General features: G+C 38.7%; 96 protein-coding genes (1 of these 96 only partly in view). 48 read left to right on the forward strand and 48 right to left on the reverse strand.

The window, feature by feature from the left end:
* Window positions 1–504, forward strand: partial view of a 3-deoxy-8-phosphooctulonate synthase gene (kdsA, locus tag C4F40_RS04710; protein ID WP_196938205.1) — the 3' portion only. The gene continues 312 nt to the left of window position 1, outside the view; only the last 504 of its 816 coding nucleotides appear in the window; the start codon falls outside the window, past its left edge; its stop codon occupies window positions 502–504.
* A 684-nt stretch (window positions 505–1,188) separates the two neighbouring features.
* Here kdsA and C4F40_RS04715 read toward each other — a convergent pair.
* The 5 genes from C4F40_RS04715 to C4F40_RS04735 all read right to left on the reverse strand — a co-directional run bounded on the left by C4F40_RS04715 (window position 1,189) and on the right by C4F40_RS04735 (window position 6,009).
* Entirely contained in the window at window positions 1,189–2,061 is an 873-nt protein-coding gene (locus C4F40_RS04715) for a serine hydrolase (protein ID WP_231389916.1), read from the reverse strand.
* A gap of 130 nt (window positions 2,062–2,191) precedes the next feature.
* Window positions 2,192–2,842: an NAD(P)-dependent oxidoreductase gene (locus C4F40_RS04720; protein ID WP_196938207.1), complete on the reverse strand. Its 651-nt coding sequence runs from the start codon at window positions 2,840–2,842 to the stop codon at window positions 2,192–2,194.
* A 165-nt stretch (window positions 2,843–3,007) separates the two neighbouring features.
* A complete protein-coding gene (locus C4F40_RS04725) occupies window positions 3,008–3,697 on the reverse strand; it encodes a hypothetical protein (protein WP_196938208.1) in 690 nt (229 codons plus the stop codon).
* Between the two features lies 1 nt (window position 3,698).
* On the reverse strand, window positions 3,699–5,651 hold the full coding sequence (locus C4F40_RS04730; protein ID WP_196938209.1) for a M1 family metallopeptidase: 1,953 nt from the start codon (window positions 5,649–5,651) through the stop codon (window positions 3,699–3,701).
* A gap of 1 nt (window position 5,652) precedes the next feature.
* Window positions 5,653–6,009: an arsenate reductase gene (locus C4F40_RS04735; protein WP_196938210.1), complete on the reverse strand. Its 357-nt coding sequence runs from the start codon at window positions 6,007–6,009 to the stop codon at window positions 5,653–5,655.
* Window positions 6,010–6,182: 173 nt separating this feature from the next.
* On the opposite strand from C4F40_RS04735, the gene fbaA reads away from it, so the two are divergent.
* The 8 genes from fbaA (at window position 6,183) to C4F40_RS04775 (ending at window position 16,224) form a co-directional block, all read left to right on the forward strand.
* Complete coding sequence (gene fbaA, locus C4F40_RS04740; protein ID WP_196938211.1) at window positions 6,183–7,262, forward strand: class II fructose-bisphosphate aldolase; 1,080 nt, start codon at window positions 6,183–6,185, stop codon at window positions 7,260–7,262.
* A 270-nt stretch (window positions 7,263–7,532) separates the two neighbouring features.
* On the forward strand, window positions 7,533–8,414 hold the full coding sequence (locus C4F40_RS04745; RefSeq protein WP_196938212.1) for a tyrosine-type recombinase/integrase: 882 nt from the start codon (window positions 7,533–7,535) through the stop codon (window positions 8,412–8,414).
* A gap of 13 nt (window positions 8,415–8,427) precedes the next feature.
* Window positions 8,428–8,772: a ribosome hibernation-promoting factor, HPF/YfiA family gene (gene hpf / locus C4F40_RS04750; protein WP_196938213.1), complete on the forward strand. Its 345-nt coding sequence runs from the start codon at window positions 8,428–8,430 to the stop codon at window positions 8,770–8,772.
* Window positions 8,773–8,915: 143 nt separating this feature from the next.
* A complete protein-coding gene (locus C4F40_RS04755) occupies window positions 8,916–9,284 on the forward strand; it encodes a DUF6686 family protein (RefSeq protein WP_196938214.1) in 369 nt (122 codons plus the stop codon).
* 175 nt (window positions 9,285–9,459) lie between these two features.
* The gene (locus tag C4F40_RS04760; RefSeq protein ID WP_136899991.1) at window positions 9,460–9,987 is read left to right on the forward strand and encodes a ferritin; all 528 of its coding nucleotides are present in this window, start codon (window positions 9,460–9,462) and stop codon (window positions 9,985–9,987) included.
* 177 nt (window positions 9,988–10,164) lie between these two features.
* Complete coding sequence (locus C4F40_RS04765; protein ID WP_196938215.1) at window positions 10,165–12,882, forward strand: TonB-dependent receptor; 2,718 nt, start codon at window positions 10,165–10,167, stop codon at window positions 12,880–12,882.
* Window positions 12,879–13,859: an NAD(P)H-quinone oxidoreductase gene (locus C4F40_RS04770; protein ID WP_313785008.1), complete on the forward strand. Its 981-nt coding sequence runs from the start codon at window positions 12,879–12,881 to the stop codon at window positions 13,857–13,859. Before C4F40_RS04765 ends, C4F40_RS04770 begins: the two co-directional genes overlap by 4 nt.
* A gap of 61 nt (window positions 13,860–13,920) precedes the next feature.
* On the forward strand, window positions 13,921–16,224 hold the full coding sequence (locus C4F40_RS04775; protein ID WP_390881608.1) for a GH92 family glycosyl hydrolase: 2,304 nt from the start codon (window positions 13,921–13,923) through the stop codon (window positions 16,222–16,224).
* 26 nt (window positions 16,225–16,250) lie between these two features.
* Here C4F40_RS04775 and C4F40_RS04780 read toward each other — a convergent pair whose 3' ends face one another.
* Complete coding sequence (locus C4F40_RS04780) at window positions 16,251–17,117, reverse strand: AraC family transcriptional regulator (RefSeq protein WP_196938216.1); 867 nt, start codon at window positions 17,115–17,117, stop codon at window positions 16,251–16,253.
* A 135-nt stretch (window positions 17,118–17,252) separates the two neighbouring features.
* Here C4F40_RS04780 and fucP point away from each other — a divergent pair, with 135 nt between their 5' ends.
* The 9 genes from fucP (at window position 17,253) to C4F40_RS04825 (ending at window position 26,910) form a co-directional block, all read left to right on the forward strand.
* Window positions 17,253–18,512, forward strand: coding sequence for an L-fucose:H+ symporter permease (gene fucP / locus C4F40_RS04785; protein ID WP_196938217.1), 1,260 nt, complete (start codon window positions 17,253–17,255; stop codon window positions 18,510–18,512).
* Window positions 18,513–18,514: 2 nt separating this feature from the next.
* The gene (locus tag C4F40_RS04790; RefSeq protein ID WP_196938218.1) at window positions 18,515–18,844 is read left to right on the forward strand and encodes an L-rhamnose mutarotase; all 330 of its coding nucleotides are present in this window, start codon (window positions 18,515–18,517) and stop codon (window positions 18,842–18,844) included.
* A gap of 6 nt (window positions 18,845–18,850) precedes the next feature.
* Entirely contained in the window at window positions 18,851–20,515 is a 1,665-nt protein-coding gene (locus C4F40_RS04795; protein ID WP_196938219.1) for a UxaA family hydrolase, read from the forward strand.
* A gap of 111 nt (window positions 20,516–20,626) precedes the next feature.
* Window positions 20,627–22,564 (forward strand): glycoside hydrolase family 88 protein, encoded by a 1,938-nt coding sequence (locus C4F40_RS04800; RefSeq protein ID WP_196938220.1) that lies wholly within the window; start codon window positions 20,627–20,629, stop codon window positions 22,562–22,564.
* 19 nt (window positions 22,565–22,583) lie between these two features.
* A complete protein-coding gene (locus C4F40_RS04805) occupies window positions 22,584–23,348 on the forward strand; it encodes an SDR family NAD(P)-dependent oxidoreductase (RefSeq protein WP_196938221.1) in 765 nt (254 codons plus the stop codon).
* Between the two features lie 54 nt (window positions 23,349–23,402).
* The gene (locus tag C4F40_RS04810) at window positions 23,403–24,260 is read left to right on the forward strand and encodes a fumarylacetoacetate hydrolase family protein (RefSeq protein WP_196938222.1); all 858 of its coding nucleotides are present in this window, start codon (window positions 23,403–23,405) and stop codon (window positions 24,258–24,260) included.
* Window position 24,261: 1 nt separating this feature from the next.
* The gene (locus tag C4F40_RS04815) at window positions 24,262–25,092 is read left to right on the forward strand and encodes an amidohydrolase family protein (RefSeq protein WP_196938223.1); all 831 of its coding nucleotides are present in this window, start codon (window positions 24,262–24,264) and stop codon (window positions 25,090–25,092) included.
* A gap of 4 nt (window positions 25,093–25,096) precedes the next feature.
* On the forward strand, window positions 25,097–25,885 hold the full coding sequence (locus C4F40_RS04820; protein ID WP_196938224.1) for an L-fucose dehydrogenase: 789 nt from the start codon (window positions 25,097–25,099) through the stop codon (window positions 25,883–25,885).
* Window positions 25,885–26,910, forward strand: a complete 1,026-nt coding sequence (locus C4F40_RS04825) for a zinc-binding alcohol dehydrogenase family protein (protein WP_231389918.1) — start codon at window positions 25,885–25,887, stop codon at window positions 26,908–26,910. The genes C4F40_RS04820 and C4F40_RS04825 overlap by 1 nt, the downstream gene beginning before the upstream one ends.
* A gap of 73 nt (window positions 26,911–26,983) precedes the next feature.
* Here the strand turns inward: C4F40_RS04825 and C4F40_RS04830 are convergent, their stop codons facing one another.
* From C4F40_RS04830 to panB, 5 genes are all read right to left on the reverse strand, one after another.
* Window positions 26,984–28,045, reverse strand: a complete 1,062-nt coding sequence (locus tag C4F40_RS04830) for a patatin-like phospholipase family protein (RefSeq protein ID WP_196938225.1) — start codon at window positions 28,043–28,045, stop codon at window positions 26,984–26,986.
* A gap of 123 nt (window positions 28,046–28,168) precedes the next feature.
* Window positions 28,169–28,945, reverse strand: a complete 777-nt coding sequence (locus C4F40_RS04835; protein WP_231389919.1) for a murein L,D-transpeptidase catalytic domain family protein — start codon at window positions 28,943–28,945, stop codon at window positions 28,169–28,171.
* 84 nt (window positions 28,946–29,029) lie between these two features.
* A complete protein-coding gene (locus C4F40_RS04840) occupies window positions 29,030–30,079 on the reverse strand; it encodes a L,D-transpeptidase (protein WP_231389921.1) in 1,050 nt (349 codons plus the stop codon).
* Between the two features lie 73 nt (window positions 30,080–30,152).
* Window positions 30,153–30,761 carry a hypothetical protein gene (locus tag C4F40_RS04845; protein WP_196938226.1) on the reverse strand — a complete coding sequence of 203 codons (609 nt, stop codon included), beginning with the start codon at window positions 30,759–30,761 and terminating at the stop codon, window positions 30,153–30,155.
* A gap of 5 nt (window positions 30,762–30,766) precedes the next feature.
* Window positions 30,767–31,582: a 3-methyl-2-oxobutanoate hydroxymethyltransferase gene (gene panB, locus C4F40_RS04850; protein ID WP_196938227.1), complete on the reverse strand. Its 816-nt coding sequence runs from the start codon at window positions 31,580–31,582 to the stop codon at window positions 30,767–30,769.
* Between the two features lie 107 nt (window positions 31,583–31,689).
* Between panB and C4F40_RS04855 the strand changes: the two genes are divergently transcribed.
* From C4F40_RS04855 to C4F40_RS04925, 15 genes are all read left to right on the forward strand, one after another.
* Complete coding sequence (locus C4F40_RS04855; RefSeq protein ID WP_196938228.1) at window positions 31,690–32,433, forward strand: RluA family pseudouridine synthase; 744 nt, start codon at window positions 31,690–31,692, stop codon at window positions 32,431–32,433.
* A 19-nt stretch (window positions 32,434–32,452) separates the two neighbouring features.
* On the forward strand, window positions 32,453–33,076 hold the full coding sequence (locus C4F40_RS04860) for a TlpA family protein disulfide reductase (RefSeq protein ID WP_196938229.1): 624 nt from the start codon (window positions 32,453–32,455) through the stop codon (window positions 33,074–33,076).
* Between the two features lie 8 nt (window positions 33,077–33,084).
* Window positions 33,085–33,918, forward strand: coding sequence for an orotidine-5'-phosphate decarboxylase (pyrF, locus tag C4F40_RS04865; protein ID WP_196938230.1), 834 nt, complete (start codon window positions 33,085–33,087; stop codon window positions 33,916–33,918).
* A 598-nt stretch (window positions 33,919–34,516) separates the two neighbouring features.
* Window positions 34,517–36,622 carry a HEPN domain-containing protein gene (locus C4F40_RS04870; RefSeq protein WP_196938231.1) on the forward strand — a complete coding sequence of 702 codons (2,106 nt, stop codon included), beginning with the start codon at window positions 34,517–34,519 and terminating at the stop codon, window positions 36,620–36,622.
* A gap of 19 nt (window positions 36,623–36,641) precedes the next feature.
* Window positions 36,642–37,409: a uroporphyrinogen-III C-methyltransferase gene (gene cobA, locus C4F40_RS04875; RefSeq protein WP_196938232.1), complete on the forward strand. Its 768-nt coding sequence runs from the start codon at window positions 36,642–36,644 to the stop codon at window positions 37,407–37,409.
* Window positions 37,410–38,003: a precorrin-2 dehydrogenase/sirohydrochlorin ferrochelatase family protein gene (locus tag C4F40_RS04880; protein WP_196938233.1), complete on the forward strand. Its 594-nt coding sequence runs from the start codon at window positions 37,410–37,412 to the stop codon at window positions 38,001–38,003.
* Window positions 37,987–38,685 (forward strand): phosphoadenylyl-sulfate reductase, encoded by a 699-nt coding sequence (locus C4F40_RS04885; protein ID WP_196938234.1) that lies wholly within the window; start codon window positions 37,987–37,989, stop codon window positions 38,683–38,685. The genes C4F40_RS04880 and C4F40_RS04885 overlap by 17 nt, the downstream gene beginning before the upstream one ends.
* Window positions 38,686–38,704: 19 nt before the next feature.
* Window positions 38,705–39,595 carry a sulfate adenylyltransferase subunit CysD gene (gene cysD, locus C4F40_RS04890; RefSeq protein ID WP_196938235.1) on the forward strand — a complete coding sequence of 297 codons (891 nt, stop codon included), beginning with the start codon at window positions 38,705–38,707 and terminating at the stop codon, window positions 39,593–39,595.
* A 142-nt stretch (window positions 39,596–39,737) separates the two neighbouring features.
* A complete protein-coding gene (locus tag C4F40_RS04895; protein ID WP_196938236.1) occupies window positions 39,738–40,982 on the forward strand; it encodes a sulfate adenylyltransferase subunit 1 in 1,245 nt (414 codons plus the stop codon).
* Between the two features lie 297 nt (window positions 40,983–41,279).
* The gene (locus C4F40_RS04900) at window positions 41,280–42,248 is read left to right on the forward strand and encodes a helix-turn-helix domain-containing protein (RefSeq protein ID WP_196938237.1); all 969 of its coding nucleotides are present in this window, start codon (window positions 41,280–41,282) and stop codon (window positions 42,246–42,248) included.
* Window positions 42,249–42,844: 596 nt separating this feature from the next.
* Window positions 42,845–43,456, forward strand: coding sequence for a hypothetical protein (locus C4F40_RS04905; protein ID WP_196938238.1), 612 nt, complete (start codon window positions 42,845–42,847; stop codon window positions 43,454–43,456).
* Window positions 43,457–43,549: 93 nt separating this feature from the next.
* Complete coding sequence (locus C4F40_RS04910) at window positions 43,550–44,206, forward strand: hypothetical protein (protein ID WP_196938239.1); 657 nt, start codon at window positions 43,550–43,552, stop codon at window positions 44,204–44,206.
* Between the two features lie 104 nt (window positions 44,207–44,310).
* Window positions 44,311–45,195 carry a cation diffusion facilitator family transporter gene (locus C4F40_RS04915; RefSeq protein ID WP_196938240.1) on the forward strand — a complete coding sequence of 295 codons (885 nt, stop codon included), beginning with the start codon at window positions 44,311–44,313 and terminating at the stop codon, window positions 45,193–45,195.
* 237 nt (window positions 45,196–45,432) lie between these two features.
* Window positions 45,433–46,767 carry an NADP-specific glutamate dehydrogenase gene (gene gdhA / locus C4F40_RS04920; RefSeq protein ID WP_196938241.1) on the forward strand — a complete coding sequence of 445 codons (1,335 nt, stop codon included), beginning with the start codon at window positions 45,433–45,435 and terminating at the stop codon, window positions 46,765–46,767.
* Between the two features lie 182 nt (window positions 46,768–46,949).
* Window positions 46,950–47,141: a hypothetical protein gene (locus C4F40_RS04925; protein WP_313785019.1), complete on the forward strand. Its 192-nt coding sequence runs from the start codon at window positions 46,950–46,952 to the stop codon at window positions 47,139–47,141.
* 186 nt (window positions 47,142–47,327) lie between these two features.
* Here the strand turns inward: C4F40_RS04925 and C4F40_RS04930 are convergent, their stop codons facing one another.
* The 7 genes from C4F40_RS04930 to C4F40_RS04960 all read right to left on the reverse strand — a co-directional run bounded on the left by C4F40_RS04930 (window position 47,328) and on the right by C4F40_RS04960 (window position 55,084).
* The gene (locus C4F40_RS04930) at window positions 47,328–48,014 is read right to left on the reverse strand and encodes an SIR2 family NAD-dependent protein deacylase (protein WP_196938243.1); all 687 of its coding nucleotides are present in this window, start codon (window positions 48,012–48,014) and stop codon (window positions 47,328–47,330) included.
* 83 nt (window positions 48,015–48,097) lie between these two features.
* A complete protein-coding gene (locus C4F40_RS04935) occupies window positions 48,098–49,795 on the reverse strand; it encodes a sodium:solute symporter family transporter (protein ID WP_196938244.1) in 1,698 nt (565 codons plus the stop codon).
* Window positions 49,796–49,820: 25 nt separating this feature from the next.
* Window positions 49,821–51,320, reverse strand: a complete 1,500-nt coding sequence (gene araA, locus C4F40_RS04940; RefSeq protein WP_196938245.1) for an L-arabinose isomerase — start codon at window positions 51,318–51,320, stop codon at window positions 49,821–49,823.
* Between the two features lie 20 nt (window positions 51,321–51,340).
* Window positions 51,341–52,042, reverse strand: coding sequence for an L-ribulose-5-phosphate 4-epimerase (locus tag C4F40_RS04945; RefSeq protein WP_196938246.1), 702 nt, complete (start codon window positions 52,040–52,042; stop codon window positions 51,341–51,343).
* A 14-nt stretch (window positions 52,043–52,056) separates the two neighbouring features.
* Window positions 52,057–53,694 carry a ribulokinase gene (locus C4F40_RS04950; RefSeq protein ID WP_196938247.1) on the reverse strand — a complete coding sequence of 546 codons (1,638 nt, stop codon included), beginning with the start codon at window positions 53,692–53,694 and terminating at the stop codon, window positions 52,057–52,059.
* Window positions 53,695–53,984: 290 nt separating this feature from the next.
* On the reverse strand, window positions 53,985–54,674 hold the full coding sequence (locus C4F40_RS04955; protein ID WP_196938248.1) for an NUDIX hydrolase: 690 nt from the start codon (window positions 54,672–54,674) through the stop codon (window positions 53,985–53,987).
* A gap of 110 nt (window positions 54,675–54,784) precedes the next feature.
* The gene (locus tag C4F40_RS04960) at window positions 54,785–55,084 is read right to left on the reverse strand and encodes a YgaP family membrane protein (RefSeq protein WP_196938249.1); all 300 of its coding nucleotides are present in this window, start codon (window positions 55,082–55,084) and stop codon (window positions 54,785–54,787) included.
* An 80-nt stretch (window positions 55,085–55,164) separates the two neighbouring features.
* Here C4F40_RS04960 and C4F40_RS04965 point away from each other — a divergent pair, with 80 nt between their 5' ends.
* Window positions 55,165–56,004, forward strand: a complete 840-nt coding sequence (locus tag C4F40_RS04965; protein WP_196938250.1) for an ATP cone domain-containing protein — start codon at window positions 55,165–55,167, stop codon at window positions 56,002–56,004.
* Here the strand turns inward: C4F40_RS04965 and C4F40_RS04970 are convergent.
* The 3 genes from C4F40_RS04970 to C4F40_RS04980 are packed head-to-tail and all read right to left on the reverse strand — an operon-like array spanning window position 56,001 to window position 58,029.
* The gene (locus C4F40_RS04970; RefSeq protein WP_196938251.1) at window positions 56,001–56,723 is read right to left on the reverse strand and encodes a ThuA domain-containing protein; all 723 of its coding nucleotides are present in this window, start codon (window positions 56,721–56,723) and stop codon (window positions 56,001–56,003) included. The two genes, C4F40_RS04965 and C4F40_RS04970, sit on opposite strands and share 4 nt — an antisense overlap.
* Before the next feature lie 3 nt (window positions 56,724–56,726).
* Complete coding sequence (gene aroB, locus C4F40_RS04975) at window positions 56,727–57,791, reverse strand: 3-dehydroquinate synthase (RefSeq protein WP_196938252.1); 1,065 nt, start codon at window positions 57,789–57,791, stop codon at window positions 56,727–56,729.
* Window positions 57,792–57,822: 31 nt separating this feature from the next.
* Window positions 57,823–58,029, reverse strand: a complete 207-nt coding sequence (locus C4F40_RS04980) for an RNA-binding S4 domain-containing protein (RefSeq protein ID WP_196938253.1) — start codon at window positions 58,027–58,029, stop codon at window positions 57,823–57,825.
* 94 nt (window positions 58,030–58,123) lie between these two features.
* Between C4F40_RS04980 and C4F40_RS04985 the strand changes: the two genes are divergently transcribed.
* Both C4F40_RS04985 and C4F40_RS04990 read left to right on the forward strand, forming a co-directional pair.
* On the forward strand, window positions 58,124–59,317 hold the full coding sequence (locus C4F40_RS04985; protein ID WP_196938254.1) for a proline dehydrogenase family protein: 1,194 nt from the start codon (window positions 58,124–58,126) through the stop codon (window positions 59,315–59,317).
* A 78-nt stretch (window positions 59,318–59,395) separates the two neighbouring features.
* Entirely contained in the window at window positions 59,396–60,007 is a 612-nt protein-coding gene (locus C4F40_RS04990; protein WP_196938255.1) for an HAD family hydrolase, read from the forward strand.
* On the opposite strand, the gene C4F40_RS04995 is transcribed toward C4F40_RS04990, so the two are convergent.
* Both C4F40_RS04995 and C4F40_RS05000 read right to left on the reverse strand, forming a co-directional pair.
* On the reverse strand, window positions 60,004–61,311 hold the full coding sequence (locus C4F40_RS04995) for an outer membrane beta-barrel protein (protein ID WP_196938256.1): 1,308 nt from the start codon (window positions 61,309–61,311) through the stop codon (window positions 60,004–60,006). The genes C4F40_RS04990 and C4F40_RS04995 overlap by 4 nt on opposite strands.
* A gap of 12 nt (window positions 61,312–61,323) precedes the next feature.
* Complete coding sequence (locus C4F40_RS05000; protein ID WP_231389922.1) at window positions 61,324–61,881, reverse strand: RNA polymerase sigma factor; 558 nt, start codon at window positions 61,879–61,881, stop codon at window positions 61,324–61,326.
* Window positions 61,882–62,285: 404 nt separating this feature from the next.
* On the opposite strand from C4F40_RS05000, the gene C4F40_RS05005 reads away from it, so the two are divergent.
* From C4F40_RS05005 to C4F40_RS05025, 5 genes are all read left to right on the forward strand, one after another.
* On the forward strand, window positions 62,286–63,134 hold the full coding sequence (locus C4F40_RS05005; protein WP_196938258.1) for a universal stress protein: 849 nt from the start codon (window positions 62,286–62,288) through the stop codon (window positions 63,132–63,134).
* Window positions 63,135–63,139: 5 nt separating this feature from the next.
* Window positions 63,140–63,376 carry a hypothetical protein gene (locus C4F40_RS05010; RefSeq protein ID WP_196938259.1) on the forward strand — a complete coding sequence of 79 codons (237 nt, stop codon included), beginning with the start codon at window positions 63,140–63,142 and terminating at the stop codon, window positions 63,374–63,376.
* A gap of 3 nt (window positions 63,377–63,379) precedes the next feature.
* Complete coding sequence (locus C4F40_RS05015; RefSeq protein ID WP_196938260.1) at window positions 63,380–64,126, forward strand: rhamnogalacturonan acetylesterase; 747 nt, start codon at window positions 63,380–63,382, stop codon at window positions 64,124–64,126.
* A 147-nt stretch (window positions 64,127–64,273) separates the two neighbouring features.
* Entirely contained in the window at window positions 64,274–65,521 is a 1,248-nt protein-coding gene (locus C4F40_RS05020) for a PQQ-dependent sugar dehydrogenase (protein ID WP_196938261.1), read from the forward strand.
* A gap of 301 nt (window positions 65,522–65,822) precedes the next feature.
* The gene (locus C4F40_RS05025; protein ID WP_196938262.1) at window positions 65,823–66,374 is read left to right on the forward strand and encodes an NADPH-dependent FMN reductase; all 552 of its coding nucleotides are present in this window, start codon (window positions 65,823–65,825) and stop codon (window positions 66,372–66,374) included.
* 11 nt (window positions 66,375–66,385) lie between these two features.
* Here the strand turns inward: C4F40_RS05025 and C4F40_RS05030 are convergent, their stop codons facing one another.
* From C4F40_RS05030 to C4F40_RS05040, 3 genes are read right to left on the reverse strand one after another with little or no spacing between them, the layout of a single operon-like run.
* On the reverse strand, window positions 66,386–67,444 hold the full coding sequence (locus C4F40_RS05030) for a DUF3810 domain-containing protein (protein ID WP_196938263.1): 1,059 nt from the start codon (window positions 67,442–67,444) through the stop codon (window positions 66,386–66,388).
* A 28-nt stretch (window positions 67,445–67,472) separates the two neighbouring features.
* A complete protein-coding gene (locus C4F40_RS05035) occupies window positions 67,473–68,528 on the reverse strand; it encodes a nucleoid-associated protein (protein WP_196938264.1) in 1,056 nt (351 codons plus the stop codon).
* 14 nt (window positions 68,529–68,542) lie between these two features.
* Window positions 68,543–69,448 (reverse strand): histone deacetylase family protein, encoded by a 906-nt coding sequence (locus tag C4F40_RS05040; RefSeq protein ID WP_231389923.1) that lies wholly within the window; start codon window positions 69,446–69,448, stop codon window positions 68,543–68,545.
* Window positions 69,449–69,531: 83 nt separating this feature from the next.
* Between C4F40_RS05040 and C4F40_RS05045 the strand changes: the two genes are divergently transcribed.
* Both C4F40_RS05045 and C4F40_RS05050 read left to right on the forward strand, forming a co-directional pair.
* A complete protein-coding gene (locus tag C4F40_RS05045; protein ID WP_196938265.1) occupies window positions 69,532–70,185 on the forward strand; it encodes a YceH family protein in 654 nt (217 codons plus the stop codon).
* A gap of 57 nt (window positions 70,186–70,242) precedes the next feature.
* Window positions 70,243–71,256, forward strand: a complete 1,014-nt coding sequence (locus C4F40_RS05050) for a WD40/YVTN/BNR-like repeat-containing protein (protein ID WP_196938266.1) — start codon at window positions 70,243–70,245, stop codon at window positions 71,254–71,256.
* 214 nt (window positions 71,257–71,470) lie between these two features.
* On the opposite strand, the gene C4F40_RS05055 is transcribed toward C4F40_RS05050, so the two are convergent.
* From C4F40_RS05055 to C4F40_RS05085, 7 genes are all read right to left on the reverse strand, one after another.
* On the reverse strand, window positions 71,471–71,893 hold the full coding sequence (locus C4F40_RS05055; RefSeq protein WP_196938267.1) for an SH3 domain-containing protein: 423 nt from the start codon (window positions 71,891–71,893) through the stop codon (window positions 71,471–71,473).
* Window positions 71,894–71,920: 27 nt separating this feature from the next.
* Window positions 71,921–72,403, reverse strand: coding sequence for a BON domain-containing protein (locus C4F40_RS05060; protein ID WP_196938268.1), 483 nt, complete (start codon window positions 72,401–72,403; stop codon window positions 71,921–71,923).
* Window positions 72,404–72,501: 98 nt separating this feature from the next.
* The gene (locus C4F40_RS05065; protein WP_196938269.1) at window positions 72,502–72,957 is read right to left on the reverse strand and encodes a GreA/GreB family elongation factor; all 456 of its coding nucleotides are present in this window, start codon (window positions 72,955–72,957) and stop codon (window positions 72,502–72,504) included.
* A 111-nt stretch (window positions 72,958–73,068) separates the two neighbouring features.
* The gene (locus tag C4F40_RS05070) at window positions 73,069–73,575 is read right to left on the reverse strand and encodes a hypothetical protein (RefSeq protein ID WP_196938270.1); all 507 of its coding nucleotides are present in this window, start codon (window positions 73,573–73,575) and stop codon (window positions 73,069–73,071) included.
* 70 nt (window positions 73,576–73,645) lie between these two features.
* The gene (locus tag C4F40_RS05075) at window positions 73,646–74,530 is read right to left on the reverse strand and encodes a bifunctional 5,10-methylenetetrahydrofolate dehydrogenase/5,10-methenyltetrahydrofolate cyclohydrolase (protein ID WP_196938271.1); all 885 of its coding nucleotides are present in this window, start codon (window positions 74,528–74,530) and stop codon (window positions 73,646–73,648) included.
* A gap of 31 nt (window positions 74,531–74,561) precedes the next feature.
* A complete protein-coding gene (gene lepA / locus C4F40_RS05080) occupies window positions 74,562–76,352 on the reverse strand; it encodes a translation elongation factor 4 (protein WP_196938272.1) in 1,791 nt (596 codons plus the stop codon).
* A gap of 239 nt (window positions 76,353–76,591) precedes the next feature.
* On the reverse strand, window positions 76,592–77,896 hold the full coding sequence (locus C4F40_RS05085) for an ammonium transporter (RefSeq protein ID WP_196938273.1): 1,305 nt from the start codon (window positions 77,894–77,896) through the stop codon (window positions 76,592–76,594).
* A 311-nt stretch (window positions 77,897–78,207) separates the two neighbouring features.
* On the opposite strand from C4F40_RS05085, the gene C4F40_RS05090 reads away from it, so the two are divergent.
* Window positions 78,208–79,269: a porin gene (locus C4F40_RS05090; protein ID WP_196938274.1), complete on the forward strand. Its 1,062-nt coding sequence runs from the start codon at window positions 78,208–78,210 to the stop codon at window positions 79,267–79,269.
* A gap of 118 nt (window positions 79,270–79,387) precedes the next feature.
* Here C4F40_RS05090 and C4F40_RS05095 read toward each other — a convergent pair whose 3' ends face one another.
* Window positions 79,388–80,104 carry a class I SAM-dependent methyltransferase gene (locus C4F40_RS05095; protein WP_196938275.1) on the reverse strand — a complete coding sequence of 239 codons (717 nt, stop codon included), beginning with the start codon at window positions 80,102–80,104 and terminating at the stop codon, window positions 79,388–79,390.
* Between the two features lie 82 nt (window positions 80,105–80,186).
* On the opposite strand from C4F40_RS05095, the gene C4F40_RS05100 reads away from it, so the two are divergent.
* Both C4F40_RS05100 and C4F40_RS05105 read left to right on the forward strand, forming a co-directional pair.
* Window positions 80,187–81,071 (forward strand): LysR family transcriptional regulator, encoded by an 885-nt coding sequence (locus C4F40_RS05100; RefSeq protein WP_196938276.1) that lies wholly within the window; start codon window positions 80,187–80,189, stop codon window positions 81,069–81,071.
* Entirely contained in the window at window positions 81,058–81,891 is an 834-nt protein-coding gene (locus tag C4F40_RS05105) for an MBL fold metallo-hydrolase (protein WP_196938277.1), read from the forward strand. The genes C4F40_RS05100 and C4F40_RS05105 overlap by 14 nt, the downstream gene beginning before the upstream one ends.
* A gap of 12 nt (window positions 81,892–81,903) precedes the next feature.
* Here C4F40_RS05105 and C4F40_RS05110 read toward each other — a convergent pair whose 3' ends face one another.
* Both C4F40_RS05110 and C4F40_RS05115 read right to left on the reverse strand, forming a co-directional pair.
* Entirely contained in the window at window positions 81,904–84,246 is a 2,343-nt protein-coding gene (locus tag C4F40_RS05110) for a M1 family metallopeptidase (RefSeq protein ID WP_231389924.1), read from the reverse strand.
* A complete protein-coding gene (locus tag C4F40_RS05115) occupies window positions 84,243–84,818 on the reverse strand; it encodes a HupE/UreJ family protein (protein WP_196938278.1) in 576 nt (191 codons plus the stop codon). Before C4F40_RS05115 ends, C4F40_RS05110 begins: the two co-directional genes overlap by 4 nt.
* A 126-nt stretch (window positions 84,819–84,944) precedes the next feature.
* On the opposite strand from C4F40_RS05115, the gene C4F40_RS05120 reads away from it, so the two are divergent.
* Window positions 84,945–85,457, forward strand: a complete 513-nt coding sequence (locus C4F40_RS05120) for a DUF6702 family protein (protein WP_196938279.1) — start codon at window positions 84,945–84,947, stop codon at window positions 85,455–85,457.
* Between the two features lie 40 nt (window positions 85,458–85,497).
* Here the strand turns inward: C4F40_RS05120 and C4F40_RS05125 are convergent, their stop codons facing one another.
* From C4F40_RS05125 to C4F40_RS05135, 3 genes are read right to left on the reverse strand one after another with little or no spacing between them, the layout of a single operon-like run.
* Window positions 85,498–85,878 carry a YkvA family protein gene (locus C4F40_RS05125; protein ID WP_196938280.1) on the reverse strand — a complete coding sequence of 127 codons (381 nt, stop codon included), beginning with the start codon at window positions 85,876–85,878 and terminating at the stop codon, window positions 85,498–85,500.
* 52 nt (window positions 85,879–85,930) lie between these two features.
* Window positions 85,931–86,950 carry a tetratricopeptide repeat protein gene (locus C4F40_RS05130; RefSeq protein WP_196938281.1) on the reverse strand — a complete coding sequence of 340 codons (1,020 nt, stop codon included), beginning with the start codon at window positions 86,948–86,950 and terminating at the stop codon, window positions 85,931–85,933.
* Window positions 86,951–86,958: 8 nt separating this feature from the next.
* Window positions 86,959–87,732, reverse strand: coding sequence for a C40 family peptidase (locus tag C4F40_RS05135; protein ID WP_196938282.1), 774 nt, complete (start codon window positions 87,730–87,732; stop codon window positions 86,959–86,961).
* A gap of 183 nt (window positions 87,733–87,915) precedes the next feature.
* Between C4F40_RS05135 and C4F40_RS05140 the strand changes: the two genes are divergently transcribed.
* Window positions 87,916–88,383: a universal stress protein gene (locus C4F40_RS05140; RefSeq protein WP_196938283.1), complete on the forward strand. Its 468-nt coding sequence runs from the start codon at window positions 87,916–87,918 to the stop codon at window positions 88,381–88,383.
* 5 nt (window positions 88,384–88,388) lie between these two features.
* On the opposite strand, the gene C4F40_RS05145 is transcribed toward C4F40_RS05140, so the two are convergent.
* From C4F40_RS05145 to C4F40_RS05185, 9 genes are all read right to left on the reverse strand, one after another.
* The gene (locus tag C4F40_RS05145) at window positions 88,389–89,564 is read right to left on the reverse strand and encodes an RsmB/NOP family class I SAM-dependent RNA methyltransferase (protein WP_196938284.1); all 1,176 of its coding nucleotides are present in this window, start codon (window positions 89,562–89,564) and stop codon (window positions 88,389–88,391) included.
* Window positions 89,565–89,573: 9 nt separating this feature from the next.
* Window positions 89,574–90,887, reverse strand: a complete 1,314-nt coding sequence (locus C4F40_RS05150; RefSeq protein WP_196938285.1) for an ABC transporter substrate-binding protein — start codon at window positions 90,885–90,887, stop codon at window positions 89,574–89,576.
* Entirely contained in the window at window positions 90,844–92,394 is a 1,551-nt protein-coding gene (guaA, locus tag C4F40_RS05155) for a glutamine-hydrolyzing GMP synthase (protein WP_196938286.1), read from the reverse strand. The genes C4F40_RS05150 and guaA overlap by 44 nt, the downstream gene beginning before the upstream one ends.
* Window positions 92,395–92,633: 239 nt before the next feature.
* Window positions 92,634–94,571, reverse strand: a complete 1,938-nt coding sequence (locus C4F40_RS05160; RefSeq protein ID WP_196938287.1) for an OmpA family protein — start codon at window positions 94,569–94,571, stop codon at window positions 92,634–92,636.
* A gap of 27 nt (window positions 94,572–94,598) precedes the next feature.
* Window positions 94,599–95,609 carry a PorP/SprF family type IX secretion system membrane protein gene (locus tag C4F40_RS05165; protein ID WP_196938288.1) on the reverse strand — a complete coding sequence of 337 codons (1,011 nt, stop codon included), beginning with the start codon at window positions 95,607–95,609 and terminating at the stop codon, window positions 94,599–94,601.
* A gap of 27 nt (window positions 95,610–95,636) precedes the next feature.
* On the reverse strand, window positions 95,637–97,202 hold the full coding sequence (locus C4F40_RS05170) for a T9SS type B sorting domain-containing protein (protein WP_196938289.1): 1,566 nt from the start codon (window positions 97,200–97,202) through the stop codon (window positions 95,637–95,639).
* 29 nt (window positions 97,203–97,231) lie between these two features.
* Window positions 97,232–99,487 carry a hypothetical protein gene (locus C4F40_RS05175; protein ID WP_196938290.1) on the reverse strand — a complete coding sequence of 752 codons (2,256 nt, stop codon included), beginning with the start codon at window positions 99,485–99,487 and terminating at the stop codon, window positions 97,232–97,234.
* A 34-nt stretch (window positions 99,488–99,521) separates the two neighbouring features.
* Entirely contained in the window at window positions 99,522–100,028 is a 507-nt protein-coding gene (locus C4F40_RS05180; protein WP_196938291.1) for a hypothetical protein, read from the reverse strand.
* A gap of 4 nt (window positions 100,029–100,032) precedes the next feature.
* Window positions 100,033–100,950 (reverse strand): hypothetical protein (locus tag C4F40_RS05185; RefSeq protein ID WP_196938292.1); only part of this gene is annotated, 918 nt, incomplete at its 5' end.

Below are 100,950 nucleotides of genomic sequence, written 5' to 3' on the forward strand. Positions count from 1 at the left end.
GCCTATGTGGATGTGCTGCAAATACCTGCTTTTTTATGTCGCCAAACTGAATTATTAGTTGCAGCTGCCGAAACTGGCAAAGTGATCAATATTAAGAAGGGTCAATTTTTATCGGCCGAATCGATGAAGTTTGCGGTAGATAAAGTAAATGACTCTGGCAATGAAAAAGTATTCCTTACAGATCGTGGAAATACGTTTGGTTATCAGGACTTAGTCGTTGATTTCAGGGGAATCCCTGTAATGCGTGCGTTTAAGGTACCAACAGTAATGGATTGTACACACTCTTTGCAACAACCCAACCAAACTTCTGGTGTAACTGGTGGCAAACCCGAGTTAATCGAAACCATTGCAAAAGCTGCTATCGCCGTAGGTGTGGATGGACTCTTTATAGAAACACATCCTGATCCTGCAAATGCCAAATCAGATGGTGCTAATATGCTTCATCTGGATCATTTGGAAGGTTTGTTGACAAAGCTCGTACGACTGAGAGAAGCAATTTTGTAGTTTTCCAAAGTTTTCAATAATAACACAAGGTCTAAAAATCAGTTGATTTTTAGACCTTGCTTTTGAAAGATTAATTTTATTAATAAGTAAGGGACGTGATAATAAAAATGAACGTTTAATTTAAACAAATTTCCTTGTCGCTTTGATCACAAGGCGACCTAAATTTTTATTTTCATAGTCCTCACCGCCGGACGGGCTCTTTCTTTTTTTATAAAAAGAAAGAAAAAATCGTCGCTGTGCCCATCTGCCACAAGGGCTAGTGCATCCTCGTGCCATTCGCAAATGGCCAAGGCGACATGGGGCGTGATTGTGAGGATAATGCTTTTTTTGTTGCATCTCTTTGAAGAATCCGGCAGATCTAACAAAGGACGGCCTTATCGGATTTGGACGCGCAGGCAGCAGATGATGCGTTGTATAAACGTACAACTAGCACTTAACCAAGCAGATCTCAGCCTTTGAAACGGGGGATAGTGCGTTGGAGGCCTAAGAGCTGCACGTTGCGTCATCGCGTCGCCGAAACGACAAATACGGTATCGCCTTGATTTTTGTTAAACTTTTTATCCAAGAAAAAGTTTAGGCCATGTCGCGGCCCGAGCGACAAACTGTATAATTAAATTTTTCCTTTATTTCATTAACTCCTACAAAACGGAGCAGCCACCAACAGCAAATTGCCTGATTCGTTTTTTATTTGATCGGTTCGAACGGGACAAAGGGTTGTTTGGGCTCAAAGTGGTTCCAGATAATATTCGAAATTTTTCGGGTCAGCACCTCGGCTTCATTTTGGTCGTTCCAGCTTTGGTCTTTGTTGTTTTTTGTTAATATGCAGAATACATAATCTCCACTCGGTGCATTTACGAGTACAACTTCGCCCCGGGCATCGTTTACCGATCCTGTTTTGGATATCGTATTGATATGAGATGGGATTTGAGATAAAGATCGTCCGTTGTAAAACTGGTTTTTTAAATACCTGTACATCTTATCGGAATATCTTTTATCAATTAATTGGCCATTTCTGATTAATGAGAATAAAGTCGCCATTTCTCGAGGTGTTGTTTGACCCCAACCATATTTTTTCCATATATCTTCCCTTCCAGGAGTCCTGGAATTGATCTTGGTATGTTGTAATCCCAATCTTTCTAAAAGTGGATTTATAGTTGTTCCGCCACCGGCTAATTCCTGCAGCCAAAGTGAGGAAACATTATCACTGTAACTGAGCATCAAAGAGATCATCGTCGAAAGGTCGGTTTGCGTACTGTCCTTGTAAAACTGCATTAGCCCCGATCCTCCGTATACCCTTTTTTCGTCATATCGGAAGGATTGATTTAACTGCAGCTGGCCGTCCGCTATTTTTTGAAACACACCAACTAAAATCGGAACTTTCACGATACTGGCTGTAGGAAATACGGTATCTGCTTGAATTGCGACAAACTTGTTCAGTCGTAAGTGTTGTACATAGATGCCGACATCGCCTTCAAAATGCTGTATTTCATTTTTAAGCTTATCTTCAAGCTTTTTATCAACTTTCTGAGCGAAAAGAATATGGACAGATAAACTCATGGTTAAAAGGAGCACGTAGTTCATAGTGAATATAATAATTTGGTTGTAAATATAAAAAGCATAGAACGAATTCTATGCTTTTTATATGTATTTATTCATTCGTATCGAATAATTGGTAACATTTTTAATTCTAATAGGCAGCAGTGAATCTTTTCTGGACAAATTGTCCATGTTCTAATTCGTCTACTATAGCTACAGCTAAATCTTCCACGGAGAGGGACGATCTACCATTGGAGTCGAAAACAGGATTATCTAAACCAGTTCGGTAACTACCTGTCCGGGTACCTGAAGTCTCCGGATTCATTTCAATGGCAGGACTAAAAAATGTCCAATCTAAATCATTTTCCAATTCCACAAATTTTAAATGTTCAGCTGCAGCTAAAGCACCGGGCTTAAAGTCTCTCGGAAAATCAGACGTATTGACGAGTTGTGTATTTTCATCAACGTATAAACTACCCGCGCCACCAATGACAATGAACCGCTTAACTCCGGATTCTTTGACGGCTTCTAAAATAGAGCGCGCGCCTTGTTTGAAATCTTCATAGAGACGTGGGTTAGCCCATCCCGCATTGAATGCGGAGATTACGGCATCATGGCCTTTAATCACAGCACTTAACGCATTCGTGTCGTTTACGTCGGCTTGTACCGCAAGTACATTAGTTTGGGGTACAATTTTTGAAGGGTCACGGACAATACCAGTGACTTCATGTCTTCTTTCTTTCAATTCTTTGAGAATGGCTGAACCAACGAACCCGCTAGCGCCTATTAATGCTACTTTCATATCTGTGGTTTTGTTTGTGATTTATTTGTTAACACACTAAGCGACTTGTGATAAGCACAACAGTACTAAAACAGATGATGTAGGTAAAAAGTTTAGTGAACATAAGAGATTTTTTGACCTAGAGATACTACAACCCAATAAATTGGATTATAGTATCTAAAAAGTTTAATCTTCTGCTCGGAATTTTTTGTATGAATCCAATATGTAAACTTGTAAATCCTGCGGAGAGGCTACTTGGACAAACTCTAGTGTTGGACGGTATCTTTCTTTAAATAAGGGAATTTCATCTTCAGTAAGGGGAACCAAAGACGCAATAAGTTGGCTGGTAAATTTACGATCAACCTGACGGTTATTTTGTTCAGTAATTAGTAGACTGAGGTTTTTCCGCGCTTCTTTTGCTTTGCGACCAAATAATCGGGAAGGAGAAACGCGTAATCCGCCTTGCTGTTGACTAGCATCGACCACCTTACCTTCATTTTTTGCACGTGCAATTTCTGCGACTAAGCGGCTATCCGTCAAGCGAGTTACCAACACCTCGTTAATAAGAATAGTATTATCCTCACGTAAGAGATAAATTCTCCGCACACCTTCTTCATAAAGAAATGCAGTATCCTTTTGATAACCAGGTAATTCAATTTCTAAGTAATCATAAAGTTTGGCGTCGATTTTAAAATTTCCTTCCCGATCAGTAGTAACTTGTTCTTTGGTGCGCAGATTCGTAATTGTCACGTTGGACAGCGTATGGCTACTTTCTAATTCATATACTATTCCCCTATAATCTTGCGCCTGTATTGGCGCAATAACTCCTGCTATAAGAAAGACGAGCAGGGCTACTAAGTAATTTATTTTATTCATATTATTTCGTGTTCCAGGTGTTATTTTCGGGGTTGATATCAGGAAATACATTTCGTGGATCCAGTTTAACCGTTGTCAATTTTTCTGTGGAATTTATTTTAAATGTCCATCTTATGTTTCTTTCCCAAACTTCCACAGGTAATTTTATCGTGATTTTTTTTCCGCTTTCGGTTGTCGCTTCGATTTCTACCGGCATAGGCAATTTACCCAAATTGTCAATACTCACAATAGCGCCTTTCGACGGATTGGATTCCACATAACGTACGTCGGTAACCGCCTGATCCATCTGCCAGTTATATTGGAACAGCCCTCGCCAAAACCAGTTCAAATTTTCTCCGGTTTCATTTTCCATCAATCTGAAAAAATCATCTGGAGCTGGATGTTTGTAAGCCCATACATCAATGTATTTTTTAAACGCTGGATCAAAGCGATCTTTACCAATGATCTCGTTTCTTAACAAATGGAGTGCAAAAGCGGGTTTATAATACAAAAGAATACCAATATTACGTTCTTTCATATTCTGCGGTGTGGTCATAACTGCGTCTAGATCGGGGTTGAACAAAACAGGTGTCATGCTATTGCGCTGCCCATGTTTGATGTTGTATTCGCCTTTATTAAATACTTCAGTCGAAATGTCATTTATAAAGGTATTAAACCCTTCATCCATCCACCCGTGTAATCTTTCGTTGCTACCGACGATCATTGGAAACCAATTGTGCCCAAATTCATGATCCGTAACTCCCCAGAGATTGGCTGCCTTAGCTTTGTGACCACAGAAAGAGATAGCAGGATATTCCATTCCTCCCACGTTAGAAGCGACATTAACGGCTACGGGATATGGATACTCGTACCATTTTTTTGAATAATGCTCAATCGAAGCTTTTGCGTACTCTGTCGATCTTTCCCAAGCATTTCCTCCATTACTTTCTTTTGGATAAGCCGACAATGCTAATGCAGATTTACCGCTAGGCAGGTTAATCTTTGCACCATCCAATATAAAAGCAGCGGATGAAGCCCAAGCGACATCGTGAGCATTTTTTAAGACATACTTCCAGGTCAGTTCGTTTTTATTTGGTCTAGAAGAACCTTTGGTTACCTCGCTTTCCGAACGAATAAGTACCGTTTCGTTTGAAGTCTTTGCTTGATTATATCGATCCAACTGTTCTTTGGTAAACACTTCATCTGGATTAAGTAGTTCGCCTCCCATAACCACAATATGATTGGCAGGAGCGGTAATCTCTACATCGTAATCTCCAAATTCCAAATAAAACTCGCCCGGTCCGGTATAGGGATGTGTATTCCATCCAAGAATATCGTCGAAGACACATACTCTTGGATACCATTGCGCAATTGCATATATATTGCCGTTCTGTGTAGCCAAGATACCTGTACGATCTGCTCCATATTCTGGAATGGTAAATTCAAAATCCATGCTAAATGATACGCTCCCTCCATTGGCCTTTAATGGTTTAGGTAAATTAAGCCGCATACGTGTGTCACTGATACTGTAAGTGATATCGGACTCCGAATCTACTCTGACATTTCGAATGGCATATCCACCGTTAAAGGTATTCGTAGAATTTCCATAACGACTGTCTTGAAGTGGAATTGTGGCCTGTCCCCTCGAATCTGTATTAAATAAATTCTGATCCAACTGTAACCAAATGAAGTCGAGATCTTCGGGGCTATTATTAATATAGGTTGTAGCTACTGAACCTGTTATGTGATTGATCTTATCATTAAGTTTGACCTTAATGTTATAATTTGCCGCATTTTGCCAATAAGAAGGACCTGGTTTACCGCTCGCAGAACGGTACAAGGTGCCGTTGCTTTTGTAAAAATCTGTAGCAAATGCTTCGGTATAATTATATAAACTCTTTTCCTGAGCTCCAACAGAAGCGGAAATAAATAGACAAGCGATCGTTAAGGCTGTCAGGTATAATCTTTTTATCATACTATTTGGGAGCTTTTAGTGTACTTAAATAAACATTATCATCGAATCCCAAAAGAACGAGATCGTTGCATTCTATAACAGGTCGCTTAATCATACTGTTATTAGCCAACAAAACTTGTATTGCAGACGAAATATCTTTTACATCGTCTTGTTCTTCCTTCGTCAATTTGCGCCAAGTCGTTCCTTTTTTGTTAACTAATTGCTCCCACGATACTTTCTCTGCCCATTCCCTCAATTTCTTTTCCTGGGCAGGTTCCTTTTTGAAATCATGGAATGTATAAGCAATCTTGTGTTCTACCAACCAATCTAAAGCTTTTTTTACTGTGTTACAATTTTTTATGCCGTAAATCTCAACCATATATATAAAGTATTAATCTGAAAGTACGTCTAAAGATACCAATAACTATTAAATAAGAAATAAATGAGCTATATTTTTCTTAGTGTATTTTTTACACTATTCTTTTTGAAAGAACAAAAAAAACACTATCTTTAAACTTCAAAAAACAAAAAGCAATTAAATACAATAAAAATATGAGCCTAAAAGATTTTAAAGGTGTATTGACAGGTGATCAAGTACAAGAATTATTTGAGCTAGCAAAACAGCATAAATTTGCGCTACCTGCTGTAAATATAACGGGAACAAATTCTGTCAATGCTGTTATGGAAACGGCAAAGGCAGTTAATTCTCCTGTAATTATACAGTTATCAAATGGCGGAGCACAATTTTATGCTGGAAAATCATTGAATAATGATGGTTTACAAGCTTGTATTCTAGGCGGAATTTCTGCCGCTCATCATGTACATTTATTAGCAGAGCATTACGGCGTTGCTGTTATCTTGCACACCGACCATGCTGCTAAGAAGCTGCTGCCGTGGATTGATGGTCTATTAGATGCAGGTGAAAAATTCTTCGCTCAAAATGGTAAACCTCTATTTTCTTCTCATATGCTTGATCTTTCCGAAGAATCTATCGAAGAAAATATTGAAATATCCAAAAAATATTTGGAACGTATGAAACCGCTCGGTATGACAGTGGAAATTGAGTTGGGTGTTACGGGAGGAGAAGAAGACGGCGTAGACAATTCGGATGTAGATAGCTCTAAATTATATACACAGCCTGAAGAAGTAGCATATGCGTATGAAGAATTATCTAAAGTTTCTGATAAATTCACTGTAGCAGCGGCCTTTGGTAATGTGCACGGTGTATATAAGCCGGGTAATGTAAAATTACAACCTGTTATCTTAAAAAATTCACAGGATTATGTCCGTGAAAAATACAGCTTGACTGCAGAGAAACCTGTTAATTTTGTATTCCATGGCGGATCCGGTTCTTCTCCTGAAGAAATCTCAGAAGCAATTTCATATGGAGCTATCAAGATGAATATTGACACGGATATGCAATGGGCGTTTTGGGATGGTATCAAAGGCTACGAAGCTAAAAACCACGACTACCTTCAGGCGCAAATTGGTAATCCTGAAGGTACTGATTCACCCAATAAAAAATATTACGATCCCCGCGTTTGGTTACGTAAGGGCGAAGAAGCTTTTGTTGCTCGACTTAAACAGGCTTTTGAAGAATTGAATGCGATCGATGTCAACAGTAAATTGTAGAAGATACAACTACTATCAGAAAGAAGGAGAAGCAATCGCTTCTCCTTCTTTCATTTTAAGGCTAATTTTAAAATGTAACTGCAATAATAAAATGTAACCTATTTTTATACGTGAGCCTGCCACGGCCTGAGCCGTAGAAAATCTAACCAATTACCTTCGCCGAAGGCAATTTCCTTGATCTTGATTTAGGTAAATTATGTTAAATATCCAATGGGAAAATAATTCATTGCGAGATTTTTTCGCTATCTTACCAATAGTTCAACTAACACTATGTATAAGGAACGATTTTTAAATTTTTTGACCTTCGAAAAAAGATTTTCTGCACATACGCTAAGCGCTTATGCCAAAGAAGTTGACGGCTTATTGAATTTTATAAGTCGTGAAAACGTCACATTTGAAGAGATAGACTATAAGTTGTTAAGGTATTATTTTTCAACCCTTAAAGAAGGGGAGAAGGAGGCAGTGTCGGTGAATAGATCTATATCTGCTGTTAAATCGTATTATAAGTTCCTACAGCGAGAAGGTATTGTTCTCCAAAATCCGGCACGTCTCATCAAGGCATTAAAAACACCAAAAAAACTTCCTGTTGTCGTCGAAAATGATAAGATCGTAACACTCTTGGATAAGATGGAGTATGCAACGGAGAGTTTCGAAGGACAAAGAGACTATATTGTAATGGAACTGTTATTTGGTACGGGAATTCGTCTTTCAGAATTATTAAAAATAAAAGAGCGGGATGTTGATGTTTTCAATAAAAAAGTTCTTATATTCGGTAAAAGGAACAAAGAGCGTTTTGTTCCACTGCATTCAACTTTATTGGCGGAGCTAAAATCGTACTTGGTAAAAAAAGAAGATCAAGATTTTGAAAACAAAACAGAATATCTTGTCGTTACTAAAGAAGGAAAGCCTGCGTATGCAAAATTGATTTACAGGATTGTAAAAAACTACCTCAGTATGATTACTTCACAAAAGAAGAGAAGTCCTCATATTCTGAGACACAGCTTTGCTACGACATTATTAGATAGAGGAGCAGATTTGAATGCTATAAAGGAATTATTAGGTCACGCAGGATTAGCAGCGACACAAGTATACACGCATAATTCTGCTGAGCGTTTGAAGTCAATTTATAAACAAGCCCATCCAAAGGCTTAAAAAAGGAGGAAAAATGAATATTACTGTGCAATCAATCAAATTCGATGCAGATCAAAAATTGGTAGACTTTATCAAGAAAAGGGCTAATAAATTAGACCAATACTTAGATAATATCATTGAGGGGGCATGTTATCTCCGATTAGAAAATGTAGAAGATGAGTCCAATAAGATCGTAGAATTAAAGTTAAATATTCCTGGCAATCAATTGTTTGCCAAATCTCAAGCAAAGACTTTTGAAGAAGCTACCGATATCGCGGTAGAATCGTTGAGAAGGCAGATTAATAAGCACAAAACGAAAACGCGTACCAATGCAAGCAATCACAAGGAATTGCTTACAACAGAGGAAGACGAATTGTAATATATTTATTATTTAGTATCATTTTTTGAAACGGTCTATTTTTATAGACCGTTTTTTTATTATTTATTTGGATTAATTCTTAATAAGTTTTACTTTTGTGACGCAATAGAATATTTCAATCTGATATAAAAAGAATTTATAAGATGATCTGTCCATTAACATATGTAGAAGAAGTTTTTAAAACTGAACATGGGGCTGTTTACCAATGTAGTCGCAAAAATTGTTATTGGCTAGATTTTGATGGAACTACAACTGCGTTTAAGGTTGGGGATTTCTTCATGTTTAAGAAAAGGATAGACTCGATTGATATAGAAGCCATGCTCAACGATTCTTCGCGTTCCTCAGATTTTGAAATAGTGATGCCTTTCCGGACCGAACGTTGTTTTATTCTTTCACCTCAAAATATCTTAAATCTTAGGGAAATACTTTCTGGTGCTAAATTTATGCTCGAACTAAATGGTTCCATCAAACAATTCTTGAGACGCGGTCATTACTGCGCAATTACTGCCTAGTTCACTTTCTTTATAATAGTATTGATTCTAAATAAGTTAGGTTTATCAAGCCTTAATTTAGACTGAATTTGTATTGCACTTTTTTAATGGCATGATAAGAGTTATACGTTACATTTGTATAAACAATACAAGAATATTATTGTTATTATATATGAATGTTTAAAGTATAGGGTATATGAAAGACTTATTAAAATTAAAATCATCGTTATCTGAAAATATCGAAACTATATTAAATGCTCAAATTAAAGTAGAAGCACATTCTTCTGCATTATATTTGGCCATGTCAGCCTGGTGTGATGATCAGGGGTTAGACAATGCATCTAAATTTTTCGCAAAACAATCCGATGAAGAACGTACACATATGTTAAAGTTATTTAACTATGTAAGCAATAGAGGAGGACGAGCGATATCACCAGAAATAACAAATATTCCTGTTGATTTCGAATCTTTCCGTGGAATTTTCGAGCAAACGTTAGAACAGGAGATGTTTGTAACAGAGCAATTTAATAATATAGCGGATCAATGTGCTAAATCAAAAGATTACGTAACATTTAATTTCGTGCAGTGGTTCTTAGAGGAGCAAGTAGAAGAAGAATATGTAGCTCGTCGTATCCTAGAGTTATTTGATGTGATAGGAGAAGAGGGAACAGGTCGCTGGGAAATTGACAGACATTTGGTTAAAGTAGTTTTTGACGGCGAGTAGTCATTAACATACAGAGGAAACGGGTTATTAGTAATTAATAACCCGTTTTTTTTATACCATATTTTTTTTAATATCGTTATTGTAATACAATATTAAACGATAATATTTTGTATATTGAACTAGTTAGAAAATTCACATATTGAAGTGCAATTGCCTCATCAAAAAATAGCGTGTTTCTTGTTTGCGATTATTGGTCTATTGATTACCAATAATGGATTGGCTCAGTCTATTAACAAGACCTTCTATGGCACTGTAGTAGACAGCACAGGAGCACCACTAAAATCTGTAAGTGTAAGGCTCAGTACCAACCTAGACACCGTTACTCGGATTACCGATGAAAAAGGTCAATACAGATTCAAGAATATAAAGGGTAACAATTTGTACATTACGTATAGCATGTTGGGATATCAAATGGCAAGCAAATCGTTATTTTCTATTGAGGCCCGTAGCGAGATATTAGTGCCAACAATAGAGCTAATGCCGTCCAGTTTCTTTATCAAGGATATTAACATTGTAAAAGTTATACCTATTGTTTTTAAACAAGATACCACACAATTCAATTTTAACGCATATAAATTTAGAAAAGGAGCTTTACTTGAAGAAGCGTTAAAAGGGTTGGCTGGATTTCAGGTAGCAAGGGACGGTTCGGTATATTTTAATGGCAAATCTATAAACCGAATCGAAGTAGACAGCAAACCTTTTTTTGGAGGTGATGTTCTGACCGCTACACGTAATCTTCCTGCAGACTTCGTTCAGAACATTCAGGTAATTGACTCTTATGGTAATGATACCCAACAAACTGGGATGAAGGATGGAGATTCGGAAAAAATTATCAATATAATCCTAAAAGAGGATCGTAAAAAAATATATTTTGGGCAAATTACCGTGGGCGGGGGCACTAATGAACGTTATATTGGCAGTTTTGGTATTAACAAGTTTAATGACGGGGAGGAGGTTTCTATCATTGGATCGATCAATAATACCAATACAAATCTTTTTTCCTTCGGGTCATTAACCGGAGGGGAGAGAGATCGATCTTTATTGGAAATTGGCGATTATTCTGACCCGACAGATGGCCTGAATAATGTCAATTCCATTGGAATAAATGCTTCTCGAAAGATAGGTACTAACACGAATTTAAATGCTTCTTATAGCTTTGTTCGTCAAGAAAATTCGACTGAGGGCTTCTCTGAATTGACATCTACCTATATTGGTAATACCATTCGACGGAAAGAGGACTATTCTATTAATACCGTAGATCTAAACCATCGGATTAAATTCGATATGGAGACAAGATTCAAAAATAAAGATGCGCTGAAAGTTGCAGGAAATCTATGGTTTAATAAACAGATAGCCACGAATACAAAAGATACCGAGTTACGGAATTCAGATTCGAAGAACTTAGGTACTTATCAAGATTCGACGACTCAAGAAAATCCAAATGGAGAACTTGAAATACTATATTCTAAATTTTTTAATAAGAAGGGACGTAAACTGATCGGAAATCTACAGTTGAACTCGAATGACAACAACAGAAAAGAAGTCGCTAGGGAATCTTACCAAGTGTATGATCTGTCCGATGATAGACCGATTGATACAGAATTCTCACAGAATCAATTTATCAATAGCAAGAATATCACCAGCAGTTCAAAGGCTGAAGTAACGTTTGTAGAGCCATTTTTTAATAAAAGCTTATTTGAATTTAGTTATTCTTTCGATATAACCCAGATCGATGCCATTCGACTTGTGGAAGATAGATTAATTAACAATCCATCGAACTCAATCAATTATGTTGATTCATTAACAGTAGATTATAATTATTTTTTCAGGAGTAATCGCACCAGCTTAAATTATCAGTTCATCCCTAATAGCAAGTTCAAATTAAATGTAGGATTTGCAGTACAACCGCTTTTATTACAGGGTAAATTACCTCGCGAAGAAGTCGAGTACAAGTATGAGAATGTTAATTTAATCCCTTCTGCAAATATTATTTATAGGTTCAATAATGAAATGGATTGGCAAATCGACTATAAAGGAAAGAATAATCAACCCAACTTTCATCAAATTATTCCGGTTATTGATAATACTAATTCGCGCAATATCGTAGTTGGCAACCCCGAATTAAAAGCTGAGTTTTCGCATCGTATTTCTACTACATTTCGCAAAACCATGGCATCTACAGGTCAATATCTTGAATCCAATTTAGCTTATAATATTGCGCTCAACAAGATTGTCAGTGATAAGCGATCTATAGATAACTCAACAATCCAGGAAACTACATTTAAGAATACAGGAGGATATTATGATATGCGTTGGTATTATGTATTTAATACACCTTTATTCACCGAAAACTTACAGTTAGATCTAACGGGTAATACGGACTATTATAATAACCTCTCTTTTATCGACGACCGAAAAAGAACGACAAAACAGTTGTTTTTCAATCAGGCGCTACAGGTACGCTATCAATGGTCCGACCATGTCGAATCTGTTGTAAACGCAAATTATATGCTTAATAACGCGCAATATGATATTCCTTATCGCACCAAAATCAACGCACACAGCTTTTTGGCAGGTGTGGGAGCAAAAGGTTATTTTAACGATCATATTTCGTTGGGAATGGAAATGTCTCAACGATTCAACGACGGATATACAAGCACATTCATGAACATCAACCCGACGATCATGAATGCATTTGTAGAATTTACCTTTTTACCAAATAATCTAGCACTGTTACGTGTTCAAGGCTTTGATTTATTTGATCAGAATAAAAGTATGGGTTTTACATCTGAGTATATTGGAAATGATGTATATGAAGCACGTAATAACAGGTTAGGTAGGTATTTCATGTTGTCCTTGAATCTACGTTTACAAAAATACCCCAAAAAGAAATGATGAAGGTAGCAGTAATAAGTGAATTTGGTAGGCCTGAAGTTTTAAAAATTGAAAAACGCAATATTCCCGAGTTAAAAACGGGCCATGTATTGATAGAGGTATATGCTGCGGGAGTTAATCGGCCTGATATATTCCAACGTAAAGGAAATTACCATGCGCCAGCAGGTGCTGTTCAAGATATCCCCGGTTTGGAGATAGCAGGTAAAATAGTCGCTGTTGGGAGAGGGGTGGACGCCTCGCGAATTGGAGATAAGGTAATGGCTTTGCTAAGCGGTGGAGGATATGCTGAGTATGCAGCCGTACACATTGGAAGTTGTATTCTGATACCTAGTAACCTTAGTTTTATTGAAGCCGCAAGTTTGCCTGAAACTGTTTTTACGGTATGGCACAATGTTTTTCAAAGAGGAAAGTTAAAAAATGGAGATCGCTTACTGGTTCATGGTGGATCTGGTGGTATTGGAACTACAGCCATACAACTAGGCTATCTGTTTGGTGCGAAAGTATACACCACAGTTGGATCGGAAGAAAAAGGTGCCTTTTCAAAGGAATTAGGTGCCTTTGATTTTGTAAACTACCATAATATTGCATACGAAAAAGCATGGAGCAACGAAAAAATCAATATTATTCTAGATAGTATTGGAGGCGATTATTTTGCTAAAAATTTCGATCTTCTCGAAAGTGAAGGAACCTTGGTATACATTAATGCGATGAAGGGAGCAAAGGTTGAAATGAATTTATTAAAATTAATGCAGAAGCGGATCTATCTGACCGGCAGTACGCTTCGTGCGCGCGATGAGAACTTCAAGGCTGATCTTGCTCGGGAGATCGAAAGAAACGTTATCCCCCTGCTGGAAGATGGTAAATTCAAAACGAATATATATGCGGTTTTTTCGCTGGAAGAAGTCGCAAAAGCGCATCAACTCATGGAAGATGGATACTTTATGGGTAAAATAGTTTTAGATTTTAAGGCTAAATAGTTTTAGCATACATATTTATTACTTATCTTCGTCCTAAGAATAAACCTATATCTATATACTTATGACAGTATTTAAATGTTTTACATTATCTATCATGGGGATGCTATGTATCCTTAATCTAAACGCGCAAAAAATTGTGGGTAAAATTGACAAGCCGCTAACGTATGTAAGCACGTTAGTAGGTACGCAATCTACGTATTTTCTATCGAGTGGAAATACATACCCGGCGGTAGCTATGCCTTGGGGAATGAATTTTTGGAGTCCACAGACCGGTAAAATGGGCGATGGCTGGATGTACACCTATACAGCTGAGAAAATACGGGGTATTAAACAGACGCATCAGCCATCCCCCTGGATGAATGACTACGGTCAATTTTCCATTATGGCCACGGTCAACAATAAGACATTTGACCAAGATAAACGAGCTAGCTATTTTTCGCATAAAGCAGAAGTAGCCAAACCACATTATTATTCCGTTTACCTAGCGGATTATGATACGAAAGTAGAAGTTACACCGACAGAAAGGGCGGCTTATTTTCGGTTTACATTTCCAAAAACAGATTCGGCTTTTGTCTTGATAGATGCCTTTGATAAAGGTTCCTATGTTGAAGTTATTCCGAAGGAGTATAAAATCATTGGTTATACGACAAAGAACAGTGGCGGCGTTCCAACTAATTTTAAGAATTACTTTGTCATGCAATTTGACCGTCCGTTTGCCAACGTTGCGACGTTTGCAGATTCAATTTTAACCGATGATCGTTATATGGTGAAAGCTGATCATGTGGGAGCACTGGTACGCTTTCAAATCGCTAATCCAGGCGAGCAATTGATCGCTAAAGTCGCTTCTTCTTTTATTGGTCCGGAGCAGGCATCCCTAAATTTAAAAGAGTTGGATGGTAAAAATTTTGATGAACGCGTTACCGAGGGAGAAAATATTTGGAATCGGGAATTAAGTAAGGTAGAAGTACAGGGGGGATCCGTTGATCAACTGCGTACATTCTACTCTTGCCTATACCACTCTTTGTTGTTTCCTCGTATGTTTTATGAGATCGATGCAACGGGACGAGTCATGCACTATTCGCCATATAATGGAGAGGTGTTACCCGGCTATATGTTTACAGATACTGGTTTTTGGGATACCTTCCGCTGTTTATTTCCATTCTTAAATCTTATGTATCCTGAAATGAGTGAAAAAATGCAAGAGGGATTGGCAAATGCATATAAAGAAGGTGGATGGCTTCCGGAATGGGCTAGTCCTGGTTACAGAAATATAATGGTCGGAAATAATTCCGCATCTGTGGTCGCTGATGCATGGATTAAAGGAATTCGTTCGAAAGAAATTGGCACATTATACGAAGCTGTATTAAAAGGAGCTAACAATGCAGGGCCAATAACTGCTGTAGGAAGAGCGGGAGCAGACTATTATAAAGAATTAGGGTATGTTCCATACGATGTGAAGATTCACGAAAATACAGCCAGAAGTTTAGAGTATGCTTACGATGATTTTGCAATCTATCAACTGGCAAAAGCATTGGACAAACCAGCATCAGATCAACAACTTTATAAAAGCAGAGCGTATAATTATCAAAAGTTATTTGATCCATCTACGGGATTGATGCGTGGGAAAAATAAAAATGGAGCGTTCCAATCTCCATTTAATCCTTTCAAATGGGGAGATGCTTTTACCGAAGGAAACAGCTGGCATTACAGTTGGTCGGTATTCCAGGATTTTGAGGGGCTAGCTAAGTTAATGGGCGGTCATCAGGCGATGGAAATAAAATTGGACTCCGTATTTACTATTCCGCCAATTTTTGATGATTCCTATTATGGGTTTCCGATACACGAAATTCGGGAAATGCAGATTGCAAATATGGGACAGTACGCCCACGGAAATCAACCTATTCAACATATGATCTACCTCTACAACCATGTTGGGGCTCCTTGGAAAGCACAATATTGGTTGCGCGAGACCATGAATAGAATGTATTCGCCTAATCCAGACGGGTATTGCGGTGATGAAGATAATGGTCAGACATCTGCCTGGTACGTTTTTTCTGCAATGGGCTTCTATCCTGTTACACCTGCGACAGATGAATATATATTGGGGTCTCCAATATTTGATAAGGTAACACTTCATCTTAGTAATGGCAAGAAAGTAAACATTCAAGCTCAAAATAACTCAGATACTAACCGATATATTAAAAATTTAAAATGGAACGGTAAGAACTACACCAAAAATTATATCAAACATAGTGAATTGGTAAAGGGAACAACTTTATCCTTTGATATGGATGCCGTCCCGAATAAAAATCGTGGCGTAGATAAAGCCGATTTACCTTTCTCGTTAAGTAAGGACGATCAGTAATAAGCGCTATAAAATAAAAGCGGGGCCTAAACAAGCCCCGCTTTTATTTTATAGCTCTTTGGAGTTAGTCCAGTGATGTTCTTAAAAGCGTTATGAAAGCTTACATAATTATTATATCCGCATTCAAAACACACTTCCTTGAGGGGCGTGCTGGTATCCGATAGAAATTTACAGGCCGAGGCGATTCGAAGCTCGGTAATAAACTCTAACGGTGTTTTACCCGTTTTTTGTTTAAAATATCGGCAGAATGAATTTTTTGTCATCCCAGCCAAATTTGATAAGTCACTTAATTCTATATGTTGCTTAAAGTTGGACTGAATGTAATCTACCACATCATTCATACGCTTATGATCGCTTGAATGATTTAAGATCGCATAGTTATCACTTACCAGCGTCGACTTTTTATTATGATGGAAAATATGCAATGCCTGCAATAGAATTAACAGCTGCTCAAAACCATCGGCGATTAAAATGTCCTCAAAAAGTTTGTTTAACGGATCCGTGGCCCCGCACTTGTACCATAATCCTTTATTTGCTTCTAAAAGTAAATCTTTAATACCGGTCATTTCTGGCAAGTAAAAGAAATCTTCGCCCGCAAAACTTCTTTGGAAATGTATAACACAATTGTCGGTCGCAACGGCTTCTATAACATCTAGGTACTCCGGATCAAAAAACCAGTAATGTGGGATATTAGGGCCAATCAGAACCACATCTCCAGGGTTAAACTTTCGTATACAATCCCCAATAAAAAGTGTACCCGAACCCTTTCTAACGTGAATAAATTCCAATTCTTCGTGATAATGCCATACGTTATGGTTCTTAGGATAAGTATCGTGCCGCACATGGAAACTTTGAAAACTGCTTCCTTGGTGGGTTAGTTGCTTTAAACGCATTTTGTAGTATATATTCGAACAGTTTACAAATTAAAATAAAATAATGGTAATATCATTTATAAAATGGGTAATATAATTAATACTTTATTCATTATTTATTCTTTATTTCGAATTATCAATTATACATCTCATTATATGTCACAACAAAAAAAATATACATTAGCGATCATTTTGATTACATCGCTATTTTTCTTTTGGGGGTTTATTCATAATCTTGATCCGATTTTGATACCACATCTTAGAAATGCATTTAGTCTCACGACTTTGCAAGCTTCCTTGGTAGATTCTTCTGTATTTATTGCGTACTTCCTGCTCGCCATTCCGGCCGGATTAATCATGAAGAAATACGGCTACAAAACGGGTATTCTAATCGGTTTAGTTCTTTTTGCAATAGGGTGCTTTTTATTCGTACCTGCAGCCAACACCATAAGTTATCCCTTTTTCTTAGGCGCTTTATTTATCGTTGCTTGCGGACTTACTATACTGGAAACAGCGGCTAATCCTTATATAACGGTACTAGGAGATCCATCGAAAGCCACACAGCGGCTTAATTTTGCGCAATCTTTTAACGGCTTGGCCGCTTTTATTGCACCTATTATCGGGGGTAAATATATTCTTGCGGAAGAACCGCTAAGTACAGACAAAATAGCTGCTTTAAGTGAACAGGCAAAAATAGCTTATATTCAAGCTGAAACATCAGCTGTAAAGGGACCGTATGTGATTTTGGGAATTATCATTCTGATTGTAGCCTGTGTATTTTTCTTTACTAGACTACCGGATATAAAGGATGATGAAACAGATCAAAAGAAGGGATTTTTTCATGCGCTAAGACATAAAAATGTACGTTCAGCTGTCATAGCACAATTTTTCTATGTGGGTGCACAGGTGAGCGTGCTGAGTTTCATCGTCATGTATGCAACGGAAATTGCAGATGTAACTCCCTCCAGCGCTAAGTATTACGCCGGTGTTGCAGGTCTCGCCTTTATGATCGGTCGTTTTGTAGGAACATTTCTGATGCGTTATATATCACCGGCAAAGTTGCTGTCAATTTTCGCTGCTTCAGCTATTTTGTTGACTGTGGTGGTTATCTTCGGGTCGGGGGTACTAACTTTATATGCAATGATCGGTATTGCGTTCTTTATGTCGATTATGTTTCCGACGATTTTTGCATTTGGTGTCGAGGGTATCGGTGCTGATACCAAATCTGCTTCAAGTCTTATTATTATGTCTATAGTAGGTGGGGCAATCATACCTCCGGTATTGGGACTGATATCAGATATAACGGGCAACCTGCAATTTGGGTATTACGTTGTATTGATTTGTTTTGTCGTAGTATTGTTATTTGCACTTAGAAATAAGCAAATTAAGGTCGAAGTAAAAGATATTGCACACTAAAAATGAGAAAATACGCGTTGGGATTGGATCTGCTAAATGATCCCCAGTTGATTGATGAGTACGTAGATCTACATAAGAATATATGGCCCGAAATAAAAGCTTCTATTTCAGCCTCAGGGGTCTTAAACATGGAGATTTATAGATTCGAAAATAGATTATTTATGCTAATGGAAGTTGATGATCTCTTTTCTTTTGAAAAAAAGGCAGATATGGATGCATCGAATCCTAAAGTGCAAGAATGGGAACAATTGATGTGGAAATATCAATCCGCAATTCCAGGAGCAATGGATGGCGAAAAGTGGGTGTTAATGGATAAGATATTTGAGTTATAATATAAAATGGAAAAATTGAGACAGGATTTTCTTCGGATTCATCCCGATGATAATGTATTGGTTGCCCTGCGTGATCTACCGGTTGGATATATTGCGCATTTTGCTGGAAGAGAAATAGAATTAAAACAACGTGTGCAATCCAAACACAAGTTTACGATAACAACGTTACGAGAAAATAGTGACGTGTTAATGTATGGTGTTCTAGTCGGAAAAACAAATTCAGAACTTCATGAAGGAGAGTTGATTACGGTAGATAATTTAAGGCATGCATCAGATGATTTTAGGCTTTCAGAGCGAAAAACGCAATGGAGTAGACCCGATATATCTGCATTTGCCAACCGGACATTTAATGGGTTTTACAGGAACAACGGTACAGTAGGAACCGCAAATTATTGGCTAGTAATACCGCTGGTGTTTTGTGAAAATCGTAACATTCTAACTTTGAAATCTGCTTTGGAAGACAAATTAGGATATAAAGTTGAGTCGAAAGACTATTCTAAAGAAGTGGACTCATTAATTTCAGCATATAAAAATGGTGCTTCACCCCAAGATTTGTTACAATTGGATTTGTCTCCAGCGGGAATAAAAGCGAGCTCAACTCGTTTATTTGACAATATAGATGGGGTTAAATTTTTGAACCATAACATGGGATGTGGCGGTACCCGTTTAGATTCAGATGCCTTGTGTGGTTTGCTGGCGGGATATATTGCACATCCGAATGTAGCAGGAGCTACTGTGTTAAGTCTGGGATGTCAACACGCCCAAGCTTCAATATTGAAAGACGAAATTGCTAAAAGAGATCCTTATTTTGATAAGCCATTGTATATTTTTGAACAACAGCTTGAGGGTACGGAGCAAGATTTAATGAATAAGGCGCTCAAAGCGACTTTTGCTGGTCTCGCAGAAGTCAACAAACAAACACGACAGCCGGCGACGCTAGATAAATTGTGCATTGGTCTAGAATGTGGCGGATCAGATGGCTTTTCGGGTATCTCTGCTAATCCCGCTTTGGGTTACGTATCCGATATGATGGTCAGCATGGGAGGTTCTGTTATATTGGCTGAATTTCCCGAATTATGTGGTGTTGAGCAAGAGCTAAGTGATCGGTGTATTGATGAAGAAACGGCAGAAAAATTTATGTCGTTGATGAAAGTATATAATGCTAAAGCAGAAGCCGATGGTTCGGGCTTTTACATGAATCCTTCACCTGGAAATATAAGAGATGGTTTGATTACCGATGCGATCAAATCTGCCGGAGCTGCAAAAAAGGGAGGTACATCACCCGTTACCGCTGTTGTGGATTATCCCGAATTAGCGAATCAACCGGGATTAAATCTGTTGTGCACGCCGGGAAATGATGTAGAAAGTACGACAGCAGAAGTAGGGGCTGGTGCAAATATTGTTCTTTTCACAACAGGACTTGGTACGCCTACCGGTAATCCCATTGCTCCGGTGGTTAAAATTTCGACAAATACGAAGATTTTTGAAAAAATGTCGGATATCATCGATTTAAATTGTGGAACCATTATAGACGGAGAAGAAACCATTGAAGAGGTTGCATATCGTATATTGGATTTTGTCATTCAAGTGGCAAGTGGAGAAGTGCAAACTAAAGCGGTTAAATTGGGTCAGGATGATTTTATTCCGTGGCGAAGAGGTGTATCTTTGTAATATAAAATAACATTTTATCATTGTCCCGATTTAATTGATGGGTCATATTTGATAAATATTCCTAATTTTAATATCATACGTAGATAAATAAAAACACAAAAAAGTAAACTTATGAATAAATTTTTTCTGCTAATTTTCTTACTAATAGCTTATGATGTTTCCATCGGACAGGATAACAATTACAAATGGCGATCTGATGCGAATAATCAACCTATATCTTATGCTGCCGAATTAACGAAAGCGGTTTTTAAGGCTAGACCATTTCCTTATAAAGATGTAAAGAGCACTCCGAAGTGGACATACGAAACCGGGGTATTTTTAGAAGGGGTCCGTTCCGTTTGGTACCAGACAGGAGATGGGGATTATTTCAATTATATCAAAGATGCAATGGATGCATATATAGATAAAGAAGGAAATATATTGACGTATAAACACGATGATTACAATATCGACAACATCAAGACGGGTAAAACGCTGTTATTATTACATAATGTCACAGGACAAAAAAAGTACTTTTATGCTGCACAAAAACTATATGATCAACTAAAAACACATCCGCGTACAAGCGATGGCATTAGTTTTTGGCATAAAAAAATCTATCCACAACAAGTGTGGCTAGATGGCCTGTATATGGGACTACCGTTCTTGGCGGAATGGGCTAAATTATACAATGAACCGGCACTTTATGACGATATTATTAATCAGTTTGTTCACATCGAAGAAAAAGCGAGAGACCCCAAAACGGGACTGATCTATCATGCTTGGGACGAGAGTAAAAGCCAACTTTGGGCGAATAAAGAAACCGGAAACTCCAAACATTTTTGGGCTAGGGCAATGGGTTGGTATGGATTGGCTTTAGTAGATGTATTGGAAGATATCCCACAAGATCACCCAAGAAGAAAAGAGTTACTTGATATCTTAGATCGTTTTATCACGGCTATAGTAGGCGTGGCTGATACAAAAACGGGATTATGGTACCAGATTTTGGATATGCCAAATGAAGATAAAAATTATTTAGAGACCTCCGGTTCTAGTATGTTTATCTATACGATTTCAAAGGCGATGGAGCATCAATACGTTCAAAAAAATTACTCGAAAGAAATATTCAAAGCATACGATCACCTCATCCGAAATTTTATTGTGAAAGGTGCTGATGGTATTTTTCACCTCAATGGAACAGTTTCAGTAGGTGGATTGGGAGGTAAACCAAATTACCGTGACGGAAGTTATGAATACTATATGAGCGAGAAAGTCGTACAAGATGATCCAAAGGGATTAGGGGCGTTCATACTAGCAGCTGTAGAGATGGAAAAGCGATTGAAAGGATTACCTGCTGTCGGTAAAACGGTTGTACTAGACAATTTTTTCAACAACGAATATCAAAACAACGTCTTGAACCAAAAAATTAAATATCATTATATCTGGGATGAGAAGGATAATAATGGTTTTTATGTGTTTGGAAAACAATTCCAAGATTTAGGCGCGGAAATTTCGACCTTAACAACTGCTCCGACTAAAGAAGCTTTATCAAAAGCAAACGTGTATATCATTGTCGATCCAGATACTAAAAAAGAAACGGAAAGCCCTAATTTTATGGATAAGAAATCTATAGAAGTGATTAAAAATTGGGTGAAGGAAGGTGGAAATTTGTTGTTGATGACAAACGATTACACCAATGCTGAGTTGGATCATGTTAACAAACTGTCTGAGGTATTTGGAATCAAGTTTAATAAAGACTTGGAAAATACGGTAACGGGAAGTGAATTTGAAATGGGTTCCATATACATTGGTCAAGAAAACCCTGTTTTCTCAGATCCATCTAAATTTTACCTCAAAGAAGTAAGTACGTTGCAGTTGAAAGGTTCTGCTAAATCTATAGCATCTAAGAACGGCAAAAATATTATTGCGATCAATACCTATGGTAAAGGAAAAGTTTTTGCGGTGGGTGACCCCTGGTTATATAACGAATACGTAGACGGCCGGAAGTTGCCCAAAGAGTTTGAAAACTTTAAAGCAACCAAAGAATTAGCAAAATGGTTATTGGATTAAAATATAGAAATAAATAGGAATGTCAAAGTTAGCCCATAAAGTAGCAGTTATCACAGGCGGAGGAAGTGGAATAGGAAGAGCAATCAGTGAGCTGTTTGCAAAAGAAGGTGCTTCGGTGCACATCTTGGATTTAAATGTGGAAGAAGCACAACAGGTGTGTGAGGGAATACTTCAGAAAGAAGGAAAAGCCCAAGCACATAGGTGTAATGTGTCGGATCAAGAGGAAGTTGCTTCCATCATTGAAAAAATAGGACGTATAGATATTTTGGTAAATAATGCGGGAATCGCACATGTGGGTAATATCGAAAATTGCGGTAAGGAAGATTTTGATCGCATTTTCAATGTCAATGTAAAAGGGGCATATAATGCCTTGTATGCTGTCATTCCATCAATGAAGAGAAATGGAGGAGGAGCTATCTTGAACCTTGCTTCGATTGCCGCATGGGTAGGTATTACGGATCGTTTTGCATATTCAATGAGCAAAGGCGCCATTTTTGCCATGAGCCTATCGGTAGCCCGTGATTATATAGCCGACAATATTCGTTGCAACAGTATTTCACCTGCGCGCGTGCATACACCTTTTGTAGATGGATTTATCGCTAAAAATTACCCCGGTAAAGAGGAAGAAATGTTTGAGAAACTCTCAAAATCACAACCAATTGGTCGTATGGCACAGCCAGAGGAAATAGCAAAACTCGCTTTATTCCTATGTAGTGATGACGCCGGTTTTATTACCGGTAATGATTATCCCATTGACGGAGGATTTATAAAATTAAACAATTAGTCTACAAGATCAACGAAGTAAACAGACTCTATTTAACATTAAAACAAATACAACATGAAATTAATACGTTTTGGCGAATTAGGAAAAGAAAGAATAGGCATTCAAATTGATGGTAAAAACTATGATGTTTCTGCCTTTGGGGGTGATTATACGGAAGATTTTTTCACCAATAATGGTTTAGCTCGACTGGATGAGTTTGTTAAAGCTAATGAAGGTAAATTAGTTGAAGTTCCTAATAATGTACGTTTAGGTGTTCCCTTTACACGACCGTCTAAGATCGTTTGTATTGGGCTCAATTACAAGGATCATGCTGCTGAGACAAATTCTCCTATCCCAGCCGAACCCATCATTTTTATGAAATCGACCTCATCATTGGTGGGACCGAATGACAACATTACAATTCCCCGCAATTCGGAAAAAACAGATTGGGAAGTTGAATTTGGGATTGTAATCGGAAAGAAAGCTTCCTATGTGGAAGAATCTGAAGCATTGGATTACGTAGCAGGATATGTATTGCATAATGATGTATCCGAACGTGCATTTCAATTGGAAAGAGGGGGAACTTGGGATAAGGGGAAAGGTTGTGATACTTTTGCACCGATGGGACCAATCTTAACGACACAAGACGAAATTCCAGATATCAATAATGTGCGTCTCTGGTTAAAGGTAAATGGTAAAACCTATCAAGATGGCAATACCAGCAATCTGATTTTTTCTGTTCAACATGTTATTTCATATGTATCTCAGTTTATGACTTTACTCCCGGGTGATGTCATTTCTACAGGCACCCCAGCTGGAGTTGGTTTAGGTTTCAACCCACCAATTTATTTGAAACCGGGAGACAGCATAGAATTAGGAGCAGATTATTTGGGGATACAAAAACAAGAAGTTGTAGCTTATTCAGGAAAATAGTATGCGTATAGATGCTCATCAACATTTTTGGATATATGATAAGGTAAAAGACAGTTGGATAACGGACGACATGGCGGTTATCCAACGGGATTTTCTACCGAACGATCTTTCGTCTATTTTGAAAGAGAATAAGATTGATGGAACTGTGGCGGTACAAGCAAGTCAAAGTACCGCAGAAACAAAATTTTTGGTCGATCTATCTAAAGTTTACGCATTAATTAAGGGAGTAGTCGGTTGGGTAGATTTGCAAGCTGAAAATATAGATGAGCAATTGCAAGAATACACAAAAGAGCCGATCATAAAGGGATTTAGACATATTATCCAAGGAGAAGAGGATCCTGATTTTATCTTGGGCGAAGCTTTTCAACGCGGTATTAAGGCGTTGACAAAATATGGCTATACCTACGACCTCTTAATCAGGCCACATCATTTCCCTAGTACGCTAGCTTGTGTAGCGGCCAATCCCGAACAGAAATTTGTTTTAGATCATATTGCCAAGCCCGATATAAAAAATGGGGGCACACAGGGTTGGTCTGAATTTATTACAGCGCTGGCTAAGTATAAAAATGTCAGCTGCAAGATCTCAGGATTGGTAACAGAAGCCGATTGGAAAAATTGGAAAATCGACAATTTTGCGTCCTATATTGCCCATACAGTAAACTCTTTTGGTACAGAAAGAATTATGTTTGGCTCAGACTGGCCCGTGATGTTGTTAGCCGCTTCCTATACGCAGGGGATAGAAATACTGGATAAACACATGGTACCTCTTACAGAAGCGGAGTTAAATGCTTTCTGGGGAGAAAATGCTGCTAAATTCTATAATTTGAAATAAGAAAATGGATTTAAATTTAAAAGATAAAGTTTTTGTAGTCACGGGCGGTGCCAAAGGTATTGGCCGTGCAATTGTAATCGCTTTGGCCGAAGAAGGTGCAATCCCGGTTATTGTGGGCAGAAATCAAGCCGACAATGACATGGTGAAAGAAGAAGTAGCGAAATTAGGAGTCACGACGATCTCAATAAAAGCAGAACTATCAAATCCCCAAGATTGTGAAAATGCTGTTAAAGAGACGTTAGCTCAATTTGGCCGCATTGACGGCTTAGTAAATAACGCAGGTGTTAACGATGGTGTGGGATTGGAATCTGGAAATTATGAACGCTTCGTGCAATCTTTGCATAGCAATCTTATTCATTATTATTTAATGGCACACCATGCTCTGGAAGCGTTGAAGGCGTCGAAGGGAGCAATTCTTAATATTACGTCAAAAACAGCTGAAACGGGCCAGGGAAACACTTCGGCATATGCTGCTTCGAATGGTGGACGTAATGCACTCACACGGGAATGGGCTGTCGAACTGTTACCTTACGGCATCCGTGTCAATGCAATTGTGGTTGCTGAAGCGTCTACTCCTCAATATGATAAGTGGATTCAAACATTGGATAACCCAGAAGAGACCCTCACGAAGATCACTAACCGTATTCCATTGGAACATCGGATGACGACCTCCGAAGAGATTGCCTACACTACTGTATTTTTGTTGTCCGATCGCTCAAGCCATACTACAGGTCAATTAATTCATGTAGACGGCGGGTACGTACATTTGGATAGAGCGCTTATTAAAGAATAATGATGAAAACGTTAGTTTGCGAAGAACCTCTTCGCTTCGTTTATAAAGAAAGTGTCATTCCAACACTTGCAGAAGGTGAAGTGTTGATACAAATAAAACGTATAGGTATTTGTGGCACAGATTATCATGCGTATCAAGGAAACCAACCCTTTTTTCAATATCCGCGAGTGCTAGGACACGAATTATCGGGTGTGATCGATGGTTTTAAGCTATCGGAGAATGTTGGCGGACTAAAATTGGGAGATAAAGTGTGCATATTACCGTATCTATCTTGTGGAAGCTGCGTAGCCTGTCGAAAAGGAAAGCCTAACTGTTGTACTTCCATTCAAGTGTTAGGTGTACATACTGACGGTGGTATGTGCGAATATATAAAAGTCCCAGAGCAATATGTTTTTGTTGACAATGCGTTAAGTTTTGATCAGCTTGCTTTGGTAGAACCTTTAGCGATCGGCGCACACGGCGTAAATAATGCAGGTATCAAAGCAGATGAATATGTAGCAATAATAGGTTCTGGTCCAATTGGTTTAGCAGCTATTAATTTTGCGCAAATTAAAGGCGCTAAAATAATTGTCGTAGATATTAACCAAGAACGATTAAATCTATGTAAGACCAAATTTCAGGTTGAATTTACCATCAACTCCCTAGAAGAAAGTACAGTGGATGCTATTCGACATATTACAGATGGCGATATGTGTGATACCGTTATTGATGCCACGGGTAATTTGAACGCAATTAACAGCTCTTTTCATTATCTGGCACATACTGGAAAATATATTCTGATAGGATTGCAAAAAGGAGAGATATCATTTAGTCATCCAGAGTTTCATAAACGTGAAGCGACGTTAATGAGCAGCAGAAATGCGCTACATAGTGATTTCGACTTTGTGTTAGAAAGCTTGAAAAACGGCAGTGTCCAGGCTGAAAACTATATTACACATAACGTTCATTTTGACAACGTAGCAGATCAATTTGATGGATTAGCTAAGAATCCGCAAGAAGTGATAAAGGCGATGATTACGTTTTAAGAAATTAAGAATGTTGGGCGAGAGCGAGAGATATCGTAAAATACTATACGGCTACAAAACCATGTACCATAGCTTATTCTTTATTTTTTAAGAAGTGCCATACGGATCTCTCTCTTCGCTCTATTTCTTTTTTATCGTGTATTAGTTCCTCTGCTAGCGCATCTAGAACGGCTTCATTTTCGCTGACCACCTTATCTGCCAAGGTAACTATTTTATGAATATTGGATTTACTGGCAGCATCCATCGCAGGATTAATAGAAGAGAGGTTTGTAGGTTCGATACGTAGGTAATTATTTGGTTTCTTTACTGATTTAAAAAGCTGCTTTATAAAATAATCATTACTCTCAGAAGAAGAGGAAGTCATAATATCTACCAAAGCTGGACTTATCGAAATAGCCCACTTTTTCTTAAAATCTTCATAATTATAAGCATTTTTAGTAATCCCTGTACCTAAAGATAGAATGTTCATATCGGTTATCTTGAAGGTATTAAATGTTTTTAACACTTCAAGTAACGCCGCTATGGATGGGTTATGCGCAAAAAGACCACCATCCAATAGGGTGTACCGCGTTCCCGCCAAAGAGAAGATCTCGGCTACAGAAAAATAACTTGGAGCTGCAGATGTTGCCCGACAAACGTCTCGTAATAGAAAGTCTCTAGAATCACCATGACTTAATGCTTTCTGCTGTCTAAATATGTGGTTTTTGCGCAACTCAATATTATAAGCCGTAATAATGCACGGTTTAATCAGCTCACTTAATTTCGTATCCCCAAAATAGTCTTGCAGTACTTTTTCGAGAACCTTTTCATCATATAACTCGCTCAATAGACCGAATTTGCCTAAAAATTTCCTCCATTTTCGCGCATTAAATATTTCTTCACCATGTTCCAAATAAATATTTAATGCCTCGCGTGCGCTAAACTTTGGCTTTTTAGGGTTATCTGCTGAAGGGAATAATAATATGGAAATGAAAATCCCTCCAGTACTTGTTCCGGAAAAAAAATCAAAGTATTCGGATATATGAGTTTGAGGATCTCCACTTAGTTTTCTTATTTTATCTTCCAAGGCTGCTACTACCATTCCGGGTATAATACCGCGAATGCCGCCACCGTCAATAGACAATATTCTTTTCATGCAAGAGAATGTTCGGTTTATTCTAATATACGAATTATTTGCAATAAATAAGGATAGTCAAATGTAAAAAGGGATAAGATATCAGTATATCTTATCCCTTTTTACATCGATAATATTTAAAATTTAATTTAAAGATACATTGGAACCAGTTGTTGTCTCTGTTTTGTGTTGTGCTAACAAACCTCTTTCCACGGAATTAAGCACCTTAGATTGCGCAATGTAGTCTTGGTTGTCGGCATAAATAAAGAGCATAGTGCCTTCTTTAATTGTATTAATGATGGGCTTTGTTACCGCTCTCGGTAAAGCTGGACAACCGTAACTTCTACCTAATCTGCCGCTAGACGCTATTACAGCAGTACTGCAATAATCTGCACCATGTATCACCACCGCCCTTGGTTTAGCCTGATCATTAATACCACGTTCAAGCCCATTTAAAACTAAAGAATAACCATTTCCTCCTTGGTACGTATTTTCAGTAACATAAAAGCCTAAAGAACTTTGATAGGAGCCGTGTTTATTCGAAAAGGATCTGGCATATTTTTCGCCACTATTCTTTCCATGGGAAACAATACTATGATAAAGAAGTTTTTTATTTTTAAGATCAATGACATACATTCTTTTATCAGTCGACGGAAGTGTAAAATCAATCACTGTGATGATATTCTTGTTCTTAACAGGAAGATCTTCGTGACCTATCATAGCTTGCTCAAAAGCGTCAAATTTTAAGATACCTTTGAGTTTAATCGCTGAATAAAGTTTTTCAATTTCTGTACTATCATCAATGTTTGCAATAACAGTATCTGTAAGTGAGGGAAAGTTTGAGGTTTTTAAAGAATTATTTTGATTAGCGAAATTGGTAAAAAACCAAGTTGTAATTAAAATAAAAAGTAGATTTTTCATAAGCACACGTTATCTTTTCAGTGAACAAATTTAGGAACCCTGTTTTTAGAAAAGTGTTAAGAAGTGTTAATAAAGCGTTTGTGTCTAATCAATGACAATAACCAACGAGGCCATTGGCCTTACCCAATCGTACACAAATTTGGCATGCGAAGACGCATTACGCACACACATATGCGAGCGCGGTGTAGTTCCCAAAGACCAGCTATATTCAATGATCTTTCCGCGGGGATTATTCACCGGAACACCGTGTACATAGGCTCCATTCGTGAATCGGCTGGCGTAAGGAGCAAATCCTTCGATGGTTTTCGTGCCATCTTTTACATAATACATTTTGCTTTTTTGTTCTTGAACCAAGAAAATACCAACAGGGGTTTCCATTGCATGGGGCGGTTTATGCCTTCCAGTTGTCGCAGGATTCATACTTCGGATAATCCAACCTTTGCCCGATTTTTCCAATGTACAAATATTCTGGTTTGTAACATCAACGACAACGACATGATGAAAATCAACCGTGTCGCTTATAGATTTGACATATCGCTTCGGTACTTCCCAAGTTCCGTCGAAGTTTGTCAATCCCTCGACTTTTACCATATCGAGCGTATCACTGCTCAAAAGTTTGACCAAGGAACCGTCTCTACCGTAGATTAAAGGCGTTTTTGTATTGCCAACTTCGTACAAGGGGGCAGATTGATACCTTTCAACGCCCAATGTGTCGGAAACACGTTTGTAGGCATTCCGTTTGAAATTTGCAACAACGGGTGCCTCGCGATTTTTATTTTTATAATTTTGAAGTACAGCATAGCGGATGTCCTGGCGTTGAAAATTTTCGACAACCGCTAGTTGTTTTTTTATCTTTTCCCACTGAAATACCCTAACCGTGTCTTTATACGGATAGGTGTCTTCTAATATGTATTTATCAAATGTCAACTCTTTTGATAGATTAATATCTGCTGCAGTTACAGGGCGTCTCTTTTCTTCCTCTTCCGCCTTTTTAACACGTTCTATTGAGTCCTTTTTAGCGCGTTCCAAAGAATCTCTTCTTGCGTCCTCTTTCGCTTCCTGCTGCGTTTTATTGTTGCAAGAAACCACGATTGACATTACTAATAGTAAAACCGGTAGAAAGGTTAATCTCATATATCGTGCATTAATAATTGTTTAATATCTCTTTTAGTTAATGTCATAAGATTCGTGTTGATTATACACACCCTCATATAACAGGAAACAATTTTGTTTCAACCTCCGTTGGAAAATGCGCCAATTTATCAAAAAGGGTTTTATTTTCTGCGTTTTCCTTCAACAAATAAGAAATCGTTATCTTTTGCTTGGCTAATATCATTTCGTAATAACCAAATAATATGCCATTATTTTTTTGAACCGATTTTATTTCTTTATACGCTTTAACATCCGTAATCAAATTGAAGACTATTCTATTACCTTCCAATGACTCTATCGTCAGATCATCGTTGATTTTGTCGTAGAATATGCGTTGATTTCGCGTATGCCGGATATGATTGTTCAATACAAGAAACTGGCCGATCAAGTATAAACTGATCGGGAGCATGATTAAAGCTATTTTAAATTTTGTTGCCAAAACCAAAATAATGACCAATAAGAGTATCCCTGTAAATACACTGAATAAGGTTTTCTGAACAATAGCTTTAAGAATGTTAGCGGGTGCTGTGATTTCAATAATACGCAGGGAAGGTTGTATCTTGCCGTAATTGTTACGTATCTGTGTGCCAAACATACGAAGTCTGCGCACAATAAAGTACAAGATAAACGCCAATAGCGTGATTACTAAAATTACTTTAACCATAAAGATTAATATTGTTCTTTCTCGTTTGGATAGTCCGCTGACTTTACATCTGCTACATATTTCGCAGCTGCATTCGTAATTTCTTCATACAGATGAAGATACTGACGTAAAAACTTAGGTTTAAAGTCTTTCGTCAAACCCAACATATCGTTAACCACCAACACCTGTCCGTCACAGGCGTTCCCCGCACCTATACCTATCGTAGGAATTCGAAGGGATTTAGTTACCTCTTCTGCTAATTTTGATGGTATTTTTTCCAATACCACGGCGAAACAGCCCGCTTCCTGCAATGCCAAAGCATCTGATTTCAACTTTTCAGCTTCTGCCTCTTCTTTCGCTCTAACACCAAAATCCCCAAATTGATAAATTGCCTGAGGAGTAAGTCCCAGATGTCCGCAGACTGGAATCCCGGCTTGAATAATCTTTTTAATATTTTCGATAATTTCAATACCACCCTCTAATTTCAGGGCATGCGCTCCAGATTCTTTCATCATTCTAACAGCGGCATGGTATGCGTTTTCGACCGAACCCTGATATTCTCCAAAAGGCAGATCCACCAATACCATTGCACGGGTAACTGCTCTAGCGACGGCTGATGCATGGTATATCATATGATCTAACGTGATAGGCAAGGTGGTCTCGTAGCCTGCAAAAACATTAGCCGCCGAATCACCTACAAGAATTATATCCAATCCAGCTTCATCCAGGGCACGTGCCATAGAATAATCATACCCCGTAAGCATACTTATTTTTTCACCTCTTAATTTCATTTCCTTAATTGTCGAGGTAGTTACCCTTTTTATCACTTTATTTACAGACATAATTTCATTGTTACGTTCCAAAATTAGGAATTAAAAAAACAAACTCCCGATTTAATTCCTAAAAAGCTTTATTTAACAAAGTCATCCTGATTTTGTAGTTTTGTATTATGATTCAAAATGAACAACGTTTATTTAAATTTCCCAAATTCGCAGATTTAATTATTCATGAGGATGATAACCTAATTGTTATCAACAAGCCGCCGTTTTTGGCCTCTTTAGACGAAAGGGAAGGGGGGGATATTAATATTTTGCGATTGGCTAAAAAGCACCATAATGATGCTCAGGTGTGTCATCGACTGGACAAAGATACCTCTGGCATCCTATTGATCGCAAAAAATCCGGACACTTACCGTTCGGTAAGTATAGAGTTTGAAAAAAGAAGAGTTAATAAAGTATATCATGCTATTATTGGAGGCACACATGCTTTCGAAGATTTAAAAGTGGATTTACCCATTCTAAATCAGGGAAACAAAAATGTTTCTATCGACAGAACCAACGGGAAAGCGGCGGTGACTATTTTTAACACATTACAGTATTTTAAAAATTATACGTTGGTAGAATGCAAGCCCATAACGGGCAGAATGCATCAAATTCGTATTCACTTAGCGACACAACATGCCGCAATTGTAGGAGACACGATGTACAAAGGGAAACCGGTTTATTTGTCACAAATCAAAAAAAGGGGATTTACCATGTCTAAAGACCAAGACGAGCAACCAATCATAAAGCGTTTCGCATTGCATTCTAGGGCAGTAGAATTTACGATAGACGGTAAAAATTATGCATTTGAAGCACAATATCCGAAGGATTTTGCGACTTTGCTAAAGCAGTTGGAAAAATTTGACAGCTAAATCTCAAATAAAACATACCATGACAAAAACCACAAAGCAAAATAAAAAAATAAGCATTGTCATCCTTATTATACTGACAATCGTATGTGTGGTACTGCTTTGGCCTAACAATCGCGCTTTTATAAAAGATGGCCTAACTCGATTGGGGTTTTTCAAACCGAAGGTTGAAACATCCGCTGAAAAAACGGAACCTGCGGTAACAGAAGAGCAAGTGCTGGAACACACCACCGCTTCGGCATCTTTTATTGATACTGATAATAAATCCGTTAATACTGCGGATCTCAAAGGCAAGGTGGTATTTATTAATTTCTGGGCCACATGGTGTCCGCCATGCCGCGCAGAGATGCCTTCTATCGAGAAGCTCTATAATAAATTCCAAAACAACGATCAGATTGTATTCTTAATTGTCGAAATAGAAAATGATGTGGAGGGAACTAAGAAATTTTTGTCTGAGCAAAAATTGTCTTTACCTATTTCCTATCCAAATAGCGAAATTCCTTCTGCATGGTTGGGAGGTTCTATTCCAACCACCGTCATTCTCGATAAAACAGGTAAAATAGCCGCTCGTAAAGAGGGAATGTACGACTATTCAACTAAAGAGGTAGAAGAATTTATTGTGAATTTAATCAACAACGCTTCATAATTAACGGAATGACAAGAACTGAGCTGATTGAACAGATCAAACAGAAGAAAAGTTTTCTATGTGTCGGTCTTGATACCGATATAAACAAAATCCCTCAACATCTCTTAGCAGAAGAAGATCCCATCTATGCTTTTAACAAAGCTATAATAGAAGCTACAGGAGATCTTTGTGTAGCCTACAAACCCAATATCGCTTTTTACGAAAGCTATGGGGTAAAAGGATGGAATTCTCTACAAAAGACCTGGGAAGCACTTCCGAAGAACTGCTTAAGTATTGCTGATGCAAAACGTGGCGATATCGGTAATACTTCAAAGATGTATGCTAACGCATTTTTTGATCAATCCATATCCGGAATGAGCTTTGATTCGATCACCATTGCACCTTACATGGGGAAAGATTCTGTCACACCGTTCCTAGACTTCGAAGGCAAATGGGCGATTGTACTTGCACTCACTTCGAATGAAGGGAGCCTGGATTTTCAAAACTTTACCAATTCAAACGGAAAGCAGCTTTTTGAGGAAGTCATTGACAAGGTAAATAGTTGGGGCAGCAAAGATAATCTAATGTATGTGGTAGGGGCCACCCGCGGAGAAGGGTTTATTAAAATAAGGGAACACGCGCCGGATCACTTCTTATTGGTCCCGGGCGTCGGTGCACAAGGAGGTTCCCTCCAAGATGTTTGTCAATATGGAATGAATAAAGACTGTGGACTTTTGGTTAACAGTACAAGAGGTATAATATATGCTTCCAACGGCACAGACTTTGCAGAGAAAGCCAGGGAAGAGGCGATAAAATTGCAGCAGGAAATGGAAGCGGAATTGTTAAAAGCAGGGATAATATGACCTTATAAGGTCGCCTAAAAAAGTCTTGTAAAGCGGTATTGACGTCATTTCTCCAAAGCTATTTGCTATTAAGGCTGGAATAAGGATAAGCTGCGTCAAAAATAGACTGGGGAACTTTTGGGATATTTTTTGGATAGTTTCCCATTTGGTAGCACCTAAGGAAAGAGAGACCGTCTTTAATTCCTGCGGAATGGCTTGATAATATTGATCATTATAGGAAATATCATGACGCCAACACCATACGTTGGGATGGACTTTTTTAAATCTTCACTTTTAAAGCACGACGACAGGGTATAAGGCAAAAGCTCTAGATATGGAGATCGGACCGTATAACATTTTTTTATCATATCTCCCCTTAATCTTAGGTGCACAGGATGAAATCAATATAATAGCTAATGATCTTATTGAAAAGTATTTACGTACACAGAATATGGCTCTAAAATCGTTTTGATAAATTATTTTTACAAATATATACTAAATCAATAGATTTTATGTAGCTAATAGATATTTATTTTATAAATTTGTCGGATCATTTTTGGTAATGTTTTATCAACAAACGATATTTGTTACAAGTTTTATAAATAGACAGAAGAAGAATATGCAGAGCTTTCGTACAGAACTAGAAAATCCGGTAGTAGAGCAGGAGATAATAGAATTAGAAAAAAAGATTAGGGCTTATCAGGAAGGTAGTATAACCGATGAAAAGTTCCGCTCTTTGCGTTTGGCTAGGGGAGTGTATGGTCAGCGCCAAACGGGAGTCCAGATGGTGCGCATCAAGCTTCCTTTTGGAAAGGTTACCTTCAAGCAACTATTTAAAATAGCGGATATCTCTGATGAATATGCGAGTAAGAACCTCCATCTTACGACACGTCAAGATATACAGATTCATTATGTAAGTTTAGATCGTACGCCCGAATTGTGGGCTAGACTTGCTGAAGACGACATCACGCTTCGTGAAGCTTGTGGCAATACAGTACGTAACGTTACGGCGTCACCAACGGCAGGAATTGATCCGAATGAGCCATTCGATGTGTCACCTTATGCACAAAAAACCTTTGAGTATTTCTTACGAAATCCAATTTGTGCGGACATGGGGAGGAAAATTAAGATTTCTTTCTCATCCAGTGATCAAGATACAGCGTTTTCTTATATCCACGACTTTGGCTTTATTCCAAAAATAAGACATATTGATGGACTGGAAGTCAGAGGATTTAAGGTCATGCTAGGTGGTGGTCTTGGTTCTCAACCTATACTCGCATCCGAAGTCTACGACTTTTTGCCCGAAAATCAGATTATACCTTATATGGAGGCGACATTACGTGTATTCGACCGGTATGGTGAAAGAAATAACCGTAACAAGGCTCGTTTCAAATATCTGGTACAAAAATTAGGATTAAGTGAGGTGCTCCGTCTTATTGATGAAGAACGGATCGCCAACAAAAATCAAATTGTGGAGATCGATCGCACTAAAATCCAACAACCGGCACCGCCTACTGCGCCTGTTAGCGAAGTAGCTCCTGTAGATGCCTTGGCATATGAAATATGGAGAACGACAAATGTGTTCGAACAGAAACAGCACGGATATTATGGCGTTTATGTCAAAGTACTAACAGGTGATATTCCTACTGCTAAAGGGCGCATCCTGATCAATGGAGTTCGTGATCATATTGCTGATGATATCCGTATCACGCAAGATCAGAACTTATTGTTCAAATACGTACGGGCAGAATCCTTACCGCATATTTTCAATGTGCTTACCGAATTAGGTTATGCTAAACCTGGCTACAATAGCACATCAGACGTAACAACCTGTCCCGGCACAGATACCTGTAATTTGGGCATTTCAAATTCGACGGAAATGGCGCGGGTAATAGAGAAGTATATCCACGAATTTCATTCCGAATTTGTATACGAACAAGATCTGAAGATAAAGATATCTGGCTGTATGAACTCTTGTGGTCAGCATGGACTGGCGCATATTGGATTTCATGGTAGTTCTGTAAAGGCCGAAGGAAAAGTCGTGCCCGCAGCACAAGTCATGTTAGGTGGTGGTACAGTTGGCAATGGTAAAGGACGTGTTGCTGAGCGTGTTACTAAAGTACCTACTAAACGTGTTTTGCAAGTTGTCGACGTAGTATTAACAGACTATAAGGCAAATCGCCTGGAAGCCGAAAACTTCCATGCATATTACGATAGACAAACGAAAGATTATTTCTATCGTCTGTTGAAACCATTAGCCGATTTAACCAATCTTACTTCCGATGAGTTCATAGATTGGGGGCACGAAGAAACTTTTGCAACCGCTATAGGTGTTGGAGAATGTGCGGGCGTCGTAATCGATTTAGTCGCAACCTTACTTTCTGAGGTAGAAGAAAAGATTGAATGGTCGAAAAAGGCGTTAAGCGATGCGCTGTATGCCGACGCGATCTATCATGCATATAGTGCATTTGTCTGGACTGCGAAAGCGCTATTATTAGACAAGGGCGTGAACGCCAGTACGCAGGCCGCTGTCATCGCCGAATTTGACAAACACTATGTACAAGAAGGACTATTTACGTTCCCCACTACATTTACAGAACGCGTATTGCAGATTAACAAATATGAACCGTCCAAAGAATTCGCTGAAGCATTTCTGCTACAGGCAACCGCATTTTATTTAGAAGGAGCAGAGAGAAGAGACGAGCTACGCTTGATAAATCAATAAAAAAGAAGGGAGAGAAGAGATGTTAGAGATTAAACCATTTGTAACGTTAGTAGGCGCAGGACCTGGTGATGCAGATTTGATTACCCTAAAAGGGATCAAAGCAATCAAAGCGGCAGATGTGATTTTATACGATGCGCTGGTAAATGCAGAGTTATTGGATTATGCCAAACCCTCATGCACAAAAATATATGTCGGAAAGCGTGCCGAACGGCTATCTACATCGCAAGATCAAATCAATACGTTATTGGTTGACTATGCTTTGACACATGGACATGTCGTACGGCTTAAAGGAGGAGATCCTTTTGTTTTCGGGCGGGGAGGAGAAGAATTAGAATATGTACATCAGTACGGCATCTCTACAGCGGTGATTCCGGGTATTTCATCATCTATAGGCTTAACGGGCTTGCAACAAATTCCGTTGACACATCGCGGCGTCAGTGAAAGCTTCTGGGTGATTACAGGTTCTACTTCAGATGGACGACTTTCGGATGATCTGTACACTGCGGTGAAAACCAACGCAACTGTTGTGGTTCTAATGGGGTTTTCAAAATTAAAACAAATCGTTAACCTTTACCAAGAGAACGGTCGAGGAGAATTGCCGATAGCACTAATCCAAAACGGATCATTAATTAATGAACGTATTGCATTAGGTACAATAGATACGATATTGGAAGAAGCCGATAAAAATCTGCTCGGCGTACCAGCCATTATCGTTTTAGGAGAAGTCGTTGCGAAGCACCAACAATTTGCAGCGATAAAGTCTGAATTACAAGATCTTGAAGCTTAAATGAACGAGCTTTTCCCGATATATATTAAGTTGGATCAAATCCAGACCTTGGTCGTTGGTGCTGGCCCGGTAGGTTTAGAAAAATTGGAAGCCTTGATCAGCAATTCCCCGAAGGCAAATATCCACGTGGTTGCAGAAGAGGTCATACCCGAATTTAAGAAATTCGTATCGGATAAGGCAAACATACGACTGAGTCAACGATCTTTCGATCGGCAGGATATCGAAGGAATAGACTTGATTATTTTAGCAACAAATAATCCTGATTTTAACAACGAAGTTCGTAAATTGGCTTCTGAAAATCATATTCTATTAAATGTAGCGGATAAACCTAGTTTGTGTGATTTTTATTTAGGATCAGTCGTACAGAAAGGGAATTTAAAAATTGGTATTTCTACCAATGGGAAATCACCAACCATTGCCAAACGTTTAAAAGAGTTTTTAAATGATTTATTACCGGAAGAGATCGATCAAACTTTGGACTTGATGCAAACCATGCGAAATTCGCTCAAAGGTGATTTTCAAGAAAAAATAAAAGTGCTCAATGCACATACTAAAGATTTATTAACTAATACATCTAATGATAGCGCAAATTAAGAACGAGCTCGAAGAGCTAGACGCCATGGATGTCATTCGCTATGTGGACCAAAAGTTTAAAAATGAAACCGTATTTTCGACTTCATTTGGAATTGAGGATCAAGTGATTACCCATATGCTTGCAGAAGCCGGGTCCTCAGCTTCTATATTTACACTGGAAACAGGTCGTCTATTTCCAGAAACATATTATGTTTGGAATCGCACGTTGGAGAAATATAAACTCCCTATAAAAGCATATTACCCCAACACGCAGGCAGTTGAGTCGCTAGTGAGTTTAAAAGGTCCTTCCAGTTTTTATGAATCCGTAGAAAATAGAAAGGAGTGCTGCTTCATCCGTAAAATTGAACCTTTACAGCGTGCTATCCAAGGTTATAAGGTCTGGATCACCGGCATTCGGGCGGAACAATCGGCAAATCGCGAAGATATGGATATCGTTGAATGGGATGAAGCCAATCAGATTATTAAGATTCACCCGATTTTTCATTGGACACTGGCAGACGTGGAATCCTTTTTGAAAGCCAACTTTATTCCTTATAATCCATTACATGATAAGGGATTTCCGAGTATAGGTTGCCAACCGTGTACACGTGCAGTGCAAAAAGGTGAAGATTTCCGTGCAGGAAGATGGTGGTGGGAAGACAAGAGTAAAAAAGAGTGTGGTTTACACGTAACGACAAAATAAAGAAAAGACAAGAGAGAGAATGGATTATTTAGATCATTTAGAGGCTGAAGCAATTTACATATTACGAGAGGTTGCTGGACAATTTGAAAACCCGGCATTGTTGTTTTCTGGAGGTAAGGATTCTATCACGTTGGTACATTTGGCCAAAAAGGCCTTTAGACCGGGTAAATTTCCGTTTCCTTTAGTGCATATCGATACCGGACATAATTTTCCGGAAACTATTGAATACCGTGATTGGCTAATTGAACAGACAGGAGAGAAGCTCATCGTCGGATTGGTACAAGACAGTATTGATCAAGGTAAGGCAGTCGAACAAACAGGTAAAAATGCAAGTCGTAATGCATTACAAACAGTTACCCTTCTAGACACCATTGAAAAATACGGTTTTGATGCCTGTATAGGTGGAGCACGTCGAGACGAAGAAAAAGCTCGGGCAAAGGAACGTATTTTCTCGGTACGTGATGAGTTTGGTCAATGGGACCCCAAAAGACAACGTCCAGAACTGTGGAACATCTTTAACGGTAAGATCCACAAGGGAGAAAATGTACGTGTATTTCCTATTTCAAACTGGACCGAACTGGATGTATGGAATTATATTAAACGTGAAAAAATTGATCTTCCTTCCATCTACTTCAGTCATGAACGTGATGTTGTATTCCGCAATGGACAGTGGATGGCGGCGGCGCCAGCACTACAGATCGACGGAGACGATGTTGTTGAACATAAGTCTGTACGTTTCAGGACAGTAGGTGACATGACCTGCACTGCATCAGTAGATTCAATAGCGACCGAACTGGATGATATCATAGCCGAAATAAAAGCTTCTACCGTAAGCGAACGTGGAGCAAGAATGGATGATAAGGTATCTGAAGCAGCCATGGAAGAACGTAAAAAACAGGGTTATTTTTAGAATAGATATTAGATGTCAGATAATAGCTATCAGACCTTAGGTTTTTCAGGCTATATAGTAAAATATAAAACAGATTGAGAAAGTGGTATTGAGCAAATTTTTTCTCAATACTCAATACTCAATACTCAATACCATAAAAAAAATGAATATACTAAAATTTATAACAGCAGGGTCAGTTGATGATGGCAAAAGTACGTTGATAGGCCGCTTGCTGTACGATACAAATTCTATTTTAGACGATCAATTAGAAGCTATCCAAAAAGCCAATCGCAAAAATAATGATGGAACAGTAGATTTAGCCATACTAACAGACGGTCTAAAAGCAGAACGTGAACAAGGAATTACAATTGATGTAGCATATAAGTATTTTCAAACGGAAAAGCGCAAATTTATTATTGCAGATGCACCCGGACATATACAGTATACCCGTAATATGGTGACAGGAGCTTCCAATTCTGATTTGATTATCATATTAGTTGATGCACGCAAAGGTGTGATCGAACAAACCAAACGTCATTCGTTCTTATCTAAATTACTGTCCCTTAAAAAGGTATTGGTATGTATCAATAAGATGGATATGGTAGATTTTGAGCAAGCTGTGTATGAAAATATCAAAGCCGATTATTTGAAACTGGCTGAAAATCTAAATCTAGAAGATGTCGATTTTATACCCGTATCAGCTTTAAAAGGCGATAATATTGTTACTGCTTCAGATAGGATGCCTTGGTATGAGGGTACTTCTCTTTTAGAATATCTCGAAAATATTGAATTTCCGGAAGATAAATCACAGGCGTGGCGTTTTCCGGTGCAATGGGTAATACGTCCGCAAACAGACGATTTACACGACTATAGGGGATATGCAGGCCGCGTGTTAGGAGAGGGGTTAAAAGTAGGAGAAGAGGCATTGGTACTACCAAGTGGTGTACGGACTACTGTCAAAGCAATCGAATTTAATCAGGAGCACATCGATTCAGCCGAAAGCGGAAAATCCGTTATTATTCATTTGGCAGATGATATCGATATTTCGCGTGGAGATTTTATTGTGAACGCAGCACATCCAGCATTAACGGAGCGTAATTTTGAAGCAAATATTTCGTGGTTTGACAACAAGCCTCTGGATACTAATCAAGTGTATTTGCTGCAAAATCATACACATATCACAAAAATTAAGATTCAAGAAGTATTGTTTAAATACGACGTAAATACCCAAGAACAGTTGTTTGATTCTGAAATTAAGTTAAATGATATTGGTAAGGTTTTCGTAAAAGCAGCTAACGATGTAGTTTTTGATTTGCATAAAGAGCACGCTGAAAATTCGCGAGCCATTATCATTGATCCACGTACAAATATCACAGTCGGTGCATTAATGATAGAAGATGTAGCATAAAGGCTTATCGAATATAAGACACACCACACAAAGAGATTCTACAAAAAGAATCTCTTTGTGTGTCTATAGGGGATTTGTGTATCATTAAATCTTATTTAACATAATATAAATTATGAGACAAAAATGGGAGCGCTAAAATAAGCGTTCTGTGCGTTTAATGCACCGATAACATGGATTAGTGTTGAAATATGGATTCTTTACATATAAAGATTTAAAATCTTATTTAACATAACTATTAGTGCGGTCTCTTTTTCAAAAAAATCGTATCTTACGGTGTCATCAATTATCGCTTAAAAAATGCCACAGAAAAATATCTTCAATTTATGGAAAGAAACCATATCGGCTAAACATATATCAAAAGATACGTTCAAAAGTATGCATCTTGTGGTGCTGCATCAAGCCATACAACAAAAGCAAACCGAACAACTTTTTCTCATTCAATTTGAAATACAAGATTTTGTTCTTTATGAATCAAAAGGATACCTACAATCCATCACAAACCTCTCTTTACCTACAAAAGACATGGAAATCCTGTGGCTTGGTTTTCAATTTCATGGAAAATCAACATTCTCCAGCGGAAAAGTCACTGAACCTGATACTTTATTTTCGTTTACTTCAACGACCGATAATCACTGTCTGACGCTTGCTGCAGAAAAACATTGGGCGCTATTCTTGGGCATATCCGGAGCCTCCAAACAGCAAATATTGACCGAATTACCCTGGTTGCGAGCCCAATATGAACAACAGCAAAACAACATTTTAAAAGCTATTCCTCTATCCTATTCAGATAGACAGACTTTTGAAACCTTATCCAAAGTGGTTTTTGGGCCATTTTCCACCATACATCATATCGGACAATTGATGCTAAAAACGTACACGAATTATACACAACAGCTTGTCCGGCGTATTGAACAAGAAAAAGAAGAACCCCAAATCCGGCTTTACCACCAAGCTATTGCCTTTATAAGGGAAAACTATATGGATCAGACCTTAAGTCGTGAAAAAATTGCCGATGCACTTCACTGTTCGATCCGAAGTTTGAACCGTGCCTTTGAAGGGCGACCATCTTCGGTAAATGCTACGATCCTTTCCTTGCGTTTATATAAAAGTCGGGAATTGTTGCGTGAACAACCGGAACTCTCTGTCGAGCAGATTGCCCTTACCCTGTATTTTCCTGATGCAAAACATTTTGCCGTTCAGTACAAAAAATACTTTCACAAAACACCTCGTGAGGATCGAAAAACGATTGCACTCCAAAAAAAATAGTCATCTGTCGGAACCAAACAGCTAGCTATCCTGATCTAAGTGCTAGCTATTTTGCCGTAACACTTGGCTTCTCGCTTTAAACAGCTAGGTATTTTGTTTTGAATGCTATACGTTCTGTTCGGCAAGCCAGGTGTCCTGTATTTTTAGCTAGGTGTTTGAATAAGACACCTAGCTTTTCTTTTACAATAGCTTGGTTTTGTGTTCTACAAGCTAGCTATCCTGTTTTTTTACCTAGCTCTCCTAACAGGATAGCTAGGTATTCTCTTACGACAGCTAGGTATGGTAAGAAAATACCTAGCCTTCACAGTAAAATCGCTAGGTGTTTTGTCAGGATAGCTAGCTATCCTGACAAAACACCTAGGAATCGATTTTTTAAACATTCCTAATTATTTTAGCCAAAAAGTAAACTTTAAGGTAGTCTAAACCCATTTTTCAAACTAAAAAACTATATTATTTTGTGTTAAAAAGGTTTGTTTTTGAGCCAGAGTTTTTTTTAGACACCCCTAAAGTTGGCTCAAAAACAAACCTTTCCGGGCCTTTTGTGCCGCACCTTTGTAATGTTATATAACATTATTATTTATTTAAAATTTAGAAACATGGTAAAACCTATTTACAAAAGTAATGATGCAACGGAGCTGTTGCGCAATGCAGAAAGCATCTTATTGAAGATGACGACTAATTCGGATTTATTTTCTGAGCCAGTACCAAGTTTAACGACACTCGAAGGTCAGCTGAATGCATATCGGGATGCCTATGCCGAAGCTCGTTTTCGGGACAAGCGGGCTGTCATCCTAAAGGGACAAAAAGGAAAAGACCTGCAAGAAACTATTTACAGACTATCGCATTATGTGGACGCCGTCGCCAAGGGTGACGAAGCCGTGATCGTAGCTGCGGGCTTTAGTTTCACACGTCCTACCACCAATCGTATAGGAAGGACACCACAAGCGGAAAACCTCCGGATAGAAAATGTACAGGTCGGTACGGGCATTCTCCGCGTGCGGGTCAAACCATGGAAACACGCACGTCTGTATCAATTCGAGTACCGAAAAAGAGGAACGGAGGAACCGTGGACATCAATTTTGCATAGCAATTCGATGTTAGAGATCCGTGATCTGGAAATGATGTACACTTATGAGTTCCGCGTCTCTTATCTAGGAACAGATACCACTACCAATTTTAGTGATATTGTAAACGCACTCGTAGTTTAACAGAAAACCTTCATGACTGTTTGCCTGTCAAGCCCGTCATGAAGGTTCTTTATACCCTTGAAGTTATATTTATTTTACTATTTTTATATCGTTATGATGAATACGAAAAAAACATCCACCACCCATCCGTTAAGGACAATCATGCTCCGATTTGATACTACGCTCACAGCACCTGATTTTGAGACACTAGCATTGGAATATTACCACGAAATACACGACCGTACCTGGGAAACCCGACAGCGCATTAAACAAGCAAGAACCCCACTTCCCTCGTTCGGTTTCCAACTGGAAGAAGTGGAAGAATTGTTTCAACAAGGCCAAGGAAAGTTTCGCCACCTCGAAATGATGGATCCCGATAATCCCGAAAAAAACACGGTACATGTGCAACTCAAAGCGGTATTGACAAATATCAAAAATATTTTAGAAGATTTTGTACCCGAATTGGTAGACGCAGCCAGCGATTACTATGCGTATGAAGATTACATCGTAGCTTATGAACAGTGGATGAACGAAGTTGCATTTCCGCAGTTTGATAAAATATTTGCCAACTATCAAGCCTGTTCGTTGGATATGGTGTCCTTTGACCGCGATCTAGATGATTTCAAAGGAGCATTGCATTTCGTAAAACAGCAGGAAGGAAGATACTTTGAAGCCATGAACGAGCTCATAGAGCGATATTCAGATTTGAATGAGGAAATAGGCAATTTATTTGAACAGGCAGAAGCATTTGACAGCAACCTACTTGTCTAGCTCTTCTTCTACGGGTATCTCCTATTTTTGTCAAACAACTGTAGGAGATACTATTCTTCTCCCCTCAAACATTTTCCTTACTTTTGATTTTAATCCATTGCGACATGTCATCCAAAGCAGATAACGCTATTAAAACGACGTACTTTAGCATCCTAGGAAATCTACTGTTAGCGATTGTAAAATGGCTCGCCGGATTTTTTGGGAATTCTTTCGCTTTGATTGCTGATGCGATAGAATCTACCGCAGATATTTTTTCATCCATACTCGTATTATTGGGTATCAAATATTCTAAACGTCCACCAGATGAGACGCATCCCTACGGACATGGTCGGATCGAACCACTAGTCACGTTCATGGTGGTTATCTTTCTAGTGATTTCTGCAACAGTTATTGCATATCAAAGCATCATCAATTTACGAACCCCGCACGAACCGCCAAAAGCATGGACCTTAATTGTTTTAGGGATTATTATTATCTGGAAAGAAGCAGCCTATCAGCTTATTGCACGCAAGGGAAAGGAATTAAATAGTTCAACGCTGAAAGCCGAGGCCTGGCATCATCGCGCGGATGCAATAACTTCCGTTGCGGCCTTTATTGGTATTTCTATTGCTTTATGGCTTGGAGATGGATATGAATACGCCGATGATTGGGCGGCCTTAGTAGCTTCTGTACTAATTTTATACAACTGTTATAAAATATTTAGACCTGCATTAGGTGAAATTATGGATGAAAATCTACACAATGATGTCGTCGATGACGTACGGAAAAAATCCCTTAATGTAGCCGGTGTAATGGCGACAGATAAATGTTTCGTACGAAAAATCGGCATGGAATATCTGGTAGATTTGCAAGCAGTCGTTTCGCCAGATATCAGCGTAAAGGAAGGTCATGACATTGCGCATGCCCTAAAAGATTACTTAATGCAAAGTATTCCTGACATCGGCAATGTTTTTGTTCATATCGAACCCTTTAGTGATATAAAAAATTAAAAAACTTCAAAACAGCTTTTCCCCTATCTATTTAAAACCAATCTTCTGCTTGTGTTGAGCTTGCTTCCTTTCACTATGCATTACACGAATGCTCGCTACAATGACAGGTATATTTTTAAAGTTGGTCATGACGGCATATAATTACCGAAATAATAAGTCAATTCGTATTCAAATATTTCAGGTTATAAAATGAATTTTTAGTAAATTCGCCAGTATTCTAATAAAAATTCCTTAAAAATGTCGCTAACTCTTAAAAATTTTATTAAGCACGTAGAAGAACGTAACCCTAATGAACCCGAGTTTTTACAAGCTGTAACGGAAGTAACGGAAGATTTAATCCCCTATGTTAACGTAGATCATCCCGAATTAATAGACTTAAAAATTTTAGAACGTATTGTTGAACCAGAACGTGTAATTTCCTTTCGGGTAAACTGGTTGGATGATAACAATCAGATTCAAATTAACAGAGGGTATCGTGTTCAAATGAACAGTGCTATTGGTCCATACAAGGGAGGTTTGCGATTTGCACCAAACGTTAACCTAAGTATCCTAAAGTTTTTGGCTTTTGAGCAAGTTTTTAAGAATAGTTTAACCGGTTTACCAATCGGCGGTGGTAAAGGCGGCTCCGACTTTGACCCAAAAGGTAAATCTGACCATGAAATCATGCGCTTTTGCCAATCTTTTATGACAGAGTTATATCGTCATATCGGTGCAGATACCGACGTTCCTGCGGGTGATATCGGTGTAGGCGGACGCGAAATAGGATATTTGTTTGGTCAGTATAAACGCATACAAAATAATTTTACAGGCGTATTGACCGGTAAAGGTACAAATTGGGGTGGATCATATATTCGCCCTGAGGCAACAGGATATGGACTCTTATACTTTGTAGAATGTATGCTGATTCATAGAGATGAAAGCATAATTGGTAAAATGGTGGCAATTTCCGGAGCAGGTAATGTGGCGTATTACGCGGCTGAAAAAGCAATTCAACTCGGGGCCAGAGTAATCACTTTATCGAATAGTACAGGTACAATTTTTGATTCGGAAGGGTTTACCATTGAAAAGCTTAATTACATCAATACACTGGGAAGAGATTTGGTCAAGTTTTCAAAAAAATACAAATCAGCTTCATTCCATCCCAAAGAAACACCTTGGCAATTTAAATGTGATATCGCGTTACCATGCGCTACACAGAACGAGCTAAATGATCAGGACGCGTTGAGACTGATAAAAAACGGTTGTAAAATAGTGGCTGAAGGTGCAAATATGCCGTCTACCGCTACAGCAATCAAAGCTTTTCATAAAGCGAAAATTCTGTTTGGACCAGGGAAAGCGGCTAACGCAGGTGGTGTGGCCGTTTCTGGATTGGAAATGTCCCAAAACTCGATAGGTCTACAATGGCACTCGGAAAAGGTAGACGGTAGATTAAAGACCATCATGCAAAATATCCATAAAACCTGTGTGCGATACGGTAATGAAGACAATGGCTATATCAATTACTTAAAGGGAGCAAATATCGGAGGCTTCATTAAGGTCGCAGAGGCGATGAAGTCACAAGGCGTTGTTTAAAATTAAGCACTAGAATTAACATTACGTAAAGCAGGATTCAATTTTTAGAATCCTGCTTTTTTGATGTGCTTTGGAATTATACCTTTGTACATATTAAACCCTAAAGTAACAATATAAAAAATAAACATATGCGGATACTTGCCGAGCTCCCCCACCCCGATTGCAAAATATCAATCTTTGGAATGAATCAAAAATATATCATCAAATTCGAACAAGGCACACTCGAACAATCGTATAAGCTAGCAGAGACTGATGTAATCGGTGGCGTAAATGGAATCTTCGAATTTCTAGATGAGACCTTTATAAAACAGGTATTAGTTAATTTTGCCAACATGCGTATGAATTTTATTGCAGCATATCAGAGATATGAATAAATAAATTAAGTGAATGTCATAAGTTATTTATATTGAATATATTATAAATATGAACCAGGTGTAACCAAATTTAATTTGGATACATCTGTACTGAATGACGTTTACAGCACGATATATTTACATAAATTATCTATATAAACAGTATAATAAGCTGATTATAATAAACTTATTATTGTTAACAAAATTTTATTTGGTGATATTTTTTACAAGTTTTGGTACTCCTGTCGACGCATTATCTTTAATAACACGGGTAATAGATGGCACGATAAAAGCGTCTGCATTTGGGTCAATTACCAGAACCTCGCAATCCGCTTTTACTTCGTATAGCAGATTTGCTGCAGGATAGACTTGAAGCGAAGTCCCCACCACGATAAAGATATCTGCCTCAGAAACAAGTCTTATTGCGGGGTCAATATTAGGAACAGCTTCGCCAAACCAGACGACATGCGGACGAAGTTGTGTACCAAGTTCACACAGTTCGCCCATTTCTAAGTTATCGCCAATGATAGGATAAACGAGTTTCGGGTCTTTGGAAGATTGGGACTTTATAATTTCACCATGCAGATGCAAAACTTCCTCACTTCCTGCCCTTTCATGCAGGTCGTCAATATTCTGCGTAATAATTACGACGTTATATTTTTCTTCTAAAGCCAATAGTGCTTTATGTGCTTCATTGGGCTCCGCTTTCCGGCAAGCAGCTCTTCTTAGATTATAAAAGCGCTGCACAAGTTCTGGATTGCGTATCCAGGCCTCTGGAGTTGCTACATCTTCCAAATTATACCCTTCCCAAAGTCCATCTTGACCGCGAAACGTCCGTAAACCACTTTCAGCGGAAATTCCAGCTCCCGTAAAAACAACTATTTTCTTTTTCATTAGGTAACTTTAACTAAACTTTTACAAATAAAAACGGGTAGCATTTGCTATGCTACCCGTTAAAAATATTAATAATTTTTCGGTTACCAGAATTTGACGTAAAGCGCACCGATGATAAGAATAGTCAAAACAATCATGACCATCACAGACGGCTCTACTTTGAACATCTTTGTATCGATTACAAATGCCTTAGGATTTATCTTAGGTCCCGCTAAACTCACAATTACCATAGTAACAACCGTAAAAGCGAACGCTAAGCCCATACAAATCTGAAATGGTATTTCGTATGCACCTTTACCATTCGGATAAGCTGTATACAATAAGGTGTCGTTACCAAACAAAGCAGGTGCGTAATTATTGAACAGGACGGAAAGTAGGAACCCCATAATCAATCCTGTAATGGCTGCAGCTCCAGTAGTTCTTTTCCAAAACATACCGAGTAAGAACATTGCCAGCACCCCGGGACTGATGAATCCGGTATATTTTTGGATAAACGTAAAACCTCCTTCACCACCAATGCCCAATAGATCATCCCAAGTGAATAATACGGAAACTGCTATAGAAGCAATGACTGTTGCTTTTCCAATGTTCACCAGCTTTCTATCAGAAGCATCTTTGTTCATGTATTTCTTATAGATATCCATGGTGAAAATCGTCGCAATACTGTTTGCTTTTCCGGCTAGGGACGCTACAATAGCTGCTGTTAAAGCCGCCAATGACAGTCCTTTGATACCGTCGGGTAGAAATCCAAGAATCGCTGCATAAGCATTATCTGCACGGAAAACACCATTTGGAGCCATTTCTTCTTGCAACGCCCCGTTTTTATACAACACATAAGCTGCAATTCCAGGTAACATTACAATCACCGGCATGAATAGCTTTAAGAAACCTGCAAATAGGATACCTGTACGTGCTGTTTTTAGGTCTGCTCCCAAAGCTCTCTGGGTAATATATTGATTACACCCCCAGTAATTTAGGTTAACAATCCAAATACCCGCTAAATACATTCCAATGCCCGGTAACATGAGATATTTATTAATCTCCGCCTGCGTCGACGTTTCGGTCGGTTTCTCTACGATAAGCTTAAAATGCTCGGGTGAATCCTTCATTAACTGTGTGAAACCAGCTAGAACATCGTTTCCTAATCCAAAATGCTGACTTACGAGTTGTAACGCCACATAAGTCGTAGCTACACCACCTATAATAAGTACAACCACTTGGATTACGTCGGTAAAACCGATTACACGCATTCCGCCTAACGTTATGACAATTGCAAAAATGGAAATAAGAATAATTATTAAATGGAAACTTCCACCACCCGCTAGGTTATCAATTGCGATTGCACCTAAATAAAGAATGGAAGTCAAGTTCACAAAAATATAAAGAAACAACCAAAATATAGACATAATAAGGCTTGTCGTCTCATTATATCTTCTATTGAGGAACTGAGGCATAGTGAATATCTTATTTTTGAGATAAACAGGAATAAACCATACCGCTACAATAATCAACGCGATCGCAGCTATCCATTCATAGGCCGCAACAGCAATCCCCACTTCAAAGCCGTTACCACTCATCCCTATAAATTGTTCTGCGGAGATGTTAGAAGCAATGAGAGAAGCTCCTATGGCCCACCATGTCAAAGAACCTTCTGCCAAAAAATAATCTTGACTGGTTTGTTCTTTACTAGTCTTTTTTCTGTAAATCCAATATCCATAACCCGCTACGACGAAGAAATAGATGAAGAAAATTACATAATCAATTAATGCAAATTTTTCCATTATTAGGTTTATTAAGTTTACTTAGTTATTTGATCGTTTTATAATATACCTCACTCCATTTTAGTTCGTTTTCAAAATTAGAAAGTGATGTATTTGCATCAATCTTCACCAATTCGATATCCGCCATTTTTGAGAAGTCTTCAAAATATTCCATCGTTAAATTTTGGCTAAAAACAGTGTGGTGAGCTCCTCCAGCATAAATCCATGCTGTACAAGCTGTTTTCATGTCCGGAAGTGGCTTCCATAATACACGAGCTACCGGTAATTTAGGTAAATCTTCTTTTGCTTCAACGGCGTCAACCGTATTTACAACTAATCTAAATCTATCACCCATATCGATCAGAGATGCATTTAACGCAGATCCTGCACTCGAATTGAACACCAAACGAGCGGGATCGGCTTTCCCCCCAATTCCTAATGGGTGAACCTCTAAACGAGGCTTTTCTGCCGATAATGATGGATCCACTTCTAACATGTGTGATCCTAAAACCATCGAATTATTCGGTTCAAAGTGATAAGTGTAATCTTCCATAAAAGCATTTCCACCTTCGAGACCTTGCGCCATTACTTTACAAGCACGCACCAAAGCTGGAGTTTTCCAATCACCTTCTCCCGCAAAGCCATAGCCTTTTTCCATTAACCGTTGTACAGGAAGTCCGGGCAGCTGCACCAAGCCATGTAAATCTTCAAACGTATCCGTAAAACCTTTATAACCTCCTGCTTCCAAGAATTTCGACAGTCCTATTTCAATTTTTGCTGCATCTATTACGTTCTGCCTATTCGCTCCACCCTCCTTCACATTGTCCGCTAGAATATACGTCGTTTCATACTCTTTTACGAGCGCAGTAATTTCCGCATCCGTTACATCATTAATGACATTTACTAAATCACCCACGGCATAAGTATTTACGGAGAAACCAAATTTACTTTCCGCTTCCACTTTATCTCCATCGGTAACAGCTACATAGCGCATGTTGTCACCGAAACGTACAAATTTTGCTCCTTGCCAATCATGCCAAGCCGCCGCTGCTCTTGCCCATACATTGATTTTATGCGATACTTCCTCATCCTGCCAATGCCCCGTAACTACTTTTCGGTTGATACGGAGACGGGAAACAATAAAACCAAACTCACGGTCTCCATGTGCTGATTGATTGAGATTCATAAAATCCATGTCCATTGTAGACCAAGGAATATCCCTATTATATTGGGTATGTAAATGCAACAACGGCTTATTCAAGATATTTAAGCCTCTAATCCACATCTTAGCCGGAGAAAACGTATGCATCCAGGTGATGATGCCGATACAATTTTTATCTGTATTTGCAGCTAAAATCGTATCGTAAATTTCTTCGGTGTTTTTTACGATAGGTTTATAGATTACTTGAACGGGTATAGTCTGCGAATCGTTAAAATAATTTGCAATCTCTTCTGCGTGCTTTGCAGCTTGAGCCAAAGTTTCCGGACCGTATAGGTCTTGACTACCGGTGATAAACCAAACTTGTAATTTATTTATTTCTGTCATTTTTACTAAAATTAGTCTAATTAGGATTGCCCGTAATACGAGTCTGGCCCATGTTTACGTTCGAAATGTTTTTTAATCAGGGAATCTTTAAGGCGAGGGGCATTCGGGTTAACTTGCTCCGTTAGAAGGGCCATCTGTGCTACAGTTTCAAGTACAGCACTATTATAAACAGCTTTATGACCATTCTTGCCCCAGGTAAATGGTGCATGATTACCAACCAATACCATCTCTACTTCTTTGTAATCCAATTCGTTAGCGGAAAAATGATTCATGATCTGAAAACCTGTTTGATATTCGTAATCTCCTTCAATCATATCATCTGCCATCGGTGGCGCACACGGAATATCCGTCGTTAAATGGTCCGCGTGAGTCGTTCCAAATATGGGGATATCACGCTGTGCCTGAGCCCATGCCGTACCGTAAGTAGAATGTGTATGTACAATACCACCTATGTCTTCCCAATGTTTATATAATACTGCATGTGTGAGGGTATCAGAGGACGGGCGCAGCTCGCCTTCAATTATATTTCCGTCGAAATCCACAATGACCATTTTTTCCGGCGAAAGGTCTTCATACGGTACACCACTCGGCTTGATAGCAAACACATTCCGCTCCCGATCTACGACACTTACATTTCCAAAAGTGAATAAAACCAAACCTAGTTTGGGGAGCTGCATGTTGCATTCGTATGCTTCCTGTTTTATCTTTTGATAAACACTCATATTTCAAATTAATTTTATTTTTTTTCTAAAGAATTGCCGGTATCCAAGTAATTTTTATAGCGTTTCTCATAGACGTGATGGCGATCTACATCTGGAAAATATTCCTTATCGAACCCCTGCCCCATATGTTGCATCGCTGTCTCTACATTAGGATAGATCTTTGCCACCGTCGCAGCAAACATCGCAGCACCAATTGCGCAAGTTTGCTCCGATTTATGTATTTTGATCGGCATATTCATTACGTCCGCCATCATCTGCATGATAAAAGAAGATTTTCGGGCGACACCACCAAGTCCGATCAATCCGCGAACTTCTACCCCTTCACTACGAAATCTGTCGACAATCTTTCTTGCCCCAAAACATGTAGATTCTACAATAGCTCTGAAAATTTGCACTACGTCAGTTCCCAAATGCAAACCGTAAATGGCTCCTTTTAGATTTTGGTTGGCATCGGGTGTTCTACGGCCATTAAACCAGTCGATAGCGTAAGGCAGATTAGACGACACGTCAAGTTCACTAGCCTTTTTGCTTAATTCGACAATTAAATTTGCATTCAGTTCTTCTATAATCTTAGGATCAACATCTATTAATTGCAGTGGTTGAATTAATATGTTTTTAAACCAGGCATACGCATCTCCAAAGGCTGATTGACCCGCTTCCAAACCTACCATATCAGGAATTACAGATCCATCCACTTGACCGCATATACCTTTTACGAGGGTGTCGCCAAATTCCTCCTTAGGAATAACCATCATGTCGCAAGTAGATGTTCCCATTACTTTACTTAAATAGTATGGTTCGATCTGACCTCCAACGGCACCCATATGGGCATCAAAAGCGCCTATTCCAATCAGTACATCTGAAGATAAGCCTAATCGGGCAGCCCATTCGGCAGAAATATTCCCGGCGGCTTCTGCCGATGTATACGTTTTTTTAGAAATACGATCGACAGCCCCATCCAACAGCGGATCAATATTCTTGAAAAAATCATTGGGTGGATAACCCCCGAAATCAGCCGACCACAGGCCTTTATGACCGGCAGAGCACACGCCTCGTTTGATCTCATCCGCATCCGAACCGCCTGTTAACAGAAAAGGTATCCAATCGCATTGCTCTACAAATGTATACGTATGTGCCTTCACCTCCTCGTCAACTCTTAATATATGTAAAAATTTCGACCAAAACCATTCAGAGGAATATATACCACCTACATATCTAAGGTAGTCGCCGCCATTTTCTTTTGCATAGCTATTTATTTCATCCGCTTCTTTTACCGCTGTATGATCCTTCCATAATACAAACATAGCATTGGGGTTTTCACCGAATTCAGGCAACAAAGAAAGTGGCACGCCTTCTTTATTAATAGCTATGGGGGTTGAACCGGTTGTATCAATGGAAATCGCCTTGACAGCATGCGCCACATCTTGACCAACTTGTTGTATACAATCTTTGATGGTTGTTTCCAACCCTTCGATATAATCAAGCGGATGTTGTCTGAATTGATTTGCAATAGGCTTACAGTACAAACCCTTTTTCCACCTAGGATAGTAAAAAACAGAAGCCGCCAGCTCTGTTCCATTGGAAGCGTCGACTAATACAGATCGCACAGAATCTGTACCATAATCCACTCCAATTACATAATTTGATTTCATCTATTATTTGTTTTTTATTTGCTGATGAGAGCTCGATGTAAATTATAGTGCTTTTTCCTATTATCCACTTAGTGATTACACGTCTTGTCGAGACATCTAAAAATGAGATTCCTCCACTTTGGTCAGAATGACGTTTTTGTATGTCAGGCACTTAAACGGATAATCAGAATTACATGCTTTCTGCTTTTTACATCTCGGTTTCATTCTATTAATTGTTAATATAACGGGCCTATTTAATTCGTGTCAAGATAACGTTTAATATACCATCATACAAATTTTATCTAAAAAATTTAATTGGGATTCGGAATAAAGTTGATAAAGGTGCTGAATTTTTCCTTGTAAATATCAGCGTTGAGCTTAAAGTAATAGGCCCCTTTTTTCGAATTCAACTTATCTTTTTCGCTTGTTTTGACTAACAGTTTCGTCGAAATGAGTTTTCTGTTGAAATTACGTTTATCTAAAATAATATCATATACACCTTCGTATAAAGAGACGATTTGGGGAATCGTGAATTTATCGGGTAATAATTCGAATAATATTGGATGTAAGGCAGCTTTGTATTTAAGACGATTGCGTGCTGCCGCTACCATATCATTATGATCAAAGATCAATTTGGGAACTTCGGTTAAAGAAAACCAAGCAGCTCTATAATCGTTAATTATCTGGTGTTTGTATTTTTGGATATCAATCAATGCAAAATAGCAAATACTTACGGTTCTTGCATAAGGGTCGCGATTAGGATTGCCAAAGACGTCCATTTGTTCCATATACACATCTTCCAGTCCTGTCAATTTCTTAAGGACGCGTATTGCCGCTTCATCAGGACTTTCAGTAGCTTCGATAAAACCGCCCATTAAGCTCCATTGATCTTTAAGAGGCTCAAATCCTCTATGAATTAGTAATAATTTAACATCTTCCCCGTCAAAACCAAAAATAATGCAATCAATGGCTACAAAGGACTTACAAGTTTCAGGATACATAATTTAAATATATGGATGTTATAGCAAAAAAATAGAGCCAACAATAAATGTTAACTCTACAATCACTAAATTATGATAATTTAATTACTTCACAAAGTATCTCGACTTAATTACTTCACAAAATACCGATGTTCTATGACAGTTACATCTTCTTTTTGCGTTACTTTTTCAATTGCGCCCTTTACCGAGCAATGCCCAGTAACACCTCTGTAAACTAAAGCTCCACCCAGTGTAATTCCAGAAATTGCAGAAATGGGGCTTCTAAACAGTTGTTTTACCCCTATTCCTAATATCAGTCCACCTGATATTACAGACAAAACGCGTTCAGAGGCTCCGACATTTCCATCGTTACAATTATCCTCTATTTTTCTTTTTATTTTATCAAAAGCTAAATTTAATATGCCATTCATGATCTATACTCCTTTTTTAAGTAAAACAACAGGAAAATCATTATGTTTGAAAAGCATTATAAAATTTTATAAACAGACTTATGCAAATAAAAAAAAATTCTGGCGAGCTGGTTGCTTTTGATCCAGATAGCCTGAGAAATTCACTTTCACGTTCCGGCGCTAATGATGACGAAGTCGAGAAAGTTTTTAAAGCAATTGATAACGAATTATACAATGGAATTTCGACAAAAAAACTCTATCAACTTGCTTTTGATTTTTTGAAGAACTTGAGAGAATCTTACGCCGCAAGATACAGTTTGAAGAATGCGCTACGGGAATTAGGCCCAGAAGGCTTTTATTTTGAGAAATGGATAGGCCGTCTATTTCAAGAAGATGGGTATCAAACAGTAACTGGCCAAACTTTGCAGGGGCATGCCGTCACACACGAGATAGATGTTGTAGCACTTCGTAATGAAAATCTACTCGCTGTAGAATGCAAATTTAGAAACGACACAAATGCAAAAATTTCTGTGACCACCCCCATGTATTTTATGTCCCGACTGAAAGATATATCCGGAATAACCTATAATTTTTTCAATAAAGAGCACGAAATTACCCAAGGCTGGCTCGTTACAAATGCCCATCTCACAAGCGATTCTATACGTTTTGGAGAGTACTATAAATTAAACTTATTGTCTTGGGATTACCCAAAGGAAAGTAGCATTAAGGCGCGGGTAGATAGTAACGGGGAATATCCAATTACTTGTCTTACAACACTCAATCAAAAAGATAAAGTTAGTTTATTAAAAAATCAATGCATATTGGTTAAAGATATTGTCCGAAATCCGGACTTCTTAGAATATATTCAAGCCATTGATGCCAAGAAAAAGCAAATTCTTTTAGAAGCCCACGAATTGATTGATAGCCAGTTAGGACATTAGTTTAAGTAGAGTACATATTGCACACCACCCAAAATATGCTTTTGGAACAACTCGGAATCGAAAGATTCTTCCGTGTGACCTAATCCTGTATAAAAAGATCTCCCCCCCTCATATTCCTGAAACCATGCTATAGGATGAAATTTCCCCATTTTCCCGCCTTCATAGCTCCTTTCGTCTAAGGTCATCAAAATATGAAGCCCCTCTTTCACATCCTTGAAATCATACCATTCGTCCTTATGAAACCACACCTTTTGCAAATGCTGCGTGGATAAATGCTTTTGGTCTAACACATCAATTTTGGCCTCCTGTACAGCAGGATGACTCACAAAATAACCGCCAACTAATCCACCGTACCAAGGCCAATTATACTCTGTATCCGATGCGGCATGAATACCTACAAAACCCTTGCCCGAACGAATAAAGTTTTGAATGTCTTCCTTTTGTTGATTATTAAAAAGGTCTCCAGTAGTACTTAAAAACAGAATAGCATCATAATTAGCTAAATTTTTTGCATTGAAAAAGTTTTCATCTTCGCTGTGAAAAGTTCCAATATGCTGATCATTCAGTAGTTTTTCGACAGTTTGCACACCTTTCTCGATACTCTTGTGTCTAAATCCTGTAGTCTTGGAAAAGATCAATACGTTCTTATTCTTTTGGGCCAATGCTTCTAGATGCAAAAAACAACAAAGTATAAGACAAAGAGAGCTGATTCGTTTCATTATTTACTTCGTTTTGGTAAGATAATAATTCAATGCTTCCTCGATATCTTCCGTATCCACATAAATATTGTATTCAGCATTACCGATTTCTTTTAATAACGCAAAACCTATTTTTTTATCTTCGTTCTTCTTATCGTTTTTCATTAGCTCAACAAAGCTATCGTATTGATCTACAGTATAGGTATACGGTGGAAATATATCTAAGAATAAAGTCGTCAAATCCTCCAAGTCCTCTTTTGATAATCCATTTAATTTATAAGATAAGAATCCTTCGCAGATCATACCAATTGCAATCGCCTCTCCATGCAACAAGGGACTACTATCATTATATAAAGAGTAACCTTCGATAGCATGTCCTATTGTATGTCCAAAATTCAATATTTTACGTAGCCCTTTTTCAGTAGGATCTTGAAGGATAACATCGTTCTTAATTTCCACAGAGCGTTTTATTACGGATATATCAATATTATTTAAATTCAAGCTTTTACAACGCTCATAAAGATCTCTGTCCTGAATCAAACCATGTTTGATGACTTCAGCAAACCCCGAACGTATTTGTCGATCATCCAAAGTCTCTAAAAATTTGCTACTGATAAATACAGCTTGAGGTTGTGTAAATGTACCAATAATGTTTTTTAAGTTATCAAGATCAATACCGGTCTTACCCCCTACAGAAGCATCTACCTGAGATAATAGCGTGGTCGGGATTTGAATAAAATCAATTCCGCGTTTAAATGTTGAAGCTGCAAACCCGCCCATATCCGTTACTACACCCCCTCCGAGATTAATCATTAAGGCGCTGCGATCAGCTCCAAAATCTAACATCGTTTTCCAGACACCAATACAAAAATCAATGTTTTTGTTTTCCTCGCCCGGGTCAATTTCAATAATGTCGTAATCTGTAACCGAAGGCATGGCAGCCTGTAAAACAGGTAGACAATGGTCATTCGTATTGCGGTCTACTAAGATTAATATCTGAGAATATTGACGTTGAAAAATAAACTCTTCTAGCGAAGAAAGATTCTCTTCAAAAAAAACCGTATAACCTAAACTTTCTAAAGTTTGCATAAATTAAATTTGAGCAATAAAGATATAATTTTTAAATGATTTCGACTCGCATACTTTCGAATTCGACCACATCACCTCGACGAACCTTAAGTCTTTTTCGAAGATCAACTTTACCATTATACTTTACAAGCCCTTCTTCCACCATGCGTTGAGCCATTCCTCCATGTTCTACCCAATTGAGCGCTTTCAATAATTGAATAAGTGGAATGAATTCCCCTTCGAGTGTAAACGTTTGCATAGACAAAAGTACACTTATCTCCTATAAAAAATGCTTTTTTTTAGAAATATTAAGATGATAAATCCATACTTTTGGAGATAATTTATACTTAGTGATGATAGCGCAAGAAAACAAGGCGAAACTGAATTTTGATAATACCGAAATCGCTTTTAAAAATAGAAGTGACAAAGATTTAGAAAGAGCATATTGGCTTTTTAAAATGGTAGCTAACAGCGCGCTTTTAAAAATAGGAACCCCAATAACAAATTTTTCATTACGTATCGGTCTTCCTATTCAAGGAATTATTCGAAATACAATTTATAGACAATTTTGCGGAGGTGAAACTATTCGCGGTTGTGCAGATTCTATCCGAGAATTGGGAAATGGGAATGTAACGACAATTCTGGATTATTCTGTAGAAGGTGAAGAATCCGAAGAAAACTTTGAGGCCACTTGCCAAGAGATTTTGTCAACAGTAGCCTATGCTAAACTAAACCCGTTGATATCATTTTGTGTATTCAAGCCCACAGGCATAGGAAGATTCGATTTATTTGCAAAAATAGACGCTAAAGAAGCGCTAAATGCAGAGGAAACTGCTGAATATAGGCGCCTACTAAATAGATGTGATCGAATATGTAAAGCTTGTTATGATGCAGGTGTTCGGGTATTAATCGACGCAGAGCATTCTTGGATACAAGATACGATCGACGATATCGCACGCGATATGATGGAAAAGTACAATAAACAAAACAGCATCGTTTACAATACATATCAATTATATAGACATGATAAAATTGCTTCTCTTAAAGCTGATTTTGCTTACGCTCAGGTGCAAAATTTTCACATCGGAGCCAAAATAGTACGAGGTGCTTATATGGAAATCGAACGGGAACGCGCCTCAGAAAAAGGGTACCATTCTCCTATTCAACCGACGAAAGCAGCGAGTGACATCGATTATAATAAAGCAATCTTATTCTGCCTTGATCATATTGATCGTATAGGATTAATGGCAGGAACACATAACGATGCGAGCTGTTTGCTGTTAGCCGAAGAAATGGACAGACGTGATATTCCGCATAACCATCCCAATGTCTTTTTTGCTCAATTGCTCGGGATGTCCGATAATCTATCTTTCAATTTAGGGGCAGCAGATTACAATGTGGCAAAATACATGCCTTATGGACCGGTGAAATCCGTAATGCCTTATTTATTTAGAAGAGCGCAGGAAAACTCTTCTGCGAAAGGTCAAACTGGTAGAGAGCTTAGCCTGATCATAAAAGAAAAGAAACGCCGTAGTGCAACAAAATAATTGTTAGATATTTGAGGCTGTCTCCTATGTTTGTATCCAGCAAATGTGGGAGGCAGCCCTTCTTTATTACACACATTTATGACAGAATTGGATTTAGTTAAATACAATACCCTAAAGAAAATTGTTGACCCTTATGAAGCACTTCTATTTGATGTAGATGGGACATTGGCAGATAATATGGAGGCGCACAAGGCTGCGTATGTCGCTGCAGCACTTGAATATGGCGTAGCTCTTAATCCAGATTTGATTGACGAAACGGCTGGATGGCCGACCATAGCTGTTGCCGAGGAAATATCCATTCGATATGGCGTAAATTTTGACTTTGCGGTGTTTGCCAAAAGAAAGTCGACTATTTTCATAACACAATATGTTTCAAAAACTAAACCTATCGAGTTTGTTCGTCAAATATTATTACACTTTGAGCATACGAAAAAAATTGGAATAGTATCCGGAGGGACGCGTAGCACATTAGCGATTACATTAGACGTAATTGGAGTAGCCGACCGCTATAAAACGTTAGTATGTGCCGGTGATACACCCTTGGGAAAACCCTCTCACGAGCCTTTTACGCTCGCTGCACAAAATCTAGGGGTCTCACCAGAAGTATGTATTGTCTTAGAAGACGGGGATCCAGGTGTCCAGGGAGCTATCGCCGCAGGAATGAATTGGGTCCGAATCGACCAAATTTAGAATGTTGTCATTAGACGAATTCCGCCATTGGTGTAGTCCATATCCGCGCGACGGTATTCTCCAACCGGAATTTTGAAATAAGGTTCTACAGAAACACCGAATTTCTTGCCAATATTTACTTTCTTGCCGACAGACATAATGACGAAACCATTAAATCCATTGGAATTCACGTTCGTCTCAGCAGATTTTACAGTACGGGTCACTGCTTGCATACTTTTGGAAACCTGTTCTCCATTCTCTGGATAGCCATTAGCGAATGTCTCGTTATTAATGTTCTCTACATAATGTGCACTACGCTCTTGGTTTAAGATAGCAGAATAAGAAACACCCGCAGCTGCATATAGAGACGGATTAAAATTATATTTCATTTCCAACGGAATATCCAAAGATTGCACCCTTCCAGTGACAGCGTTCACATTAGGAAGAACCATGCTTGTTTGGAAACTAGCTTTATCTGCGCTTGCTAAAGAGTTCCTTTCAACGCTTACCGAAACGATTTCAGCACTGCTTTCCGAAACGGGATTTTTTATAATACCCATTTCATACGTGTTATAAGAAGCTCCCGTACGAAGGCTTATCTTTTTATTTAGGTTATAAGCAACTAACAGACCTCCACCCACACTCATTTTATCCGCAGTAGAGTTTGGAGAGACATAGAATCCCATGTCGAACCTTTCGCTGAGCCGCATAGACGATTGATTGGGTCTATTTTCAACTTCTTGTAGACTTAAATTTATAGGTGCAGCAGACGAAGCTAATACCATATTGCCTGCAGAGCCCGTCGAACTGAATTGTTTATCATGATATGAGATTGGTTTTATCGTCAACTGTGTCTTTGGAAGATGTTTATAATTAATTACATCAATTTTATTTTCAACCACTCCTTCGTATTGTTCAGGAATATAAACTAGCTTATTGTTACCTTCAAATTCGTTAAGATGTGATAGGTTATAGGCATTATCTTCCGAAGTTTGCAGGGTATTTTTTAAATTAGCTGGTACATCTTTTGTCGTTGATTTGGTGCTATTTGGTGTGTCGGGAAGATGGCTATTATCTTGCATCACAACCGTGTTAACAGTATCCACTGAAACAGGGATATCATTTTTCATCCATAAAGCAGCACCAATACCCAGTATAATAAGTGCCGCAGCAGCACCTAGCCGATAGTACAGTTTTATATTTGAAACCGAAGCATGTTGTTGGTTGCTTTGAAATTTTTCCCAAGCGCCCTCCTTGTAACCGCGATCCCGTTGAGATCGTAAACGAGTTACAAGTTCATCTATTATATCTTTATTTTCTTTCACTCTACCGTATAATTAAGAATGATGTATGTTTTGCAGTTCACTAACTTGATCCATGTATAATTTTCGTAATTTACTTTTCGCACGAGTCAAATAAGTCCGGGAGGTACTTTCAGGCACATTGAGTAGCTTCCCGATCTCTTCATGCGAATAACCCTCTATTTCATATAAGTTGAAAATAGAACGTTGAATTTCGGGTAGTTCATAAAGCAACTTAAGTATGTCTTGTTCTTCGAGTTTCGTAGATACCATTACAGCATGATGAACCAATTCTTTATCCGAAACGTCGTCTATAGATTCTATTTCTTTTTTTGCTCTCAACTTATCAATTGAGGTATTTACAGTAATTCGGGCTATCCAAGCTTTAAATGTCTTTTCCAACACCTCCTCGTCTTCATGAAAACTAAAAGCTTTTAACTTTCTGAACACTTTTACAAAAGATTCATTTACGATATCTTCCGCTTCCATTTCTTCCTGTATATATCGGAGAGCCACAGCCATCAAATACCCATAAAACTTTTTATAAATAAAAGATTTGCTCCGCTCAGTATCTGATACAACGCACTCATCCAAAGCCTTTTTTAAAGACAGCGGTGTGTTTTTTTTTAAGTATTTTGGCAAAATCTTCACGCGGGTATTATCCGTTCATTGATTTAAGTTAAGCAATTTATGCTCAATAGCCGAATTTATTACCATACAATCTATATGTTTTTTTAGTAAACGAATTTATCTCCCCCTTTGCTACACGCTCCATCATCAATTTTGTTACTATTTTAAATGATAATTATCCTCCTCTTTACCGCTCATTTTTTGTATTTTTAACTAAATAAAAACCTTGAGCCATGAAACCATCATGATTTTTCAAACCCCGTTAGGCCCCATGAGTACTAACAAGTATTAATTAAACACGAATAAATCACATTGTGGAATGAATAAAATCATGATAGATTCGTCACCTTTAAAACAATTTTATACAGATGAAAAACATATTATTTTCAACAGACTTCTCTGACGGGGCCAATAATGCCTTTTTATATGCGTTGCAATTGGCCAATCAATTGGACACCAAATTATACGTCTTATATTCCTATATTACTCCGGTTTTATCTACCACGCATGCCGGCCAGCCCGAATTATTAGGACAGGTGTATGAGCAAATCGAATTAACAAAATTTGATTATTATAAAAAACAAATCCCACAATTACATAATCTAGCGGAGGAACATAATTTAGATCATTCCAAAATGGTGTTTTTATTTGAGGAAGGAACTTTAGTAGCAGCTGTAAAGAAATCCGTACAGCAAGAGAATATTGCATTAGTAGTTATGGGAACCCACGGAGCCACCGGCTTTAGAAAAGAATTTATCGGCACTAACACCGTAAGTGTAATTCGCAATGTCAATGTTCCTGTGCTCGCTATCCCTGCAAAAGCAATCTATTCAGCGATACAGAAAGTTGCTTTTACTACACTATTTAGAGAAAAAGATCAGAATGCATTAAAAGAGATTCTTGATCTCGCCAAAATCGTAAATGCCACAGTTTATTGTACAAATGTGATTACAGAAAGCTCGAATCCTGCAGACGCCTTATTTTATGGCGAATCCTGGCGAAAGCTATTCCCTGATCGCAAATTAGAATTCTCATTTTTACAAAATGAAGATACGGTAGAAAATACGATCAATAAATTTATTAAAGAAAATAATATAGACTTATTAGCCATTGTAAAAAGGAATCGTACTTTCTTCGATCGATTATTTTCATCCAGTTTGACGAATAATCTAACATTTCACGCTGAAATACCTATTTTAGTGTTTCATGAAGAATAATGGGCATGGATCATCTAATAAAAAAACTGGAAAAGTCGAAAAGTATCAATGACATAGTCACGAAGTTTACGCTTATTGTAGATGAGAATCAATTGGTTCATGGTGCATTATTTTTTATTCCAGTAGAGAATAGGGATTATAAAGTAATGATCCCCGCACCTTATCACGAAATTTTGATTGCCGATGTCCTACCGACTTATAAAAAGATCTTAAATCATAAAGAAGCACTATTACTTAAATAAAACATGAATAAAAATCTAAAAATCTTATTATTATCTATTCTTACATTTGTACTATTTTCTGCTTATAAACAGGATCAAACAATTACGATATATCTCGTCGGCGATTCTACAATGGCCGATAAAGATAGTACCAAATACCCTGAGAACGGCTGGGGGACACCCTTTAAATGGTTCTTTTCCAAAGATATTAAAGTAGAGAACCATGCTAAAAATGGAAAAAGCACCAAGTCATTTCTCAACGAAGGTAGATGGAATAAAATAAAAGAAACACTTAAGGAGGGAGACTATGTCTTTATTCAATTTGGACACAATGACGAAATACCGACGAAAAAATCGGCGACAACACCTGAAGAGTTTGAGACGAATTTAACATTGTATATCAATGAAACACGCCAGTTGAAGGCTACACCTATACTCTTAACATCCGTAGCTAGGCGTAGTTTCGAAAATAACCTTTTAATTGACACCCACAAGGAATACGCCAATATCACGAGAGAAGTAGCTAAAGCGACCAATACCTCAATTATAGACGTTACAACGTCGAGTATGCAACTTTTGAATCAACTAGGGCCTGAAAGATCCAAAGATCTATTTTTACACTTAGAACCATTACAGAATCCTAATTACCCAAAAGGCGTAGTTGATAATACCCATTTTAATGAATTTGGTGCAAGAAGGATAGCGGAACTTGTATTAAACGAACTAAAAACGTTAGACATCCCCTTAACAGATTTTATCGGCTATAAATGAAAGAATATAACAATTAACAATTCCTCCGAAATGTGTTTTTCGGCAAGTTCCCTGATACTTGGTTTACTTAGTCCGTAAACAACATGGGCACTATTTTGTTTTATAATGAATAATTAAGAATAAAAAATCAACTTATATATCAACACAATGACTAGACTATTAACAGCTTTATTTTTATCATCATCCATTGCGGCGCTGTCTTCTTGCGGTAATGGTAGTGAAGCACGGGAAGGCAATACGGATAAAACTTCGACCGATAGTATTTACCCAGCTGTAGAGAAAAACAAACCAAACGCAAATTATCCCCCTGCCTTTGAGGGCCAAACACGTATTGCGGGAGTCAAAACTACAACACCTTTCGAAGGAAAGGTAATTGCCAAAGGTTTAAAATCGCCATGGGGTATCGCGGTCCTTCCCGATGGAAGATTTTTGGTTACAGAGAAAGAAGGTGATATGCGTATTGTATCATCTACAGGAGAAATTAGTGAAGGCATAACAGGCATACCCGAAGTAGCTGCTTCGGGACAAGGAGGTTTGTTGGGACTGACATTGGATCCAAAATTTGAAAGTAACCGAATGGTGTACTGGGTGTTTTCTCAACCTGTCGATGGTGGAAATTTAACTGCAGTTGCAAAAGGTAAATTATCAGCAGATGAAAAAACCATCGAAGGCGCAACAGTAATTTATCAGGCTGGCCCTGCTCACAAGGGAAATTTACATTTCGGAGGTCGTATTACGTTTGATAAAAACGGCCATCTTTTCGTTAGTACCGGGGAGCGTTCGGACAAAGAAACACGTCCGTTAGCACAGAGTCTAACAGCCGGACTAGGAAAAATATTACGTATCACAACAGATGGTAAAGCCGTAGAAGGCAATCCATTTACTGGACACGCAGATGCTTTACCTGAAATATATTCCTACGGACACCGCAATGTACAGGGGCTAGCATTTCATCCAGAGACAGGAGATCTATGGGAGACTGAATTCGGTCCACGTGGGGGCGACGAACTGAATCGCGTAGAAATAGGTAAGAATTATGGTTGGCCTACAATTACTTATGGATTGGAGTATAGCGGCAAAGAAATCGGAACCCCTCCTATTCAACAACAAGACGGGTTAGAACAGCCTGCATATTATTGGGATCCTGTTTTATCGCCTAGTGGAATCGCTTTCTACACAGGCGCTGCAATTCCCGAATGGAAAAACAGCTTATTTATTACCGGTTTAAGCAGCATGCATATTGCCCGTATTGTAATAAAGGATAATAAAGTTGTTGGTGAAGAACGGTTACTCGACCGGGAAGGCGAGCGATTTAGAGACATCATTCAAGGTAACGATGATGCACTATATAGTATTACAGATGGGGGTAAACTCTATCGCATCGGAAGTAAATAATTAGCTGTCTGTAATGTGATAACTAATTACTATTAGGGGCTGTTCAAAAAAGGTTATCGCCCTTAAAAACGCTTCATTGCGAGGAAGAATGACGAAGCAATCTGCGTTTTTAACATCGTCAGATTGCTTCACCATCGTCCCTTCGGTTCGCTGATGACGATGTTATGCTTTTTAGCCCCTTTTTTATAAGTTCACCTACCTGTCCCAAACTTCTTATTCAATAGTTTGTTATATACTATATAGATAAACAAAATCTCTCGCTTGTCTAAACCTGGGAGGTTAGAACTATAACGCTATAGATATGAATACGAAAACAATAGGTATAGTAGTCGGAAGTTTACGCAAGGAATCTTTTAATAAAAAAGTAGCTCATTTTCTGACTACTGTCGCACCGCAAAATTTAACATTCCAAACCATTGAGATCGGCGACTTGCCGCTCTACAATCAGGATTTTGATGAAGAAGGAAGCCCTGAAAGTTATATCCGGCTTCGAAAAGAGATAAAAGCACTCGATGCCATTCTCTTTGTCACACCAGAATACAACCGCTCGGTACCCGGTGTATTAAAAAACGCGCTGGACGCTGCTTCACGTCCCTACGGTCAGAATGCGTGGCAGGGAAAACCGGCTGCAGTTGTCAGTGTTTCGATTGGAAATATCAGCGGATTTGGAGCAAATCACCACCTGAGACAATCCTTAGCATATTTAGATATGCCGACAATGCCGCAACCTGAAATGTATCTGGGAGATATTGCCAACAATTTGGACGAACAAGGGAATTTTAAAGATCCTAAAACAATTGAATTCTTAACATCATTTATGGATGCCTTTGCGAATTGGATAAATAAATTTTAAAAAGCATGTCTTTATTGCTTCTGTAGTTCCCAGGCCACTACTAATTTGGCCATCATATTATAACGCTCCAAACCCTCTGGTTGGTTATTGTGTTTCAGATATCCCGAATAAAAGATAGCTGTGACGCGGTCTACCCATCCTAAATAGCGTTTCCAGAATTCCCGTTCCTCCAGCAAATCGGCTTTTACCAACGGAGAAAGTTTATTTAGGTAGCTTTTGTATAATTCTTTGTCTTTATATAAAGGCTTTAATAAATATTGGATTGCCTCATAATAAGCCGAATAGCGATACCAAGCATTCTCATTATTCATCAATTTACGGAAAGCGATGAAATTACACTCGTCTTCGAACCCAATTCCCATTTGATGCGCTAGTTCATGAATAGTCGTAAAAGGATAAGATTGAATTGGAATATTTTGATTGACGTGAACTTCTTGTGTGAACGGATTAAAATAACCCGTAACGGTAAAATAACTCACCAATTCACTAGATAAGGGCATTTTGCTATGAACTTGTGTTTTGGATAGCATCGGTGCAAACAGGTGATCGTTTCGCATCAAACTTCTTAATTCCTTATTCGCGATTTCTTTCGATTTGGATGATAAATCCAATCCCACGCGCAAATCATTTGCCCGTAAAATATATTTCTCCAACACATGCAAGTGATCTGCTTGTGAAATATGTGCTACATTCAACTGCATATGCTCCCCCAGAGGCACCCGATAGTAGTTCGTACCCCAACTTACATAAAAATAGGTATAGAGAAAAAGAATAAATACCGTGAGTTGTAGAATACGGCGGTAGAAAGTAGCATAATTTTTCCGGAACAGCGATTTGATACAAAGAAATAAAAATCCTACACTGGTAATAATGCAACATCCATAAAAAATATCCCCTACGCTGAATGGTATCCAAGCGAATAAGATAACAGGTAAATAGGAAACAGCAGGATAAAAAATCCTAGAATAATAAGCCTCTACTCTTTGCGGATCTTGGTTAAATAAATATAAAAAAAGCTGGATTACCAACAGGATTCCAATTGTCCAATAATACCTTTTGTAAGACCCCATTACTATATATCGATAACTATTATTTTATTTAGCCTTCATTTTCAAAAAAGAGCTTGTAATAATTCATACCCTTATCCTCATCATACCCTTGCTCAAGATATTCTCTCTTTCCATGTACATAAATATGAAAATTCTTATCCAGTTTAATAACACTTTTATAAGAAGACTGCATTTTTTTAACAGCAGGGTTTGCGATGTCAAAATTGGTTTGAAAAGGCATATCAAATTCATCGGCAAGGGATTGTTTATAGTCATCAAACAAACTTGCTGCTTTTGGATTAGCGATCACTTCTTCTTCGAATTCAGCTTTATCAAATGTTTCTTTTGTCTTGAAATAGTTCATCGACCGATTTAGTAAATCAATTTTATCCGCGGTTTCAAGTTCGAATACTTCGTCCAATTTCTCATTTACAAAATTTTTATACACCTTCATTAAGTTGCCCGTTTGCTGATAATTGTCATTGCGCGACTTTATTTTTAAAAATTCGTCTTTCCAATATACAGCCTCAGATTGATTCGTTTGGTCAATTACCAATACCTTATACCCTTCTTCCGACTCATCGTTGATGATAACGACACCTTTATCTAATTTATTTATATTAATAGCCTCTCGTTCATAATTCAATTGAAAACCACCCTGTTGAGGCTGTACTTTTAGGTACGTTTCTTTGTTTTCCGATTTGAATATACCGATGGCATTGCGCTCCTCACCCTCCATCTGTATATTTTTTAAGGAAACTACATATACCTCTCCCGACTTGATTTTCGGGTGCTCAGACACCTCGTACAAGTGTTTTGTAACCTGTTGTGAAAATTCGTGAAAGAGAATCTTTTCCTGGAAATATTTATGTGCAAAATGATAGAGTTCGTTTAATTGAAGTTCCTCATTGGGATGATAAAATCGATATACTTCATTAGCCTTTGTAAAAGGTTTCATAAAATAGTGCATTAACAGCTCAGGAAGAATCTCATCCTCGGCTAAATCCACTGGATTATCAGACAATACGTAAAATTCATCATTGGTTTTATTTCCCACATGATGAATGGATAAGTTTTCAAATACGGCGTCTTGATGGAAAAACATATGTTCTTTTTTAATTAAAAATTATAAATATCTGTTGCTGTCCGGAACGTTCCGACATGCGCGTTTACAATATCTTTAATGTGAGGCGAATAACCTCCTCCCATACTGATTTGAAGGGGTGTTTTTTTGTCAAAGCATGTTTGTAGGATCATTTGATCGCGTTTTCTGACACCTTGAGGTGAAATTTTAAGTTTCCCCAATTTGTCCGTTTTCAAAATATCCACTCCCGCTTGGTAAAATACAAAATCAGGATTTACTTCCTCAAATAAATGATCTATATGTTGCGCTAAAAGTGTCAAATAATTTTCATCCGAGATACCATCTTCCAATGGAAGATCGAGAAAAGAGCGTTCTTTGACAAAAGGAAAATTTTTATCACAATGCATTGAAAATGTAAATATTGCAGAATGGTTCTGGAAAATATGAGCTGTACCATTACCTTGGTGTACATCGAGGTCAATAATCAGTATTCGATCGGCGATACGATGTATATATAAATAAGCAGCGGCAATAGCCTGATCATTCAATAAACAGAAACCTTCTCCAAAATCAAATCCGGCATGATGCGTCCCTCCTGCCGTATTAAATGATATGCCAAATTGTTGTGCGTATAAAGCCGACTGAATAGTCCCATCCACAATGTAGCGCTCTCGATCGACCAATCTCCGAGATAACGGAAAGCCAATGCGTCGAATCATCTTCGCATCCAATTGCAACTCTAACAAGCTGGTAACATAAGATTCGTCATGTGCCAAACAAATAGCCTCTTTTAAAGCAAGTTGTGGTTCAAAAAAGTTATCAGGCACGACCAACCCCTCATATAACAATTGTTCCGGGATCAATTCATACTTCAACATAGGAAAGCGGTGACCTTCAGGCAACGGGTGAATATATGCTTTATGATGTGCTATTTTTAACAAAGTGTCCTTTTTTATTCCCTGCGAAAATACAAAGAACTAAATAATTCTTATCTTAGAAATTCGAATAATCGCAATTATTAAAAATGGAAGAAATAAAAGAATTACCTCAATTATCCGCCGAAGAATTACGTGTGTTGGGATCATTATTGGAAAAATCTAAAACAACGCCCGAATATTATCCAATGACAGTCAACAGTTTGCAATCGGCATGTAACCAGAAAACATCCCGTAAACCGGTCGTGTCTTACGATGAGAACACGATTATAACAACCTTAGATACGCTAAAAAAACGCGGCTTGGTTTCAACGGTAGTTGGTGGAGGTAGTCGAGTTACTAAATATAAACACAATTTGGCCATTCATTTCCCGTTACTCCCTTCCGAATTAGCTGCATTATGCCTTCTTATCTTACGTGGTCCGCTTACTGCGGGTGAAATTAACAGCAATTCAGGTCGATTATACGAATTTGAAACACTAGACGAAGTTCAGGATCTCTTGAATAAATTAAGTGTAGAAGAACCAGCTTATGTAAAGCAGCTGCCTAAGCGCCCTGGCCAAAAAGAAGCTCGATTTGTTCATCTATTTGGGGAAGTAAATGAAGAAGACTACGATTTGCCGCAGATTGCCAATAATAACGATTCACAGGTTCAGGCATTGGAAGATAGAGTAGCTACTTTAGAAGAACAATTAAATGCATTACGAACAGAGTTCGATAAGCTAATAGCGGAATTAACGTAAGTAAGTTGAGCCGGAAAGAAATTTATCTAAGTTCGTAGTAGATAATAGTATTAAAACATGATAAGAAATATATTATTGAGCTATATCACGCTCTCCATATGTACTTTTTGTAACGCGCAGACATTCACGTTACAGGTTCAAAAGGATAGCGTAAGCTTCCGTGGATTAGATACATTCGGAGAGGATGTTGTCTGGGTTTCGGGCAACAAAGGTACTGTTGGATATTCAAAAGACAAGGGAAAAAACTGGAATTGGGTCAACCCGAAAGATTATGGAGAAGTAGACTTTCGTGATATCAAAACCTTTTCAGCGAAAGAAGCCGTTATCATAAGTGCGGGTACGCCGGCAGTGATTCTTCGAACGAAAAATGGAGGGAAGTCATGGGAAAAGGTCTTTTCCGATGAGCGGACAGAAGTGTTTTTTGATGCAGTGGATTTTGAGGGTAAAACTGGATACGTTTTAGGTGATCCGCTAGACGGCAGCTTTCAATTGCTTAAATCAACGAACAAGGGCAAATCTTGGAAAGATATTAGCGAGCAGATGTACCTCATCGCCGATGATGGCGAAGTAGCTTTCGCCGCGTCTGGATCTTCTATTCAATTGCTAAATGGGGTATTATATGTTGGTACCGGAGGCACATATTCCAGCCTTTTCAACTATGACCCCAAAAATTTACGTGTGGATAAATTTGATTGCCCAATTTGGTCCGGGAATTCGTCCACGGGAATATTTGCGATCGATTTTTACGATCTATTTAACGGGATAGTCGTCGGGGGTGACTATTTGCAGGATGGGGATAATAGAAATAACGTATTAATTACAAGGGACGGTGGTAAAAACTGGATTAAGCCTCAGCTACCGGTCTCTGGTTTTAGATCTGATGTTTTATTTCTTACGAAGGAGAAAGTAATCGTTACAGGAACGTCTGGAACGGATTTATCTGCCGATGGCGGTATGAACTGGAAAAATATCTCTGAATTAAGTTTCAATACGATAGCGAAGAGTAAATCGGGGAAACAGCTCTATTTAACCAATTCAAAAGGTCAGATATATACGCTAGAACTAAACTAAAAAAAAAGAGGCTGTATCATAAGTAAACTATGTCGTCATTTCGACGAGGAACGAGGAGAAATCTAAAAGCATGAACAATTTAAGATCATTGACTCCCAGCACTTTATATGTATCGTTAGATTTCTCCCGCTGGTCGAAATGACGGTCAGGCTAATTACCCGAACTTTTGATACAGCCCCTTTCAAGAATCTATATATAGTATAATCATTTCGATTTATCCCAACGGCTCTAAATATTGCGCGTAGGCGTATCCTTCTTCACCATCTTTTGTGCGCACCAGCCACCATTGGTCATTGGCACGACTGATCAGCGTAATTATTTCATCTTTAGCGGCCTTACCCAATATAGGTTGATCAGTTCCCGGGCCCTTACGTATGTTCAGGCTAGAGTTTTCTGTTTTCACCCGCACTTGGCTTCCAGCTACTGCGGTAGAAACATCTACATTCATGACAACATCACCTGTTAAAAAATTAGGATCAATTTGATTGTAGATATCCCAAAGCTTATTTTTTACGTCAGCATTTGGAGCCGTTCCCCGTATTTGCAACACGCCTTCTTGTTCAGCTACCTGCAAATCTGATATACCGGAACCCCGAGCGGTATCTATCAGCACTTTATATTTGTCAATTAATGCCATAATGTTTATTCTAATGTTAGACGGAAATTATTGAACTGTTACTCCAGATAGATCCACTTTTTTTGGATTAAGCGCATCTAACGACTGTTTTAACGTTTGAATACGAGCTTGTTCTACTGTTCCTGTAACGGTAATCACCCCATCATTTACCGTAGCTGTTACCGATGGAAAATCTTTTGTAGCATCCGCAACTTTGGCTGTCAGATCCGCCGTGTCGGTGTTTATTTCAATGGGCTGGATTACAATATCGTTTATAACTGATTTGACAGCCTTATTATCTGCTGACTTTGCAGATGTCTCGAGGACCCTCTTTTCATCTTCAGTCGTTACCGTACCTGATAAGGTAACAACCCCTTCGTTAACATCCACCAATACATTGGGATTTGAACCAATTGCTGTTTCCACTTTTGCTTTTAAGTCAGCGTCGGAAATTTTAGGTTTACAGGAAATGATACTTACGGTTAATGCTCCCGATAGCAGGATCACTGATAATGCATGTTTGAGATTCATAATGTTTAAAGTTTAATTATTTAACACGAGTTTCACTCTTCCAAAACGCCTGAAATAAGAAATTGTTTTAAAAATAAATGCTCGGGTTGATCATAACATTATCGTACATGAAGAATAGTATTTTTCTTCTGATTAAACTCAAAGGTGTCATTTGTCTTTTTTCCCCATAGTGTCTGGCCGATTGGAGAAGCGGGAGAAACAACAAAAATTGACATTCCAGACACGGTAATCGCTCCTATACTAATGGATAAAAAATAAACACCATTATTAGTTGTAATCACACTGCCTAATAGCGCTTCTTCGTGATCGATCTCGGAATTTATTTGTAGAAGTACATTTTTGTCTGTATTTGCAATATTCAATTGGGACTGATAACGGTTAAAATCTTGTTGAATCATTTCCCGACTCGTTTCGTATTTATCACCAGCGCTACTTTTCGTTTCTTCGGTTAATGCATATTGTGCATCATCGATGGCCCTATCGATTTCCTGTATCCTGCTTTGCACATGTTCGAAACAAACATTCACAATCTCTCTTTTAGTTGGTATCTCCATATCAGTATGATTAAAAAAGCGTCATTGTGAGAAAGTTTCTCGCAATGACGCCAATTTATAATTTTGGGCAGCCTTTTTTAAAATAAATTCAGTGCCCTTTATTATGATGTACTAATTCTTTAAAGCTTCTTTGATATTTTTAGCTTTTCTTTCTGCATCTTGCGCAGCTTTATTAGCAACTTCGCCTGTTTTATCAACAGCCTTATCGATTGCTTGTCCTGTTTTATCCGCCGCTCTTTTGGAAGCCTCTACAGCAGTATCGATTCCCCTACCTGTTGCATCAGCAGCCCGGCCTAAAGCAGCCTTCGTTCTTTCCCAAGCTGAGTTTGCATCGTCCAAAGCTTTTCGGGATGTTTCCTCCGCTTTTTTGTCACCTCTTTCTACAGCGGCTTCTAGATCCGCTTTTGCTTGGTTTACTTTCGCCTCCGCATCAGCAAGGTCCTTTTCTGTTTGTGCACGCGCGTGTGCAGCATGCTCATCAATAGTTTCCAATGTATGATCTAGATGTTCCCCAGCGGTGGTATCACCATCATGATTTTTATCTGCTGACGAAGGATTATTGCATGCGGAAAAAGTCAGACTACTGACAACAAAAGCTAATAATGCAATTTTTTTCATTTTTTCTCAAGTTTATAAGTTATAATTAATACAACTATTACACAATTTCTATGCCAAGGTACGAATCAAGCTATACACCATAAATAGTCCCTTTTGCCGCTTCAAGTGTATTCTTTAGTAATCCCACAATAGTCATTAATCCCACGCCACCAGGGACGGGGGTAATCCATGAAGATTTTTTCGAGACTTCATCAAAATCAACGTCACCATAAAGCTTGAAACCCGATTTTGTTTCCATAGAATCCTCCCTATTAATACCAACATCTATTACTATCGCACCTTCTTTGATCATATCAGCTGTTACAAAATTCTTTTTTCCGATAGCGGCTACAACGATATCGGCTCTTAAAACCTCTTCTTTAAGATCTTTAGTTCGGCTATGTGTAAGTGTTACCGTGCAGTTGCCCGGATTGCTGTTACGAGCTAATAAAATACTCATTGGAGAGCCAACAATATTACTCCGTCCAACGACAACGGCATGCTTACCGGAAGTGTCTATTCCATAATGGTCTAACATTAGCAGGATTCCATATGGGGTGGCTGGAATAAAGCAAGGTAGATTACGCTGCATACGGCCTAAGTTTATAGGATGAAAGCCGTCTACATCTTTCTTGTGATCGATCGCTTCCGTCACTTTTTCTGGATCAATGTGCTTTGGCAATGGCAATTGTACAATCAGACCGTCGATACTGCTATCTCTATTTATTTCAGCTATTTTAGCCAACAGTTCCTCTTCTGTCACATCTGCTTCATACCGAATATTTGTCGATTCAAATCCTACTAATTCACAGTTACGCATCTTACTGGCCACGTAGGTTTCACTTCCACCGTCGTTCCCAACAAGAATAGCGACTAAATGAGGTCTTCGACCGGATTGTGCAGTAAATTCTGCCGCCTCTTTCTTGATATCTTCTTTTATTTTAGCGGATACTTCTTTTCCGTTTAGTAATTTCATTTCTCTTAATTGTAGTGCCCAGGAGGTTATATTAATCCAATTTTAAAACTGCCATAAATGCCGATTGTGGAATTTCTACATTCCCAACCTGACGCATACGCTTTTTACCTTTTTTCTGTTTTTCTAATAATTTACGTTTACGGGAAATATCTCCGCCGTAACATTTCGCTGTTACATCTTTACGCAAGGCAGAGATTGTTTCTCTCGCAATTATTTTCGCACCGATAGATGCCTGGATACGAATTTCGAATTGTTGACGCGGTAAAAGTTCTTTCAGCTTTTCACATATCTTTTTACCGAAATCATAGGCATTACTACGGTGAATTAAGGAAGATAATGCGTCTACAGGTTCATCATTTAAACGAATATCCAGTTTCACCAAATCAGATTTACGATATCCGATCTGATGGTAATCAAAAGAGGCATAACCTTTAGAAATAGTTTTCAATTTGTCGTAGAAATCGAATACGATCTCGCCCATTGGCATTTCAAAGACAAGCTCTACCCTATCCGAAGTTAAATAAGACTGATTGATAATGGTACCTCTTTTTTGAATACAAAGCGACATTACCGAACCCACAAAATCGGACTTCGTGATAATATTTGCTTTAATATAAGGCTCTTCTATTGCATCCAATTTACTTGGATCTGGAAGATCCGACGGATTGTGAACCACTACCTCTTCGTTATCCTTCGTCAAATAAGCGCGATATGATACGTTTGGTACGGTCGTAATAACCGTCATGTTAAATTCACGCTCCAAACGTTCTTGGATAATCTCCATGTGCAACATGCCCAAGAACCCGCAACGGAATCCAAATCCAAGTGCTGCTGAAGATTCCGGTTCGAAAACCAATGAAGCATCATTTAACTGTAGACGATGCATCGACTCGCGTAATTCCTCGTAGTCCTCCGTATCCACAGGATAAATTCCCGCAAACACCATAGGTTTTACCTCTTCAAATCCCTGTATCGCCGCAGTACATGGACGATCTCTGTGCGTAATCGTATCTCCGACTTTTACTTCGCGCGCTTCTTTTATCCCAGAGATGATATAACCTACATCCCCTGTCTTAATGACATCTTTCGGAACTTGATTTAACTTTAGCGTGCCGATCTCATCTGCTGCATATTCTTTACCGGTAGCAACAAATTTTACTTTGTCACCTTTACGTATTTCACCATTTTCGACCTTAAAATAAGCCATTATTCCCCGAAAAGAGTTAAACACAGAATCAAAGATTAATGCTTGTAAGGGTCCATCGGCATCACCTACTGGGGCAGGTACACGTTCAATGATAGCGGTAAGGATATCTTCTATACCCATTCCAGTCTTACCTGAAGCAGGAATAATATCTTCACGTTTGCCACCGATCAACTCCACGATTTGATCTTTTACCTCTTCGGGCATTGCACCGGGCAAATCCATCTTGTTTAAGATAGGAATAATTTCTAAATCGTGCTCTAAAGCTAAATATAAGTTTGATATTGTTTGCGCCTGTATACCTTGGGCTGCATCCACAATCAAAAGAGCACCTTCGCAGGCAGCAATGGAACGGGAAACTTCGTACGAAAAATCGACGTGCCCTGGAGTATCAATGAGGTTTAAAATATAATTCTGTCCATCCTTAATATATTCCATTTGGATGGCATGGCTTTTTATCGTAATTCCACGTTCTCTTTCTAAATCCATATTATCCAAGAGCTGTGCTTGTGCCTCCCTTTGGGTAATGGTTTTTGTAAATTCCAATAGTCTATCTGCCAGCGTACTCTTTCCGTGGTCAATATGTGCTATAATACAAAAATTGCGTATATGCTTCATGTAGGTTTTTTGCCTTCTAAATAAACGCAAATATACTTTATTTCATGTAGATTTTTTCACATTATTAACAGCTTATTTATACGGGCTTAAAGTAACAGCACCGTTCGAGAACATTCTTCTTTAGTTAGCAAAAAGTGCTATTTTTGTTATTAAGCTGAATTCAAAAAAGACACCATGTAGTAAATACAAAATAAGGCAGTGATAATCAATGTTTATCACTACCTTATAAAAATTAACTATTAAAGTTCTTCATCGTGTTGAGAACGATCCAATCCTAAAACTTCGTCTTCTTCAACAACGCGAATAGGACTGATTAGATCGGTGATCTTCAGCAAAAGGAGTGAACCGAAAAACGCAAAAATAGAAACCACAACTAACGCTACCAAGTGTGCAACAAATAGCCCAGTTTCGCCAAAGAACAAACCATTAGTCGTCACTGCTGGATTTACAGCCGAACTAGCGAATACGCCAGTAAGCACCATCCCTACCATACCACCTACACCGTGACAAGGAAATACATCCAATGTATCATCAATTCCTTTTTTAGCTCTCCAAGTTACAACTAAATTACTAATGATGGCGGCTACAACCCCTATAAAAATAGAATGTTGAATCGTGACAAATCCTGCAGCAGGTGTGATAGCCACAAGCCCTACTACGGCACCTATACATGTTCCCATCGCTGAAGGTTTCTTACCTTTTAAAATATCAAAAAATATCCAAGATACGGCAGCCGCAGCTGAAGCAGTCGTAGTAGTCGCGAAGGCATATGCAGCTAATGTATTCGCTCCGCCCGCAGAACCAGCATTAAAACCAAACCAGCCAAACCATAGAAGAGCTGTTCCCAAGATTACATAGCTAATGCGTGCAGGATTATGTATTAAGTCCTTTCGCTTTTTTAAATACAATGCTGCAGCCAATGCGGCCCAACCTGCAGACATGTGAACAACTGTTCCTCCGGCAAAATCCAGCACACCGAAAGCTGCTAATATTCCCTCTGGATGCCATGTAGCATGCGCTAGAGGTGAATAGATAAAGACAGAAAACAAAAGAATGAAGATCATAAAAGAATTGAATTTCACCCGTTCTGCAAATGCTCCGGTAATTAGAGCTGGAGTAATAATTGCAAACTTAAGCTGAAACATCGCAAAAAGCACGATAGGAATGGTTGGTAACGCTCCCCATGAAGCATTTCCCAGCATTCCTTTCATCATAAAAAAGGTGCTCGGATTCCCGACAACCCCTCCTATATCATCTCCAAACGCTAAACTGAATCCAAATAGGACCCACAACAAAGTAATTAAGCACATACAGATGAACGACTGTAGCATCGTGGAGATTACATTTTTCTTGCTAACCATTCCCCCGTAAAAGAATGCAAGTCCTGGTGTCATAATGAGAACTAATGCAGAGGAAGTCAGCAGCCATGCTGTGTCACCTGTATCTAATTCCAACGTATCCAATAAAGATACCTCTGTAGCCGGAACCAGAAGACCTAATAAGGTCAACAATAGTAACAATAAAATAGGGATTGTTTTTTTCATAATTTAATTTTTAAATAGGTAAATAAGCAATTCAACAAAAAACACAAATAATAAGAACGATTTTTCAGGTTTAAATTGAAAAACATTCAAATTTATGTTGAATTTTTTGATAATTCCAAATTTTTTATTCAAAAAAGTTAAAATTTTATTAAAAAATACTTTTTTAAATAAAAAATATTCTATTTTTACATCAGCAAAAACAAAAATCAATACAAAAAATCACAAATTAAACCAAAAACAAATTAATTAGAAAAGCAAATTCAATAGATTTTATGTTTTTATAACATTTTCAAATTTTAAAATAACAAAACATGAAAAATTTTAACCTAATTACAGTTGTATTCTTAATAATAGCTTCAAATGCTACCATTTCAAAAGCTCAAGAGGGAAATACCACAGGTGCCCTAGAGATTTTCGGATCTGTCGACACTTATTTCAAGTATGATTTCGATAAACACACGAATATAACGAGTTCTGGGTTTACAGGCGATCATAATTCAGTGTCCTTGGGGATGATTGACCTTGGCTTAAGAAAATCAGTCGGAAAAGCGTCCTTTTTGGGAGAAGTCTCTTTTGGTCCACGTGGACAATATAGATCTTTGCTTAACGGTGATGGTAATGCCAATAATGTAGATAATAGCTTTCATATCCAAAATTTAGTTGTTTCTTATAGCCTTACAGATAAATGGTCTGTAGATGCGGGATTCATGGGTACTTTTGTCGGATATGAGGTAATCTCTCCTAGTGCTAACTTCCATTATTCTACCTCCTACCTATTTGGAGCAGGGCCTTTTCAAAATGCAGGTATCAAAACTTCCTATAGTTTTACAGATAACATTCAATTGATGGTAGGGTTATTTAACGATTGGAATGAGTACCAAGATTTGAATGGTGTATCTCATTTCGGATCACAGCTTGCGTACAGTCCCACAGAAAATTCGAGTTTATACCTCAACTTCTTAACAGGAATTTCCGAAGGGGGCGAGACGGCATATACCTCAGGAACTTTGATAGATTTAGTAGGTAGCTATTCATTTTCAGACAAGGTTTCGTTAGGTTTGAATGCTGCGGATTATACACAAGCTGCTGATGGTGGTTACTCTGGAGTTGCACTTTATCCACAATATAACTTTACCGAAAACATCGCAATTGGGGCAAGAGCGGAATACTTTAAAGTAAAAGACGTGGCGGACGTTAAAGGGGATGATTTCACTTCATTCACCTTATCTGGGAATTTCAAACATAATGGGTTTGCTTTTATTCCAGAAATAAGATTCGATAATAGTAACAACGATGTGTTTCTAAAACAAGATTTAGTAACACCTAAAAAGAATGCTGCGCAGTTTTCTTTAGCATTAGTTTATAGTTTTTAATAAATTTCCCTTTATTCATAAATTATGTAGAGGACTTTGGAATATTCCAAAGTCCTCTTATTATATTTACTAGGGCTGAACATAAAAAACTAACGTAAAAATTTATCAAACAACGAACTTATTTGAATGCAACAAAACTTGCAAAGCAAAGGTTCTTATGTAGGATATCAACATTTGAAAATCCTACTTCCTTTAATAAATCCAATTGATAGATCAATGATCGCGGTGTATCTTCTTTTTCAATATAAGCAAACACATGATCTCTATACTTTTCATCGTTTAGACCAATAAGATATTGTCCATATTTTTCGTTGTAGATCAGCGCCTGCAAGTCAGCATCTGCTTGGTGAACTAGATCAAATATCCATATACTCCCCCCCGGTTTAAGCCATGTGTACAATTTCTTAAACGCATTCTCCCAGTCTGCATCATCTCGTAAATGATGCAACACTGCCGTCGCCATAATAACATCGTAATGGCATTCCGGTAATTTAACAGTTCTAAAATCACCTTTTAAAACACTAACCTTCCCCCCTATATTGATTTCATCCACGCGTTCCTTCGCCTTTTCCAGCATCGGCAGACTTAAGTCAACGAGTGTGATATCTAAAGAAGAATAGTATTGCAGCAGTTTTACATCATAGTTTCCTGCTCCACAGCCAATATCCAAGACCCGCTCTAATTTGGGATATACTTTGGAAATTCCTTCTGAAATCAATTCCATATTATAGGTAGCATCCAATGTGGTAGCTTGTCCTGTTTCCATATTCGAAAAACGTGCGACATCCTTATCAAATCGCTCTTCTATTTCCTTTAATGTAGATTTATGCTTCATATATCCGTTGTTTATTCAAAAGTACCCAATTGATCGATACATCAAAAATACTATATTTGTCAATAATTGATACCTATTAAGTATGGAGATACGTCATATCCGATATTTCAAAGCGGTTGCTGATGAATTACATTTTGGAAAAGCTGCAAAAAAGCTATTTATATCGCAACCCCCTTTGACCCGACAAATTAAAGAACTGGAAGAAGAATTAGGTGTACTCCTATTAACAAGAAACAATAAAAGAGTTGCATTAACTGATGCAGGAAATTATTTTCTTAGAGAATGCGATCAGCTCTTGCAACAACTTGAAAGAGCGAAACAGCAGGTGGTGCAGGTGCACCTCGCCGAAACCGGAAATTTTCGTTTAGGCTACATCAGCTCTACACCAAAATCTGCTTTGGCAGAAGTACTTCAAAAAGTTAAAAGTGAATTTCCCTACCTACAGGTACAGCTCTATGAGATGCCATCGCATGCACAGCGGTCAGCCTTGGAAACCGGAAAATTAGACCTGGGAATTGTCCGAGCACCGATATTTAGCGAACATTTGAAAATCGAAAAATTATTTGACGACTCCTTCGTACTTGCTTTACCAAAAGATTACGCCTACATCGAAGATCTCAAATACTTGGCAAACGAGATGTTTATTTCGTACAATAACAACTATGCACCTAATTATCACCTTAGTTTCCTAGAGACCTGCAGTCGCATAGGCTTTACACCAGAGATTGCACACGAATGTAATACAACACAATCGATTTTAGACTTGGTTCACTACCGCACGGGGATCGCTATTGTACCCAAAAGCGTACAGCACGAATATAGACATCTAGCAATTAAATTTGTAGATTTGGCTTATCTAGGCACGACAACACAGATTATTATGGCCTGGGATCATAAAAATCAGAATGTCGCGCTGAGTGAGTTTCGTAAATGGATTAAAATTATGTTAAAAAATGAAGTTGTATAGCATAGAAACCGGTTTTTTTAAATTAGATGGTGGTGCAATGTTTGGTGTCGTTCCGAAATCGATTTGGCACAAGTCTAACCCTGCAGATGATAATAACCTTTGCACTTGGGCGAATCGCTTATTATTGATTGAAGATGGAAAACGTTTAACCTTAGTGGATACCGCAATCGGCGACAAACAGGACGATAAGTTTTTCCGCCATTATTATTTACACGGCGATGCCACAATAGACTCCTCCTTAGCAAAATACGGTTTTCACCGCGATGATATTACCGATATCCTGTTGACACATCTTCATTTTGATCATTGTGGGGGCGCTATACAACGCGAAGGCGATCGGTTAGTCCCTGCATTCAAAAACGCCTATTATTGGAGTAATGAAAAACATTGGGAATGGGCCTTAAATCCTAATCCGAGGGAGAAAGCCTCATTTTTGAAAGAAAATATTCTCCCGATACAGGAAAGCGGTCAACTAAAATTTCTCAAAGAAGACGAGCGCTACGACAACAATATTACAATTCGCTATGCGAATGGTCACACAGAATCCATGATGCTGCCACAAATTGAATATAAGGGAAAAACAATCCTTTATATGGCCGATCTGTTGCCATCTGTCGGACATATTCCGCTTCCGTATGTAATGAGCTATGATACACGTCCGCTCACCACGATGCAGGAACGCCAATCTTATTGGAAGGAGATTGTGGATCGGGAATATATCCTGTTTTTCGAACACGACGCCGTCAATGAGTGCTGTAACTTACAACACACGGAAAAAGGTATCCGGGTCAAAGATATATTTAAGTTAGACGATATTTAAGAAAACCTATCATTACCGTGTTTGTGCCTCGCGCATTGGATTAGCTCCAACAGACTCTCCTCTTGTGCTTTGTTGTTGTCTAAACAGTTCAAACTTAGAAGATTGGTATTGCCTCGGCCAAGCATTGTTGTTTTCGTCTATATCTGCCGTTTCCCGATAGGGATCAATACGGATGAATTTTACAACTTTTCGCTTGGCAAATACTTTTTGCACCTGATTCTCATTCTTGCGCCAGATGTAAGCCGGTACATTATCGATCTCTTTTGTACCATCCTCATAATTCCATTCCACCAGGATTGGCATCACAAGCCCACCATTATTACTAAAACTCAATTCGTAGAAGGTGATCTTTCCGTCTACGATCTCTTTTTCTTGACTACTCAGCTTCGAATAAAAATCGTCGAATTCGCGCTTTTGTTTCGGTGTCACCTCAAATCGATCCCACTTATTGTAAAAATCTAATAAAGATGTATCTTTATCAACTAAGTACTCCATATGTTGCGCTAGATTGCGTTGGCGAGAGATATTATTCAGTTCTTCCTCATATTCTAACTTATTTTGCTGCTGCAAACTTTCCGGATGAAAATTCATCCGATAGGATACCACATTGTCTAAAGAGATGTCTACTGCATCTGTTCCAAAAAACCAGCCTCTCCAAAACCAGTCCAGATCTACCGCAGACGCATCTTCCATTGTGCGGAAAAAATCAGCTGGTGTCGGATGCTTGAATGACCACCGCTTCGCATATTCCTTGAACGCAAAATCAAATAATTCCCTGCCCATTACCGTCTCTCTAAGAATATTTAATGCAGTAGCTGGTTTAGCATAAGCATTGGGACCAAATTGTACTATATTTTCCGAATTGGTCATAATAGGCTCTAATTGGTCCTTTGGAAGTTTCATATAGTCCGCAATCTTGTGTGCAGGGCCACGTCTCGAAGGGTAATCTTTTTCCCATTCCTGTTCTGCCAAATACTGTACAAAGGTATTCAATCCCTCATCCATCCACGTCCATTGACGCTCGTCCGAGTTCACAATCATCGGAAAGAAATTATGCCCAACTTCATGAATAATAACACCAATCATACCATATTTTGTCGCCTCCGAATAAGTGCCATATTCATCTGCGCGACCGTAGTTAAAGCAGATCATAGGGTATTCCATCCCATTGGCCGCCTCCACTGAAATGGCCACTGGATAAGGATAAGGTGTCGTATATTTAGAGTAGACTTTTAGGGTATGTGCAACAACTTTTGTTGAATAACGTCTATACAGTGGATAGGCCTCTGGTCCATAATACGACATAGCCATTGGCTGATTATTTTCCACGCCCTCCTTTACCTTCATTGCATCCCATACTAGTCTTCGGGAAGAAACAAATGCAAAATCACGTACATTCTTGGCCTCATAAGTCCAAGTCTTCTTGGTCTCAGACTTTTTTGTCATCGCTACTTTTGCTTCTTCTAGTGTTACGATTTCTAAGGGCTCATCCGCGACTTGTGATTGCTTCCATCGAGCAAGTTGTTGCGGAGACAATACTTCTCCGTAATTCTGACATTCACCCGTAGAGCCGACAACATGATCAGCAGGCACCGTTATATTTACTTTATAATCGCCAAATACTAACGCAAACTCCCCCCTTCCTGTAAACTGTTTATTTTGCCAGCCTTGAAAATCTGAATAAACTGCCATCCGGGGATACCACTGGGCTATCGTATATAGGTAATTGGCATCTTTTGCAAAATACTCATACCCTGCTCTTCCACCTTCTTTTATTCTATTATTTATTTTAAGATCCCAATCGATTTTGAAAACAAATTTAGCTCCTGGCTTCAGTGGCGTAGCTAGATCGATGCGCATCATCGTATAATTTATCGTATAAAGGAGTGCTTTGCCTGAAGCATCCACAACCTTTTTTATATTTACGCCGTACCCCTTTTCTGCTGGCACGAATTTATTCAATTCTTCAACCGACATTTTAGCACGAAGCGAACTTTCGTCAAATCGCTTATTCTCAGCGTTGTCCGAATGCTCATTATCATCCAATTGCAACCACAGGTAGGATAACGGATCCGGTGAATTATTAAAATAAGTTACTGTTTCCGATCCCTTCAGCAGCTGATTTTCATCATCTATCTCCACATCAATTAAATAATCGGCTTTCTGTTGCCAATACATAGATCCGGGAGCACCCGAAGCCGTACGAAAAATATTGGGGTCTGTAATCAGAGTACCCAATTGTTCGAATTTATTTCCATGATTGGACCCCGAATTTAGAGGTGTTTGCGCATTGATGAAACCTGCCGATCCCATCAAACAAAAGCTAATAATATACCTAAAAAATGAATAACTCATAACGGAAAACGATCTAATGCCATTATAAATGATATACCAACGACAGCCGAACAAAGAAAAAAATTCCAATCTCTCTTCTTTACCTTAAAAAAACTGACTACAACTGCACTTAATAATATTACAAAAAAAACGATGATCAATTGCCCAAATTCCAATCCAATATTAAACGATAATAAAGGCCACACAATATTAGCTTCCTTGCCTAATAGTGATCGCAGATAATTAGAAAAACCTAGACCATGGATCAAACCAAAAATAAGCGTCATAGTGTACAAAAAAGCAGGATTTCTTCCTTTGTTTGATCGAAAAAGATTTATTAATGCTGTAAATAGGATCGTAACCGGAATAAGAAATTCGATCCAGCCCACATTTACCTTTACAATGCTGAATACCGCCAAAGCCAATGTTAAAGAGTGGCCTACAGTAAACGCCGTCACCAGCCACAAAATACGCTTCCAATCCTTTAAAGCATAGCTACAACATAGTACCAGTACAAACAAGATATGATCGTATCCATTTAAGTCAAGAATATGTTGCCAGCCCAACTGAAAATATATCCAAAAATCCTGCATTAATTTTAGGTTTTAAACTTCATAAACACAATATTACAATTTTTTATATTAGGTTGGCAGAAGAAATTGTAATAACATTATTCACATGTGATCGAATAAAATAATTGTATTTTTGAAGAACAGACAATGAAGACAGTAAAGAGTCCAATAAAGATATATTTAGCCCTATTCTTAACAGGAATTTGCCTGTTTACTTATGCTCATCCTTTTTATGTTTCCATCACTGATATCGTGTATTCGTCTGCAAAAAAAAACATAGAGATTTCGTCCCGGATATTCTTTGATGATTTGGAAGCCGCTTTAAATCTGGACGGGAAGACCCAGTTTGATATACGCAAGCCACATCGCAGGGATGTGATAGATACTGCAATAGCGGCTTATGCTAAGAAATATTTTAAGGTTTCTACTAATGGTCAAATACACGTTTTAACTTACGTGGGTTACGAAATTGAAGACGATGTAGTGTGGTGCTACTTCGAAATTCCGCAATCCAAGCCCCTGAAAAAATTAGAAGTATCTAATCGAATGCTTTATAACAACTTTAAAAGTCAATCCCATATCTTTCATGTAACCATGGACGGAAAGCGCCAAAGCACAAAAATTGACAATCCAAAAAGTTTTTTCAAAATGGAATTTTAATACTAAGCGATTACGCAAATAGATATTAGATACACGCCCGTTACGAAGGTTTTACTACCGCAGTTTCTACATTCTTTTGACTAAATTCTTTGTATTTTCGTATTTCCTCAGAAAGCTTACTAAGTGCATAGCCTACTATGGTTACATCATCTAGCCAACCTGCCATAGGAATAAAATCAGGAATGGCATCGACAGGCGACACCACGTATACAATGGTTCCAATAATAATGGACATGTTCCACTTGTTCATCTTGTAACGACCTCCCCATACATCCCTCACCATCGCTATAAGCACCTTAAAATCGCTCATCCTGTCATTGAGATGAAACGCTTTGTTCTCTGCTTTATCCAGATCATTAGTTGTTAACTTATGTGATTTAAAAATTTCAAATAGCAACAACGCTCTCTTTAAGTATCTCATCTTCATCCTATTCATATACATTTGTCCTATCTATCGCAAAAAGAGTACCATACTACTCTTCTTCCAATTCTTCAAACTTTTCAAAATCCAATCTCGCTCCTTCATTATCCCCCATCCGTTCTTTTAAAACTCCTCTATACTGATATAAATCCGAATAGTGTGGATTAATCGCAATAGCTTTGTCGTAATCTTCCAAAGCCGCATTTAGATTGTGATTGCGTTCCAATATATCTGCACGCATTGTATAAATGTAGAAATCGTCAGGAACTAGATCTATTAATTTCGAGTAATCCGCGAGCGAGGCTTCCAAATTATCTTGAGATTCATAAAACTGAGCCCGTTCTTCATATACAGCTACATGAGAAGGGTCGATAGCAAGGGCACACTCAAAATCAGCTAAAGCGGCGTTATATTGACGTATCCAGACAAACAATTTACCTCTATATAGATAAGCAGTAGCCGAAGTACCACCTAGCGCTATGGCTTTATTAAAATCCTGTAGCGCCAAATCGTAACGCAACATACGAAGATAAACCGCACCTCTAGCTATATATAAGTCAACATTCTTCGGTTCCAATGAAATAGCCACCGTGTAATCAAGAACAGCATTTTTGTAGTTAAAATGCTGTACCAATAACAAAGCCCGGTTGATGTGCAGCTGAAGCTGTCCGGCTTTTCTCTCAATTTTTTCATCTAACTCCAATAGTTCTTCTCCATACACCATCTCCCCTTCATTTTCTCTCCATTCCAAGTAATTATGATAATTAAAGTCTAAACGCTTTGCGACCTGATAGTCATAAAATGCGCCCTCATCATCTCCAAGAGCAGCATTGATCAATGAGCGGCACGCATAGAAAAATGGAAGATCCCCATATAAAGAAATAGCATGTGTATACGCATCCACAGCAACATCATATTCTCGGTTTTGCCAAGCAATCAAGCCTTTAATCGCTAACGCTTCCGCATCACTATTGGGTTTAACGACCGATATTTGCGTTTCTACAGGTAAGGAAGAATCCGGAAAATATCCGCTACTGGGTAATAAATAAAATAAATTCTGATCTAAATTCATGACAATCATTAAATGGTGACTGATAACTGGTCACCAAAATACCGTTTGATAATGCGAAGTTTATGGGAATATCGGTTCACATCAGCATTAAATATACCTAGACTATCCATTTTATCAATCCGCACCTTTCCTGCTGCATGAATGATGGTTTCATTATCTATCATTACCCCAACATGGGTAATCCTTCCTTCCTCATTATCAAAGAATGCCAAATCCCCGGCTTTTATCTCCGGCAAAAAATCAACTACTGTGCCATTCTCTCCCTGTTGCCAAGCATCCCGTTTCAGAAACACACCAAAATGTTTATAAACAACCTGACTGAAACCAGAACAATCTATGCCACCACTTGATCTTCCTCCCCACATGTAGGGACTATCTAGGTAATGGGTAATTAGTTTTTGGAATTCCTTTTCAAAATCAATCAACGTTGGGTTACGGATTCTACCTTCTATACGATACAACTCGTCTCCCACTCCTATTTCTTTGTCAGATACCGCTGTTCCGTGTATTAGCTCGATGGTCGTACGATCACTTTTAGCAACGGCACCTTCCAAATCCACGATATAGGTTTTATCATCCGTGCATCTGTCGACATATACATATTGATTATTTTGAATCCAACCTTCATAATTAACGGTAAATAACCGAATACGGTCAAAATCTTTTCCCTCCTCCAAAATTTCAAACTCCTCTCCAAAAAGAATCTGCGTGACCATTTCACTACGATGAGACGGCTTTTCTCGAAGGGGGACAATACTTAAATTACAGCTAGCTACAGGCATAATAAAATTATATTTATAAAACAAAACTATTATAAATCATGTTTCATATGTATATTTATTTGACTTTTAATGGTCAAATGCCTGCCTATCGCAGGCGGTGAATATTCACAGATGACAGATGTTTGTGTTTTGGTCAACATGAATATCTATATACAAATATAGTTCTAAAAAACCACAAAAATTATGGCTAAGCTGAGATTCCAAAGAATATTATTAGCAGTGGATGACTCCCCATGCTCACGAAAGGCGATCGAATATGCCAAGGATATCGTAAAAGAATTTAATTCTTCAATTGCATTGATTACTGTTGTTCCGCCGACTTCTCCAGCAAGTTATGGAGCAGACCCCTTACTGGGACAACAGCCTATAGTTGTCCCAGAAGTATCGGAATTGCATCAAAAATCTGCTCAGGAATACCTCGATAACCTAGCCCTTGACTTTTCATCCGCCTCGGAAGTTTTCGTGTTCACCCGAATCGGATCAGTGAAGGAAGAAATACTCCTTACAGCTCACGAATGGGAAGCAAATCTCATCATTTTGGGTTCCAATGGCCGAACAGGCTTTGATCATTTTATATCCGGAAGTGTATCTGAATCTGTTGTCCGAAAAGCAGAATGCCCTGTACTGGTGATTCCGGGTAAATGTGAATAGTGTATTTATGCTTTGATAAGGCGGGCAGCAAACATGCTGTCAGCCTTATCATTGTATCCTTTAATAACTTCCGAGCGATCTAATTTCAGGCCCAATTGGTTCACCATGTAATCGATTATATCTTCGTTTTCGGCTTTAAAAACAGAACAAGTTATATACGTTATCGCACCTTTGGGTTTCAGATGTCTAACGACTTGCTTTGCAATTTTTCGTTGTAATTCCGAAAATTCCGTTAACTGACCTATTGAAAACTGTTGAATCATCTCAGGAGTTCGCCCCCAAGTTCCAGAACCCGTACATGGAGCATCTAATATAATACCATCAAACAGCTCATTCCCTAATAGGGCTGTCGTATCTTTTGTAAGATCAATTATCTTTTTACGATAGTCCTGTCTAATATTAGCTTTTTGAAAGCGCTCATCCAGATTCCTTAGGATTGACAATCGAACATCCGAGACTAGTAAATGTGTTTTGGGATATTTATCTAAAAATAGTAACGCCTTTCCTCCCGAAGCGGCACAGGCGTCCCACCAACTTTGGTTAGGCAAAGCCGTTATAAACTGAACCGTTTTTTGAGAAGATAAATCCTGAACCTCGTATTTACCTTCTATTCTAATAAGTTGCTGTAGTTTAGTACCATTCGCTAGCGCAAAGGTGTGTGAATCAATTTCCTCGAATATAAAACCTGTTTTCTCCAATTCCGATTTCACTTCCTTTTCAAAACCCCGTTTTACACGGATAAACAGTTTGGGTTGCGTAAAGAAGCTGGACAGAAAAGCATTTTTTTCAATTTTCTCGGTCATATAATCCGAGAAGGGAAAGACATCAGCAAGCTGAAAATTGAATTTATTGGACAGAACATCAATTTTATCCGCAATCGAAAGTTCCATCGTACGAATTAGGTCTGGATTCACAAGGGCAACCAGTTCCGAATGTGTTTCACAGAGGTATTCCGCCAATGCTAAACGTTCAATAATCGGTAGCTCGGCCTTAGCTTTGCCGATGCGGAAATAATTATAACAGAAACGGGAGGTCATCTTCCTATCAGACGATCCCATTTGTCTATTTTCTTTAAAAAACCGTGTTAGGTATCGCGCAAACGGTTCCATTTTAGCGAACCCATTCAACGCTTTTTCAAAATTCCGAAACTGTTGATTTACGCGCCTCTCATTAACTTCCATAGTCGACTATTAACGAAGGCCAAATGCGTTACCAGTATACACCTGAATGGAAACTGCGTCATTCGAAAATCCCCAAGCATCATTATGCTTAAACTTATAAGAACTGTACAAACCATTAAACGATTCGGTGGTCAAATGATCTTGAAGGTTTCTTCCTCCATATTTATCAATTAATCCGCCGAAATAAATCGCCGCATCGTATCCTTTGTAGGAGTTATCTGAAGGATTGACACCAAATCGGGTATAATAGGATTCTTTGAAGGTCTTAGCCTTTGCCGACCAGTTCTTCAAATGATTCTCGGAAGTGATCGTCGGCGCATAATCTGAAAAATTAGGATATACTTCAAAATCGTACCGCGACCAAAGTGGGTGACCAAACAGTTTGAAAGAATAATACCCTTCTTTCACTTTAAGGTCTAAATTTCCTAATAATGTTTTTATTTGAAATTTGTCAGTAGTACCTGTTACGATTAAATTAGAACCTGTCGCCGAAAGCTTCTCGTTCATCTGCGTTGTAGAAGACACAGCATAAATTTCTACAGCAGGTTTATACTGCTTTATTGCTGAAAGCATGCCATTTAAGAACTGTTTACCGTCTGCATCCGACGTGTTGTATAGAATAATTATATCTCCAGGCATATATTGTCGGGCAACCTCCGATGCAATTGCATTTATATGTGAGCGTATTGGAGGTGTCAACGACACCAAGTTTGGAAGATTAAACTCGGCAGGCATACTAGCTGCCAAGGGATTGATCTGCAATACTTCTTTATTAACCAGATTAGTGCCAAAAGTTTTGATTTCTTTAGGGTATACAGGTCCAACAATTAACGACGCCTCTTTTATGTCTTCAGACTGCGCTAATGTTGCATTCTGAAAATCATCATCTTTAGAATCCAATACATTGAGATAAAAATTCGATCCTTTGCCCGCTAGCTCGTCTAACCCAAGTTGAAAACCTTGGTAAAAATCCAACGCTAGAGAAGATCGTTTTACGTCGGCGTCCATTAACGATCCAATGGAAATTTCGTGCAATTGAAAAGGTAATACGAGTGAAATTTTCCTATCGATGTACTTTTTATTAGCACTTGCTTTACCAGATTCTGCAGCACTTTCTTTATCCGGATCCTTGTTTCCTGTGGCGTCCGTAGCATTCGGATCTTTACTACCTACGTTTCCTTTATAGTCAGGCGACCGCAATACGCCACGTTTAGGAGCGCATGAGGAAGCAAATATTATACACGCGATAATTAATAAAAAACTAAAATTTTTCAATTTTTTATTCCCACTCAATAGTTGCTGGTGGTTTTGAACTGATGTCATATACAACTCTGTTGATTCCTTTAACATGATTAATTATTTCATTCGAAATCTTAGCCAGTAGATCATAAGGCAAGTGAATCCAATCCGCGGTCATTCCATCTAATGAGCCCACCGCGCGTAATGCGACAACGTGTTCGTATGTACGTTCATCTCCCATCACACCTACTGATTGCACAGGTAAGAAGATTGTTCCTGCTTGCCAAACCTTATCATACCAACCCGACTCCTTTAAGTTACGGATATAAATATCATCAGCTTCCTGCAAAATCCGTACCTTTTCTTCTGTGATATCACCTAATACTCGAATTGCTAAACCCGGACCTGGAAAAGGATGCCGTCCTAAAATAGTAGAATCTACTTCTAATGTCTTTCCAACACGGCGAACTTCATCTTTAAATAAAGTTTTCAACGGTTCTACAACCTTCAATTTCATATAATCAGGCAATCCTCCTACATTGTGATGCGATTTGATCGTTGCCGAAGGGCCTTTGACCGAAATAGACTCAATAATATCCGGATAGATCGTACCTTGTCCCAACCATTTTGCCTCTGCTCCCTCAGGAAGATCCTTTTGTATTTCCTTTGATGCCTCGTCAAAAACGTCTATAAAAGAAGATCCTATAATTTTTCTCTTTTGTTCAGGTTCAGATATCCCTGCTAAACGGGAGAAGAACAACTCCTTGGCATTTACACCTTTGATATTCAGTCCCATGTTCTTGTACGAGTCCAATACCTGCTGGTACTCCCCTTTTCGAAGTAAACCATGATCTACAAAAAAACAATGCAATCTCTCGCCAATCGCATGGTGTAATAATACAGCGGCAACAGTAGAATCTACTCCTCCGGATAACGCCATAATCACATGATCCGTGCCCAATTGCTGTTTTAATTCCGCAACGGTAGTTTCCACAAAAGACTCTGAAGTCCAATCCTGAGTACATCCACAGATATCCACGACAAAATTCTTGATCAACATCTGCCCATCTGTACTATGTGTTACTTCAGGATGAAATTGAATACCGTATGTGTTTGTGCCCTCAATGTGATACGCCGCCACACGTACCTTGTCTGTACTGGCGATGATATTGAAGTTCGAAGGAACTTCCTTAATCGTATCACCGTGGGACATCCATACCTGAGATTGTATCGGAACGCCCCTTAGTAAATTATTTTCTTGATTAACAAACTGCAAATTCGCACGACCATACTCACGGATTTCTGAAGGTAATACCTCGCCACCAGATTTCTGAGCTAAATATTGCGCACCATAACAAACACCTAATAACGGAAAACGATTTTGGATACTTTCAAAATCAATCTGAGGTGCATCTTCTTGTCTAACTGAATATGGGCTTCCAGAAAATATAACACCCTTCACATTACTATCAAATTCAGGAAGATTGTTAAATGGATGAATTTCACAATAGACATTTAGTTCACGAACACGACGAGCAATTAGTTGTGTGTATTGAGAACCGAAATCAAGAATAATTATTTTTTCAGACATGCCACAAAGTTACAATTTAGCGACGTAATTCTATAGCGCTAATTTCACATCCGAATTAAAAATTCTTAATTTCGATATTAGATTTCAAAATTGATAAACGCTATACAATAAAAAAACTTCTCACATAAAAGAGGTGCTGCATTGAGGGCAGCACCTAAACTATTTTAAATTATGAAAAACAACAATCGGAGATGATCGTATAGCTTACTAACTGAATATTAGTTTTCTCCTAAAACTATCTAATATGCCAAGACTTCCACTTCAGTCCTTCTATTCGCTTGATGCTCTTCTATAGAACATTTGACCCCATCACTACACCTATTTATTAAGCGTCGTTCTCCATAACCTTTCGCTACCAAACGGGATCTGTCAATACCTCTACTCACTAGGTAGTCTACCGCCGAACTAGCTCTTCGCTGTGACAACTTATCGTTATAACTGTGGGTACCTCGACTATCCGTGTGACTTGATAGTTCGATCTTCACTGTTGGATTATCTCGCATCGTGCGCACCAATTGATCTAATATGACAGCTGCATCTTTTCGAATATTATGTTTATCGAAGTCGTAGTAAATGTCCTCCAGCACAAACTTATCACCCACTTTGAAAATGGGTTCTAAGCGGAGTGTCACACGTATAGTGGTATCTTTCGTTGGACGAACTCCTATTATATTAACGGAGTCAGCATGGAATCCAGATTTCTCTGCCAAGACTTTATATTCCGTATTTTTATCTAGTTCAAAACGGAATGCCGCGTTGCTTTCGCCCAATCTTTTGGCTACGATCCGGCGGTCGCCGTCAAACAAGGTAAGACTAGCTTCAGAAATCAACTCATTGGTTTTCTTGTTGATGGTTATCCCTTCCAAGATAATCGTCACTTTTGGTTTCTTAAAGCTGAACGAATAAATGTCATCACTTCCAATCCCACCAATTCTATTAGAGGAAATAAAGCCTTGGTATCCATCTTGATGTCCCCCCAATATGACAAACGAAAAATCGTCTGCTGCGGAGTTGACTGGATATCGTAAGTTCTTTCGTTTGCTAAAACTAGATTTACTGCCTTCTGCCACGTAAATATCAAGTCCGCCCATCCCTGCGAAACCGTCGCTAGAATAATACAACCTGTTGCCGAAGATCGTCGGAAACATCTCATCTCCCGCTGAGTTGATTTCCTCGCCAGCATTAATCGGGATACCCCAGCATCCATCGGGTCGAAGTTCGCAAAACCAAATGTCGACACCTCCGCGGCCTCCCACCATATCCGAAGCAAAGTACAAGGTTTGCTCATCATCACTCAAAGCTGCATGCCCTACCGAATAGGTATTGACTTGGTTGTATGCAAAATCTTCTTCAATCCAGCTATCACCATTCTTTCGGTATATTTTTAGTTCCAGATTGTGCCTCTTAAACTTTGTACCATTCTTTTTATATTTTTCTACTTCTGTATTAGGGTGTGTACGGGTCACATAAAGTACATTTTCTGCTTTGTTGCTCGCTACAGGGCCAACGTGGTATGTCGTACTATTAAAATTATCGGGCATCATACTCGATAGCGTCAACTCCTCCGTTTTGCGACTTGCTGAAAACACTTTTAGATAGGCTTCTCCCGTCATGCCACTACGCTTGCCTGCCGATACCTTAGGTTCGCCGGCATACAGTACGCCGTTACTCGTCGGGAATACCCCAAATTCCGAAAGATCTGTATTTATATTCCGTTCGTTTTTTAACAGATAGGATAACGGATTTGCCATCCATACTATAGATGAATCACAGCCTTCGATCGACAAACGGATTATTTCGTCAACCCCAAATTTTTCCACATAGGCTTCCAATTGCTTTTTTGCATCTGTGTACTTACCGTTGTGTTTTAAGGCCTCGGCATAGTTCCTTTGGCTTTCCGCGGCATGTCCTTCCATGCCAACAGCTCGTGCGTACCAGTTCTCCGCAAGTTCATACTGATTGAGAAAAAAGTAACTAGAAGCTGCGCGCTCAACATCTCCCACCCGCGGTTTTTTACTATCCGCCAGTCTGACGTACAGATCTACAGCTCTGGCGTATTCCATTCTCTCAAAAAGCTGATCAGCGCGCATTCTCAGGTTGGGCTGTTCCTGGGCATGGCCTTGTATGCTTAAAAAACCACCCAGTAATACGCCTACTAATACATCTATTAATCTCATATTCATCTTATATGATATTGTTTATTGTTAAAAAAAACGCGGACTAAGTATTTGACGTTGAAACTGTCCAAAGGTAAGTCCTAAGGTGATTTCATGCGTTCCAGCCTGAAGTCCGCTCATGCGGTTTATCATCACGTCATATGAATAGCCGATCCGTAGTCTGTCCGTAGCGTAGAATTGTGCGATTGCGTTGATCGAATTCAATGATGACAGTTTGTTCGGTGAATTATCATAATATTCCCTGTTAAATAGACGTGTGCGTGTACGGTATCCAGCACCTATCCAAAATTTACTATTGAAAATAAACATTGCATTTGCATCGAGAGATGTAGGCCCCTTGAAATCATCCTTGATCAGAACACTTGGGCGTAGGTGAAGCCCTTCCTCCAGTTCGAATAATGCCCCAGCAATAATATATACGTTGGTATTACGATAAAGGCTCTCAAGCAAGTTTTCATTAAAGCGGAAATCATCATTGTTATTGGATCCCGAAAATAGATCCTGTACCGCCACCCCTGCGTACCATCTGGGGTTATAATAGTAAACTCCTAAGCGTATGTCCGGGTTCCAAGTAGAAATCTTCCCCGCGGGAAGTGTCTGGTCTCCGGGATCTACCATTTCTAGCTTATTTCCATCCAACCCATATTGGGTCAGACCTGCTGCTACACCCAAACTTAGACGTTGTGTATCGTCGGCATCCAATTGTAAACGAATGGCATAGTTAGCATACACCGAAGTTGCTGATTGGGCCCCAAGTTGATCTGCTGTAATTTGTAAACCTATCCCATGTCGCTTCGAGATGGGATCCAATACACCATCGATAGATATCGAACCTGTCTTCGGAGCGCCACTCCAGCCTGTCCACTGACTTCGTAGGCCCATCTGAGCAAACCACTCTTCCTTGTAACCGGTATACGCAGGATTAACACTGATCGAATTAAATATGTACTGGGTGAATTGGATACTCTGCTGGGCAAAAGCGTCTCCCCCCAACAACAACGTCAAACTTACCCCTAAATATCTTATACCTTTTTTCATCTTTATCTTTCTAAGAAGCTGAATCTATTAATTTCTCTTAATCAATACATGTCCTTTAAATACACGTTCCTGATTTCCTTTGAGCGCACGGATAATCGGAAAATAAGTTCCTTCATTCAGTCCACGGCCTTCCCATTCATCCTTGTAATTATCATTTCGATATACTTCATTTCCCCATCGGTTTACAATTATTAATTCTATCCTATCGTAACCTTCTCTACCGACAATAACAAATTGATCGTTCTTACCATCACCGTTAGGTGTGATGACGTTCGGAATGAATAATTCACGAGGTAAAACATCTATCGTCACTACCGCTTTGCTCTTAAGCCCATTTTCATCTATAATCTCGTACTCAAAGGTATCTGTACCGACAAAATCCGGATGAGGGATATAGGTTATACTTCCATCTGTATGTACTTCCACCCTGCCATTTACCGGCTCTCTCACAACGGTGACTGATCCAGTAATGATGGGACTGTTACCTGCTTCATCGTTCTCGAGTATGTTGATAGTTATATTGTCACCATATTCCATAGTATCGCTGTCATCGCGTGCTATAGGTCCTATTTTCTGGTCCGCAAATTTGGTAAACCAGGTTCCGGCTAGCGTATTGCCGGTTCGGGTCTCAATATCTCCACGCGTGTGTACACCTTCGCCATCAAATACCGTCACATCACCTATCCAATTTCCTCCATCGGCATTCTGTACAATCTGTGCTTCGGCATCGACGTAGACTATACCATTTGTTACAATATTATGCGTAAGTGTATAATCTACCTGCATGTCACGATCCCCGTAGATATTCCATATCCGGTCCATACCTATCGTCTCGTCTTCAAATACTAGACCTGAGGCGGTATAATCTGTCACGGTAACATACAGCTTGGATATAGCTACACCAGGGACAAGTACCGCAGGTGTGTAATCTTCTTTTTCAATACCAACAGGGAAAACAAACTGAGCTATTCCGGTGTAATTTTTAATCATGTGCCCGCTAGTCTTATTTTCTGTTACTACCATACGGCTGCGCCCATAGTTCAGCAGTTCGCCGCTGCCTGCCAGTTCCAGATCGTGGCTGTTAAGAAAGATATTCGCCCCGTCGACGCGTAAGTCGAGGACTTTGCCCAGCTTCAGCGCAGCTGCCTTCTCTCCAATTGGTAGACTTAGCCCATCAAATCCGGGGTCTACAATATCCGTTAGCCGAAGTCCTTCCGGGTTATTCAGTACGATACGCACATCGATGAAGACACCGTCGTTGCCATCGATATGTGTAGAGGAGGTAGTCCAATTCTCGTAAAATGGATTAGTCGACGGGCTGTGCAAGGTCATCGTCCCCGTACCGCGGATCTTTGCCGTCGGTGCTATCCAGATATTCTTGGCATAGATCTCAAGGTTTCCGTCGATCTGCCAATCGGCATCGGGACCTAAGTAAAGATTCTCCGAATAGATGAACTTGTAGGTGCCCGCATCTACCTGCACAAAGCCGTTGTCCGTCTCGAACGAACCTATGCCATTTTGAGCGGACAGGCGCATCGTTACTGCTAAAAAAAGTAGCAAGAGCAAGGTCTTAGTCTGTATATTTATATTCATTTTTTCAGTTTGAATAATGTGGTATTGTATTATCGAGCTTTGCTTGGCAACGCTGGATTGGTGATTGCATTGCATCTAACTATTGTCACAGAGAAGGGTACCCTCGGACCGAAACATCCTTTGTCATTACCTTCTGCAACGTAATAAGTAAATGTACCTTCACCTGTAGGTATTGGCGCTGTCGTTGTTCCAGTTCCTCCCGTCGAATTCGTAAAATAATACAACGCATTTCCAGCCGCTGCACCTGTCGAAGAGACGGAGATTCCACTTATGGTGACTGGCGAATCCGAACATCCTCTTTGATTCGTCACCATAGGCTGAGTAGTGACCTTATCTAAGTATGTCTCCAATTTCAGATAACAACCATCAGCCATTCCTGGTACTTTTGCGTAAAACTTGGTCGCACTGTTTCCTGCTGTATTCAGCGAAAAATCACCAGTCACAACCGAACTTCCCGTTGCTCCTGGAATGCCGGTATAAAACACTGTTCCTGGAGGATACTTAGCAGTAACCTCCGCTCTGGGGATAACGTTTCCCTCACATAAGGCTATGAATCTTTTAAACCCATCTTGTGTAATATTCTCCTCTGGACAGCTGACACCAGTAATATCGATCGTGCTCTTGAAGGCGCCGTAAATGGGTGTATTTCCACAATCAGCATTGTAACCGCTTACTAAGCCAGCTTTAGCATCCGAATTTGAAATGGCTCCAGTTCCTGTAAATTGACCGTCAACGTCCAATTCAAGCGCACATGCTCCTCCAGTATTCAGCAGTATACAATCATTTGTCACACGTACTTTGTACTTCAAGGTCTTCAATATGGTTTCCGGATTTGCGGATAATGGTACTGTACCTACGCTCCACTTCAACGTCCCACCCGGGGTTGTCTGTTGAGTTGCCCCAACGGGTGCACCTGCAGGTGCTGTCCATGTGATGGTTGTTCCTGTAGGCAAACCTCCAGGAGTAGTAGGACCTTCATAATAAACATTTGAAGGAAGATCAATGGTAATCACCCCATTGTTGACCGCTTCGGTACCTCTATTTTTAATCGTAGTGGTGAATTCGATAACACTTCCCGCATTTACCGTACCTCCATTAGCAATATTGGTATCTGTAGGCTTATTCTCGACAACAACTTGTGGTACATAAGCATCTACCGCTAAGACAATATTAAAGATGATGTAGGTATCACCACTCGTCCCATATCTAAATCTCGTAGAAGTTGCATCATGACCAATTAGCGTATTATTTGCATTGTTGAGGTTGAACATCGCTACATCCAATCCGGTATTATTCTGTAGATTTGGATTTCTAGCATTGCCCCCGGTAAAGATAGAGGAATTAAAGAAGTTTGGAGTATTACCCGAAGGAGCATTATTCGTATGATTTAGACGAACCCAAGCATCGTTTGCTGCATTTCTTATCTCAAAATAATCTCCCGGAACACCCACGTCACCCTCACCTGCCGTCACCCCTAGCTTTAAATTAATATCACCGCTCTGTGCCGTTCTAAATCCAGAAATAGGTAATTCAACATTTCCTCCGTTTGCAGTCATATAGCCATGGCCATCAAACACGGAGATATCGCGCCATTTCATTGTCGGATTCTTGTAAACGACCACCATACTCCACCCTCCATAAAATCCAGTAGCACCACCCGATCCTTCTCTAACGGCAATATCAGCTACAGTATATTCTCCAACTCCATTCGTCCTTACATAATCTGTGACATCGGCATAGGCCGAATACATCGCTCCTCGTGTAGTCGTTGGATAATAGATGTCGTTGGTTCCGGCTGTGATTTCCTGATAGCTCCCCCCAGTTTTTTTCAACCTGACCTTTTGCTTGTTAAATTGTTTGGTCACTCCTCCTTTGGTCACAGAAAATGTATTTGGACTGCTCGAAACACCAGAAGCATCCAGATCATGTGCTCTACCTGTCCAATATAATCCTGCAAACAATATCTCGGAACATTTGGGATCTGCTTCGCCTAATTTTAGTGTTGCAGAAGAGGAATTTAGAGTAGTAGCATCATTATCCACGTCTACATACTTCATCTCAGCATTATTGGAGCCTGTATGACTATATTCTACAAGTGTAAGATTTGTATTACCCAACATGGTAAAATCCCCTTGTACGTTATAGATGATCTTCCCTTGATAGGGAGCCGGAGCTTTAGTCGAAGTTCTCGCCGTAAACGGTATTACTACCGACTGAGCAAAAGTCTCAACACCTATCAATAAACAAGATGTAAAAATCAAAATGCTTTTTAGAAAGTTTTTCATTTTATAATGATTTTCATTGTTCATGTTCTATAACTTAACTTGGTTGCTCCAATTTTTTAAATAATACCTGAACTTTGGCTTCTGCTAAATAAGACAGTACATCTTTCAAAATATCTCTTAAGATCGTCTCGTTAAGCTCGTCGTAACTGTTGATAAGTATATATTTCAATTTTTTAAATCGAGTCAATTGCTCATTAGTCGGCGACATCGCATTCTCCTTATCCCAAGTGAAGATAAACACTTCCGCCGTTGCAAGCGGAAGTGTTAAATCGTTATCATTCAAAAGTTCAAGTTTGGAGCCTTCGTCTATCTTTACAACTTTGGTTGCGCCTTCTTCTTTCCAGACATACATAGGAGCATTATCGTTTGAAAGTATCAGCTTTGATATCGCTCCATTTAGGAGGTTGTTTAAGTCATCTTGACCTTCTGGATTCCTATTTTTCATCACCTGTTCAACGGATGATACTTTTACCGCTTGTGCCTGGACCAACGTCACTGAGAACATACACATCCCAATTATTATACATGTTAAACTCTTCATAGTCTTAATCTTTAACAGCAAATACAATGTTCATAAATGTTTTATTTGTCACAATGGCACCTGGTTTTACAGCGTATTTTAGTTGGCCGGTAGCATCGATACTTACTGCTGTAAATACAGCTTCATCAAAATAGGTCACAAAGTAATCCAGCTCGCCTGCATCTAATGTTGGCAATGTCGCGCTGTTGTTACTCCGGACTTGGCTAGTTCCCGCAGTGTAACCAAACTGTTGTTTGTAAATGGTATGTAATTCGATTGTCTGTACACCAGTCAATACATTTGCGTTAGCATCATGCGTTGGAATAGGGACAGAAGGCGCATAGAAGTATTTAGGCATCGCTGCTTTTAACTGTTTTAACACACCAGCAGCATCCATTACTACATACTTATCTGTCTTTAAATCACCTTTTTGAAGTCCTGTAATTGCTAATGTATTTGTAACATCTGTTTCAAGCTTAGTAGCTTCTTCAAGCTTACCTCCCAATTTCACGTTGTTCACTACTTTTGTCAAACCGTTATTTGCCGTAACCGTATTACCTAATGCTGATTGATTTATCCAGGTTGGTTTATTGTCAGCTCCGGTTACTAAAACTTGGTTCGCACCTGCATCAGCAATATCAACCGGGGCAATAGTACCGTCTTTAATTTGTGATGTTGTAATAGACTCTGCTTTTACACGTAAACTCGTCTCTACTAATGTAGCACCAACACCTCCACTTGCAACTTCAATTGTTGCAGCGGCTCCATCAGCTGCCGTCAGATCTTTAGCAGCTAAGATACTCTCGATGGTCGCCCATTCCAACTGTCCGGCCGCATTGGTGACCAGCATCGAGTTGGCAGCGCCTTCCTTGATGCTGACCTTGTACGGATCTGCCGCGGTACCCGTACCCGTAACGGTGATGAAATCACTGCCCGAACTATT

This window comes from Sphingobacterium pedocola, from assembly GCF_015209965.1.
GTDB classification, from domain to species: Bacteria; Bacteroidota; Bacteroidia; order Sphingobacteriales; family Sphingobacteriaceae; genus Sphingobacterium; species Sphingobacterium pedocola.

What these genes read in the sequence shown, in the direction of transcription:
- C4F40_RS04760 (WP_136899991.1), top strand. Translation starts at nt 9,460, where the DNA reads ATGAAAGACTTATTAAAATTAAAATCATCGTTATCTGAAAATATCGAA.
- C4F40_RS05090 (WP_196938274.1), top strand. Translation starts at nt 78,208, where the DNA reads ATGAAAAATTTTAACCTAATTACAGTTGTATTCTTAATAATAGCTTCA.
- panB (WP_196938227.1), bottom strand. Translation starts at nt 31,582, where the DNA reads ATGTCTGTAAATAAAGTGATAAAAAGGGTAACTACCTCGACAATTAAG.
- C4F40_RS04885 (WP_196938234.1), top strand. Translation starts at nt 37,987, where the DNA reads ATGATAGCGCAAATTAAGAACGAGCTCGAAGAGCTAGACGCCATGGAT.
- C4F40_RS04980 (WP_196938253.1), bottom strand. Translation starts at nt 58,029, where the DNA reads ATGCAAACGTTTACACTCGAAGGGGAATTCATTCCACTTATTCAATTA.
- C4F40_RS04960 (WP_196938249.1), bottom strand. Translation starts at nt 55,084, where the DNA reads ATGAATGGCATATTAAATTTAGCTTTTGATAAAATAAAAAGAAAAATA.
- C4F40_RS04725 (WP_196938208.1), bottom strand. Translation starts at nt 3,697, where the DNA reads ATGAATAAAATAAATTACTTAGTAGCCCTGCTCGTCTTTCTTATAGCA.
- C4F40_RS04835 (WP_231389919.1), bottom strand. Translation starts at nt 28,945, where the DNA reads ATGAAAAATCTACTTTTTATTTTAATTACAACTTGGTTTTTTACCAAT.
- C4F40_RS05150 (WP_196938285.1), bottom strand. Translation starts at nt 90,887, where the DNA reads ATGACATCAGTTCAAAACCACCAGCAACTATTGAGTGGGAATAAAAAA.
- C4F40_RS04820 (WP_196938224.1), top strand. Translation starts at nt 25,097, where the DNA reads ATGGATTTAAATTTAAAAGATAAAGTTTTTGTAGTCACGGGCGGTGCC.
- C4F40_RS04845 (WP_196938226.1), bottom strand. Translation starts at nt 30,761, where the DNA reads ATGGTTAAAGTAATTTTAGTAATCACGCTATTGGCGTTTATCTTGTAC.
- C4F40_RS04985 (WP_196938254.1), top strand. Translation starts at nt 58,124, where the DNA reads ATGATAGCGCAAGAAAACAAGGCGAAACTGAATTTTGATAATACCGAA.
- C4F40_RS05120 (WP_196938279.1), top strand. Translation starts at nt 84,945, where the DNA reads ATGAAGACAGTAAAGAGTCCAATAAAGATATATTTAGCCCTATTCTTA.
- C4F40_RS05020 (WP_196938261.1), top strand. Translation starts at nt 64,274, where the DNA reads ATGACTAGACTATTAACAGCTTTATTTTTATCATCATCCATTGCGGCG.
- C4F40_RS05175 (WP_196938290.1), bottom strand. Translation starts at nt 99,487, where the DNA reads ATGAAAAACTTTCTAAAAAGCATTTTGATTTTTACATCTTGTTTATTG.
- C4F40_RS04715 (WP_231389916.1), bottom strand. Translation starts at nt 2,061, where the DNA reads ATGAGTTTATCTGTCCATATTCTTTTCGCTCAGAAAGTTGATAAAAAG.
- araA (WP_196938245.1), bottom strand. Translation starts at nt 51,320, where the DNA reads ATGACAGAAATAAATAAATTACAAGTTTGGTTTATCACCGGTAGTCAA.
- C4F40_RS04855 (WP_196938228.1), top strand. Translation starts at nt 31,690, where the DNA reads ATGATTCAAAATGAACAACGTTTATTTAAATTTCCCAAATTCGCAGAT.
- C4F40_RS04955 (WP_196938248.1), bottom strand. Translation starts at nt 54,674, where the DNA reads ATGTATCCTGAAACTTGTAAGTCCTTTGTAGCCATTGATTGCATTATT.
- C4F40_RS04900 (WP_196938237.1), top strand. Translation starts at nt 41,280, where the DNA reads ATGCCACAGAAAAATATCTTCAATTTATGGAAAGAAACCATATCGGCT.
- C4F40_RS04950 (WP_196938247.1), bottom strand. Translation starts at nt 53,694, where the DNA reads ATGAAATCAAATTATGTAATTGGAGTGGATTATGGTACAGATTCTGTG.
- C4F40_RS04745 (WP_196938212.1), top strand. Translation starts at nt 7,533, where the DNA reads ATGTATAAGGAACGATTTTTAAATTTTTTGACCTTCGAAAAAAGATTT.
- C4F40_RS04905 (WP_196938238.1), top strand. Translation starts at nt 42,845, where the DNA reads ATGGTAAAACCTATTTACAAAAGTAATGATGCAACGGAGCTGTTGCGC.
- C4F40_RS04775 (WP_390881608.1), top strand. Translation starts at nt 13,921, where the DNA reads ATGACAGTATTTAAATGTTTTACATTATCTATCATGGGGATGCTATGT.
- lepA (WP_196938272.1), bottom strand. Translation starts at nt 76,352, where the DNA reads ATGAAGCATATACGCAATTTTTGTATTATAGCACATATTGACCACGGA.
- C4F40_RS05145 (WP_196938284.1), bottom strand. Translation starts at nt 89,564, where the DNA reads ATGGAAGTTAATGAGAGGCGCGTAAATCAACAGTTTCGGAATTTTGAA.
- C4F40_RS05165 (WP_196938288.1), bottom strand. Translation starts at nt 95,609, where the DNA reads ATGAAAAAAGGTATAAGATATTTAGGGGTAAGTTTGACGTTGTTGTTG.
- C4F40_RS04780 (WP_196938216.1), bottom strand. Translation starts at nt 17,117, where the DNA reads ATGCGTTTAAAGCAACTAACCCACCAAGGAAGCAGTTTTCAAAGTTTC.
- hpf (WP_196938213.1), top strand. Translation starts at nt 8,428, where the DNA reads ATGAATATTACTGTGCAATCAATCAAATTCGATGCAGATCAAAAATTG.
- C4F40_RS04830 (WP_196938225.1), bottom strand. Translation starts at nt 28,045, where the DNA reads ATGAAAAGAATATTGTCTATTGACGGTGGCGGCATTCGCGGTATTATA.
- C4F40_RS05030 (WP_196938263.1), bottom strand. Translation starts at nt 67,444, where the DNA reads ATGGGGTCTTACAAAAGGTATTATTGGACAATTGGAATCCTGTTGGTA.
- C4F40_RS05110 (WP_231389924.1), bottom strand. Translation starts at nt 84,246, where the DNA reads ATGAGTTATTCATTTTTTAGGTATATTATTAGCTTTTGTTTGATGGGA.
- C4F40_RS04755 (WP_196938214.1), top strand. Translation starts at nt 8,916, where the DNA reads ATGATCTGTCCATTAACATATGTAGAAGAAGTTTTTAAAACTGAACAT.
- C4F40_RS05105 (WP_196938277.1), top strand. Translation starts at nt 81,058, where the DNA reads ATGAAGTTGTATAGCATAGAAACCGGTTTTTTTAAATTAGATGGTGGT.
- C4F40_RS05025 (WP_196938262.1), top strand. Translation starts at nt 65,823, where the DNA reads ATGAATACGAAAACAATAGGTATAGTAGTCGGAAGTTTACGCAAGGAA.
- C4F40_RS05045 (WP_196938265.1), top strand. Translation starts at nt 69,532, where the DNA reads ATGGAAGAAATAAAAGAATTACCTCAATTATCCGCCGAAGAATTACGT.
- C4F40_RS05135 (WP_196938282.1), bottom strand. Translation starts at nt 87,732, where the DNA reads ATGCCTGTAGCTAGCTGTAATTTAAGTATTGTCCCCCTTCGAGAAAAG.
- C4F40_RS04825 (WP_231389918.1), top strand. Translation starts at nt 25,885, where the DNA reads ATGATGAAAACGTTAGTTTGCGAAGAACCTCTTCGCTTCGTTTATAAA.
- C4F40_RS04795 (WP_196938219.1), top strand. Translation starts at nt 18,851, where the DNA reads ATGGAAAAATTGAGACAGGATTTTCTTCGGATTCATCCCGATGATAAT.
- C4F40_RS04790 (WP_196938218.1), top strand. Translation starts at nt 18,515, where the DNA reads ATGAGAAAATACGCGTTGGGATTGGATCTGCTAAATGATCCCCAGTTG.
- C4F40_RS05070 (WP_196938270.1), bottom strand. Translation starts at nt 73,575, where the DNA reads ATGAAAAAAATTGCATTATTAGCTTTTGTTGTCAGTAGTCTGACTTTT.
- C4F40_RS04810 (WP_196938222.1), top strand. Translation starts at nt 23,403, where the DNA reads ATGAAATTAATACGTTTTGGCGAATTAGGAAAAGAAAGAATAGGCATT.
- C4F40_RS05010 (WP_196938259.1), top strand. Translation starts at nt 63,140, where the DNA reads ATGGATCATCTAATAAAAAAACTGGAAAAGTCGAAAAGTATCAATGAC.
- C4F40_RS04800 (WP_196938220.1), top strand. Translation starts at nt 20,627, where the DNA reads ATGAATAAATTTTTTCTGCTAATTTTCTTACTAATAGCTTATGATGTT.
- C4F40_RS04720 (WP_196938207.1), bottom strand. Translation starts at nt 2,842, where the DNA reads ATGAAAGTAGCATTAATAGGCGCTAGCGGGTTCGTTGGTTCAGCCATT.
- fbaA (WP_196938211.1), top strand. Translation starts at nt 6,183, where the DNA reads ATGAGCCTAAAAGATTTTAAAGGTGTATTGACAGGTGATCAAGTACAA.
- C4F40_RS04990 (WP_196938255.1), top strand. Translation starts at nt 59,396, where the DNA reads ATGACAGAATTGGATTTAGTTAAATACAATACCCTAAAGAAAATTGTT.
- C4F40_RS04925 (WP_313785019.1), top strand. Translation starts at nt 46,950, where the DNA reads ATGAATCAAAAATATATCATCAAATTCGAACAAGGCACACTCGAACAA.
- gdhA (WP_196938241.1), top strand. Translation starts at nt 45,433, where the DNA reads ATGTCGCTAACTCTTAAAAATTTTATTAAGCACGTAGAAGAACGTAAC.
- C4F40_RS04930 (WP_196938243.1), bottom strand. Translation starts at nt 48,014, where the DNA reads ATGAAAAAGAAAATAGTTGTTTTTACGGGAGCTGGAATTTCCGCTGAA.
- C4F40_RS05035 (WP_196938264.1), bottom strand. Translation starts at nt 68,528, where the DNA reads ATGTTTTTCCATCAAGACGCCGTATTTGAAAACTTATCCATTCATCAT.
- cysD (WP_196938235.1), top strand. Translation starts at nt 38,705, where the DNA reads ATGGATTATTTAGATCATTTAGAGGCTGAAGCAATTTACATATTACGA.
- C4F40_RS04860 (WP_196938229.1), top strand. Translation starts at nt 32,453, where the DNA reads ATGACAAAAACCACAAAGCAAAATAAAAAAATAAGCATTGTCATCCTT.
- C4F40_RS05060 (WP_196938268.1), bottom strand. Translation starts at nt 72,403, where the DNA reads ATGAATCTCAAACATGCATTATCAGTGATCCTGCTATCGGGAGCATTA.
- C4F40_RS04770 (WP_313785008.1), top strand. Translation starts at nt 12,879, where the DNA reads ATGATGAAGGTAGCAGTAATAAGTGAATTTGGTAGGCCTGAAGTTTTA.
- C4F40_RS05180 (WP_196938291.1), bottom strand. Translation starts at nt 100,028, where the DNA reads ATGAAGAGTTTAACATGTATAATAATTGGGATGTGTATGTTCTCAGTG.
- C4F40_RS05085 (WP_196938273.1), bottom strand. Translation starts at nt 77,896, where the DNA reads ATGAAAAAAACAATCCCTATTTTATTGTTACTATTGTTGACCTTATTA.
- C4F40_RS04970 (WP_196938251.1), bottom strand. Translation starts at nt 56,723, where the DNA reads ATGAAACGAATCAGCTCTCTTTGTCTTATACTTTGTTGTTTTTTGCAT.
- C4F40_RS04880 (WP_196938233.1), top strand. Translation starts at nt 37,410, where the DNA reads ATGAACGAGCTTTTCCCGATATATATTAAGTTGGATCAAATCCAGACC.
- C4F40_RS04815 (WP_196938223.1), top strand. Translation starts at nt 24,262, where the DNA reads ATGCGTATAGATGCTCATCAACATTTTTGGATATATGATAAGGTAAAA.
- C4F40_RS05160 (WP_196938287.1), bottom strand. Translation starts at nt 94,571, where the DNA reads ATGAGATTAATAGATGTATTAGTAGGCGTATTACTGGGTGGTTTTTTA.
- C4F40_RS05005 (WP_196938258.1), top strand. Translation starts at nt 62,286, where the DNA reads ATGAAAAACATATTATTTTCAACAGACTTCTCTGACGGGGCCAATAAT.
- C4F40_RS05130 (WP_196938281.1), bottom strand. Translation starts at nt 86,950, where the DNA reads ATGAATTTAGATCAGAATTTATTTTATTTATTACCCAGTAGCGGATAT.
- C4F40_RS04935 (WP_196938244.1), bottom strand. Translation starts at nt 49,795, where the DNA reads ATGGAAAAATTTGCATTAATTGATTATGTAATTTTCTTCATCTATTTC.
- C4F40_RS05050 (WP_196938266.1), top strand. Translation starts at nt 70,243, where the DNA reads ATGATAAGAAATATATTATTGAGCTATATCACGCTCTCCATATGTACT.
- C4F40_RS05055 (WP_196938267.1), bottom strand. Translation starts at nt 71,893, where the DNA reads ATGGCATTAATTGACAAATATAAAGTGCTGATAGATACCGCTCGGGGT.
- C4F40_RS04895 (WP_196938236.1), top strand. Translation starts at nt 39,738, where the DNA reads ATGAATATACTAAAATTTATAACAGCAGGGTCAGTTGATGATGGCAAA.
- aroB (WP_196938252.1), bottom strand. Translation starts at nt 57,791, where the DNA reads ATGCAAACTTTAGAAAGTTTAGGTTATACGGTTTTTTTTGAAGAGAAT.
- C4F40_RS05115 (WP_196938278.1), bottom strand. Translation starts at nt 84,818, where the DNA reads ATGCAGGATTTTTGGATATATTTTCAGTTGGGCTGGCAACATATTCTT.
- C4F40_RS05075 (WP_196938271.1), bottom strand. Translation starts at nt 74,530, where the DNA reads ATGAAATTACTAAACGGAAAAGAAGTATCCGCTAAAATAAAAGAAGAT.
- C4F40_RS05065 (WP_196938269.1), bottom strand. Translation starts at nt 72,957, where the DNA reads ATGGAGATACCAACTAAAAGAGAGATTGTGAATGTTTGTTTCGAACAT.
- guaA (WP_196938286.1), bottom strand. Translation starts at nt 92,394, where the DNA reads ATGTCTGAAAAAATAATTATTCTTGATTTCGGTTCTCAATACACACAA.
- C4F40_RS05095 (WP_196938275.1), bottom strand. Translation starts at nt 80,104, where the DNA reads ATGAAGCATAAATCTACATTAAAGGAAATAGAAGAGCGATTTGATAAG.
- pyrF (WP_196938230.1), top strand. Translation starts at nt 33,085, where the DNA reads ATGACAAGAACTGAGCTGATTGAACAGATCAAACAGAAGAAAAGTTTT.
- C4F40_RS05140 (WP_196938283.1), top strand. Translation starts at nt 87,916, where the DNA reads ATGGCTAAGCTGAGATTCCAAAGAATATTATTAGCAGTGGATGACTCC.
- C4F40_RS04730 (WP_196938209.1), bottom strand. Translation starts at nt 5,651, where the DNA reads ATGATAAAAAGATTATACCTGACAGCCTTAACGATCGCTTGTCTATTT.
- C4F40_RS04915 (WP_196938240.1), top strand. Translation starts at nt 44,311, where the DNA reads ATGTCATCCAAAGCAGATAACGCTATTAAAACGACGTACTTTAGCATC.
- fucP (WP_196938217.1), top strand. Translation starts at nt 17,253, where the DNA reads ATGTCACAACAAAAAAAATATACATTAGCGATCATTTTGATTACATCG.
- C4F40_RS05015 (WP_196938260.1), top strand. Translation starts at nt 63,380, where the DNA reads ATGAATAAAAATCTAAAAATCTTATTATTATCTATTCTTACATTTGTA.
- C4F40_RS05170 (WP_196938289.1), bottom strand. Translation starts at nt 97,202, where the DNA reads ATGAATATAAATATACAGACTAAGACCTTGCTCTTGCTACTTTTTTTA.
- C4F40_RS04910 (WP_196938239.1), top strand. Translation starts at nt 43,550, where the DNA reads ATGATGAATACGAAAAAAACATCCACCACCCATCCGTTAAGGACAATC.
- C4F40_RS05100 (WP_196938276.1), top strand. Translation starts at nt 80,187, where the DNA reads ATGGAGATACGTCATATCCGATATTTCAAAGCGGTTGCTGATGAATTA.
- C4F40_RS04870 (WP_196938231.1), top strand. Translation starts at nt 34,517, where the DNA reads ATGCAGAGCTTTCGTACAGAACTAGAAAATCCGGTAGTAGAGCAGGAG.
- C4F40_RS04805 (WP_196938221.1), top strand. Translation starts at nt 22,584, where the DNA reads ATGTCAAAGTTAGCCCATAAAGTAGCAGTTATCACAGGCGGAGGAAGT.
- C4F40_RS04735 (WP_196938210.1), bottom strand. Translation starts at nt 6,009, where the DNA reads ATGGTTGAGATTTACGGCATAAAAAATTGTAACACAGTAAAAAAAGCT.
- C4F40_RS05125 (WP_196938280.1), bottom strand. Translation starts at nt 85,878, where the DNA reads ATGAGATACTTAAAGAGAGCGTTGTTGCTATTTGAAATTTTTAAATCA.
- C4F40_RS04840 (WP_231389921.1), bottom strand. Translation starts at nt 30,079, where the DNA reads ATGAGATTAACCTTTCTACCGGTTTTACTATTAGTAATGTCAATCGTG.
- C4F40_RS04945 (WP_196938246.1), bottom strand. Translation starts at nt 52,042, where the DNA reads ATGAGTGTTTATCAAAAGATAAAACAGGAAGCATACGAATGCAACATG.
- C4F40_RS04965 (WP_196938250.1), top strand. Translation starts at nt 55,165, where the DNA reads ATGCAAATAAAAAAAAATTCTGGCGAGCTGGTTGCTTTTGATCCAGAT.
- cobA (WP_196938232.1), top strand. Translation starts at nt 36,642, where the DNA reads ATGTTAGAGATTAAACCATTTGTAACGTTAGTAGGCGCAGGACCTGGT.